Consider the following 92,810-nt stretch of genomic DNA (forward strand, 5'->3'; position numbering starts at 1 on the left):
ACATATTTTCTTAAAAAATTTTATAGGGTAGCTCACCGAATCCAGCCTAAAAAATAACTTTATTTACTTTTTTTATAGTAAAACTCTTGAGAAGCATAATTATTTCAAAACAACCTCTACTTCAAATCTCAGCAAATAATTTATTTAAGAAAAGATCTACTTCTAACAAAAAGCCCCCACAATGCTAGAATGCATAATATTTTTGATCTATTTCCAATTACTTTATGAAAACAAAACTTATTTTTTACATTTTTGGCAGTAGTCTTGCTTTGATCAGTGTAGTACTGCTATCAGGCTTGATCCTAGCAATGAGTGAGCCATCCAGTATCAGCATGGAACATGAGGGTGAGCGCATCAGCAATAGTATTTTCATCAACTATCAAGGTCAAATTTATGCCAGCGTGCCTAGTAATGGCTATCACCTTATAAAACAAGCTGATCCTGCCAGCTTTAAACTTATAGCTACAAATAGTCAACGCAATACACCCTTTGCGATCGACCAACAACAGGCTTATTGTGGTAATAAAAGTATCGCCAATTTTAGCCCTACAACAGCGGTTTATTTAGGCAACGACTATTTTACAGATGGCCATTCTACTATTTATTGCGCTCCTTTTACTGAGCAAAATCTAACCTTGTCTAGCTGGCAAAACCTAGTTGAAACTTGGCTTTATGGCTTAGGGCTAGGAGAGAAACCACAGGTTTATTTTTACCCACTAGTGCGGCTTCCAAACTCATCTACGCCTTATAAAGCGCTACTCAAGAATAATTTAGCAACTAATGGTTCAACTGTATTTTTTCGCGGAAAACTAATGCCTGATGCACAACCTGAACAAATAAAGGCCGTTAACTTACAGGATGAAGACAAGCGCCTGCGTAGCAGCCATAATCTATATCAAGATGATAATTTTGTTTATTATCACAACTATAAATTGCCCATTCCTAGCAGCAAACATATGTATAGTTTTAACGTCGGTAATCTATTTAAAGAACATTACTTATTTGACCCAACAACAGGTAATGTAGCTATGAATAACTTAGTTTTTAATACCGATTATGCTCCTTATCAAATAATGAGCCACCACGGTGGGCACGTAAATCATGTCTTATTACTGTCTAAACACGGTGTTTACTTTTACGATCAAGCAAAAGAGAAAATTAAGCGTGCAGGCGACAACCCATTTCCTGATGGTAACTGGCAAGAAATTGCACCTTTGATTTTTATCTATAACAATCACACTTATTTTTTACAAGACTCATCAATTTCAGGGCAAAAGCGTCACTCTACCGGCTTAGTTTCACGCAGTACCAGCCTGTACCAATTAGAGGAAAATACTACTGACGCATGGGAGAAAATAGCCGATATCCATTATGGTCGTTATGGGCAAATATGGCGAAAAGGAAAGGACTACTACTTTTTTGATAAGCTAGGCAAAACACAATTATCAAACACTACACTATATAGAATTGCTAACCAAACTGCAGTTAAACTATTGCTTAACCAGGCAAACCCAAATGATATTCGAAAAATGATTAAAGAGGGTGCTTTAGTAAGGGTTTCAGCAAAGAAAATTTTTCAGGCTAAAAGCCAATACAGAAATAATTTTTTAGATTTTTCAGATTAGCTATATGTTAAAAGATCAGTGTGTTAACTACAATCTTGCCTAAACTATTAAATATGACTAACATTCGCATAAAATTACTTATTTATAATTTAGTTTTTACGCCATCTTAGGCAATACTAGCCACTTTTAATTTGATAGGCTAGAGCCTAAACGCATAGAAAAATACTTCCTCAGCAAATTTATCCTGCTTTAACATCCTTATTTATTCGATACAGTATATGCAGTGATAACCAATACCTCTCTATTAAAAGCAAAATATACAAAAGGACTTTTGTGAAACTGTCCTATATGTCTCTACTCCACCTCAAAACAACCACAATAGAGACTTTCAGCTAAATTTCAAAGCAGTCTGCATGCTCTATGATGTAGCTATCTGTTTCATTCTTCGATATATCCACGCCATACAGCCAAGGCTGTATCAAGACAAAGGAACGAACATGCTTTCCATTGAGCAACAATATTTAGATAAAAAACGCACCGCAGAGCAAACCTTAGATTTACTAAAAAACGGTGACAACATTATTGTCCCTACAGGTGTAGGTGAGCCGCCCGAACTACTAACAGCCCTATCAGAACATCGTTTACGTTTTAAAGGCATTAAAGTATGGCAACTACTGGCAATCAAGCCTTATGCCTATATGGATCCAGCAACTACTGAGCATGTAAAACACAGCTCATACTTCTTAAGCGGCACAGTGCGTCAAGGTGCCAACGAGGGCTGGATTGATTTACTACCCTGCCACTTCTCATCTATTCCTAGCTTAATTAAACAAGGCCAACTACCCGCTGACGTTGTATATAGCATTGCCTCTAGCATGGATGAGAATGGTAACTTTTCATTAAGCTTAGGCGCGGACTACACCATGGCAGCTATTAGTAAAGCTCGCGCTATTATTTTAGAAGTGAACCCTAATGTGCCTTTCTGTGAAGGTGATTGCCATGTACATATTTCTCAGGTGACTGCTTTTATTGAAAGCAACCTGCCTGTAACTAGCGTACCTAGTGGTGAAATTGGTGATATTGAAAAAGCCATTGCCGCTCACGTTGCCGGCTTAATTAACGATGGCGATACCTTACAGATTGGTTTTGGTAGCATTCCTGACGCCGTTGTTACTCAACTCACTGAGAAAAAAGACTTAGGCATTCATACTGAAGTTTTAGGTGATGGCATCATCACCTTGCTCGAAAGCGGTGCCATTACTGGGGCAAAGAAAACCTTAAAGCCAGGAAAAATTGTGGCAACTTTCGCTGTAGGTACTGAACGCTTATATAAAGCCATGCACAAAAACCCTATTTTTGAAATTCATCCAGCTGACTTTATTAACAACCCAAGCATTGCCAGCCAAAATGACAATCTAGTTGCTATTAATGGCACTATGCAGGTTGATTTCTCAGGGCAGTGTGCATCTGAAACAATAGGAACACGTCTTTATTCAAGCACTGGCGGACAAACTGACTTTATCCGTACAGCCAATATGTCTAAAGGCGGTCGTGCAATGATAGTGACACCCTCTACGGCAAAAAATGGCACAGTATCGCGTATTGTGCCAACACTAACAGAAGGTGCTCATGTCTCTACACATAAAAATGATGTGGACTATGTTATTACTGAATTTGGCATTGCCAAGCTGCGCAATAAAACCCTACGTGAGCGTGCACTGGCATTAATTGCCATTGCCCATCCTAATTTTCGTGACGAACTCACTGAACAGGCTAAAGCACGCAACTTAATTTAATAGCTACCAGAGCTAGTTCATTAGCAACTAGCTCTGCAACTTGGTATTAAGTCACTACAGGAAAATAAAAATGTATTAGCATATAACGCTCTATCTTTCATCAGGAATACTTTATGAGCAGCGCAACTGTATTAAAAGAAAAAGCAAACATTTCTACTAGCAAGCACCTTATTTTATGCATATTAACAGGTGGCTTTTTCAGTCTAATGTGGCTCTATCGTTTGCTGCCTGAATTTAACCGTATAACAAATAGCAAAATTTCATCTGATGGTATTTTATATTTTTCTGCCATTAGCGCATGGTTTACTTGGGTATTTATTCCTAAAAGTATTAACTTTGATAACATTATTATAACGCTAGTATTACTTCTAATAGCCTTACTGATTTCCTCTATCTATTTCGCTCTTATTACAATTCTTGTATTTCAAATGCGTGCAGCACTGCAAGAGTATGCGAAAAAAGAGTTTTCAATCGAACTAAAAATAAACCCTATCTATACTTTTCTTTTTATTTTTTTCCACATTAATTACTGCATTAATGATTTAGCTAAACAAGTAGAGTTAAAGGATTTAAGCGAAAAGTAGAAGGTCCCCAAAAAAGCCCCCCACGCGCAAGGCTATGGAGGGCTTAATGTTAAGCATTATGGGCAAACACATTATCTTCAATCAATTTAGAGCGAACATAATCATACAACCAGTTAAAGCCGAATGTATAGAATAGGTAGAATATTAAAAGACCTACATCCATAATAAATGCTGCTAATAAACTGATAGAAAGGCTAAGTGCAACAACAGGCACACTAATTATAATAAAACTTAGCTCAAAACCTAAAGCATGCATAGCCCGAATTTTAAAGCTGCGCGGCGCTTGTGTTGGAGGACAAATTTTATCAAAGCCCATGTTGTAAACAATATTTAGAACCATAGCAATAGTAGATAATATAATAGCTACTATACCAATATCCCAAATAGACTTATCAAGTAACCATGCGCTAATAGGCGCAGTTAAAAGGATAGAAATAATTTCAAACAGCATAGCGTGAGTCGCACGCTCAGCCATTGAGCGAGGATACGTTTTCATGGAACACCTACATTAAAAAAATAAGTTTTAAAAATTTAATGTAGCGACGCTAAGCATAGAATTGGTACACAACACCAATAAAGAAAATCATAGGACACACGAAAGTTTAGTGAGGCAACTTGAACACGTATTAGGTGGTTATGGCTTTGCCTTTTCCATAACAAACAGTGGAACAGCGAAAATTTAAATCCTCTTTTTAAGAAATTTGCAATATCTTAGCAAAAAATTAAGCCCTATTCTTAAGCTAAAATGCAACAAAATATTTCACTGATTGACAGAGGTCACTATCAATCAGTGGAAGCTCCCACTTATACAAGCGATTGGACTATTTCTTCTAGCCTATCTATTGGCTGCTCTGCTTTAGTTATTGGCCGGCCAATCACCAAGTAATCAGACCCCGCTTGTATAGCTTGTTTAGGCGTTAAAATACGTTTTTGATCATCTAACGCACTACCTGCTGGACGAATGCCAGGCGTTACTAATTGTAGACAGGCGAATTGCTCTTTTAGCATAGGTGCCTCTTGTGCAGAACAAACTAGGCCATCCAAACCCGCTTGCTGTGCTAGCCCTGCTAAACGCAATACCTGCTCTTGTGGTTGCACATCAAGACCTATACCTGCCAAATCCACTTGCTCCATGCTAGTCAATACGCTAACACCTATTAATAATGGATTGGCTGTAGTACGTTGCTCTAGCACTTCACGACAAGCCTGCATCATGCGTAAACCTCCTGAACAGTGTACATTTACCATCCATACGCCTAATTCTGCTGCCGCCTTAACCGCCATTGCGGTAGTGTTGGGAATATCGTGAAATTTAAGATCTAAAAAAACCTCAAAGCCCAGTTTGTGCAAGGCTTCAACCACAGCCGGCCCGCTTCGTGTAAAAAGTTCCTTACCAACTTTTACTCGGCACAGTGTTGGATCTAGACGCTTTGCCATAGTCAAAGCCTGTTCTTGGCTAGGGAAATCAAGAGCGACAATAATTGGAGTGGGCATAATAAAATCTCATAACTGCATTTAGCCTATTGTACCTTGAGTTAACACTAAACGCTGCATACCGCTTTATTTTCCTATCTGTTATGCTGTTAAAACAGCTTAAGGAGCAAAGTATGCCTTGGTATATCTGGTTATTAATTGCAGGGGTTTTAGGTTCTATCGTGGGCAGCCTTTTGTTGTTGCGTAGCACAGCAAAACAAATGCCTATTGATCCTCAAGCGCTAGAGCGCATGAAAGAACGCAATAAACAACTAGAAGCTCAAGAGCAACAAAATAAAGATTAAGCCAATTGTGTTTAGCCGCTAACCTTTTTGTTTTGGAGCAACAGATGTCTCGTATAGAAAGTGATAGCTTAGGTAATATTGAAGTTCCACAAGATGCTTATTGGGGCGCTCAAACCCAGCGCTCTAAAGAAAATTTTGTGATTGGCAAGCAAAATATGCCAATTGCGGTAATTCATGCTTTGGCTATGATTAAGCAGGCTGCTGCACGCGTTAACTTACGCCATAAAGATCTTGATCCCAACGTAGCCAAGCTCATTGAACAAGCAGCCCAAGAAGTCATTGATGGTAAGCTGGATGAACATTTCCCATTGATTGTTTGGCAAACAGGCAGTGGTACGCAAACCAACATGAATGTCAATGAAGTCATTGCGGGGCGTGCCAATGAACTAGCCGGAAATGGCCGTGGTGGCAAATCACCTGTGCACCCTAATGACCACGTCAACCGTGCACAAAGCTCTAATGACTGCTTTCCTACAGCCATGCATATTGCTACGTTGCAAGCGACCTATCAGCAATTATTGCCTTCCATTAAAACCCTACGTGATGCCTTGGCCAAAAAAGCCAGCGAATACAAAGATCAGGTTAAAACGGGACGCACCCATATGATGGATGCCACACCTATTACCTTTGGCCAAGAGCTTTCAGCCTTTGTTGCACAACTGGATTATGCCCAAGCTGCTATTGAAACCAGCCTTCCCGCCGTAAGTCATCTTGCACAAGGTGGTACAGCTGTAGGCACAGGTTTAAATGCCCCTATAGGCTTTGATCAAGATATTGCCCAAGAGCTAAGCGCTATTAGTGGTCTAAAACTGATTACTGCACCTAATAAGTTTGCCGCCCTTGCTGGCCAAGAAGCTTTAGTGCAATTTTCAGGCGCCTTAAAAACCCTCGCCATGGCGCTAATGAAAATTGCTAACGATCTACGTTTACTTGGCTCAGGCCCTCGTGCTGGTATTGCCGAAGTACTGCTTCCAGCTAATGAGCCTGGCAGCTCTATTATGCCTGGCAAAGTTAACCCAACTCAGTGCGAGGCCTTGTCTATGGTAGCTTGCCAAGTAGTAGGCAATGATGTTGCGGTGACCATGGCTGCTAGCCATGGGCATTTACAACTAAATGTATTTAAGCCTGTTATTATCCATAACATTCTGCAGTCTATTGAACTATTGGCAGATGGCTGTCGTAACTTTACTAGCCATTGTATTGATGGAATGCAAGCTAATACCGTACAGATGGCGCAGCATCTAGAAAATGGGCTCATGTTAGTTACTGCTTTAAATCGCCATATTGGATATGACAATGCAGCAAAAATTGCCAAAAAAGCCTATAACGAAAACAAAACGCTACGCTCAGCAGCCATTGAGCTAGGTTTACTAACAAGCGAACAGTATGACGCTTGGGTTAAACCAGAAGAAATGCTTGCACCTAAATAGTAAAAACCCACGTAGCCAAACTATAGCTACGTGGGGTCTATTTGTTATACGCCTAGTTTTTGTAAGATTTTAGTTTCATGTGCTAAACGCTTTTGGCCTGCCTCGCGCCCAAAAACCCGTGCTTTATGCGCTACCAAATTAGGCCAACGTTGCTCATCCAAACGCTCTTTAGCATACTCAAAGTTAATCCACTGAGTAGCGACTGCAATATCGGCCAACGTAAAGCGATTACCGACAAAATACTCATTACCATTGAGTTGTGTTTCTAAGTAATCAAAATGCTTAGGTAATTTGCTTAACGCTTGCTGTACCTTTTCTTCATCACAGCTTTTACCCATCATGGGCATTAAAGTACGATTAAAGAACACCGTAAATGTTGCCAAAGGCGCTACTTCATAGTCAGCGTATTTTTCAAACCATTCCACCTTGGCTTTTTCAGCTGGTGTATCACCTAGCAGATTGGTTTTTCCACCGTATTTACGTTGTAAATAATGGCAAATAATAGCTGAGTCAGATAGATCTAAATCGCCATCACGTAATGATGGAATGCGCCCTAGAGGATTAATCTCCAAATACCAATCAGGCAACATGCCGGGCATGATATTTTCTAGCTGGTATTCCAAACCTTTTTCTTCTATAAAAAATAACACCTTACGCACAAACGGAGAAAGTGCTGCTCCATAAACTGTCAGACTCATAATTTTCTCTCTGTCAACGCCTGAAAAGGCAGGATGCTATAAGTAACCCAAAACAGTAAAGCATTAGTTTTGCAAAGTTTAAAGATATATAAATCGTTATTAGGCTAGCAAAAAGTATAAACAACTGTATACTTATACACCTTAATTTAATAAGCGTTTGATTTACTTAAGGTGTTTAGTTTGAGCCACGGCAAGCAAACTCGATATGGCGTTCTAAAACGGCATTCGCCTTGGCTGTTTATTTACCGCATCAGCCAACTACATTTTGCATTAGGGCTAAGCCTGTTTGTTGGGCTATCGCTAGCGTATTGGTACTATTTAGGCTTTTGGCTGCCTTGGCATGGTTTTAAACCCATTATTTCACTAAATGGGCTTGATCCTTCGCGTTTAATGCATATGATCCTTTTTAATATTGCCTATTTGTCACAACTCATTGTTTTACCTCAGGCGTTATTTGGTATGTTTGTTGCTCCTTTTAAACGCTACCAACGTACACGCTTGGCACGCAAGGTGGCTAATGCAAGGAATCCTTTAAAAGCCCTTAGTAAACTTTCTTGGGAAGAATTTGAAACTCTTACAGCAGAAGTTTTTAGTAGCCAAGGCTATAAGGTGCAAGAAACTATTAACGGCGCTGATGGCGGTGTTGATGTGATTGCTAAACGTAAAGGCAAAGTTTATCTCATACAATGCAAGCATTGGACAAGCCGTGTTGGCGTAGCCGTAGTAAGGGAAATGGCGGGAATTGTTGCTACCAGTAAAGCACAAGCGGGGATTATCGTAGCCACTAATGGCTTTTCTTTAGATGCCCAACGCTTTGCTGAGCAATCTCAGGTTGAGCTGATTGATGGCCCAACCCTAATTGAGCTATTACACTAATCTCTATCTATAGCAAATGCCGACCATGCTTGACGGGTTGGCATTACTTCTAAGCGATTAATATTGATGTGGTGGGGCAAACTCGCGACATAAAAAACCAACTCTGCAATATCTTCTGCTTCCAGTGGTTGTGTACCTGAATAGAGTTTATCAGATGCGGCTTGATCGCCTTTGGTGCGCACTAACGTAAATTCTGTTTCAGCCAATCCTGGTGCAATATCTGTAACACGAACACCTGTGCCTAATAAATCACAACGCAAATTATAACTAAACTGCTGCACAAAGGCTTTGCTGGCGCCATAAACATGGCTACCTGGATACGGCCACTGCCCTGCAATTGAACCAATATTAATAATACTGGCGCCCTTCCCTGTGGCAATTAAGGTATTTACCAGTGCATGAGTAACATTTACCAAACCCGTGATGTTGGTATCAATCATAGTGTGCCAATCACTGAGATTAACTTTTTGTGCAGGCTCTGGCGCTAATGCCAGTCCAGCATTATTTAATAGGCAAGTAATCTGTTTAAAAGCCACAGGTAAGCTGTCAACTACTGTTTGCACTGCGTGACTATCACGCACATCCAACTGAGCAATATGCACAGGTACTTGCTGACTTAGCTCTGCTGATAGCTCAGTGAGCCGTTCTAAACGGCGCCCTGTTAACACCAAAGACCAGCCTGCTTTTGCAAAGCGACGCGCAGCTGCTCGTCCAAAACCTGAGGTTGCCCCCGTAATAAAGGCTACATGTGCCATGCTTAACTATCTCTTAGAATTCAGAATGCATCAAACTACCTTGTTCATAACCCAAAAATCAAACCTTCTGCTTATAAATTTTAATCCAATTTAGTAATTTGCACGTTAAACCAGTTTTGTATTTCATTAGGTGTTTCGTAACGATTAAGCCAATGCTTAAAATGAATATCGTAATCTAATTTAACTAGCAACTGTTTTAATTTACCTTCTGTCATGTCCAACAAAACCATGCCGTCTTGGCTGCGCTTATTACTTTGTCCATAACGAAATGAACAAAATAGGGTTCCATAGCTTTTTAGTAAGGATAAATAGTGGCTGATAATGCGATAAAGTTGGTCATAGTCTAAAAAACGTAAGACTTCTCTTGCCCAAATACCTTCGTACTTTTTTTCTTCCTGCATAAAGTCATTGCTCAAACGCAGCAGATCCTGAGCATTGGCGATAGGCCTATAATCAAGCTGATAATCCTTATCTAAAAAGTATTGCGCATCTGGGCTATGCATTGGGCATAAATATAAAATAGTGCCATACTTATTTACCTTCTCTAGAAACTCATCGTAAATATTTGCCCCCTAGTCAATTTGAAAACTGTCTGAAATAGTTTCTTCATAGAAAATATTAAAAATCTGCTGCTTATCCATAGCTCGCCCTATTCAATTTTCTATAACTAACAAGTTTAGCGGGATTTGCTTGACGATCTGTGTTTGTTGCAGTAATCCTTTAGCACTTTTAGTAATTAGTAATAAGTATTTTGCTAATGGCGATTCTGGATAACACTCTACATACTTATCCAAAGCTTTGTTATAAGGAAGCTGTTGTACGTTGAGTTGATAAGTGTTAGCTATTTTTTTTAGTGAATCCAATACTGGGAGCAAAATATGAGTATAGCCTTCTGTTAACGCAATATTTACGCCTCTACTATCAAAATCCCCATAGTAAATACAAGGCAGCCCTTGCTGCACAGCTCTTGCTTTTAACGCAACACAACTTGTAGCTGCTTGGTCATGGCCTTTATAAACTATCAACGCTAGCCTAGTATTGAGCGCCTTTTCTATAAAAACCAATGCATCTTTGCTGTAAAAAACATCCAGATTTTCTACCACTACTAATGCTTTGAACTGCTGTAAATTGAGAGTTCTATAGTCAACATCTAAATAATAAAAACACTGAGGCTCTAGTAATTGACAGGACAAATAGTGTGCATTTATTGCGCAAACTAAATGATTAGCGCTAGGAGCTAAACGCTGATTCTTATTTTCCAGCATGTCATCTTCAATTTGCTCCATTGAAGTTTTACCTGCTGATATTTTATTTATTGATGCAAGGTTAAGTTGAGCCAGTGTGTGTTCAATTTTCGCAATTAAATCTGTGTCAATGCGCAGTTTATGATTCGCCCGAAGGTGCTGCCGCAAATCTATATCATAGTATTCACACCATGTTTTTATTTGCTCTACAGCTTTCATGGCTAGTGGTTTATCTTGGGGCATTTTATTTTGGGCGTTACGCAAAACTCTGAGTGCAGTTCCACTTAAAATCATTTTGCCTGCTCCCTACTTTTTATGCTTACATAGCTAAATACTAGATATGTCATAGTTGTAACAAGAAACCCAATTACCCTGCATGAATAACCGCACAAAATTTATAGATTTATGCAAAGAAGATATCAAAAGCTCTCTGGCTTACATTATTTTATTCTTAAAGTAAAAACCGGCTCAAATTAAGCCGGTTGCTTACTTGCCATGATAACCCTTAGTACAGCCCCATAACAGCACCAATACCTAAGGTAAAGAAACTAAAGAGCCAAATCCAACCAAATGAATAACGCAAATGTTTCCCCATATCTGTCCCAGCTAATCCCATGGCAAGCCATGCGGCTGGCGAGAACGGGCTAACAAAAGTTCCCGCATTATTCCCAATGGCCATGGCATGCACCACTGAGGCGGAGTTAACTCCAGCTGTAACTGTCACATTCTGAACAATAGGCAGTAAACCATAGTAATAAGCATCAGTACTGGTAAACAGATCCAAAGGCACCCCTAAAATACCTACAACAACATGTAATTTACTGACTAGAAAATCAGGCAGTATATAGGTTAGATTTAATGCCGTTGCTTTAAGCATTCCACTGCGATCCAACACGCCTAGAAAAATACCCGCTGCTAAAATAATAGCTACCATACTTATCGCTTGCGGAGCATGTTTAGAAACAATCTGCATTTGTTCTTTTGGCGTACTGTAGTTAAACAATAATGCAAGGGACAACACGATCATAAAAACCAATGTGGCTGGCAACAGACCAAATGCCAAGCAAATAATAGCGCCCACAATTAAGCTCGAGTTAAGTAGAGGCCGGACTGGTTTTTTAACTTCACTTGAGCTTTCATCTTTTGTTATATCTAGCTCATCTTTAAGTAAACTGTCCATTTGATAAGGTGTAGTACCCTTGGCGGCGGCTGCAACAATGCGTCGTTTCTCGCGTACTCCCATAACAGCAGCAAAAGCTACAGAGCCGAGAATACCTAGCACTTGCACTAAAATAAGTGGGCGCCACAAGTCTGATACTTCTAGATTGGTTACACTGGAGGCACGCCCTAAAGGTCCTCCCCAAGGTACCATATTCATCACGCCCATACTGATACACATAATCAGTAACATCAAATAAGGACTCATGCCTAAACGTTTATACAAGGGTAATAACGCAGGAATAATAATTAAAAAAGTAGCCGCACCAGAGCCATCTAGATGCACTACAGCAGCTACTAACGCAGTGATCATACAGACCACTATGACGTTACCTCTTGTGATGCTTACTAAGCGACGAATCAAGGGATCGAAGATGTGCAAATCTTTCATGATACTGAAAAATAAAATAGCGAATAAAAACATACTCGCTACTGACGCAACCTTTACAATTCCCCAATTAACATAGTTCGCAAGGTGCTTAAAACTGTTACTTATAACATCCTGCCAGCTTGCCTCAGCTAAAGCTGCCAAAGCTTGCTCCCGCGTATGCTGATCTGTCAAAATATCTTTGTTTAGTTCCACCATGGCTATTTCCGGCATCAGTGCCACCGCAATAAAAAAGCCAACAACGGGAATACAGGACATCGCAATAATGGGGTTCAACTTCCCCATCATGAGCAAGGCCACAATGGTTACAATAATCAAAATACCTATTAACGTCAGCAAGTTAAGCTCCCTCTTTTGAATAATTTTTAGATGCAGTAGTGGCCCTAAACAACCTAGCAGTAGTTATCTACCTTTGCTATTTTTGAGCTAAGTATTAACCATTAACACCCAAGCAAAATACTTAGCTTTAAGAAAAAAAACATTGACTGGCCACTAATAAATCATAGATAGCATTTAGCTTAATAATTCAGACTAAAACAACTTCTACATCTTTAATCCATAACACCTCATTCCAGTAACTTGCGTAGCTTTCATCTCGGATGAGCTTAAATTTCTTCTGCTCTAAATCAGGTAAAGCATCATAGTAACCTATTACTTGAAATAGCCACATTTCACTATCCCAGTTCAACTGGCTTTGCACTAAATGCTCAACTGCGCTAAGTTTTCTACGTGTATCTAGTACTTCAATATAAAAGTTTTCAACATCCAGTTTTAGCTGTTGTTGGCGCGCTTGAATTTGCTCATCTTCAAACCAGACTATAACGCTATCTAAATTCACATCTATAGCTGTATCTAAACGCTGGCGAGCTGGTTGCTCTTGCACTAACTCAGCTAATAATGGTAAGTCTTGTGTTCTATCTAAGGCTAAATTCACTTTCGCTAACAGAGGGCTAGCTTGATTAATCAGATCAGGAATAGCAGCACGTAAAGCGTAGTTCTCAGGTGTGAACTTAGGATGTGTCCGCAAAAAGTCGGACATCTGCTGAACTAACCAGCTACGTTCTTGCTGCTTGCGAAAGCGCGCAATCAGCTCCAATAAGCGCTGCTGCACTTCTCGCAAGCTACTATAGTGAGTGCTCATATGTGCCTGAAATTGGCTCACAAGCAGTTTACGCAGAGCACCATTTAACCCTGCATTTTCTATGAGCCGATCAAAATCAATTAAGGCAAAACCATCAAGTAAGCGCGTTACTTGCTTTTGGGCGCGCTGATTTTCGCGAATTTTCTCAGTTAAACTGGAAACAAAAGCAAAATCGGTATTAATACGTTTCCACAAGCTATCAATAGCACTAGAGAAGTTACTGTGTATACCATCTACTACTTGGGTTAGATGCAGCAGGTGATCATCTGCCAATAAATAGTCACCGCGGTAATAAGCTTCTTTATAAGATTCAACAAGCGCTAGAATATGCTCTAAGTCTTCAGCAACATCCGCATTCACTGTGCGACGCTTTTCGTCGGCTAACATTTGTGCAATAAGATCGCACACTACTTTAGTCAACTTTAAACCAGATTGTTCATCAGGGCGCCATAGAATTTGTGCATTGATTAATTTGCGTAGTGCCTGCTCAGTAAATGCGGCTTCATCAATAAACTCACTAAGATATCCATCCATTAAGGCTTTAGCGTGAGTGCCTAATAAACTTAAACGTTCTATTCCCGTTTGAACAAAAGAGCTGGCAACCTCTAACTTACTCATATTTCCAGTCCTTGCTGAGTATGTTCTGGTTCTTCAAACGCTAGCCTTTCCTCATCACGAATAAAGCGCACTAAATCTAATAGATAATCAATTTTTCCAGTTACGCGATAGTTTTGGCGGTCAGTGTGTGGCTGTTGCAAATAACCATGTTGCATAAGGCGATTAAAAATCTGCTTAATTTGCAAGGCTAAATCATCACTGGTTGATGCAAAAAACTTATCTGAGGCCAAACGTGCTACACGCTCACGTAAACTAGGATTATCTTGGCTGCGCAATACAAATTCAGGGGCTTGAATAATATCGCCTGCAACTGGCGTAGCATCTAAGCCTAAAGTTTCTTGTACTAAAGCAAACCATTCGAGTAAGGGAAGCAGGCTATTCATGGTGGTAGCCAGTTGACTACTGAGTTCTTCTCGTACTTTAGGCGTTACCTCAAGCCAAGCTAAAAACCAAACGCTTTGCTCAGCATTGCTTGCCAATCTACGGTTAAGTGGGCGCAAATAAGTATCAAGCTGCTCACGTACCTCTTCATTTTGTAAATGACGAAATGCGTTGTCATCGCTGATCTGGCAAATAAACTGCCCCTGTAGTAATCGTTCAATTAAGTGGCCGTATTGCAACATTAGCGTGCCTCCTCTAATGCCTGAAGACGTTGAGATAAGCGGCTTAACTGAGGCTCAATACGTTTGAGCTGGCTACTTTGAGTAATGGCTTGTTTCTCAATTAAATAGCGATTTTTGAACAACATCAGCACATCAGACTCTGGATTAGGGAAGGCGCCAACTATGTAAATATTATTGGCTTGGCAAGCATTAAATAATTTTTCCACATTGCGATAAGCTAAAGTGCCTATTTCGTCAATTGGCCAATGAATAGCAATTTGCGCATTACCGCGTAGTAAGCGTGTGAAAGCGAGCAGGAACTTACACAGAATCAAATAGGCCATACCATGACTAGAAGACTCTAGTAATTGACGGTCATTGCGAATCACCAAATCGGAGCCGCCTTCTGTTAAATGCAACTCCAAACGCAATAAGTTTTCAAAATTGAAGCTTTGGTCATTTTTAAGCAGATCAACCACGTCGCTAAGTACATTTAAGTACTGATCACTAGGAAAAGGGGCATCTGACTTCTGCCATTCTTCATTGAGTTTATGGAAGTGTTTAAGCGGCTGCCAAAAGTCTAATTCATCAATAGTCGACTGAATACGAACTTCAGATTTTTGAATACCTTCTAACTGCAAATCATCAGCCACTTCTTTACTGAGGCGACGGCTTTGCTCACTAATACGGCGATTTAAATCACGGAAAACCACAAAAAAAGATGAAAGTGCTTGTGAATAATTACGCCCCTGCTCCAATAGTTGATATTGCTGGTCTTGCAATAATTGAAGCATATTTTCTAAGACGGGCATTAATCGTTTCGCATTAACAAGCTGATATTCTTGTTCAATTTTTTTCTGCGCATTCAGTAAATACTGAACAAAGTCTTCATTTGCATTTTTTAATAAGTTATTTTGAAAAGCATTACTGGAGTCTTGTAACTTTCCATCCAGTTGAGATTTTTCCTGCATAGCGCGCTGAACACGCTCAATACGCTCACGTACATCACCCGTATTTTCTTCTATTGGTTGCTGGCTTTGCTCTGAAAAATCAATATTTTCCAATTGTTTGAGTAACGGCTTAATAAAGCTTTGGTATTTATCATTGTCAGCTAATATTTGAACTTGCTGGCTCACTTGCTGACGAATCTGGTTACGTAAGCCCTGATAACAAGTTTGCAACTGCGCTAAACGTTCTTCTTCAATGCGTTGCTGCTCAATCAGTAGTGCTTCTGTTTCGCTTAACTGTGGTTTTATTTGCGCCCAATCTGTGCGCATAAAACGTTGATATTCAACTAGTTCGTCTGCACGCTGTTCAGTTTCTTCAATTTTTTGAGATAACGCGCTGATGCGTTCTTCTTGTTCATGTAAACGTTTAGGATCAAGTTGCTTGGCTTCAAGTTCTTTATCAAAAGCTTCTTTTAACTCTTTGATTTGTCTTTTATTTTCTTCTCGTTTTTCCAGCAAGCTTTGTTCATATTGCTTAATTTGTCGTGTAAAAATAGCACGTTCATCTTGCCAGTCTGCTTCAAACTCTAACAAAAGATTTTTCTGTGTATGGGCTAACTCAGCTAAACGTTCTTTACGTAACTCCAATGTTTGTTGCTTTTGCCCTTCAAGCTGCTGTTTTTGCTGGCGCAACTGATCACGACGAGCAGCCAACAACGCTTTATGCTCTTCCTCTAAACGATCACGAGCCTCTCGGGCAAATTCAATATTGCGCTCGTACTTCTCTTGTAACTGTTTAGCTTGATCTAACTGTGTCTGTTTTTCCTGAACCTTTTGATTGATTGTTGCTTGCTCATTTTCAGCTGCTTTAAATTGCTCCTTTGCCTGTTCTAACACTGCTTGCGCTTGTGATAGTTGCTCGCGCAAATCAGCCTCGGCCTGTGCGTACTCGGGTAATTCAATAGCACTAAGATCAAGCTGTATATTAAAGAGCTGAGTACTCTCTGTTAACTGCAACTGTGGTGATAAATCCGTCCGTTCCAATAAGTCTTCACGAAGCACTTTACCGACTTGATTTTCCCAACCGTCTAGATGACCACGCAAGAAATGACGTAAACTTCCTTCAGCAGGATCTAGTTGTTTTGATATGTACTGGCAGTGTTGTTCTGCTTTTTGTTGCGCATGACGTACTTTAGCTAGCCGATCTAACCCTTCACGCTGATCTATCTTGAGTTTCTGGAACTCTATTTGCAATGCCGTCAATACTTTAGATTGTTGCTGAAAAGACAATTGTTCTTGTTCTAGTCGTAACTGAGCTTGCGCTTTTTCATTCTGCTCAGCCTCACTTAATGCGCTTACAGATAAACGCGCCGCCACATCCGATAATTGCTGCGTTAATTGTTCTAGTTGCGCTGAAAACTGCATCTGTAAGTCTTGGGTTTGAGCGTCATGTTCATGCTGCAAGCTGACTTTTTTGTCTTCTTGTTGAGTTCGACACTGCTCTAAACGCTCGCGTAGCTGACTAATTTGTGCTTGAGTACGCTGCGTAAATTGATCTAGCTGTTTTGCCAGCTCTAACTCGCGTGCCTCTAATTGTTGCTGTGAGTCGCCAACTGCATCACGCAATAACTGCAAGTGTTGTTTCTGTTGCTCACGATCAGCACGCCACTGAGGTAACTGTTTTTGGGCCAGTTCTAAACCTTGCATGTCAGTTTCATAAAAATGTTCATAACGTGTTTGCAGATCAGTTAAACGTGTTTGTGTTGTCTGTAAATCACTACGAATTTGGCTAAGTAAGCTTTGCAGATCGGTGCGCTGTTTGTCATAAATCTCATGTTGCTGGGCTAATTCGGCCTCTAATTGTGTTTTTTCCTTATCGGCTTGCTGGCTCGCTTCGGTTAGTAAAGCACTGTCTTTTTCTAAAAGTGGGTACAGCGCAAATAGTTGTTGTTCGGTATTAGTTAATGCTTGGGCTAGCTGTTGCACCTTACTAAATTCTTTTCTAAGACTATCAAGATGCATGGACTGGCGCATGTTTTGCACCCACTCACGCACCTGACTGCTACGTAACTTGTTCACCGGCACAACAACGCCATCTTCTTCAAAAATAGCCGCTAGCATTGTTTTCAGCGTATCCATTTTGCCTTCTTTGGCATGCACAGCAGAGACTAGCTTTTCCATATGACGAATACGATGTCCAGCCTTGACTAAGCTAAACTGAGCTGCTAATTGCCGTAATTTAAGTCCATCTCGGCTGTTTTTTAGTTGGCTAAAATCATTTTGTATAACGCTACGATAATCTGAGGTGGCTTGAATTTTATAAGAAAAATCAAAATGTTCGGAATGACGTTTAAGGTCACGTAAATGGCTAGCAAACTCTTCATTAGTGAAGACTTGCAGACCATTTTCTGTTTCTTGAAGGTACTGTTGTGGTTCAAAAGGTGCGCTAATAAAGCGGTATTCAACTCCGGCATCACGACTATTTGTTAGCACCACCTGGCAGGTATTACCTTCTTCACGGGTATACTCATAGACCAAATAGGAGGTTGGATGAGGTAAATAAAACTCATCAAATTTTTTGCGTGTTTTAGGCACTACCTTATTAGGTAGCTCGCCATAAAAGACTGGCACTAATCGCTGTAATGTGGTTTTCCCTGAAGCGTTGGTCCCACATATATTCGTGTGCCCATCCAAAGACAATTCAACAACACCATCCAAGTGGCCATGAATCATAATGATCCGTAGTAAATGGGACATAAGCTAACCTTGCCTTACTGCGTGAAAATGATTCTATTATTCCATAGATAGTCCAGCACCACAGCATTGATGTTCACAATCTGTATGCCCTTTGATTTAAATAAAAAAGGCACCTAAAAAGGTGCCTAAAGCTGTGGTAGTACGATTTATTTTTAGAAGGAAGCTGTGACTGAGGTATAAACCGCTCGACCTGGCTCGTTATAGGTTTTAGCGCCAGCGACAACACTATTTCCCTCACGATATAAGCGCTTATCAAATAAGTTATTCACTCCAACGGTTAAACGATAATTTTTATTGAATTTATAAGTGCTTGCTAAAGAAGCGATTGCATATGGTGACTGTTGGCGACGTGCATCTCCCTCTAACTCAGCACCACGATAGCTGTATTTAGGTGGCGTTTGTTTGCCATACCAAGAAACATTAGCATTCAAAGACCATGCCTCTGTTACTTGCCAGTCATACATTGAGTTCACTGTAAATTTAGGAATAATTGATAACGGCTCATTTGTACGCTTATCTTTCGACTGTACCATATAAGTAAAATTGGTTGTCCACGTCATACTATCTGAAACGGGGACCAATAAACTGCCTTCAAACCCCTCAACAACAGCTTTAGGAACATTCTCCCACTGGAAAATATAACGCCCTTTATCAGTCAGCCCTAATGTTTCATGGCCTGCTTGCACTTTATTCTTATAGTCATTTCTAAACCAAGTTATACCTGCTGCCCAACCATTTTTCTTAAACTCCAAACCTAGTTCTTTATTAACACTAGTTTCAGCCTTCAGTTTTTCGTTTCCTTGCAGATAACAACCTCCAGGACCAACATTCCAACAACCATTTCCTCCACTCATGAGCAAATAATTGTTATTTGACTGATAAAGATTAGGAGCTTTGTAAGCACGTGCAATACCTGCTTTCAATGTAAAATTATCATTCAATTCATGTAGGATATTTACCGCTGGACTCCAGTTATCACCTGACTGAGAGTGATGATCAAAACGTAAACCTGGAGTAAGTGTAGTACGAGCTCCCAATGCCATATTATTTTCAATAAATATTGATGTCAGATTTGACTTAGCCTTGGTGCTTCGATTGGTATCACTTACACCTAAGTTGCCACCACTTCCTTTTAAATCAAGATTATTCGAAACGGGATCATTCATTTTTTGCTGCTGCCATTCAGCACCAACAGTCAGCATTTGATCTACACCAAAGTAAAATGGGACATGCAATTCACTATGAACTGTGTAATTTTCTAATGTAATAGTTCCAAACTCAGCATCACCACTAATATTTCCCTCTACTGCTCCCATCAGACCTTCACTTAAACGGCGGTTTCGGGTCTTTTCGTATTGGATATAACTTAAGCTTGATAAATTATCCCAATCTCCACGATGTGTTAATGCATAATTTTCTCGATACATAATATTTGTTTCACGGCCAATCCAAGGTGCTCGATCAGCTACTGGATTAGCACCGCCGGCATTATTCATACTATCACCAGCAAAAATATTACCTTGACGGCTAAAGCCTGATTCAAACTCTATAATTTGATCTGGTGTAACTTGCCATTTTAACAAGCCATTGACATCTTTATTACGAACACCTTCTCGACCAGCAGTTACAAAATTTCCTATAGTATTTTTCTTATTTATATCCCCTTTATCACCCTCTGTTTTATTAAAGTTACCGTACACACGATAACTAATACTTTCAGAAAGCGGTCCACTTAAGCCAAAGTCAATACGCTTAGTGGCTCCCTCAGCTTTATGCGTAGGAAAATTTGTAAATACAGTCACATTTCCATGTACTTCTTCTGTTGTCCCTTTAGTGATGATATTAATTACACCACCGGCTGCGCCTGAGCCATAGCGTGCTGCCGCTGGGCCGCGCAATACTTCGATGCGCTCAATTTGGTCGGCAGGAACCCAGTTTGTGTCGCCACGAGAATCACGATCACCACGCCAGCCATAACGTACAGCATTGCGTGAGGATACAGGTTTGCCGTCTACCAAAATCATGGTGTTTTCAGGGCCCATGCCACGAATATCAATTTGTCGATTGTTACCACGAGCACCTGAGCCACTATTACCTGTTAAGTTAACCCCTGGCTGTTTGCGTAAAATCTCTGAAATATCATTTACAGGGGGCATTTTCTCAAGATCTTGCGCCGTAATAATAGACACACCCGGAGCTTGTTTTAATTCCTCTTGAGCTGTAACAAGGGTTTTCCCTAACTCTACTGGTTCTTGATTATTGGCTAATGCCTGCATACTCAACCCTGCAATACATATAGCTAATAACGTGGGTTGCAGCGTCAAACCTTTGCGACTCATGTATAGATCCTCGATGATGGCAATTATTTAAAAACGAGCGAGATCATGGCTATTGGATAAATCGCAATAGCTGGCTCATTCTGAGTAATTTGTTTGTTACAGCCTTGAGAGAATTAAGGTAAATAGCGCGTTAAAAGCATGCCTCCACAAAACTAAGAATTTGCTATTTACCTTAATAAAGGCGCCTGTACGCATCAGCCGACAGGCAAGATTTGCTCTTAATCGCAGTGTTTTTTTGTGATTTAAAATCAACCAATTTAAAACACCACTTTTAAAACAAATGATAATTGTTATCATATGCGATAATTTATTTTTAGATATTTGAGCGCGACAGTCTTTTCTTTGCGCTAGCCAATTTTTCTTATAAGGTAACGCCAGTGACCAGCACAGCTCATGTACCCATGCACAAAGGCCATCATTTCCAAGGCATTTTAAGGTACGCACAGCTACAAAATGGTTTGTCTATGCACTGCACAGATGGTACTCATACACAAAGTATCTGCACTCATTCTTCCATTAGCCCACGTATAAACTTATTGATTGTTCTCAAAGGCCAATGCCATGCCATTTATGGTGATACCGCCTTTACTTTCGGCAGTAGCCTTACAAACTCTAGTATTACTAGTGAGATTTCATTAGTGGCTTTTTCTGAGCAGGAGTCTTTTCAGCGCGTAGCCGATGAAGGAGAACATGTTTCGAAATTAGTCTTAGGTTTAGAACAGCAATGGCTTGAAAATGTGGGATTAAGCACTTGTAGAGAGTACCAGCAGATTATTGATTTTCAGCAAAAACACCTAACGCAGCAGCGCGTGCTAAATTGCGCCGCCATTGAGAATATGACTCAACGTATTTTAATGACAGAGCCTGATCATTTCTGTCAACGTCTATTAATACAAGGCTTAACTATTGAATTAGCAAGCACTGCACTAAATTTACTCAGTCCTAGATCTGAGCAGTCTATTAGTGCGCTTAGCTCTTATGAACAAAAACGTGTTAGCCGCGTTATAGAACTCCTCAAAGCTTGCCAAAGCTCAACAGAGCTATCTTTAGATGAAATTTCTCGACAAGTTGGTAGCAATAGCACTACGTTGCAGCAACACTTTAGACTAGCCACGGGAATGAGTATTTTTGAATACTTACGAACAGACAAATTGACTCAGGCAAAAACAGCATTAGAAACACAACATATTAGTATTACTGAAGCTGCACTTTTAGCCGGTTATTCCAGCAGTAGTAACTTCGCCACTGCGTTTAAACGCCTATTTGGCTTAACCCCGCGCCAAGTGCAACGTCAGATTTTTTAATGCACTATTATGTTTGAAGGTTAAACGCCATACCTTTAAATATTAGGCTGGCATCACCACATTGCAGCTGATGATGCTGTATCCTCATAGCTGCTCTATCTTGCGCCTTATGCTCCTGAGCCAAAATTTCCAAGCGTTGTGCTAATACAAGCAAAGCCAGTTTCTTATTAGCATGTTGGCTAGATTCTGCTTCCATACGCACACTAATACCAGAGGCTTTATGCGTTACTTGAACCGCTGAATCTGTTGTATTGACATGCTGCCCTCCGGCGCCAGAGGCTCGACAGGTGCGGATTTCAATTTCGCTGTCCATGACCGGTTGACTTGGTGTATAGACTGCAACGCCAATAAACCAGTTTTTACGCTTATGGTTAGGCCGAAACGGGCTTTGCGCAATCCACAGCACAGTACCTCGCCAACGCTCTATTAGCGTATCAACCGCCTCTCCTTTAATCATCAATAGTATTGAACGTGGAAGCTGTGAGTGTTTTTCCTCTTGTCGCTCTATCAGTTGGCACTGCACTTTTAACTGACTGGCTTCGTGTAAAAAACGTTTTACCGCCTTATCAACCGCCAAACAGCATTCTGCTGGCCCTTGTGCTGCGGAGAATTGAATTAACGGCATTAGCAACAATCTCCCTGTTTCTTGTAGCTCAATACCGGAACAAAACGTGCTACCAATTCAATTAGTCCTGCTTCTAATAAAGACTCAATCACTGTTTCAATAGATTTATAAGCTTGCGGGGCTTCTTCATACATCAGCTCACGATCCTGACAAACAACACGTCCTCCTAGCGAAGTACGCTGCAAGTCTTGTAGACGAAAACGATCTTTTAAGCGTTCTTTACAGTCTTTACGCATCCACTTTCGCCCCGCTCCATGGGCCAGTGATAACAAGCCAGCTGTATTACTTGTAGGTTTCACCAAGTAACTGTAATCACCCCTTGATCCTGGAATCATGACCAAACCTGAAGTGGAAGGCGCAGCACCTTTGCGGTGCAACCAGCCCTGCACAGCATCAATTTCACAATGCTCAACAAAGTTATGGGTTACATCTAACAAGCAGCGCGCTTGGGTTCGCAAATTAGTGAGCAAGCGCAAGGCTATAAGCTCACGATTTTGTTGCGCATACTGCAGCGCAAAATCATGCTGGGCTAAATAAGCCAAGGCGGGCGCACTATTGGCAGCTAACCCTGCATGCGAAAAACGTAACACATGTTCTTGTAAAATGTGCTGACCAATACCACGTGAGCCGCTATGCACTAACAGTTGATAGCACTTGCTGGATAACCCTAAGGCTTGTGCTATGGTTGGATGATAAACCTTATCGAGCTTTTGCAACTCTGCAAAATGATTACCACCACCAATAGTGCCATCAGCCCATGTACCATCAGCTAATGCTGGTAGCTCAGGAAAGTTTTGCGCAATATCTTGCGCCAGTAGTGGTCTATCAATATTGCCTACTTTTTGTACTAATTTATCTAAACTGTATTTGCTTAGCTTTAAATCAGTTTGATAAAAACGCATACCACAACCAATATCATTTCCAATTAAAGCAGGGTAAAAGTGATTCACGCTAAAAAATGCAGCGCCAATAGGATAGCCACGACCTGGATGTAAATCAGGCATACCTACTGCTTTTAGCATATGAGGTAATTTTGATGTAATTTCTAATTGTTCAATAGCTTTGGACTCTATCCAAGTTGCGCTATTAGCAATATAAAACGCGCCTTGCACACGGCACGCTTGAAGGGAACTGCCCATTATGTTTTTCCATAGACGAATGAAAACTGCGCTTAATGCTAGGCATTAAACGTCTAGATTGGGCAGGTCTAGAAAGGGAATATTACTTAAAAGACCTGCAAAGTGGATTAACTAAACTCATAGCAAACCTCCTTGCAGTAAAAGAAAAATAATGATGGTGCGCATCATATACTCAACTGTTTATGTTGTATAGATAACACATGCTAAGTAAGACCTACTAGGTTAGGTGCTTATTTGGGTTAATACCGTTTTTACTGATAAACCTGCTCGACATAACAGCACAGGCTTAATAGCACGCTGCCCCGTTTGAGTGCAATATAAGTAGTATATTCTGTAAAAATATTGCCTTTATTTATGATTTTCATGCTTTATCGCGCTCAATATCGACGGCTATAGGTAGCATAAAGCCCGCACCTAAACCTACTCAACATAAGATTTAATCACTAGACCTCACAAATAATGCGCATTGCTGAAAATTCAGACTAGCTTCCACAGCAAATAACGGATTACTGCAATTTTTTATATTTTCAAGAAATAAAAAATAATTTAGCTGCACCTTTAAAGAATATAAAAGTAAAAAATACACATTCAGCCAATTAGTGAAAAATAATCATTATCATTTAGCAAGGATTTAGATTATGCTTGCGACTTCTGCCTTCTAACTACTAAATAAACTGACGTTGCTTTATGTTCGCTAAACTCTATACACGGCTTTCAAACCCCTATGTAGACCTCATTAGTCGCGGCATTTTTGCGATTTTTGGCGGCTTATTATTAACAGCGCTTATCACCATTAACCTCACTATGCTCTTACCCTTTGAGCGACCTGAAGCGGTGATGACAGCCATGATTCTTTCCTTTTTTATTTATGGCGCTATCGCTATGTGGGCATTTTGCGCTGCTTCAATTTGGAAAGCTTGGGCGTGGTTTCTAAGCGCCTGCCTCGTTAGTTATTTATTGATTTGGATGGTGTGACTGTGGGTGCAAAATCATTAAGTTTTAGACAAGCCAATGCATGGCTACATACATGGTCGGGCGTATTAGTAGGTTGGCTGCTTTATGCCATTTTCTTTACGGGTACGCTGAGCTTCTTCAATGATGAAATTAGCGTTTGGATGCAGCCGCCACAGCATGGTATGCAAGCTGACGAAAATACCGCCAGCACGGCACTTAATAGCTTAAACACGATTGCACCTGATGCTCAGCGCTGGTCAATTACCCTGCCTTCGGAACGTAATAATACAGCGCAGATTTATTATCTTGACAAAGATGAAAAAGATGAACGTGGTGCCGGTACTAATCTATTAATGAATCCGAAAACAGGTGAAACCTTTACCCCACAAGAAACGCGTGGCGGTAATTTTTTCTATCGCTTTCACTTTCAGCTCTATGGCATACCTGTTTTAACTGCCCGTTGGCTAGTTGCCTTAGCCACTATGTTTATGTTTGTTGCCATTATTAGCGGTGTAATTACGCACAAAAAAATCTTTAAAGATTTCTTTACCTTTCGCCCTGCCAAAGGGCAACGTTCATGGCTTGATGCACACAACGCCACTGCCGTACTGGCCTTACCTTTCCACTTTATGATTACCTACAGCGGCTTATTGTTGCTGATGTTCATCTTTATGCCCTACGGCTTAGATAAAGTCTATGATGGAAACAGCCGTCAATTTTTTAATGAAAGTGAAGTTTTCAAAAGCCGCTTTAATAGTACGCCAATGCAAAAAGACGCTCAGGCTCAGCCAATGCTAGGCTTTGATCAGCTTATTGATAATGCCCAAAAAGCTCTTGAGCGCCCTATTAGTTATATTGCTATACAACAGCCAAACACCACCGCCAGCCGCATTGAAATTCGCGAAAAAGGCGCTAATAGCATTATCAATCGGGGGCAGGGAGCAAGGCTTATTTATAACGGACAAGGTGAGCTACTAGAGCGTATTGAAGCACAGCCTAATGCTGTTTCAACAGCTATTTATAATGTGTTCACCAGCTTACACTTATTACGTTTTGCTGATGCCCCATTGCGCTGGCTGTTCTTTATTAGTGGCTGGATTGGCACAGCTATGGTAGCAACTGGGTTGATTATTTGGGTCGTTAAACGCCAAGCTCAAAGTAAAAAACAAGCACGCTTGCCGCGTAATATTCGATTCGTGCAAATCCTTAACCTTGGCACTATTACAGGATTAGCTATTGCCACTCTCGGCTATTTCTATGCTAACCGTTTAATACCTGCAACCATGGCCGAGCGCTCAACATGGGAAATTAATGTCTTTTTCTTGGTATGGCTCGCATGCTTTATTCACCCTATTTTCCGTAGCCACAAGCAAGCTTGGATGGATCAATTGTTGTTCTGCATGTTAGCCTGCGCGCTACTGCCTGTTTACAATATCGCCTTTAGCAGCTTCCATCTTTTCAACAGCATTCAGGCAAGCCAGTGGATTATTTTTTCCTTTGATTTGACCTTAGTTGCTTTTGCGGGCTTAAGTTATTGGGGCTATTTGAAAGTGAAGAAGCATCAGCCAGCCATACGTAAACAGCCTGTGAAAACAAAGGTGGAGCTAGCCGTATGATTTTATTTAGTCTCAGCCTGTGCTTACTTGGCTTTGTACTTATTGCGCTCAATATGCCTAAACACTATGAGCAAATTTGTCAACGTAAAGGCCAATGGCATAAAGCCTCGCTTTGGTTAGGCTATGCCATTTTATTAGCTGCCATTTACCCGTGTTATCTCACTCTTGGCATGAGTATAGGTATTGCTCTGTGGCTTACCTTGCTCACCTTTGCTTCTCTTATAATAATGTTTTTTCTTAGCTATAAAGGCAAAGTCATCATTCCATTAACACTGGTCAGCTTACTTCTTAGTGCTGGATTATTAGCACAACAAAGCTTATTGGCTTAACTTACACAGCATAAAAAAGCCCAGCATTAGCTGGGCTTTTCTTTGACATTAAGGCAAGTTACTTACTTTGATCGGCCAAGAAGAACCACGTATCAAGCACTGAGTCAGGATTTAAAGACACACTTTCAATGCCTTGCTCCATTAACCAACGGGCTAAATCTGGATGATCTGAAGGTCCTTGCCCGCAAATACCTATGTATTTACCTGCTTTGTTACAGGCTTGAATGGCCATAGCTAACAACTTTTTGACAGCAGGATTACGCTCATCAAACAGATGCGCGATAATGCCTGAGTCACGGTCAAGCCCTAACGTTAACTGAGTCATATCATTTGAGCCGATGGAGAAACCATCAAAGAATTCTAAGAATTCATCTGCCAATAACGCATTTGATGGTAGCTCACACATCATAATCACGCGCAGACCATTCTCACCCCGTTTTAAGCCATATTGACCTAATAGCTCAATCACTTGTTCAGCTTCACCTAAAGTACGTACAAATGGCACCATCAACTCAACGTTGGTTAAGCCCATTTCTTCGCGTACTTTTTTCATTGCACGGCATTCAAGCTCGAAGCAATCGCGGAAAGAGTCACTGATATAACGTGATGCGCCACGGAAGCCCAACATTGGGTTTTCTTCTTCAGGCTCATACAGCTTACCGCCAATTAGGTTGGCATATTCATTGGATTTAAAATCAGACAAGCGCACAATGACTTTTTTCGGCCAAAAAGCCGCTGCCAGTGTACTTACACCTTCCACCAATTTTTCAACATAAAAATCAACAGGGCTGGCATAACCAGCAATACGTTTTTCTACGCTGTCTTTCACATCAAAAGGAATGCTGTCAAAGTTCAGCAATGCTTTAGGGTGAACGCCAATCATGCGGTTGATAATAAACTCAAGACGCGCCAAGCCTACGCCAGCGTTTGGCAGTTGGGTAAAATCAAAGGCACGATCAGGATTACCAACGTTCATCATAATTTTGAACGGTAAGTCTGGCATTGCATCCACTGAGCTAGATTGCACATCAAAACCAAGTTGGCCGGCAAAGACATAGCCGGTATCACCTTCCGCACAAGAAACAGTAACGCCCTGCCCGTCTTTTAGCTGATCTGTGGCATCGCCACAACCAACCACGGCTGGAATACCTAATTCACGAGCAATAATAGCAGCATGGCAAGTGCGTCCACCACGGTTAGTGACAATAGCGCTTGCGCGCTTCATTACAGGCTCCCAATCAGGGTCTGTCATATCTGAAACCAATACATCACCTGGCTGTACTTTATCCATTTCTGACACATCACGGATAATACGCACTGGGCCTGCGCCAATGCGCTGACCAATGGCACGCCCCTCAACCAGCACTTCACCTTTTTCTTTTAGTAAATAGCGTTCCATCACATTGACATTAGAACGGCTTTTTACGGTTTCTGGACGCGCTTGTACGATATACAGCTTGCCATCGTCACCATCTTTAGCCCATTCAATATCCATTGGGCAGCCATAGTGTTTTTCGATGATAACGGCTTGCTGTGCAAGATTAGTCACTTCGGCATCTGTTAGCGCAAAACACATACGCTCAGCCATATCCACATCAACCGTCTTAACTGATTTACCGGCTTTGGCTTCATCACCATAAATCATCTTAATGGCTTTGCTGCCAAGGTTGCGACGCAAAATAGCTGGCTTACTCGCCGCTAAGGTTGGTTTATGTACATAGAACTCATCAGGGTTAACTGCACCTTGCACAACAGTTTCACCCAAGCCGTAAGCACCCGTAATAAAGACCACGTCACGGAAACCAGACTCAGTATCCAACGTAAACATAACGCCCGCTGTGCCTGTTTCAGAACGCACCATACGTTGCACGCCGGCAGACAAAGCGACCAATTTATGGTCAAAGCCTTGGTGCACACGGTAGGCAATAGCGCGATCATTAAATAATGAAGCGAAAACTTCTTTGGCAGCACGAATGACGTTATCAACACCGCGAATGTTGAGGAAGGTTTCTTGCTGACCTGCAAAAGAAGCGTCGGGCAAGTCTTCTGCTGTGGCAGATGAGCGTACAGCCACTGCAATATCATGCCCAGCTGACATTTGTGCGAAAGCGCTGCGGATATCGGCATCTAATTGCGCTGGGAATTCAGCTTGCATGATCCACTCACGGATTTGTGCACCTGCTTTTGCCAACGCATTCACATCGTCAACATCAAGTGTGTCTAGCACCTCGTGGATACGATGGTTCAATCCACTTTGTTCTAGAAAATCACGATAAGCCTGAGCAGTAGTAGCAAAACCACCAGGTACACAAACCCCAGCGCCAGCTAAGTTACTAATCATCTCACCTAGGGAAGCATTTTTACCACCTACTCGTTCGACGTCATGCTTTCCAAGCTTATCGAGGGAAACTACGTATTCAACCAAGGTGCTTTCTCCACTTTTATGACTGTGTTCCTACCAGAGTTTATTATTTAAGTTCTGGCATTGTTTGGGGTAAATAAGCCACAATAATCTCAAAGCTTAAGGACTGGTAAGTCCTTGTGCCGTGAAAACTTCTCTCACTAAGGCCTTTGTTAGCATGAAACGCACTGCATTCTTCATCTCTGATGGTACAGGTATCACCGCTGAGACATTAGGTCAGAGCTTGTTGGCTCAATTTGGCAATATCGATTTTCGCCGCTTAACGCGTCCGTACATTGATACTACCGAAAAGGCACTTGCGATGGTACAGCAAATTAACGCGGTAGCAGAACAAGAAAAAAGTCGTCCTATTGTTTTTGATACAATAGTAAACCCACAAATTCGCGACATACTTGCCACAGCCAATGCGTTTAAGCTGGATATTTTCTCAACTTTTTTGAATCCGTTAGAGACCGAGCTCAATGAAAGTTCGTCTTATAGCGTTGGAAAATCGCATTCAATTAAGCAAAACGATACCTATATGCAGCGCATTGAAGCAGTAAACTTTGCGTTAGAAAATGACGATGGTGCGCGTACGCGTCACTATGACAGCGCTGATATTATTCTTGTAGGTGTATCTCGCTGCGGTAAAACCCCTACTTGCTTATATATGGCGATGCAATATGGTATTCGGGCAGCCAACTATCCCTTAACGGAAGAAGATATGGACTTGCTAACCCTACCTAATTCACTCAAACCTTATCGCCAAAAACTATTTGGCTTAACAATTGAGGCTGAGCGTTTAGCTGCCATTCGCCATGAGCGCAAACCTAACAGCCGCTATGCTAGCTTTGCCCAATGTGAGTTTGAAGTGCGTGAAGTGGAAGCCTTATTCCAACGTGAGAATATTAATTTTATTAATACAACCCAGTTTTCTGTTGAAGAAATTTCAGCAAAAATTCTGGTTGAGAAAGGCATTGAGCGGCGTTTTAAATAAATGCTGCACTGTGTTACTGATGTGCTGAGTGGATATTGCCTACCCAGCACAATAAAACTCACTACGTTTTTTCAAAGAAACTCGCTTTTTAACTAAGTTTTCAGCAACTTACGTTTGATGTAATGGTTCAATATTTAAGCGCTATCGGCAAATAACTAAACCAGCGAATGCGCTTAGTTTTCCGTTAAATTAACCTGCCAATGTGTTGGTGCATGCCCTGTCCAACGCTTAAAGGCGCGACAAAAAGCCGCTACCTCAGAAAAACCTAAACGACTAGCCACATAGCTTATAGAAACATGTTCATCCGTTAATAAATTGTAGGCTAGCTCTTGTTTTAATTTGTCTTTAATAGCCCGTAAGCTAGTATTTTCTGCCTGTAACCTGCGTCTTAAAGTTCTTGGGCTGATAAATAATAAATCAGCCAATGCCGTTAAATCAGGAAACTCTGCATAGTCATACTTGTGCAATAACAAACGCAATTGCGCACTGATACTTTCATCGGCCACCACATAATGAAAAATTTCCGCCGGCATATGCCCTAAAAACTTTTTCACCTCTTCAGCCGAGCGAACTAAAGGCCACTGCAAGCAATTAGCATTAAAAATAAAAGCGCACTCTTTTTGCTTAAAAACCAACTCACCGGCAAACATCTTAGAATATTCTTGAGCATGGGCAGGCTTGGCATAGGCAAAACAACTCTGCTGTATTGGTAATTGCTGCCCTACCAGCCAACTACTACAGCGCAGCCATGACAACATTAAAAACTCTTGCAGCATATGGGCAAAGTCATAGTTTTTATTACGCAAATCTAAGGTAAGTTTGATTCTATCTTGAGGCAATGCCGCCAAAGTCACCTGTACCATCGGCTGATTAATCGCATAATATTTGCAGCTTCGTTTTAGCATTGCACCTAGGCTTTGTGCACTTGCTGCATATTCCAGCATCAAGGCAAACTGCCCCTGCTGACAAAAACCTTCTGCCATGCCCATAAACTCATCTTGATTTACCGCCCATAATTGATGAATTAAGCGATGTAATTCACTGGGTGTAATTAATCTAGGCTCGGTTAATAAGCTGATATCTACATTGGACTTTTGTAGCAGCTCAGCGCCAGAAACACCTAGTTTTTCAGCGGCTGTTTTGCAAGTGAGCCAGTAATGATAAGCAATATAGCGTTTTTCTTGATACATAAGCCCTCCTCGCTCTGACCTCTATAGTCAAACATTTCGTCCTAATGTGTCATTCAGATCAAAGGCTAATCAGCGTTAAATGCTTAAAACAACAAAAACAGGTGGCCTATGTCAGCGCATAACGATGAACTCAAGATGTTGGCAGAAAGTGTGCAACGCTTTATTGAGCAACACATCAGCCCAGTTTATGAAACGTGGGAAACTAACCATCTTATCCCCAAAGCCTTTTGGCGTACCTTAGGTGAAGCTGGCCTACTGGGTATGGATATGCCTGAGGAGTATGGTGGTAGCGCGGCAGATATTCATTTTCCACTACAGATTATTGAACAGTTTGGCTTGGCTGGTTTTGGTGGGCTAAACAGTGCTTACAACATTCACGCTAATATTGTGATGCCCTACATTTTGCACATTGGAAATCCAGCGCAAAAACAACAATGGCTACCTCGCTTAATCAGTGGTGAAGCTATTGGTGCTATTGCTATGACTGAACCCAGTGCGGGTAGTGATCTAGCGGCTATGCGTACCAGTGCCGTACGAAACGAAAAAGGTTGGTTATTAAATGGTAGCAAAACCTTTATCACCAATGGCATTAATGCTGATGTAGTGATTGTGTGTGCTAAAACCAACAATCACGCTGGTGCTAAAGGTATCTCGCTGTTTTTAGTGGATACGCAATTGAAAGGCTTTAGTCGTGGCCAATCTATTGAGAAAATTGGCCAACATTGTAGCGATACAGCTGAGCTATTTTTCGACAACCTACAGCTTTCCAATGATGCTTTGTTGGGTGAATGCGATAAAGGTTTTATGTATTTAATGCAAGAATTACCACGCGAACGCTTAGGCGTGGCAGCTCAAGCATTAGGTGCTATGCAAGGCGCATTAAATATTACAGTGGATTATGTACAGCAGCGCAAAGCCTTTGGCCAAAGCATTGCACAATTTCAAAATACACGCTTTGTATTAGCACAAATTAAAGCCGATATTGAAATGGCACGCAGTTATTTACAGCAGTGCATAACACACTATCAAGCGCAGACAATGGATACTACTGAGGCTGCCGTTTTAAAGCTGCAACTGACTGAAATGCAATGCCGTATCTCAGATCAATGCTTACAGCTATTTGGCGGCTATGGTTATACCCGTGAGTACCCTATTTCACGCTTTTACGCTGACGCTCGCGTGCAAACTATTTATGCAGGCAGCTCAGAAATTATGAAAGAAATTATCGCTCGCTCCATGCTGGGCAAGGCTTAAAGGAATTATTATGTCTGCTTTTAAAGATACTGATGTTGTTTTCGTTGGTGCTGCGCGCACGCCTATCGGCCGTTTTTTAGGTAGTTTAAGCAGCCTAACACCGGCTGAACTAGGCACTATTGCCGCCACTGAAGCCATTAAACGTGCCCAGGTGAATGCAAAAGATATCGATCACAGTGTTTTTGGGCATATTATTACCACTGGCCCTGCCGATGCCTATCTTGCTCGCCATATTGCGCTTAATTCAGGCCTTCCTGACAGTAGCGCTGCCTTTAATGTAAACCGCCTTTGTGGCTCATCCGTACAGGCAATTATTAGTGCCACCCAACTATTGCAGCTAGGTGATAGCCAAATGGTACTGGCTGGCGGCGCGGAAAGCATGAGTCAAGGGGCTTATGTATTGCCTCGTGTACGTGAAGGCTTACGCATGGGGCATAGTCAAGTTACGGATATGACACTTGGTATTCTAAGCGATCCTTTTGATAGTGGGCATATGGGCATCACCGCAGAAAATATTGCCGAAAAATACCAACTAACGCGCCAGCAAATTGACGAAGTAGCACTATCTAGCCAACAACGTGCAGCACGCGCCCAAGAACAAGGCTACTGGCAAACGCAAATAGTGCCCGTGGAAGTTAATCAAGGGCGCAAAACAATTTCATTAACCCAAGATGAGCATGTTCGAGGTGATACCACACTTGAATCGCTTGCCAGTTTAAAACCGGCTTTTAAGAAAGATGGCATTGTCACCCCCGGCAACGCTTCTGGCTTAAATGATGCGGCGGCGGCAGTGGTTATGACCACTGCTGCTAACGCAACCACTAACCAGCTTCCAGTATTAGGACGTGTTGTTAGCTACGCTTTCTCTGGTGTTGATCCTAAATTAATGGGCTTAGGCCCTATTCCAGCCGTAAAAACAGCACTAGCTAAAGCTAAACTAAGTATCGCCGATTTAGATGTTATTGAGTCTAACGAAGCCTTTGCTGCACAGGCTTTAGCTGTAGCACAAGAGCTAGGCTTGCCATTAGATAAAACTAACCCTAATGGGGGCGCCATTGCCCATGGTCATCCTGTAGGGGCAACAGGTGCCATTTTAACAGTAAAAACACTGTACGAATTAGAGCGCACTCAAGGTCGTTACGGCTTAATTACTATGTGTATTGGTGGTGGACAAGGTATTGCATTAATCGTGGAGCGAGCTCAATAAGCAGCATCTATTGAACTTGCCACACCGAAAACAACAATAAAAAGGAGTGGTTATGATGAATACGAATACTGTGCAACGTGCACGTCGAAATACCATAGGTGATGCGCTGACTCGAGTGAGTGAGCGCTTTACCAATAAAATGGCTGTGGTATTTAATAATCGCCATTGGAGCTTTAGCGCTCTTAATGTTGCCAGCCATAAAGTCGCCAATCACCTACTCGCGTTAGGCTTACAAAAAGGCGACCGAGTAGCAGCTTATGGCAAAAACTCAGATGCTTATTTAATTTTATGGCTCGCCTGCTGCAAGGCCGGCTTAATTCATGTGCCATTAAACTTTGCGTTAGTTGATCGTGAGCTGGCCTTTTTATTAAAGCAATCTGGGGCTAAAGCCTTGTTTTTAGACAACGCCCTGCATTCTCATTTTGCCGCCCTCAATGAAAGCTTACATATTGAGCATGTGGGCAGCCTGCAAGACCAGCATAGCCCATTCGCCCAAGATATTTTAACTTGGGCGCTCAATCCCGGTAATCAAGAGGCACCTGAAGTAGAACTAGATGCCGAAGATGTCGTACAAATTCTCTACACCTCGGGTACTACTTCAGACCCTAAAGGGGCTATGCACACTCACAACAGCTTTTTTAGCCAATACCAAAGCTGCTTTTTACACTTAGCTATTAATCAGGACGATGTCGCCCTCGCAGCACTACCGCTCTATCACTCAGCACAAATGCATGTATTTACCATGCCGACCTTACTAACGGGTGGCACTAGTTGGATTTTAGATAATGCGGGGGCTGAAAACATGCTTAACGTGATACAAAGCAATGCCATTAATGCCGTGTTTGCACCGCCAACCGTGTGGATTAATCTATTACGCCACCCTAGTTTTAATCCCAACCAACTAAAGCAGCTCAACAAACTCTACTATGGCGCCTCCATCATGCCCGAAGCCATTGCCCAAGAACTAAGTGAATTACTACCGCAAGCTGGTTTGTATAACTGTTATGGACAAAGCGAAATGGCGCCATTAGCCACCGTACTAGCGCCTAATCAGCACCAAGGACGTTTGGCTTCTGCTGGAAAACCGACTCAGTCCGTACGCACACGTATTGTTAATCCAGAAACGGGAACACCTTGCCAAGCCTACGAGCAAGGAGAGATCGTCCACCAATCTGCTCAGCTCATGCTAGGTTATTGGAATAATCCTAAAGCCACTGAAGACTGTTTTCGCAATGGCTGGTTCCATTCTGGTGATCTTGGCTATATGGATGAACAAGGCTACTTATATGTGGTTGACCGTATTAAAGATGTGATTAATACCGGCGCCGTACTAGTAGCTAGCCGAGATGTTGAAGAAGTGCTCTATACCCACAAAGCTGTTGAAGAAGTGGCTGTTATAGGCTTGCCTGATCCGCATTGGGGAGAAGCCGTCACTGCTGTTATCGTAGTAAAACGCGGCCATATAGTGAATGAAAAAGAGCTATTAGCCTTTTCCAAAGAATATCTGGCCGCCTTTAAAATCCCTAAACGTTTTATCTTTGAAACAGCACTGCCTAAAAATAGCGCTGGCAAACTATTAAAGCGCGAACTACGCCAACGCTATACGGAACAAGCCAACTTGCGCAACTTAAGTGCACAGGCTTAAGGGCTAATCCATGCGGTAGCCATAATCTGGTTACCGCTGTTCAACCTTGCCTGCCGTCAATTGCGTTTTATAGCGCCTACTTGTACAGTCTATTTTTCGTTTTAAAACGACACGGCATGAATTTAGTACCTTCTAGCAAGTTTACGATTGGTCTTTTAACGCTATCGCTTTTATCAGGGTGTGGAGAAATCATTATTGGTACGGGTTGTATTCTTGGCTCTGCTAGCGATGCACTCAGCCCCAGTAAAAAACTAAACTTACCTAACGCTCAAGAAGGCACATCCTATCAGCAGAAAATAATGATTCAAACAGATTCTGGATTTGGTATAGAAGAAGTGGCCAATAATTTGCCCGCAGGCTTAACAGCTGAACTTCTGGGGCAAGACAAAAATGGTAACTGGTCTGCTTATACCCCTGCCTATATCACACCTTCAAGAGAACTTAATGTTTGGCTACAGGTTTCTGGAACTCCTGAGAAACATGGGCGCTACGCCATTAAACTGAGTAATACCTCAAGGCCCAGTATGTGTGGTAGCTCTGTCAGTTACTATAAAGTGCAGTTAAACGTAGAAAAAGCTGAGCCTGTTAAATAAAAGGTTGCAGCACAATATTTTTTTCTTGAATAAATGCCGCAAACTCATCACTGGCTAAATAATTAAACTCCACGGCTCTGGCTTCTTCGATGGGATCACTTATATCTTGTCGACCTAACACATCCCCAGGGTGGCACATCATTAACGTATGGTCAGGGCAGATATCTAACCAATACGCCATACGCTGAGCAAAATTATCCTCTGGCGTTAACGCATAAATACCTGCAAAGTGAGTTGTCACAGTAAAGCCTTTAGCCTTTGCTTGTGCATAAAAATACGCAGCACTGCGTTTAAGTACCCACTCTTTAAATGAGCTGTCTTTGGTTTTAATAAGCCGATCAGGCGCGCGTAGATAAGGTTTTTCTGTATGTTTCCAACGCTCATCAATAGCTGCAAATAGCGCTTGCCTTGCCCCTTGAAATGCATGCACATGTTGGTGACCATCAATATGATCTGGCAGGCAGCCATAATGTTGGGTAAATAAATCAATCTGACGCAGGTATTCATCCTTTAATTGATTTACGGGTAATAGATGTAAAAAAGATTTCATCAACAAAGCGCCCAAGCTATGTGCGCCCTGTCCAAAATCATGGGTCAAATTAAAGTGCAGCCCTATATCAGCTTTACCCTGTGCAACCTGCTTTAACTCTGGGGCTAAGGCTGCCCAATGAGGCGACTGAGTCATCACACTGGTAGCATGAATTCGTTGTTGCTCAATCAGCTGTAAAATACCTTGGCTAATAGCAGGCGATTGCGCAAAATCATCAGCACAGAGCGTAACGCGCTTCATTGAGTTTCCCCTTTGGCGTTAAACGCCCATACTTTACTAATCATAAAAGTAACAACAGCAACGACAAACAGCACAATAAAGAGTGCTACACGATAATCTAAACCAGTAAAGGCTAATAGCCCTGCATATAAGCCTTGGTTTAAACAAAAACTACCAACAGCTACTGCAAAAAACTTAGACATGGCTTGCTTGTGCGTTGTTTGTTGGGCTTGAGCTTTAAAGGTTAAACAACGATGTCCCCAATAGCTCACTTGAAAAGCCAACAAAAAGCCAACTAGATTGGCCCATAGTGGTGATAGCTCAAACCAAGGCACAAGAGCTGCCACCACCAATAAATGCACCAGTGCAGCCGTACCTCCGACAGCAAGGAAAAAAATCAGCTGCTTCATTCTTTCTCTACTGACAGAGTATTTGCTTTGTCAGCTAATTTTTGGCTACGCCGTACCATCTTTGTAAAGTAAATGGGACGTCGTTTTACTTCATCATAAATACGTCCTATATATTCACCTAAAATACCAATGGCTATCAGCTGTACGCCCCCTAAAAAGGTAATGGATACAGCCAGTGTTGGCCAGCCATCAGGACTTGGATAATCAAGTAGCTCACGTAACGTCGTAAAGCCCGCATAAGCCATAGAGCTTAGGGCGATAATAAATCCGGTATAAGTGGAAAGTCTTAGCGGTGCATTAGAAAAGGCGGTCAGCCCAGTTAAACCTAAGCCCCATAAAGAACGAAAGTTAAATTTAGACTCACCAGCTTGGCGCTCATGCACTTCGGTTTCCACCATTAATTGATTAAAACCGACCCAATTATAAATACCTTTCATAAAGCGATTACGCTCTGGCATTTGCTTTAGGGCTTCTAAAATACTGCGATCTAATACGCGAAAATCCTGAGTGTTTTCTGGCATTTTAATAGGTGCGCCCCAGTTAACTAAAGCATAAAAAGCGCCTGTAAATAGCTTTTTCAGAAAGCTATCTTGGTCACGATTTTTACGCGCACCGTAGACCATGTCATAACCTTGACGCCAATGCTCAATAAAGATTGGGATCATTTCAGGAGGGTGCTGAAAATCAGCATCCAGCATCACCACCACATCACCATCAGCATAGTCCAAACCCGCTGTAAGTGCTGTTTCTTTACCAAAGTTACGTGACAACTGCACCAAGGTAACAGGAAAGTTTTCTAGCTCGTGCATAACAGTAGGCACACTGTTATCTGCACTGCCATCATCTACTACAATAAAGTTATAGCGATAATGGTTCTGTTGAAAAAGTGAAGATAAACAATTCAACATTTTGACGATATTTTCCTGCTCGTTATACATAGGGATAATGCAGGAAATAAGCGGATCTTGCGGTCGCGTCTGGCGGCTATAAATAAGTTTAGCTTCATCCACTACCATATTAATTCACCTTATAAGTCAAAATAACATGCGCCTTTCCATCCACTTTTAGATTTAACCAGCTCGTTAGTTGCTCGCGAACTTGACCTAACTGTGCCAACTCTTTTTCGCGTACGACCAAATAGAAAGGTTGTTGTTGATTAATTAATTGCTGTAATGCCGTGCTGTCTGCTACATATTGCACTTTATTGCCAGTATAAAACTCGGCGGAAAAATTGCGTTTTTGCCAAATATATAACCTGTTATAGTCTTCTGTTTTGAGCAACTGCACTACGGGTTTATACGTATTAAACTTGCTTAAAGTACTTGGCATGGTTAACGCAACTAATAGCACCACACCTAATACTAAGGTGAGACCACTACCTAGCAAGACCAAGATGCGGCGAAACTTTTCATTTTCACTATACAAATACTCTGTGAGTAACAAAGCTGCTGGCGGCAATGCTGGCAATACATAAGGCAGAATAATATTGCGTGATAGAGTAAAAAATAACAGGCTAGCCAGCATCCATAAGAAAACATAGAACAACCAATCATCTTGTATATGCTGCTTGGCTTTAGGCAGCACTTGGCTTAGCACTTGTCGACTTTTGCTCAAACGTAGCAAGCCTAAGCACCAAGGTAAAATCGCAAGTAAAAAATATTCCCAAATTGCACCACGTGCGGTTTCATGCGCCCAACCATAACGGTCACCCTCCCAACCGGCATCGAGAAAGCGCCCAAAATGCTCGCCAATAATAAAGTAATTTAAAAAACCAGGGCTTTGTTGCTCAGCCATTACGTACCACGGCACAGCAATAAAGGCCGCTAATAAGGTGCCCGTAATCCAAGGAAGTTTTTTCCATAACATAAGCCATTGGTTACGAATAAGCACCCAAAAGAAAATAGGAAAACCTACCAAAACAACAGCTAACGGCCCTTTAGCTAATAAGCCAAAGCCCAGTCCTGCAAAAAATACATAACGCCACACGCGGCCCTTGTCTGTCATGGCATACCAAAAACTAATTTGGCTTAAAGTAATGCAGAAGATTAAGGCGATATCCGTCATCACAGTGGCGGAAAACAAAAAGAATAACAGGCTACTGAACAATACTAATCCGCTAGTCAAAGCATAATCTAGCTGGCGCTTTTGGATTGCTGCAAAGTGCATCACTAAAGCGATTGTTCCTAAACTTAAGATAAATGCTGGTAAGCGCGCTGCAAACTCATTAACTCCAAATAGCGCCATACTGATCGCCGAAAGCCAAAAGGCTAAGGGTGGTTTCCCCCAAAAAGGATCCTCATCGCCATGCCATAGCACAATCCAATCTTGACGCTCTAAAATCTTGCGCGCAATTTCGCCATAACGTGCTTCTGTGGTGTCTGCAATAGGTAAAAAGTACGCCAATAATAAACGCACTAGCACTAAAGCCAGCATAAGCCACAATAGGTTTCTGGGATTTAAGTAGGCTTTAACTGAGGACTGCATATAATCTCGACATCCTTGATCATAAGACAACCAAAGACTTAGTTTAAAGTTTTTAATTATTACTAAGCTTTAGCTCTTTCAAATAAAAACAATACTGAAAAAATTCGAACTCTATTTTACGTGAGCAGATTAGTGATTGGCAGCACTGAATGCGCACTGGTTAGTTTTTTGACTAATAAATAAGTTTTGTTTAGGTATTGTTAAGCAAGACGCTAACAGTTAGTCACATTTTTTTGATGCCTATCGACAATAAGGCATTATTATTTGAACCTACTACTCTGTGCTGGAGAAAACGTTCTCATTGAATATTGTTTAAGTACGTTGTTCTAAACGCACCAGGCTTTAGCGCGTGCAGATCAGTAAAGCTAATCTGGAATAACTGACGGATAGCATATATTTTGTCTTTACTTTATTACCTGCTAGCTATGTATAAAGCCAATTAAGCAGGCTTTTTGGTTATCTCGCAGCCTCCATTAAGTAAAAGCCAACTCTTTAAATACCATGCAATAAAAAATAATAAGCATCATGATAAACGCAGGACAGCCTAAGGCTATCCAATAACGCGTGTACTTATAATATTGGTTAGGCATCGGCTGGTTTTCCTCAGCCGCTTGCATGGCTAAATTGCGCATTTTCAGTTGCAACCAAAGTACAGGCAACCAGCAAGCTCCCACTGCAAAATACAGCCATAACGCGGAGAAAATCCACCCAGTAGTCAGTGAAAGCCCCATCAGATGCACCAATCCCAGCCCCGTCACTAATTGCACAATTGCTGCGGGAGCGGTAAATACAGTATCGGCAATAACCACAGTACGTGCCGTCTGTGCTATATGTGCAACATCTTGGCGCAAATGTGCGATTAGCATAAAGAAAGCAATACCAATACCTGTTCCCATTAACACAGTGGCTGACAAGATATGCAGCCACTTTAGCAATAAGTACAGCATTAACGACGATCCGTCATTATCCAAAGTGCTGCAATAGCTGGAATTAGCACCAGATTTTTAGCCAACCCTGCTAAAGGATCCAGCCACAATAAAGGGGCTGTTATGCCTAAAACAATACTATAACCAATAACACTTGCTCCCATTAAGCCAATGGCCCAACGCGTTCGCCAAGGTGTGGCTAGCCAAATCGCAAGCAACAAGTCAAATACACCAAAAATACGTGCCATAAGCGCAGGCTGCCAATTCTCTAAAAAGGAATTCATCGCCATAGCTTGAATTTGCCCAGCGTCGGTAAACAGTCCTAAGTAACCACTAATTAACCAGACAAGAATCAGCATCACGCGCAAAGTAGGCGCTAAAAAATATAACTGGGCATGCCAGCGATCTTGTACTTGACTAGGGCGAGCACTAAGATTTTGCTTTAGTGATTTAGGACTATAACCAATGTCTTTTGCTAGCTTTTCATAGGCTTGTGGCTGCGCAACATTACCTCGTTGCAACATACGCCACATAGTTTGGCCAATAGGGCCAGAACCTATCACATCAGAAACCTTAACCTGTGCAGCAATAAACCACTGGGGGAAAGGAATAACCTTTTTTCCTGCAATATTAAGCCAACGTCGCCATTGCATTTGGTATTCATGCAGGCTCATAACTTCTGGCCCGCCTGCCTCAAACAGACCTTGCGTTTGATTTATAATGGCATGTACAACCAGTTGTGCTACATCTTCACAGGCAATGGGTTGCATCGGCCAATGACCATCACTTGGCTGTAAAGCCACTAACGGAAAGCCAGCAATAGCTCGCAATAGCGAGGTTCCACCGTAAGAGCCACTACTGGAGTAAACCAGCGAAGGGCGTAAAACAACAGATTTTAATGGCAAGGCTAATAAGCGTTGATCAAACTCGTGCTTGGTCGCTAAAAATTCACCATCTTCTGCACTGCCTAATACAGAAATTTGAATAAACTGGTTAACACCAGCTTGTGTACAGGCATCTGCAAGCGTTAAAGGCCCTACAATATGAATAGCTTTAAATTTTTGCGTAGCTGTTTCACGTAGAATACCGGCCGCATTAACAACCACATCAACATCTTTTAGGCTTGGCAGCCATTCTTGTGCCGTATTCATTGCGCTGTAATCACAATAGCGCTCATTCTCTCTAAGCTCACCATTGGCTTTGCGCACGCCACGCAATACATTAAAGCCTGCCTGCTCTAAGGCGGCAATAATATAGCCAGCAATAAACCCACGCGCGCCAACGACTAACACATTTTTGGTTGTGCTCATGTAAAACAGTGACCTTTCATCTTAGCGTTGAGAAACAAACCTTATCTTACCAAAAGAGAAAAGTAATGACGGGAATTAATCTTTTTGCTGATTATTTAGCAACAGTAATAGTTGCTTTAATATGTTTTAAATAGGCCACAATAGTAAAGGTGACTATGACCAATAATGACCATGACATCCACTTACCCACATGCACCACTGACCATGCACCTAGTTGATCTGGATATTGCCAAACACCAAAAAATGTACCAAAGTTTTCAGCCAGCCAAATAAAGAAACCAATTAATATAAAACCTAGTAACAAGGGCATTTTACGTTCTTTATCATAGGGCGTGAAATACACAAAGGTACGCGCATACAAGCCAAAAATAAAAGCTGTTAAATACCAGCGATAGTCACCAATAAAGTGATGCGTGAAAAAATTTAAGTAAATTAAAATAGCAGTTAAGGTGGCCAACCAATAAGACGGGAAAAACTCAATACGCACCTGCAAGAAGCGCCAAGCCTGAATAATATAACTACCGACGGCAGCATACATAAACCCTGTAAATAGTGGCACACCAAACAATTTGGTGTAGGCAAAATCTGGATACTGCCATGAGCTAATAGCACTAGAGGTTTTAAATAGCTCCATGACAAAACCTACCACATGAAACACACAGATAGCTTTAAACTCATCCCAAGTTTCCAACCTACGCCAAAGCATCAACAACTGAAAACTGACAGCTAATAGTAATAAAAAATCATAGCGGGGCAGCCCTAAAACACCTTGTTTTGGCACTAGAAACAAGGCTAAAAAGAAAAAGCCTGCAAATAAGCAGGCACGCGCTTCTTTAATACCAAAGAAAACAAACTCTAAGCAAAAGCGTTTAAACCCTGTCCATTGGCTAGCTGGCAAGTTGAGCAAATAATGATCTATTTTTTGCAGCATTAAACAAAATTCCCACAATAAAAACGCTTGCCATGTGGCAAGCGTTCGTCTCTTTTATTAGATGACATGAGTTATACCAGTGGCAAATAGACATCTGTCACCAATTCATGTTCAGCCACATCATAAATAAAGTTGTGATACTGAAAGAATAAAGGGTAATCCCGCAATTGCTCACCTGTTTCTAACAGCCATTGACGGTACAAGTAATAGGCCGTATCACTAATTCGATCATGCGAACCTAAATGCCGAGCAACAGCACAACGCCCTGCTGGAATAACAGCGTTTTTGATGCCATAACTATTATTTTCATCAATTGCTTGGGTAACACTTCCACACAGCGAGAATCTAAAATCTTTAGGTTCTGTGGTTTGAGGGTCGCAAGGCGCCAAAGCATAAGTTTGACTAGTTGCCACAGGCGATAAACCTGTTGCTTTTCGCCATTCAAAAAACGTTGCCGCTGTCTGGAAAATTAACTCTATCGCCCCTCTATGCTCAATAGTAGCTACCTTTGTTTCTGGGAAATTAACTATTTTTACGTCCATAACCTGCACCTTCTGATAATTAGGATTAGGCTTACGGGCATGCCATTGCAGCCAGTTTGGCTGTTGACGAAACTGTCTAGGGCTTTGTCCGCAAGCTTGTTTGAAGGCACGCGTGAAAGATTCAGGACTTTGAAAGCCTGCCGCTAATGCAATATCAATAATTTTTTGATGATGATTAAAGGCCAACTGATAAGACGCACGTTTTAATTTCAACCATTGAATGTAGCGCCCTACAGAAACACCGTAATACGCAGAAAATAGTCGATGGAAATGAAATACAGAAAAATGCGCCTCACAACTTAGGCTTTCTACACTTAGCGTTTCATCCAAATGCTGTTCTATATAGTGCAGCACCTTGGCAAAACGCTGGGTATAAATATCATGCTGTTTCTTTGTCATCGCAGCCTCCATAACCGCTACTTTGCCAAACAAACTTTATGAAAACTTGACCTATCTTGCTCTCTTTTATAGTTGTTCAATTGCCTTTTGCATACGTTCTAAAGCCGTTTCCAGCAAGCGACGTGAGCAACCGAAATTCAAGCGTAAAAACTGTCGATCACCAAACTCACTACCCGCAGATAAGCCAACGCCAGCCTGTTCAAAAAAAGCTTGTGGATTAGCCACTGGTAACGCCGAGGCATCAATCCATGCCAAATAGGTTGCGGCAAACGGCTGCAATTGCAAACCTTTCATTTGATTAACTTTTTCCAGCACTAGTTGATAATTGCCCCGAAGATAATCTAATTGTGCTTCAAGCCAAGCTTGCCCATCTCGATAAGCTGCTGTTGCCGCAACATAGGCTAAAATATCAACACTTGGTACAAAGCCTAGTCTCTCTTGGCAAAAGGCTTTACGCAATTGTGCGTTAGGAATAATCGCAAAAGAAGCACCTAAACCAGCAATATTAAAGGTTTTAGAAGGCGCCATTAACGTAATAGTGCGTTGTTCCGCATCGGGACTTAATGAGGCTATAGGGATATGACGCGCCTTTTTATCTAAGATAAGATCACAATGAATCTCATCTGAACAAATAACAAGATTATGCTGTTGTGCAAATGCCAGCTGAGTTGTTAATTCTTCTCGAGTATAAACAGTACCGCCAGGGTTGTGTGGATTGCATAAAATCATCATAGAGGCGCTAGCTTCTACCGCAGGTTCACAAGCCTGAAGATCTATAACCCAGCGTGTGTCTTGCAGTATTTGTGGTGCTTTTACTAATTGACGTTGCTGCTGGCGAACTGCGCGCTGAAAAGGTCCATACACTGGATTAGGCGTAATCACTTGATCGCCTTCTTTGGTAAAGGCTCGAACAGATAAATTTAAACCACACACCAAGCCTGGGAGAAACACCAACCAGTCTGGTTGAATTTTCCAGTCATAGAGCTTATGCATACGCTCAACAATTACTTCAATCAATTCTGGAGGCGTATAGCCATAGCCAAATACACCTTGTGCCACACGCGTTTGCAGTGCCTCAATAACCGCTGGTGGAGATTTAAAATCAACATCTGCAACCCAGAGTGGAATCACATCTTGATTAGCATATTTATGCCACTTCTCACTGTCTGAGTGAGTACGATCTATGACTTCATTAAAATTAAATGTGAACATAATGAGTTTCCTACAGGCATAAAAAAGGCTGCACAAGGCAGCCTTCTAAACTAATATCCAACCTAGCAACAAACAAGCTATTTGATCATTATTTTATGGTTTTTATTCTTTTTAGCCTATGCCGATTTACGTTGGTTTAGTGGGGTAACATGGCGTTGCTCAACACCTACATATTCAGCACTTGGACGAATAATACGGTTATTTGAACGCTGCTCAATCACATGCGCTGCCCAGCCAGCCGTGCGTGAACAAACAAAAATAGGGGTAAATAACTTAGTTGGAATACCCATAAAGTTATAAGCGCTGGCATGGTAGAAATCTGCATTGGGGAATAAGCGTTTTTTATCCCACATTAGTTGTTCGATTTTTTGTGATACAGGCACTAATAGATCATCACCCACTTCTTGCCCTAAGGTCATAGCCCAAACTTTAATGACTTCATTGCGCGGGTCAGACTCGCTATAAATGGCATGACCAAAGCCCATGATCAATTGTTTTTCTGCCATCATTTGCAAAATGCCAGCTTCTGCTTGCTCCACACTGCTAAAGCTTTCAATCAAGTCCATTGCGGCTTCGTTAGCACCTCCATGCAAAGGTCCACGTAACGAACCAATAGCGCCAGTTACACATGAATACATATCTGACCATGTAGAGGCACAAACACGTGCAGTAAAGGTTGAAGCATTAAACTCATGCTCTGCATAAAGAATTAATGAAACATTCATTACGCGACGATGTAAATCACTAGGTGAATGACCATGCAATAAAGCGAGGAAATGACCACCAATATCTGGTTCATTGGTTGAACATTCAATACGCTTACCTGAATGACTGTAATGATACCAGTACAACAGAATGGCTGGAAAAGCAGCTAATAAACGGTCTGCGACTATATTTTGGTCAGCAAAAGAGCTTTCAGGAATTAATGTGCCCAAAGTCGCACAGCCCACACGCATTACATCCATAGGATGTGCAGACGCAGGAATACGTTCTAATACTTCTTTTAATGCACTTGGCAAATCACGCATTTGCTGTAAACGTGCCTGATAATCAGCTAGCTGAGCCTCACTAGGCAGCTCGCCATATAACAATAAATAAGCGACTTCTTCAAACTGACATTCACGTGCTAATTCACGTACGTCATACCCACGATACGTTAAGCCTGCCCCTTCTTTACCAACAGTGGACAGCGAAGTTTGCCCAGCAATTTGCCCACGAAGCCCAGCACCAGTCAGTTTTTTTGCAGTTGCCATTATTGTATTCCTCTTTTTATCAAGCGATTGCAAAGCCCGCTTAGCAAACAGCAAAAGAGTTCTCTGCTTTCATTTTGCATATACTCACTGAGCGCAACTGTTAAGCCTTGAAGTCCTACTGCCTTACTAATTTGTGCTTTGTAAAATGATTAAACTGTTATTGGTAATATGTGTGCTTGCGCTGAAGGACGGCTATACGACTATAGCCACATACACTCTAGGTGTACTTAAAAATATTTATATATCAATGAGTTACAAAAATAGAAGGCATTTAAATTTGTTCTAAAGTCGTAGACTATAGAGTCATATTTTTCTACTTAGGTTTGCTTTGCTGCGCGTAATAATTCTCAATATTTTTCCTAGAAGCGGCAATATGACGACGCATTAATAGCTCTGCTAATTCCCCATCGCCTTCTGCAATAGCATCTAAAATACGATGATGCTCAACATAAGCTTGGGCGGGTCGATTCGGTGTGGTAGAAAAACGTATACGGTACATACGCACGAGATGATAGAGCTCATCACATAACAATTTAGTTAGCATCTTATTACCACTGCCCTGTATCACGCGATAATGAAAATCATAGTCGCCTTCTTGTTGATAGTAGCCTGTTCCAGCCTGAAAAGAAGCATCTTGCTCATGGGCATAAAGCAAGGTGCGTAATTGAGCTATTTCCGTTGCTGTCATACGTTGGGCAGCTAAGCGGCATGCCATACTTTCTAACGACTCACGAATCTCATATAGCTCTATTAATTCAGCCGCTGTTAAAGATACCACTCGCGCACCTACATGAGGTACACGCACCAGTAACCGCTGCCCTTCTAAACGATGGAGAGCTTCACGTAAAGGTCCACGGCTAATGCCATAGGCTTTGGATAATTCTGGTTCTGAAATCTTGCTGCCTGGCGCTATATCGCCTGCAATAATAGCTTTTTGTAAGCGTTTAAATACCTGCTCTGCTAATGTTGAGCTATTTTGTAATGATTCTGTAGTATTGGTCACAGTTAGGGTTCTTAACTATATTTTTTTGAACTCATAAGCACATCTCTTTTCATATGAGACATGCGGCTACATATAGGATAGGCATATTGGGGTATTTTCTGCCAGAATACGCCCGCATTTAGCTTATCACTAGCTATTTTATACTTTGAATAGCCTTCGCTATACTCATGGTTATTTTTAATCAGGAAGATTAGAATAGTCCGCCATTAAGTGTGTGTTTACACGCAAAACAAAGATAATGCTATCTTTCCCAAACAGCAGTTACTTAGGTACTTATGAAGATTCGATTTTTTGCTTTATGTTGCAGCCTATTCGCACTAAACGCCTTCGGTAGCAGTATGCCTTTGACTAAAACAATTTATGGGCTTAATGAACATGTTAGCCTTCCCTCACTAAATCTTGAGGCACCTGCCAAACTGGATACAGGAGCAGCCACTTCATCCCTTAGCGCTCACAATATTGAACAATTCACCAAAGATGGTGAGGATTGGGTCCGTTTTACGTTGGCTATTGAAGGCGCCTCAGATGAAGTATTTGAGCGTCCTATTTCACGTATCAGCCGCATTAAACGCCGTGCTGACGACATCCCAGATGATGATGAGGATACCCATAGCTCTCGTCCAGTTATTGAAGTTGAACTCTGTATGGGTAACAGCAAGCAGTTAATTGAAATGAACTTAACTGACCGAACCTCTTTCCAATACCCTGTTTTAATTGGCTCAAGTGCATTGAAACAATTTAAAGCAATTATTGACCCTAGTTTGAAGTATGCGGCTGGCAAACCTGACTGCACTATTAAAACTGAACCTGAAGCTGAGTAATTATCATGCGCTCATTAACTCTTCATCTCAAAATTCTGATTTTTGTACTGGTAACCTTAGGTGCCGTCGCAACTTGCTATCAGATTTTTGTGCTGAAAGTACCTGTTACAGAAACTGAAACTAACACGCTATGGACTGTTGAAGCCAAACTTGACTTCAATGCCAATAACCGTGACCCCGTTAAAGTGCAAATGCATATTCCGCCGCTTACTCAAGACTTTATGAGTATGGCTGAGCATTTTGTTTCAAATAACTATGGTGTTACGGTAAATCGTAGTGATGACAACCGTAAAGTAACTTGGTCTTCACGCCGTGCAAATGGAAAACAGTCCCTTTATTATCGAGTAGTGCTTGCACAGCGCTATGACCAAACCGATAGTAAAGGCCCTACATTCCGTGACAGCCTGCCTGTTGAAGGGGCTGAAAAAATTGCGGTAGAAGCACTATTATCGCCAATTCGCCAACACTCTGCGGACCTTGAAACCTTTATTAGTGAAGCCATCAAGCGGGTGAATAACACGAATGATGATAACGTCAAGCTATTGTTAGCTAATGACACTTCAACAGAAAATAAAGTACGAGTACTAGAACTACTGCTTTCCGTAGCTCATGTGCCAATGCAGCGTGTACATACCTTACGTTTATCTACTAGCCATCAACAATCTCAAGACCTTTGGATTCGTAGCTATAACGGCAAGCAATGGCTATATTTCAATCCTGAAACAAGCCAGTCTGGTTTACCTAAAGATCGTTTAATTTGGTGGTTAGGCGATGCTCCTCTACTCACAGCAGAAGGCACTGTTAACAAGCCTAATATCAGCTATACCGTTACTCAAAGTGAGCAAGCTGCTTTACTGCTAAAAGGCAGCGACGCTAGCGCTATGGGTTACCCTATGTATGAGTTGCCACTGCAAAGCCAGCAAGCGTTCAAAATCATGGTAATGATTCCAATTGGCGTATTAGTGATTTTGATTCTACGTAACATTGGTGGCTTACAGACCTTAGGTACCTTTACCCCTGTACTGATTGCTTTAGCTTTCCGTGAAACACAGCTGGGCTACGGTATTTTGCTATTTACTATTATTACAGCATTGGGCTTATCCTTACGTTCCTATTTAGAACATCTGAAGCTGCAAATGCTACCGAGGCTATCGGTTGTTTTAACCTTTGTGGTTATTTTAATGGCGGTTATCAGCTTGCTCAGCTACAAGCTCGGTATTGAGCGTGGATTATCAGTTGCATTATTCCCAATGGTTATCTTAACCATGACGATTGAGCGTCTATCTATTACATGGGAAGAGCGTGGTGGCTCAACAGCCTTTAAAGTAGCCATAGGCACATTAATTGCTGCTGCCTTAGCTTATTACTTAATGAGCCTGCCGCAGCTAAGTTACTTTATCTTTACCTTCCCTGGCATCTTATTAGTCTTAATTGGCTTTATGTTGGCAATGGGACGTTACCGCGGCTACCGCTTAACCGAGTTATTCCGCTTTAAAGCGTTCGTGAAGGAATAACGCCATGTTCGGATTATTCAAAACATGGAAACAGCTCAATGAGCGCGGTATTATGGGCATCAACCGCCGTAACGCAGACTATGTTTTAAAATACAATAAACGTAATCTGTACCCCTACGTTGATGACAAGATTCTAACCAAACAACGGGCCATCGAGTGCGGCATTCATGTGCCTGAAATGTATGGCATTATTTCGACTGAGAAAGAGATTTCAAACCTTGAGAAAATTGTTTCTCAACATAAGGACTTTGTAATCAAACCTGCTCAAGGTGCTGGCGGCGATGGCATTATTGTTATCGCTGACCGCTTTGAAGGTCGTTATAAAACTGTTTCAGGCAAAATTGTTTCCCATGATGAATTGGAATATCAGCTTTCTAATATTCTCACTGGGCTTTACTCACTAGGTGGCGCGCGTGATCGCGCACTCATTGAATACCGTGTATCACCTGACCCTATTTTCAAAAGCATCAGTTACGAAGGTGTTCCAGATATCCGTATTATTGTCCTAATGGGCTACCCTGTTATGGCTATGTTACGTTTACCTACTCGCCAATCGAATGGCAAAGCTAACCTACACCAAGGCGCTATTGGCGTTGGTGTGGATCTAAAAACAGGGCTTACCCTAAAAGGTACTTGGCTAAATAATATTATTACCAAGCATCCTGATACAGCAAATGATGTAGCCGGCGTTCAATTGCCTGACTGGCAAGGTTTCATCAACTTAGCCGCCAGTTGTTATGAACTCTGCGGCTTAGGATACATTGGTGTGGATATGGTTCTTGATCAAGAAAAAGGGCCTCTGATTCTTGAAATTAATGCCCGCCCTGGCCTAAACATTCAAATCGCTAATGACACTGGGCTTACTTTACGCACCCATGCGGTAGAGCGCCATTTAGCTGAGTTGAAGAAAAATGATGTCAAAGAAAGTGTTGAAGAGCGCGTTAAGTTCTCCCAAGAACACTTCGCAGCCAGCTTACCTACAACAGTGTAAACTACATCCTTCCTTCTGAAAGATTAACGCCCGCTTTGCGGGCGTTTTACTACTACAAACTATGCTAACGAGTATTTACCATCCCTTACCCTATGCCACTAACCCAGCCACCTACTTTGCCGCTTTAGCGCAACTAGAAGGGGCTATTTTGCTGGATTCAGGCGCGCCCATAGCCCAAGGGCGTTATGATATTTGCTCAGCATTACCTGTAGCACAAATTCAGCCTGAAACCGGTGAACTTGGCTCAGCTTTTTTAGCAAGAGCGCAAAGGCTTCTCAAGCAACAAGCACCGGCTAGCAATTGGCATGACCTCCCATTTAGCGGCGGATTACTGGGTTTTTTTAATTATGAGTTCCGCGCTGATAGCCCTTGCCAAAGCCCTCAAGTAGCACGTATTGGCCTTTATGAATGGGCAGTGATTAGCGACCATAAGCAACAAAAAACTTGGCTTATGGTACATCCACATTATCAAGGATCTATTGATCAGCTGTTTCAATTACTGGCTATTACAGAACGCCAAACCACTACAGCGTTTAACTTATTATCGCCCTTTACTGCCGATATCACACAGGCTGAGTACAACCAGAAACTTAGCGCAATCCAAAACTATATTTTGGCCGGTGACTGCTACCAAGTGAATTTCACCCAGCGCTTTTCAGCGTCTTATACTGGCGATCCTTGGCAGGCCTATTGCCAACTACGACAAAGCTGCCCCACACCTTTTGCAGGCTTTGTACGCCTTGCAGAAAATGAAGCTATCATAAGTCTATCTCCTGAGCGTTTTATCTTTTGCCAGCAACGTCAAGTAGAAACCAAGCCAATTAAAGGAACGCGGCCACGGGCTTTCGATTACTTAGAAGATCAAGCCTTAGCCAATGAGCTGGCATTTAGCGAAAAAGACCGTGCAGAAAACCTGATGATTGTCGATTTAATGCGTAACGATATTGCTAAGGACTGTGTTATTGGCAGCGTTAAAGTACCTCGTTTATTTGCTATTGAAAGCTACCCAAACGTACACCATTTAGTCAGTACTATTACAGGCCAGTTAAAGCCGACATCTAGCGTGTTCGACTTATTTGGCAACTGTTTCCCTGGTGGTTCTATTACAGGCGCACCGAAAATACGTGCCATGCAAATCATTGCAGAACTTGAACAAGGTGAGCGCGGTATTTACTGCGGCTCATTATTTTATTTAGATAATCAAAACCGCTTTGATAGCTCCATTTGCATACGCACTCTACGTGCACAAAATGGCATTATTGAATGTTTCGGCGGTGGCGGTATCGTCCTCGATTCGGATATCAAGGACGAATATCAGGAAAGCTTAGATAAAATCAGCATTCTCATGCGTACACTAGAGCGCTAACAGCTCAAGCAGGTGCTTGAGCCATATCGTCCTTTTCATTTTGTTTAGCATGCAGACTGAAGTAGAAACCTTCCAGCGCTAATAACGCTTGATGCGTGCCACGCTCAACAATCTCACCTTGATCCATAACCAAAATCAAATCCGCTTTTTCAATGGTAGAAAGGCGGTGAGCAATAACCAATGTTGTTCTATTTTGTGTGGCATTATCTAAAGCAGCTTGAATATGACGTTCAGATTCAGTATCCAGTGCTGATGTTGCTTCATCTAAAATGAGCAAAGGTGCATCCTTTAACAATGCACGCGCAATGGCTAAACGCTGGCGTTGACCGCCTGACAATAAGACGCCATTTTCCCCAACAAGTGTTTCATAGCCGTCTGGCATGCGTTGAATAAACTCATCGGCATAAGCGGCTTGAGCAGCTTGCTGCACTTGCTCCAAAGAGGCGCCAGAAAGTTCGCCATACGCAATATTATTGGCAACAGTATCGTTAAATAAAGATACTTGCTGAGTCACCAGCGCCATATGGTGGCGTAAATTAGTTAATCTAAGGTCTTCAATTAACTCACCATCTAAACGTATTTCTCCCTGCTGATAAGGGTAAAATCGCGGGATAAGATTAGCCAGCGTTGACTTACCACTTCCAGAACGTCCCACCAAAGCAACCATTTGCCCTGGTTCTACGCTAAAGCTAATGTTTTTTAGAACGGCTTGCTCTGTACCAGGATAGGTAAAGCTTAAGTTTTTAACCTCTAAACGCCCCTCAACTTGCTCTAATACTTTAGTGCCCTGATCAGTTTCCTGCACTTCATCCAGCTGCTCAAAAATACTTTCAGCACCTGCAACACCGCGCTGAATGGTTGAACTTACTTCAGAAAGTTGACGGATCGGCTTAGGCAGTAGACCGGCCATAGTAATATAGGCAATCAGATCACCTGGAGAAGAATCACCACGTAAATACAGCACTAGAAACATCAATACCCCCATTGCCATATAAATCACAATCTGCAATGACGGTGTATAAATAGCGCTGGTTCGCACCATGCTGAGTTGACGATGAGTATTGCTATCACTGGCTTCTAAAAAGCGCTCTTTCTCATATGTTTCGCCACCAAAACTACGTACAACGCGATAGTTATGAATGGTTTCAGAAGCAACATGGGTAACATCTCCCATCGCTGATTGAATTTTTTTACTGTGTTTGCGAAATTTCTTACTAGCGACACTTACCATCACTGCAATCACGGGCAAAATAGCAACCATCACCAGTGTCAGTTTCCAATTCATCCACAGTAAAGTGCCAAATAAAAATACAACTGTCATACCTTCACGTACAACAACTTTAATGGCATCGGTGGCAGCCCCTGTAACCATAGTTACATTATAGGTAATACGCGAAACTAAGTGCCCTGAGTTCGTATTATCAAAATACTGGTTGGGTAACGTCAGCAGATTATTAAAAAGCTTAACACGTAAATCATGCACTAAACCTAATGAGACCTTGGCCAAGAAGAAGTTACCCAAAAAAGTACCAATTCCCTGCCAGATAGCAATAAATACAATTAACAAGGGAACAGCCTGCAATAACTGAACCTGCGGCATCCATAGAATGTCCTTAAATAGCGCTGCACTAGGATCGGATAGGCCATCAACAAAGTATTTGAGGATATACGCCAACATTGGTTGGGCAGAGGCGAAAATTAAAAAACCAACAATACTTATAACAAAGAAGAAAATATAAGGTTTAACGTAGGTTAAAAGGCGAAAATAAATTTTTAGGCTTGAAGCATCAAGCTGTTGTTCCTGATCTTTTTTACTCATTCAATTATCTTCAAAATTTTAAAATTACCACTTCAATACAGCTTTAACAAAAGGCACTGTTAACTTACGCTGCGCTTGTAGTGAGGCTTGATCTAACTGTTCGAGAATATCAAAAAGGCTGGCCATGCTGCGTTCCCCACGGGTTAAAATGAAGTTACCAACTTCATCAGAAAGCTGCAGGCCGCGACGTGAAGCACGCAGTTGTAATGCACGTAACTTATCGCTATCACTTAAGGCTTGAAGTTGAAAAACTAAAGCCATACTCAGGCGTGATTCAAGGTCGGCTAGCTTTATACCCAATTTTTTGGGTGAGGCGTCAGCCCCTATTAGCAAGTGTCGACCAGCATCACGCAAGCGGTTAAATAGATGGAAAAGGGCTTCTTCCCATTCTGGTTTGCCAACCACCATTTGAATATCATCCAAGCAAACCAGCTCACAGAGTTCTAAATTATCTAAAATTTGAATACCATGCTCTGCCACAATGCTAAAGGGCAAGTAAACAGCACGATCGCCTCTATCTTGCACACGAATGCAGGCTGCTTGTAATAAATGGCTACGCCCTACCCCTGAGTTGCCCCATAAATACACAAGATTCTCAACCCAATCTGCATCCGCCTCACAAATACGCTCTACATAACCAAGCGCCACTGCATTAGCGCCTGGGTAGAAATTGGTAAAGGTGGCATCATCACGCAGACGCACACCTAGAGGTAACTGTATTGGATCCATGCAAACTCGTAATGCTAGTTAGGTTTTTCAGGCTTTTTCTCAGGTGCTAATCCTATCACTTCTGGCGTAGCTTCGACACTCTCGGATGCATCTGCTTGATAAACATCAGAGGCTTGATAGATACGGTAAATATGACGCAGCAATACCACAATAATAGACGCCACAGGCAAGGCTAATAATATACCAGTAAAGCCAAAGAGCTCGCCGCCTGCAAGAATGGCAAAAATAACAGCGACAGGATGCAAGCCAATTTTATCGCCCACTAGCAATGGTGTAAGCACCATACCTTCCAATGCCTGACCAATAGCAAAAACAACAGCAACGCCAATTAATACGTAAGGATCAAGCCCAAATTGGAAGAATACAGCCGCTAATGCAGCTGAGATGCCTACGACAAAGCCCATATAAGGCACAATACTTGCCAAACCTGCCAACAAACCAATAATTAAACCGAGATCAAGCCCAATCAGGCTTAAGCCTAGGGCATAAATGGTGCCCAAGGCTATCATTACCATCAGTTGCCCACGAATAAAAGCCCCTAATACTTCATGGCATTCATGGGTTAAGGAAAGAATTTTGGCTTCTTGCCCTCTTGGTAAAATATCACGAATACGCTGCAGTACTAGATCCCAGTCGCGCATAAGATAAAAAGCCACTACAGGAATCAGCACCATATTGGCGATCCAAGCAAAAAACGCTAAGCCTGAATGAGTAATTTTTTTAACTACTATTGAAATAATATCTGTGGTTTGGTCAAGATTACCGGCTAAAGACGCTTTAATTTTATCGGCTTTAAATACATCGCCAGATACGCCTGCTTTCTGTTGTGCCCAAGGCATCACTGTATGCTGCAACCAGTCAAGAAAATTAGGAATCAAACCAATTAATTTGGCAATTTGAGAAGAAAGCAAAGGCAATAGAATCAAGAGTGTAATAATTCCAACCAAGCTCAAAACAGCAAAAACAACAACGACACTTAACGTGCGACTTAATCCTTTTTTGGTTAAAAAATCCACCACAGGATCGCCTAAATAGGCCAGTAAAAAAGCAATAAGAAAGGGCGATAAAATAGGCATTACCGCATACAGAAATAAACAAATCAGTAGTGCCGCTAAAATCCATGGCCAGCTTTTAGGTAAGCTCATTGCCTATCCTCTCGTTAAATAAGGTGCTGCTCTAGCCCGCAATGACGCAAGCTAGGCAATCCTCTAAAATAAAGGCCATATCATAACGGATTCTGCTTAGATTTTTTTGACTTTATCTGTACCACAAATAAGAAAAAGGCAGTGTGCTAGATGTGAACAACTGCCTTTTACATAATGCCTCTATATTATCTCGTGTGGACGTGCGCAATAACTACCAAGCAAATACCAACTGATTACTAGGCACTTGGCTACCATCTATAGACTTAGCTACTTGCTCACGTAGTTTGGCTAGCCCAAGCTGACTGCGAATTTGCTCTTTGCTGGCACGAACTCGCCACACTTGCTGATCACCTTCGACACGAACAAGTTCAGAGGAAAACGGTGCAAGCCACTGCTCTAGCTGAGCGTAGCGTTCTAAATTAACGCCATGAAAATGCAGCTCTAGTTGCTCAGCTGATTTGGCATCTACAATAAAGCGTGGCGCTAAGATCTGATTTACCTGCAAGAAAATTTCTTCGGCTAAGCCATCAATACCTTCACCTTTAGCGGTGCCTTTATACTCTTGGCCTGCATAATTGAAGGTCCAACTACCTGACCAATCCAAGCCACGCTCTTTAGCACTAACAGCCAGCACGCCTTCTGCTGCGTACTTAGCAGAAGCCTGTAATAAGGCTTGCTTATCATTTAAAGCACGTGCATTACTAAAAGCTTGCTCTTCTAAATCACCAATAGGTAAACGCACCGCCAGCCCACGATAATGCGCTGCTTGATAAACAGCACCAACACCTTGACGACCATCACTTAGCAAACCAGCACCACTTAAGCGATCAACAACCCACCAGCTTACAATCAATGGTCGATTATCTCCCCAAGTTTCAACGCCTGCCTTTTGAAAAGCAGCATCAACAGCCGCCTGATCATAATCAACAACTAAGGTATTGCCTTCAAAGCCATAGCGCACATACAAACTATCTGGCTTTTGCACATAGTTTGCTAAAGCACCTTTAGCCGCTTTATCTGAACCTGTTAAGCGTTGTATTAAGGTTTGCATAGATGTTTGCAAGCCTGCATCTCGTATATCAGGCTCTTGGCTTTCTAGGCGCTCGCGTACCTGATAGAAGTTGTCAATTTGGACAGCTTGAGCAGACATAGTCCACATGGCTAAAAAACTGGTTAGCAAAATAAGGAGAATGCGCATAATGGATCTCGAACCTTATACAAAGAGAACATACATTAAACAGCCACTGACAATTGAGCAACTGTTTAACGCTCAGGCTTAGAAACAGAACAAATATTTAGCCTTTTATTGGGCATAACCCTTAGGGTTATTTTTTTGCCAGCGCCAAGTATCTTGCATCATATCTTGCAAGCTATATTGAGCTTGCCAGTTTAATTCACGAGCTGCTTTTTCAGGATTTGCCCAGCATTCTGCAATATCACCACTACGACGCTGCACTACTTGATAAGGCACGGCTACACCAGCGGCTTGCTCAAAAGCTTGAATCATCTCAAAGACTGAATATCCATTGCCTGTCCCTAAATTCCATACATGACAACCCGTATGCTGATCTAAATAATTTAATGCCGCTAAATGCCCATTGGCTAAATCAACCACATGAATGTAATCACGTACACCCGTACCGTCTTTGGTGGGGTAATCATCACCAAAAACAGAAAGTTTTTCTAACTTACCCACAGCAACTTGGCTGATATAGGGCAATAGGTTGTTGGGTATGCCATTAGGGTCTTCACCGATCAGGCCGCTTTGATGCGCACCAACAGGGTTAAAATAACGTAATCTAGCCACGTGCCAACGTGGGTCTGCTTTAACCATGTCTTGTAAAATCTGCTCAACCATTAACTTACTTGTACCGTAAGGATTGGTTGTATTGCCTGTTGGCATACCTTCATGAATAGGCATCTGCTCAGGCTCACCATAAACGGTGGCAGAGGAACTAAATACAAGCTTAAAGACCCCTGCAGCCACCATAGCCTCACACAGATTAATAGTGCCTGCTATGTTATTGTCATAATAACGCAGTGGCTGTTGTACGCTTTCGCCCACCGCTTTCAAACCTGCAAAATGCACAACAGACTGCACACTGTAACGTGAAAATAACTGATCTAAACAGGCTCTGTCGCGAATATCGCCCTGTACAAAAGTGAGGGTTTTGCCTGTAATTTGCTCAACACGCTTTAATGACTCAAGCGAGCTGTTGGATAGGTTATCTAGCACTAATACGTTAAAACCAGCTTGCAGCATTTGCACTGCGGTGTGTGAGCCAATATATCCTGCACCGCCAGTTAATAACACATAAGCTTCCATCAAAAACTCCCGCACTACCACACATGATATGTAGCAAGACTACGCAAATAGTAAAAATTAAGGGCTAATGATAGGTTATCTATTGTTTTTAATCCAAGCTTTCTAGCTGAACTTGTCACTGAGTTGAAGTAAGACAAGATGAATACAAGAGAGAGAATTAATCACGAGCTAAGATGCGCGAACTTTTCTCTCTTATCACATGCCGCTGGCAAATTACTGCTACAATTTACAGATAATTTAAACCTGTATTACACGTTATCGTCAGCGAACGAAGTTAGGTTAAGCATATTTGCCTTGCAGGAGAGGACATGAATTTTCATACACGCAAATGGGTTAAACCCGAAGATTTAAATCCCAACGGTACACTTTTTGGTGGCAGCCTGCTCAAGTGGATTGATGAAGAAGCAGCGATTTATGCCATTGTGCAGTTAGGTAACTCACACGTGGTAACCAAACTTATCTCTGAAATTAACTTTGTCAGTTCCGCACGCCAAAGCGATATTATTGAACTAGGCATAGAAGCCACGCATTTTGGCCGCACATCTATCACCTTACGCTGCATTGTGCGCAATAAAATTACCCAGAAAAACATTCTGACGATTGATCGCATGGTATTTGTCAATATGGGCGCTGATGGCAAACCTGCGGCCCACGGTAAAAATCAAATTACCTATAGCCCAGACGACCAACCTGGAAACACACGTAAAGACTAATAAATAGCGCCAGTCTGTATTAAATAACAGACTGGTGATCTTGTTATGCTGGGTGCTGTTGCATATATAGCAAATCAACCAGCGTATTTTCTGGTTTATAACCATCTACGGTTACCTGTAGAAGCTGTCTAATTGTCACACAATCTCCAGCTTTGGCGGCTTGACTTAAACTCAACAGCATTGCAGATAACTCTTTCCATGGAAGCTTTTGCTCATTAGCACGCATAATCATACTATGCTCAGTGGCTACCACATTATCGCCAATTAAGAGCTCCTCATAGAGCTTTTCACCTGGGCGCAGCCCTGTATATTCAATGGCAATATCCCCATTAGGCGTTTGCTCATCTTTTAAGCTCAAACCCGTCAAACGAATCATATTCTGCGCAAGGTCCGCAATTTTAACGGGCTCACCCATATCCAAGACAAAAACATCCCCCCCTTGCCCCATGGAACCTGCCTGAATCACAAGCTGAGCCGCTTCTGGGATAGTCATAAAATAACGTGTGATATTTGGATGCGTCACAGTTACAGGGCCGCCTCGCTTAATTTGCTCTCTGAAAAGAGGAATTACTGAGCCTGATGAACCTAAAACATTACCAAAGCGCACCATAGTAAAACGGGTTTGATTTATCACCTCTTGCTGGCTTTGAAATAGCCGCAAGTGCTTCTCCCCCGCCATTGCTTGCAAGATCATTTCCGCTAAACGCTTAGTAGCCCCCATTACATTAGTTGGGCGTACGGCTTTATCTGTAGAAATCAGCACAAAGTGCTCAACACCAGCTAACACTGCCATCTGCGCTGTATTTAAAGTACCAAACACATTATTTTCAATGCCTTCGGCAATATTAAATTCCACCATAGGCACATGCTTATACGCGGCTGCATGGTAGATGGTTTGCACTTGCCAAGTTTTCATCACCTCTAACAAATGTGCAGAGCTACGAATAGAGCCTAAAATAGGAATGACTTTTACTGGCAAGGCCAATCGCAAAATACTGTTCTCTAACTCTTTATGAATAGCATAAAGATTATATTCACTGTGCTCATACAAAATAATACAACTAGCACCCTGCTGCACAATCTGACGGCATAGCTCAGAGCCAATAGAACCACCCGCTCCTGTAACCATTACGATTTTATTTTTAATGCAATGATCTAATAACTCTGTACGAGGCGCTACAGCATCACGCCCCAATAAGTCTGTAATATCCACATCTTGGATATCTTGAACTTTCACCTTACCACTGGCTAAATCCATAAACCCAGGAATACTGCGCACTTGAACAGCATAAGCACTTAGGGTTTGAATAATTTCCCGACGTCTTGAGCGTGGTGCTGAAGGCAAAGCTAACAGCACTTCAACCGCCCCCGTTTCAGTGAGCATCTGCTCTATATGCTTTGGTTTATAAACTTTTAGCCCAGCAATAGTGCGGTTAGCAATGGACTCATCATCATCTAAAAAAGCCACAGGCAACATTTGCCTTCCCAAACGCAATGAAGCCACTAACTGATTACCTGCCGAACCTGCACCATATACTGCCACTCGCTTAATTTCTTTATTTTGTGTAAAAGGCAAATGCAAATCAAAAGGGTTATACCATCCCCCTAAAAAATATTGGCGCATCAACAAACGCAACCCACCTAGTAACAACAAAGAAATGCACCAATAGTTCAATACCATTGAACGTGGCACACTTGCCTCTGTATTAGTTGTAGCCCAATACACAAATAAAACAAAAATAAACCAAGCAACAGTTACAGCTTTGGCGATATTAATTAAAGCTTCCTTACCCAAATAACGCAGCACCGCACGGTACATCCCCATTCGAATAAAAATAGGAATAGCGATAATAGGCGCGCCTATAAATAACATGAGGTAATTAGAAAACAAGTCGAAGGTAACCGAAAAGCCTAAACGAACAACAAAAGCTAACCATAAAGCTAACCATATCAGCGCAATATCTACACTAATTTGTAAAAAACGCTTATTCCGTCTAGATAGTTGCAGCAGCCATTCCTTCATTGTCTTTAGCCTTAAAATCAAACTGGACGTATGATACAAATAATTGCTCAGTACCGCATAAGATAAATCTATTATAGTTAACTGGATGCTATTATTTATTCGCACCTAAAACAAAAAACCGCAGTCAAAGCTGCGGTTTTTTGTTACAGACAGTAGATTACATCATACCGCCCATGCCACCCATTCCGCCCATATCAGGCATTGCAGGTGCGCTTTCTTCTTTAATTTCGCCAACCATTGCTTCTGTAGTGATCATTAAACCACCAATTGAAGCCGCCGCTTGTAATGCTGAGCGGGTTACTTTGGCTGGGTCTAGAATGCCCATTTCAATCATATCGCCATAAACACCAGTGGCTGCGTTAAAGCCAAAGTTGCCTTGACCCTCTTTAACTTTAGATACAACAACACTTGGCTCATCGCCTGCGTTTGCAACGATTTGACGTAATGGAGCTTCTACTGCACGACGTAATAATGCAATACCAACGTCTTGGTCTTCATTATCACCTTTTAAGCCTTCGATAGCTTGTAGTGAACGTACTAAAGCAACACCACCGCCAGGCACTACGCCTTCCTCTACTGCAGCACGAGTAGCATGCAACGCATCTTCAACGCGTGCTTTCTTCTCTTTCATTTCAACTTCAGTAGCAGCACCTACTTTAATAACTGCAACACCGCCAGCTAGTTTAGCCAAGCGCTCTTGTAGTTTTTCTTTATCGTAGTCAGATGATGTTTCTTCGATCTGCTTACGGATTTGAGCAACACGCGCTTCGATATCCGCTTGATCACCTGCGCCATCAATAACTGTAGTTTCATCTTTATTGATCAGTACGCGTTTAGCGCTACCTAGGTGTTCTAGAGTAGTAGTATCTAGGCTTAGACCTACTTCTTCAGAAATCACAGTACCGCCTGTTAGGATAGCGATATCTTGCAGCATTGCTTTACGGCGATCACCAAAGCCAGGTGCTTTAACAGCAGCCACTTTTACAATGCCGCGCATGTTGTTAACTACCAACGTAGCTAAGGCTTCACCTTCAACATCTTCAGCAACAATCAATAGTGGGCGACCAGATTTAGCTACGGCTTCCAGTACTGGCAGTAACTCACGGATGTTAGAGATTTTTTTATCAACCAATAACAATAGCGGGCTTTCTAGCTCTGCAACCATAGTATCTGGTTTGTTGATAAAGTATGGCGATAGGTAGCCACGGTCAAACTGCATGCCTTCAACAACAGAAAGCTCGTTATTTAGACCTGAACCTTCTTCAACCGTAATAACGCCTTCTTTACCTACTTTTTCCATTGCTTCGGCAATGATGTTACCAATTTCAGTATCAGAGTTAGCTGAAATAGTACCTACTTGAGCAATAGCTTTAGAGTCTGCACATGGCTTAGCTAAAGCTTTTAATTGCTCAACAATGGCGATAGTGGCTTTATCAATACCACGTTTTAGATCCATTGGGTTCATGCCAGCAGCTACTGCTTTTAAGCCTTCATTTACGATAGCTTGAGCTAGTACTGTAGCTGTTGTAGTACCGTCACCGGCTTGGTCATTAGCTTTAGAAGCTACGTCCTTAACAAGTTGAGCACCCATGTTTTCAAAGCGGTCTTTCAGTTCAATTTCTTTAGCAACTGAAACGCCGTCTTTAGTGATGAGTGGAGCACCAAAACTGCGCTCTAACACTACGTTACGGCCTTTAGGGCCTAATGTTGCTTTCACTGCGTCAGCTAGGATATTCACACCAGCTAGCATTTTTTGACGACCAGTATTACCAAATAAAACTTCTTTTGCAGCCATGGATCATTTCCTCAATTCTTAATTAAAGTTGTCTTCAATAAGCGATTAGGCTTCAACGACAGCGAGGATTTCACTCTCACTCATTACTAACAGCTCTTCACCATCTACTTTGATGGCGTTGCTGCCTGAGTAAGGTCCAAATACAACTTTGTCACCCACTTTTACAGCTAATGGGCGCACTTCGCCGTTATCTAAAACACGGCCAGTACCAACAGCTAAAATCTCGCCCTGATTAGGTTTTTCAGCCGCGGAGCCTGGCAGAACAATGCCGCCAGCAGTTTTTGTTTCTTCTTCACTACGGCGAATAACCACACGGTCATGTAGAGGACGAAGCTTCATTGTCGATCTCTCCTAACAAGTCAATTACATTTACCGAGATATTCGGTATAGGTTAAATAAACCAGATTTCTCTGGCTACAAGCCGCTACTGCCGCTTGTTAAATTGGGATATAGGTTGCCCTACATGTTTCCTATAATTGGGATCAAAAAAATGATTTCAAGGGGGGCTGTAAAATTTTCATGGTTTAGTCATCTTTACGTTGATATTCGCCTTCCAGCACCTTGGGTTCAGTGCTTTGCGCTGTATCCGCGTCATAGGTTTGCCCTTGGTTCTGATAGAAACCATTTTTATGCATGCTCTGTGCAGTGCTGCGGCGTTGTAGCTGCTGGCCTACCAGACTGCGTATCGAAGGCAGCAATAACAACAAACCAAGAATATCCGTGATAAAGCCTGGCAGTAGCAATAGAAAACCCGCCAACGCCATAAATAAGCCTTGAGCCATTTCACGATTAGGCATTTGCCCTTGAGCTAAGCGTTCTCTTGCTTTAACAGCAGTTGATACACCCGCAATACGAATTAAACTCACCCCGAGTATGCCACTTAAAACCAATAATAAAATGGTCATTCCTGCGCCAATAGCACCGCCTACCTTTATTAGCAAAAATAATTCAAGCAACGAAAAAACTAAAAAAATAATTAATGGCATAACCTGCCCCTGTGTATTTGTTCTATGAAAGATGGTGTTCAATACGCAACATTTCAAGCGGTCTATTTTTCAATATATTTCTTTTTCGACTGCTCAATAGACCATTGCCACGCAATAAAAATCAACGTTGGAATACCTAGTAATGCCGCAATAACAAAGTAGGTTTCATAGCCGACCACTGCTACAATTTTCCCCCAAGAGCCACCTACTAGCCGTGGTAATAAAGCCATGAGTGAGCTTAATAATGCATACTGTACAGCGGAGAATTTAAGATTACTTAAGCTAGAAAGAAATGCGACCAAGGATGCGGCAGCTAAACCACGTGTGAAGTTATCGCCAGATACCGCAATAACGAGCATCGTCATATTGGCCCCCATCTGCGCTAGCAAGACAAAGAGCAGATTAGTTACCGCTGTTAAAACGCCGCCAATAAATAGAATGGGTAAGATGCCAAAACGTACAATGAGCAAGCCACCGGCCCCAGCGCCAAACAGGGTTAAGAACAAACCAAAAACCTTAGTTACATTAGCAATTTGGGTTGATGTGAAACCCATGTCAGAGAAAAACACATTACTCATGACAGCAACCATCACATCGGCCATACGATAAGTAGCCACAATACCGAGCAAAATTAGAGCCTGCCAACGAAAACGCGTAATAAAATCCTCTAATGGCAACAGCACAGGCTTTAATGTTCCACGTAAAATATTTGTCACACAGAATGCGGTAATAATGGTATAGAGCAGCGCCCGCAAAAAGGCACGATCATCAATAAGTAAATCCAGCAGTGAATCATTGCCTACAAAAACACGTGCAAAATCAGTATAAAAAAACTGCGTGAACATGGCAGGCACTGAAATTAAAAGTGCCACTAAGGTTAATGCAGAGGCTGCTTGCTGCCAAAAGCTATAAGGCAACACTTTACTCATTGCAATATTCAGGGGTTCTTTAATCCACAGTGTTGTTAAGATGCCTGGCACCATTAAAATGCCAAACAATAAGTAAGAACTCGCCCAAGCCGAATGAATATAGTTTAATCCGCTAGAGCCTAACCAAGATACCAAATACAAGACACCAGCCGTTGCTAATAGCTCGGCAATTCGATAACCCGCCATATAGCTAGCTGCCAATGTCGCTTGATGTGTGTCTTGTGCAATTTCTAAACGGTAGGCATCAATAGCCACGTCCTGTGTTGCTGAAGCAAAAGCCACTAAAACCCCAACAGCTATTAAAGTTGCCAAACTCGTTTGAGGGTTGCAAAACGCCATAATAGCCAACCCAAGTGCAATGAGCACCTGAGAGAACACTAACCACGAACGACGGCGCCCCAGCTTGTGCAGCAGCGGTAATTTGACTTGATCTAGAAAAGGCGCCCAAACCCATTTAAACGAATAGGCCAAGGCAATAAGGCTAGCATAGCCAATAGTTTCTTTAGCTACACCAGCTTCATTTAACCAATAGGATAAAGTACTAATAACTAAGGTAACAGGTAGGCCAGAAGCGAAACCAAGCAACAACAGCGCCAATGCTGCTGGGCTTGTATAAGCCTTTAAGCCTTCTAACCAACGAGATTTAGGCGACATAACAAATTTTTAACAAGACACAAACCTCATCATAGAATCCTAATGTTATGGCCTTAGGGTTTAGGCTAAGTTCAATATCAGGACGAAAGCTTAACATTAATCATTGGGTTCGCCAGTTTCTTTTAGCAAAATCGCCATAGCACTAACAAAACTAGAAAATACTAGCGCTTTATTAAGCTAATTTTTAAACTTACACACCAAGTTACAGTCTAGTTTAGACCTTTTTTATTTTACAACGGAACACGGTTATTTGTTTATGTATGCTCGACTCTCGTTAACTGCATTTGTAGCTACTCTACTTAGTACCAGCGTCTGCGCAGATACTATCTGGCTTAAGGATAGTGATGACCGAATTACAGGGACAGTTAAATTAATAGACAGTGGAAAGGTTTCCATCACCACGACTTATGCGGGCACCATCAATATTGACCTTGATAAAGTTGCCTCTATTGAAACCAGCCAAGAGCTAAATATTCGCCCCAAAAATAATGCGACTGAAATTAGTAGCCAGTTACGCCCTGCCGCAGAACCAGGGGATGTACGTATTGGCGAAGTCGATATTAAAGCGACGGATATTGAAACGGCTATGCTACCTAAACCTCCTGTTGATCCAAACAAAACATTCTGGAAAGGCCGTACCAGTTTATCGGGCGACTGGCGCAGAGCGGAAAAGGATGTTGACAGTTATGACTTTACTATTGATCTGGAAGCGCGCCGTGGCATATGGAAGCATGCTATTGCTGGAAACTATAGTTTTGAAAAGAAAAATGGTGATAAAACAACAGATCGTTACGATCTAAGCTACAGCTTAAGTCGTTTTATTACAGAAAAACTATACTGGGAAAACAAAGCCAAGTACGTTAAAGACCAAGTACAAGATTTGCGCACCCAAGAAACAATTGGTACAGGTATTGGTTATCAATTATGGGATAATGAGCTAGGGGCTTTTTCTGTTTCAAGTCTATACAACCTCAACTGGTATGAGTTCCAAGATGGAACCAAGGAAAACTTCCAGTCTATTGGCGCTACATGGAACTATAATCGCTATTTATGGAGTAAAGATTTTGAAGTATTTACTAAAGGCGATATCAGCGCTCCTCTAGCCAGTCAAGTTGATTACACCATGGATGCAGACGCTGGCGTTAGATACAACATTACACAATGGGTAAACCTCAGTTTAAAAGGCCAATGGCATAAGGTTTCATCCAAGTACGGCGATGTTAATGAACGCCGTATTTTGTTTGGTATTGGTGCTAATTGGTAGCCATCAGTACAAGAACGGCGCTTTCTCAGCGCCGTTCTTACGATGATGACTATTACAAGCGCAAACCACCATCCACTTCTAGAACACGCCCAGTAAAATAGTCATTCTCAAAAATATAACCTACTGAATGTGCAATATCATATGGCTTGCCCATACGACGTAAAGGAATACCTGAACACATTTTTTCTAGCGCTTCTGGTTTCATGCCTGACGTCATTTCAGTTTCAATAAAGCCTGGTGCAACAGCGCCCACACGAATGCCATAGCGCGCAAACTCTTTTGCCCAAACAACGGTATCAGCTGCGACAGCGGCTTTTGCTGCGGAGTAGTTAGCTTGCCCCATATTCCCTGCACGTGAAATAGAAGAGATATTAACAATCACCCCTTCTGACTTAAGCTCAATCATCTTAGCAGCTACTTCACGTGCACATAGAAAGACACCAGTTAAATTGACATTTAATACAGCCTGCCAATTTTCCAATGACATTTTGCTCATTTCACCATCACGCACCTTAATGGTTAGGCCATCACGTAAAATGCCGGCATTATTTACAATACCATTTAAGCTACCAAAATCAGTGGCAACCTGATTTACCATAGCAATAACCTGAGCTTCATCTGCTACGTTACAAAGATAAGATCTAGCTTCAACACCAATTTTCTTGCATGCCTGAACAGCCTGATCTAAACGCTCTTGGTTTAAATCAACAAGTGCTAGCTTTGCACCTTTAGCGGCAAAGAACTCGGCTATAGCACGACCCAGACCTTGCCCACCACCTGTTACAATGACAACTTTATCTTTTAGTTCCATTTCAACCTCTATACAGTGATACATGGTTAATACAGCCAGTATAACCTTTACGTTCACGTAAATAAGTAAAACGTTTGTTTTAGAGCGCTCTATTTAACACAGGTAATTTTTATGGGTATGAATGCTGTATATATGCAAATTGACGATAAAACACTAGATGCTTGGCTAGAGTTAGACGCACAAGATCTAAGCCAAGCAATGCATCGACTAGAAGAAAGCCAATCAGCCGCTATTTTAGATTTAGCTAAAATTTGGGATATCTTGCATTATTACTTAACGGGTGCCAGTGCCAGTACGCCTATCGAAGAAGATCCTTTAAGTGAAGCGGTAGTAGGTGTACATGTATTTGACGAAGAAGATGAAGCCGCTGACTTTATTGCCTGCACTGAATATGCTGAATTACCTTTAATCATTGACGCTTTGTGCAACTTTAATCATGCACAAGGCCTGCAGCGATTAACCGCACCTGCTATAGAATCCTTAGATTTATATCCAAAAGGAATTGAATTAACAGCTATTGACCAACTACACACTGAAGTGCAAAAAGCTATTCAACAGCTAATCGCATTTTACCAACAAGCACTAGAACAACGCCTACATATTATTGTAAGCATTGTCTAAGCCTAAACGAACTCTTACACTGCTTATTATTTAAGTCACGAGGTACTTTCCATGCCCAGCCAACTGCATATTGCTTTAGCACAAATCAACTTACGCGTTGGCGATATTTCTGGAAATGTACAGCGTGTGCTTGATGCCGCCCAGCAAGCTTATCAACAACAAGCTGACTTAATTGTTTTTCCTGAGTTAACCCTGTGCGGCTATCCTGCCCAAGACTTATTACTGCGTGATAGTATGCAGTTACGTATTGAGAACGCCCTACAACAACTTTGCCAAGAACTACCCGATATTCAGGTTATTCTTGGCTTACCTTGGTCCCAAGAAGGCATGCGCTATAACAGTTGTGCCCACATTCACCAAGGCAAAGTAAAGCATCTGTATTTCAAACAATTCTTGCCCAACTATGCCGTTTTTGATGAACAACGTTATTTTGCGGCAGGCAATACGTCCTGCATCATCGAATGCAAAGGCATTAAGTTAGCGCTTAGCATTTGTGAAGATATCTGGCATGACAGCCCTATGTTACAAGCCAAAAAGCAAGGGGCGCATGCGTTAATCAGCATCAATGCCTCACCTTATAACTATGGCAAGCAACAAGAACGCGAAATGCTAGTCACACGCCAAGCCAAACAAGGCAGCATGCCGGTTATTTACTTAAATCTTGTAGGTGGACAAGACGAGCTTGTTTTCGATGGTAATAGCTTCGCTTGCAATGCTGATGGCAATCTGGCTTACCGAGCCCCCGCATTCAAAGAAACAATAGAGTGTATTAGTCTGCAAAAAACAGCTGAAACCCTAGCCATTAACAAACATAAAATAGCTGCTCCGCTAACCAAGGCGGCTAGTGTTTACCAGGCTTTAGTTTTGGCAATACAAGACTATGTCCAGTATAACGGTTTCAAGGGTGTGCTCTTAGGCCTATCTGGTGGCATTGACTCTGCTTTAGTGCTAGCCCTAGCCAGCGATGCTCTAGGTGCTGACAAAGTTGAAGCGGTGATGATGCCTTATCACTATACCGCCCAAATCAGCCAAGACGATGCAGCTGAGCAAGCTAATACACTAGGTGTCAAATACCAAGTAGCGCCTATTGCACCTATGGTAGAAGCTTTCTTACAAACCCTAACACCAATTTTTGGTGCGCAACCTAAAGGTATTACTGAGGAAAACCTACAAGCACGCTGCCGCGGTAGTTTGTTAATGGCAATGTCTAATAAAACAGGGGCGCTTGTGCTAACCACAAGTAATAAAAGTGAGACCGCCGTTGGCTACTCAACCCTTTATGGTGACATGGCAGGTGGTTTTGCCCCCTTAAAAGATGTGCCAAAAACCTTAGTTTTTGAACTTGCCAAGTACCGCAACACTTTAGGCAAATGCATTCCAGAGCGCGTTATTAGCCGTCCACCTTCAGCTGAATTGTCGCCAGATCAAAAGGATGAAGATTCTCTCCCTGCCTACCCTGTCTTGGATGAAATTTTGCGTCTATATGTGGATGACGATCACAGCGCCAATGACATCATTGCCCGTGGTTTTGCTCCCGAAATCGTCATGAAAGTATTGCGCCTAGTCGATATCAACGAATACAAACGCCGCCAAGCTGCCGTCGGCCCACGAATCACCAAACGCAGCTTTAGCCTAGACCGCCGCTATCCTATTACTAATGCTTGGCGTAGAGGGGAGTAACTTACCTATAATATTAGTTAGGGCTGGTGTATCACTTTTTTTCTACTACCCCAGCCTTAAAGTAAACCGCAAGGCTTATCAAAGGGATATAAGCAATAAGGGTGGTTAGCATTCCATCTAGATAGCCTAAACCTACAACTAACGCCAAAGGCAATAACCAAAATAAATTAATTAACAATACAGCTAATGTAACTTTTTTATGGGAGTTAAATTGGCGCGCAGCATACTGATAAGCATGGCTTCTATGGGCTTCATATACTTTTTCTTTACGCCATAAACGATGAAGCAATGTAAAAGTTGCATCAACAATAAATACGCCCAATACAATTATCCAGCACCAAAAAAAATTAGCGCTCAACCATGCACCTTGGATACTTAGCAAAGCCAGTATAATACCTAAAAAACCACTACCTGCATCTCCCATAAATATTTTCGCAGGTGGAAAATTCCATACTAAAAAGCCAAGTACTGAACTTGCTAACGCAATTAGTAATACAGCTGAATCCTGAAACTCTAACAACCAGTATAAAAACGCCATGCTTAAGCAGCTAGTCATTGCTTCTATGCTCGCTAAGCCATCAATACCATCCATAAAATTATACAGATTAAGCAACCATACCGAGTATACTGCAGCTAAAATATAGCCAGCCCAAGATAAATCTAAACTCATGCCTAGTATTATTAATGGAGGAAAACCCTGTAGCCAATAAAGCCCCCAAATCGCAGCAGAAAAATGCCCTAGTAATCGCCATCGTGCAGCAACATGTCCAAGGTCATCTAAAAAACCAATTACAGCTAACAGGACTCCAGCACCTAACAAAGCAATAAAGAGATTAAATAGCAAGAAATCAAATAGAAATAGAACAAATAAAGCGCCAATAAAACTTAGAACAATAGCTACACCACCACCCCGCGGAGTAGCTACTGTATGAGAACTACGCTCATTTGGAATATCTATAATGCTTTTAGCTAAAGCAAGGCGGCGCAAGCCATAGGTTCCCAAATAACCAGCTAAAAACAAACCACAACATATAATAAATAAAATTGCTTTAGTCATTAAGCATTCCTATTGCTGGTTTTTAGATATAAATTCACTTCCCGCTCTTAGCAATGCTTTATCTGCACTAATAACAGGCGACCAACCTAACAATTTTTTAGCTTTTGAATTATCTATAATTAAAGAGCCACATAGTTGGCTATATAAGTTTTTCTTACCCATAAATACAGCTAATCTTTCAAGTATATTCTGCGGAAAAGAGAACAAAAGCACTTTTTTATTCATTCCATAAGATATTTTTCTAAATAGATCAGGAGTAGAGATTCGCTCATCATCACTAATTAAAAATAACTCATTTGCGGCAGCAGGATGCTCAATACAGCAACTAATAAAACTAATTAGATTTTCTAACGCAATAAATGAACGCTGATTTTTTACATTCGCTAAAGGTATAGGCAAACCAGTCTTCACTAACTTTAATAGCCGTTGAAAATTACCTGGCGCACATCCTGCATACACTAATGGTGGGCGTATAATAACTAGCTCCATTGTTGAGTCTTTACACAAATCAATAAGTGCTTTCTCAGCATTAAATTTTGATAGCGCATACAACGCTTGAGGATTTACTTCTGTCGACTCAGTAAACGCCTTGTCTATTGGGGTTGAAGCCCCATTAACACCAATAGAGCTAATAAAAATAAAACGTTTAACACCTGCAAGCATAGCTTGGCGAGCTAAATTCAACGTACCTAGAACATTGGTTTGATTAAAAAGCTCAGCCGGATTAGCCGTTTTTTCTTTTAAAACATGTGCCCTAGCCGCTAAGTGGATAACAACATCAATCTCTTTATCTTTTAATTGAAAATCTCCCCTTTCTAGAGAATCAATATAAACACAGTTATTTGATTGTTGAGTTTTTTGAGGTTCTCTCACAGCCAATAAAAGCTCATATCTACTTTGTTTATTTAGATAACATTTTAATGCTTTACCTATAAAACCAGAGCAGCCGGTTAGTAAAATTTTCTCCATTAGATGCTTAACAACCTCTTATACACACCCTGAGTTCGCTCAAGCATAATAGAAAACTGAAATTCCTCTAAAAAATATGCACGGCCTGCCTTCCCCATTTTCTCACGTAAATCTGCTGAAATAATTAGTTTTTCAAGTGCTTCTATTAGCTGAGATTGGCTTCCTCTAGGCACTAAAAAGCCCGTTTCATTGTGCTTAATAGACTCAGAAACACCACCCACATCAGAAGCAATTACAGGCAAACTCGCAGACATCGCCTCCAAAATAGTTAACGGAAGGCCCTCCCAGTTAGATGTAAGAACAAATATATCTGACTGCTCAAGCAAAGTAGAAACATCATTTCTAGCACCTAAAAATGCAATACTCTCAGTTAACTCTAGCTTACTCACCAATTGCTTACAGCCTTCTAGACTGGGACCTGCCCCAGCAAACCGCAAAGTCCAGTTTAAATTTTTAAGCTCACTTAAAGATTTTATTAATAATTCTTGATCTTTAGGGGCATCAAAACGAGCAACCATAATAATCTGACAGCATTGCTCATTTTTTTTGGAGAACTGACTATAGTCATGAACGCCATTATGAATAGTAATTATTTTTTCATGTCCCCCAATATGGCTTAAAGCTAAGTTCTCATCATATTTAGAAACAGTGATTATCTTTGAGGAGTATCGTAAAAAAAACTTCTCTACATGTTTAAAAACAAAGGATTTTAGGCTTGGCACGCCATCAGTAAATGACCAACCATGCGCTGTAAACACACAAGGAATATGTAATTTAGTAGCTACTAAGCGCCCTAAAATACCAGCCTTAGATGAATGGGTATGTATAAGATCTGGCTGTAATGCCTGGACGACTTTTTTTATTTGCTTATAAGCTAAAAAGTCTTTATAGAGATTAATCTCACGGACTAAAGAAGGAATGGCAATACAATTTAACTTACGCTGCTTTGCATGCTCAAAGAAAACACCATTACCTCCTACTATAAGCGTTACATCATGGCCATCTTTTTGCATTGCATCTGCTAAATCAAGTAAATGAATGCTAGCGCCACCTATAACATCTGAGCGTGTAAGTATATATACAATCTTCATTGCAGCCATTCTCTTCGCTAGGCTTGATTAAGAAACCACCAAATTATCCCTATGAATCAAATCTATTTCTGCGACATAGCCTAAGATAGTTTCAATTTGATCAGAGGCTTTGCCCATAATTTTGTGGGCTTCTAGGGCGTTGTAGTTGGCTAGGCCGCGGGCGATTTCGTTGCCTTGCTGGTCTAGGCAGACAACCATTTCGCCACGTCGAAAGTTGCCTTCCACAGCAATAACCCCAACGGGCAATAAGCTCTTATGGGAGTCTTTTAATGCTTTAACTGCACCCGCATCTAGCGTTAAGGAACCACGCATTTGCAGGTGTCCTGCCAGCCATTGCTTACGAGCACCATCACGACACTGTTCTGGAGATAAGAGTGTACCTAAACGCTCACCCTGTTTTAAGCGATCCAGCACACGTTCTATGCGTCCACCTACAATTACAGTATGCGCACCTGAGCGTGCCGCTAAACGGCCCGCTCTTAATTTAGTTTGCATGCCTCCGCGCCCTAATACACCACCTGTCCCCCCAGCCACGGTATCAAGCATAGGGTCATCGGCACGGGCTTCAAAAATCATTTTAGCATCAGGATTTTTACGCGGGTCAGCATCAAACATACCTTGCTGATCGGTTAAAATAACCAGCAAGTCGGCTTCAACTAAGTTAGCCACCAACGCAGCTAGGGTATCATTGTCGCCAAAGCGTATCTCATCAGTAGCCACAGTATCATTTTCATTAATCACAGGAATAACACCTAGCTCTAGTAAAGTGCGCAGGGTGCTGCGTGCATTTAAATAACGCTTGCGATCAGACAAATCATCATGTGTGAGCAAAATTTGGGCAGTATGCTCGCTGTGCTCTGCAAAGCTGGTTTGCCATGCTTTAACTAAACTCATTTGTCCCACTGCAGCCGCTGCTTGCAGCTCATGAATTGCACTAGGTCGAGAAGTCCAGCCTAAACGGCTCATTCCAGCAGCGACAGCACCTGATGAAACAAGTACCAAATCAATACCTGCTTGACGCAAAGCTACCATTTGCTGCACCCAGATCGCCATCGCCTGACGATCAAGGCCTTTACCATCGCCTGTCAGCAAGGCGCTACCAATTTTAACTACCCAGCGCTGTGCGCTTTTAACTGTTTCACGCATCGCAAATGCCCTTAGCTACTGTACGTGAGAAGAAATACGTAAATTATGGGACGTAGAAGATTTCTGGTCCATCTTCATCATCAAAATCTTCGTCATCGTCAAGGAAGTCGTCTTGTGTAACTTCATCAACTGGTTTCATTCCAGCACGACGCAATGCTCGACGATCATCCAGTGACTGTAAGTGTGCCCGACCTTCATCTTCAATACGCTGATCTAAATCGGCCAGCATAGCCGCATATTCTGGATCTTCGGCTATTCTTAGCGTACGCTCATCAAGATAGCGCATAATATCTTGGCAAAGCGCTTCTGTACCTTCACGCTCAATGGCTGAAATCACATAAACAGGGCCTTCCCAGTTTAGGCGCTCAACCACAGACTTAACTTTATCATCAAGCTCATCTTCAAAGACCTGATCGGATTTATTTAAAACCAACCAACGATCACGCTCAGCCAAAGCAGGGCTAAATTGTGCAATTTCATTCACAATAATTTCAGCAGCCTCTGCTGGATCACTTTCATCCAACGGTGCCAAATCAACAATATGTAGGAGTAAACGAGTGCGTGTTAGGTGCTTTAAGAAACGAATACCTAGGCCAGCCCCCTCAGCAGCCCCCTCTATAACACCTGGAATATCCGCTAGGACAAAGTTTTTAAAACGCCCAACGCTGACTACGCCTAGGTTTGGCACTATGGTGGTAAATGGATAATCCGCCACTTTAGGTTTAGCAGCAGAAACTGAGCGAATAAAAGTACTCTTACCTGCATTTGGCAAACCTAAGAGACCTACATCAGCTAATACTTTTAACTCTAATTTTAAATCGCGAGAATCACCTGGTTTACCTGGTGTTGTTTGGCGTGGTGCTCTGTTTGTACTGGATTTAAAGCGGGTATTTCCCAGCCCATGCCAGCCGCCTTGAGCTACCATAATACGCTGCCCAGCTTCAACTAAGTCACCAATAATTTCTTGGGTGTTTGCATCAATAATAGTAGTACCTACAGGCACCTTTAGGACAAGGTCATCACCTTTGGCACCTGTGCACTCACTACCACGTCCGTTCTCACCACGTTTAGCCTCAAAACGACGAGTGTAACGATAATCAACCAAGGTATTAAGGTTCTCATCGGCTTCCATAAATACGGAGCCGCCATCACCGCCATCACCGCCGTTAGGGCCACCAAACTCAATAAACTTTTCGCGACGAAAACTCATGCAGCCATTGCCACCATCGCCTGCTTTTACAAAAATAGAAACTTCATCTACAAATTTCATGCTCGTTCCTCCCGCCATACACACGGGTAATTAGTTAGACGCAGGATACAACAAAAGCATGAGCATCGCGTCTTTATTTATAGCACCAACAAAAAAGCCCCGTCATTCGACAGGGCTTTTTCAGTAAAGCGAATTAGGCTTGAACTACGCTTACGTAGCGACGACCAAATGCACCTTTAACTTCGAACTTAACAACACCTTCTTGCTTAGCAAATAAAGTGTGGTCTTTGCCCATACCAACACCGAAACCAGGGTGGAATTCAGTGCCACGCTGACGAATGATGATATTGCCAGCTTTAACTGTTTGGCCGCCGAAGATTTTGACGCCAAGGCGTTTCGATTCCGAGTCGCGACCGTTGCGGGTAGAACCGCCAGCTTTTTTCGTTGCCATGAGTTCAGTACTCCAATTAGCGAATCAACAAGCTATTAAGCTTGGATACCAGTGATTTTGATTTCAGTGAACCACTGACGGTGGCCCTGACGCTTCATGCTGTGCTTACGACGACGGAATTTGATGATACGCACTTTATCGTGACGACCGTGATCGGTCACTTCAGCGGTAACTTTAGCGCCATCTACAACAGGTGCGCCGATTTTAACATCTTCACCGTTGCCAACGAGTAGAACGCGATCAAAGGTGATTGCATCACCTGTTGCCACGTCTAATTTCTCAACTTTAAGGTATTCACCTTCAGCGACTTTATATTGTTTGCCGCCGGTTACAATTACTGCGTACATTCGCATTTCTCCGTTATGCCTGCTCACCCAGCGCTTAATTGGTATAGCTAATAGCTGGCATGGCTGCACTTTGCTGGATTAGGGCTTAGTGCATTGCGTAAGTCAGGGTTATTACCCAAATAATATGTTCAGGGGCGCAAATTGTACGCAAGCTGTGACAACTACGCAAGCCTTTACATAACTTACCTTGACAGTAATTGCTCAAAACCCTAGCATGCCGCGCACACACTCCAAAGATGTAAGATCATGCAACCACAATCTTTTTACAGCGTTGTCGCCGATGACTTTGCTGCTGTTGATGCCATTATCAAGCAGCAACTCACATCTCATGTGCCCTTGGTAGAGAAGATCAGCGATTACATTATCTCTGCTGGCGGCAAGCGTCTACGCCCCTTATTAGTGCTTTTAGCAGGTAATGCACTAGGAAAAAAAGATCAAGAACTTCAGCTATTAGCGGCCACTATTGAGTTTTTACATACATCAACACTTTTGCATGATGATGTGGTTGATAAGTCCGACTTACGGCGTGGACGGCAAACGGCAAACGCCAAGTGGGGGAATGCACCTAGCGTATTGGTGGGCGATTTTCTCTATGCACGCTCATTTGAAATGATGGTTAAACTCGCCTCCCTTCCTGTGATGCAAATCATCTCTTTTGCAACACGTATTATTGCTGAAGGCGAAGTACTTCAATTAACTAAAGTACGTGATGCTAGCACCACTGAAGAAACCTATATGCAGGTGATTCGCGGAAAAACAGCCATGCTTTTTGAAGCCTCTACACACAGTGCCGCTGTGCTTGCTAATGCCCCTAAAGAGCATGCTCAAGCGCTGCAAGCATTTGGTGATGCTTTAGGGGTTGCCTTTCAGCTCGTTGATGACCTACTTGATTACAAAGGCGACGCAGAAACATTAGGAAAGAATGTTGGTGACGATCTTGCAGAGGGCAAGCCAACCCTTCCATTAATTGTAACCATGCGCGATGGCACTGCAGAGCAAGCAAAAATTGTTCGCCAAGCTATTCAAAAAGGCGGCATTGAAGATCTTAGTCAAATTACCCAAGCCGTTGAAGCTTCTGGCGCCTTGGATTATACCGCTAAATTAGCACGCGACTATGCCGAAAAAGCAATCAATCACCTTGATATCCTTCCTGAATCAAAATACAAACAAGCCATGATTGAGCTAACGCAATTTGCCGTAGCTCGCACCTATTAGGAAGATCCCGATAAAACCTGCACTTTGTGGGTTTTATCTCATTTTTAATCTGCACATCTAATATATATCCTAGTAAAGTATTCGAAATTTAGCGAAGGAGTATCCGCATGAGTTTTCTGAAAGAATTTAAAGAATTTGCCATGAAAGGCAATGTGATTGACATGGCTGTTGGTGTCATTATTGGCGCTGCTTTCGGCAAAATCACGACCTCGTTAGTAGGCGATGTTATTATGCCGCCATTAGGATTACTTATTGGCGGGGTTGATTTCTCACAGCTTGCAATCACCTTGAAAGAAGCCAGTGAAGCTGACCCTGCTGTTGTTATTGCTTATGGTAAATTTATCCAAACACTGGTTGATTTCTTAATTATTGCCTTCGCAGTATTTTTAGGAATTAAAACGGTTAATCGCTTAAAACGCGAGCCTGAAGCCCCCGCTGCAGCAGAACCTGAAGCACCACCAGCGCCTTCATCAGAAGAAGTTTTATTATCTGAAATACGTGATTTATTGAAAGAACAAAGTAAGCGATAAGTAGTAAAAAACCCCAAAAAGTTATTCCACCTTTTTGGGGTTGGTCCAAAACTCAGTGCTTTTATTCACTTTTATCTGAAGCATTGGTTGCTGTTTCTGCCTTTTCTGCGCTTTCACTTGCTACTGTTTCTATTGTTGCTGCTTTCAATAATTCTAGCCAGTGATCGCGAACCTCTTTATCCATTTGCGGCTTCATTTCTGTATAAGCAATACGATGCCAACCTCTATCACTGGCGATAAAGCGAGTTAACTCATGCTGAATACCAAGGTACTCACATTGCCTTGTGTCCCACTCAATTAATACGCTATTAGAAGTACGCTCTAGCATTTCCAATGAAATATCCGAACAGCTGGCTTTAAGCTGCTCAGCAAAAGAAATAGCAAAGCTTTCAACTGGATCATGCACGCCTTCAAAAAACTGGGCACTGAGTAACTTTGTCCAATTTTGTGCGGTTTCCTCACCTGTAACCCATTCGGCTAGCGTATAACCTTTAATGCTTTCATTGGCTAGCATGCTTTCTTGATCTATTTGTCCTGACTCTCGCAGCTCTTGTAGTTTTTTGGGAGGTAAATCAATACTGTAGTCCTCTCGCCACTGTTTTTCATCGAGCTCAGGAATAACGACCTTCTCTGCTGCCATATCGCTTAATTCTTCTGCCCACAAAGTGCTCGTACTTATTAAACAAACCGTTGCAGCCAGAACTAAGGATAATTTTTTTGCCATGCAAGCTCCTAAAGCTGTGCGAAATACCAACTAAAAACAATAACCTGCATTTAGCTTGGCAACAAGTATGGATTCAAGCCACTGCGTGAGAAACCTTCTTCTTCAACACCTGCATCTAGTGCCAAGGAGGCTAAGTCATCTGCTATGACTTCCAGATGCAGATCTTTTTCCTGATAAATTACTTTCAAATAACTTTCACAGGCATCACAGCTCTCTGCTTTGATAGTGGCGTTTTTCTCATCTAAAGACCAATAGTGTAACCCACTTGTTCCCTCACAATTGCTACATTTTACACGTACTAGGTGCCACTGACTTTCACAAAGATTACAATGCAAATAACGCAAACCATTTTGTGCTCCACCTCGAATGACACTTGCACAAGGAACACCACCGCAAACTGGGCAAAACTGACGTTGTTCGCCATAATCTGCTTTAGCTGAAGCCGAAAGCGCCTCCGCCATTTGCGCCCAATATACCGATAATGCTGACCATAAAAAAAGTGCCCAGCCTTTAGGTACTTGGGAAAATTTTTGTGCCAATAAGTACCCAGCAGCACTTTCTAATTGCTCAGTGGAGGCGACCAATAACTGCTGACAAACGGCTTGCACTTGCTCAGTAGAAAGGTCTTTTACTTGTTCCACTATGCTATTAAGCGCTGTATGCCAATAATGATCACGCTCAAGCTTTTGCCAATTCAATGGTGGATGCTCTTTACCTAGGCGCTGCTGTATTATTTCAATTGCAGTTTTAGGTAAAGCGAGCTTGTGTACTACCTCTTGTTGAGCTAAAGCCATTTGCGCACAAAACAGCAAGTAATCCTGCATAGGGTGATCTTGAGCCAATTGCTGTAAGCGCTTGGCGCGTTGCTGATAAAGCTTATCTAAACGCGGTAGCAGTACTGGCGTTATAGTGCCAATACCGCCACTGAGCTGCTCTGCTGGAACGAACTGTATACTACTCATGCGTTTTTTTATCTGCCTTTAAAATATCTTCACGGTACCAGCGTGAATGGTGCTGCTTTGCCCACTTACGAGATACGTAGCCCGTCACCATACCTGAAATGGAACCCTTGACCCAAATACCCAGATAAATATGACCAATAATCAATAAAATTAACAATACACCTGCTAACGAATGTAAAAATAGGCCAATGCGAATTAAATCAATACCAAAGGCGCTTTGGAAATAAGGCGCAAAATAGGGACGCCAGACAACAACACCTGTTATTAACAAGAGGCTTATCAACCCCATAATGCTCCAAAACAAGAACTTCTGACCTGCATTGTATTTGCCAATTTGTAGGTCAACATCTTCTTTACCTGCCATAACACTGCCAATGTTTTGCACCCATAATTTATCTTGTTTTTCTGGCATGTTGTATTTAACAAATTTGAAAAACATGAAAACAAGCGCTAAGAACACAGCCACACCCAAAAATGGATGAAGAATTCTTGCCATCTGCGGCGTCCCTAAAACACTGTTTAACCAGCTTAATGAAGGGAACACCCAAGACAAGCCAGATAATGCTGTTAGGAAAAAGCAAATCACCATAATCCAGTGGCAAGCGCGCGCTGCAAAAGGAGTACGTAAAATCATGTCTTTCTTATTCATGCTTTTGGCTCCTCGTGTTCGTTGTCATCATGCACTTCGTTTGGCCCAACACCTACGTAGTGGAAAATAGTGCCTGCAATGGTAGCGAAGAAGGCTACTGCAGCAGCAGGCTTCAACCAGCCTTTCCAGCCCTCTACAGTACGGCTAATACGTGGATCTTTGGCCAGGCCATGATATAACTCTGGCTTATCACCATGCTGTAATACATACATGACATGCGTTCCACCCACGCCTTGAGGATCATAGAGTGCCGCTTGTTTAAATCCTCGTGTTTTTAATTCATCCACACGCTGCTGAGCAAGGTACTGCATATCCTCTTTGCTGCCAAAGTTGATTGCACCTGTTGGACAGGTTTTCACACAGGCAGGTTCTTGTCCTACAGCCACGCGATCAGAGCACAGAGTACATTTATAGGCTTTATTATCACGTTTACTAATACGTGGCACGTCAAATGGACAGCCTGCAATACAGTAGCCACAACCAATACAGTGCTCTGATTGAAAGTCAACAATGCCATTAGCAAACTGGATGATAGCCCCCGGTGCAGGGCAAGCTTTCAAACAACCTGGGTCGGCGCAGTGCATACAGCCATCTTTACGAATAAGCCATTCCAGTCGGCCTTTTTCATTTTCCACTTCGCTAAAGCGCATTACTGTCCAGCTATCAGCTGTGAGATCCATAGGGTTGTCATATACCCCGTGATTTTCACCGACTTCATCACGTAAATCGTTCCATTCTGAGCAGGCAACCTGACAGGCTTTACAACCAATACAGGTAGTAACATCAATTAGTTTAGCTACTTCTGCCTGTTTATCACGAACCTGTGGGGCAGGAGTCAAACTGCTCGTTGCTGAACGCTTAATAATGTCTTGAGATTGCATTGACATAACTTGACTCCATTAAACTTTTTCAATGTCTACAAGGAAAGCCTTGTATTCAGGGGTTTGTGCGTTTGCATCACCAACTGGAGGCGTGAGCACATTCGCTAAAAATCCTTTGCGCGTCGTACCTTCAAAGCCCCAGTGACAAGGTACGCCAATAGTGTCTACTTGCTTGCCATCAATCTCTAAACGATAAATACGCTTAGTCACTACAGCCACTGCTTTGATATAACCGCGTTTAGATTTTACCCTTACCCAATCGCCCGCTTTAATGCCTTTTTCTGCCGCCAGTTTTTCACCAACTTCTACAAACTGCTGTGGCTGAGCAATAGCATTTAAACGCGCATGTTTAGTCCAGTGGCGAAATAGCTCTGTTATCGAATAGGTTGTAGCTACATAAGGAAACTCGGTGTAAGTGCCCATGCGCTTTTTATCGTTATCAAATAAACGCGTGGTTGGGTTGTGCATTTGTTTTGGATAGACAGGATTAGCAGCTAATGGCGACTCTATAGGCTCGTAATGCGCTGGCATTGGACCATCTTTTAAGCCTGTGACTGCAAATAAACGCCCCATACCATCAGGCATCATAATAAAGGGATTAACACCTGAGTTTGGCGCGGCTGTAGCCGCATAATCAGGCACATCAAAGCCCACCCAGCGCTTGCCGTTCCACTCCAATAGTTTACGTTTAGCATCCCAAGGTTTACCACTAGGATCCATAGAAGCACGGTTATACAAAATACGACGGTTTTGAGGCCAAGCCCATGCCCAACCTAATGTGCTACCCAAGCCTGATGGATCGGCATTATCACGGTTAGCCATTTGGTTGCCTTTCTCTGTCCATGACCCGGTGAATACCCAGCAATAGCTGGCTGTAGTACCATCATCACGCAACTCAGAGAAGTCATTTAATAATTGGCCTTTATGTAAAATGATATTACCTTGTTCATCTTTAATATCTTCTAAGGCATAACCATTGGCTTCTTTTGCAACTTCATCAGGACGCGGATCAAGTGGATTATCATAGTTCCACGCCATATTCATTAGCGGCTCAATACCTTTGCCGCCTTCTTCGCGATACAAGCGGCGAAGCTCCATTAGTAGATGCCCAAGAATTTTTCCATCATGCCATGCTTCACCTGGAGGCGCTGCACCATCCCAGTGCCATTGCAGCCAACGGCCTGAGTTCACGATAGAACCTTGCTCCTCAGCAAAGCAGGCGGTAGGTAAGCGGAATACTTCTGTTTGAATGGAGGCGGAATCTACATCATTAGATTCACCATGATTTTGCCAAAAGCTGGCAGACTCGGTTTTTAGTGGATCCATCACCACCATAAACTTCAACTTCGACAGCGCTTCACGCGCCTTATTAGAGTCTGGGAATGCCGCTAATGGGTTAAATCCTTGAACTAAATAACCATTCATTTTGCCTTGATGCATTAACTCCATGGTAGTTAGTACATCATATTCGCGATCCCATTTTGGCAGCCAGTCATAGCCCCAATTATTAGCTGCTGTTGCTTTATCTCCCCATAAGCTTTTCATCAAACTAATGAAGAACTTAGGAGTATTTTTCCAATAGTTAACTTGTCCCGGCAATAACTCTGTTGGCGTTACTTCCTTTAAGTACTGCTCAACCGATGTTTGTTGATCGCTAGGCAGGTTCATGTAACCGGGCAAACGTGTAGATAGCAACCCAAGGTCAGTATACCCCTGAATATTAGAGTGACCACGCAAGGCGTTTACACCGCCACCGGGCATACCAATATTGCCTAGTAATAATTGAATCATGGCGGCACCACGAATCATTTGTACGCCACTGGTATGATGCGTCCAGCCTAATGCATACAAGAATGTAGCCGTACGATCAGGGGCAGAGGTTGAGGCTAGAATCTCACAAATATCTAAGAAATCTTGCTTTGGCGTACCGCAAACTTTGGTTACCAAGTCTGGCGTATAACGTGCCACATGCTTTTTCAGCAACTGATAAACAGATTGCGGATCTTGTAAAGACATATCACGCTTAGCATGACCTTGCTCATCAAGCTCATAACCCCAAGAGCTACGATCATAGGTTTTGCTGCTGGCGTCATAACCACTAAATACGCCTTCCACAAAATCAAAATCCTTACGAATAATCAAGCTCGCATTGGTGTAATGCTTTACGTATTCATGCTGGATTTTTTCATTTTCTAATAGGTAATTAACCACCCCCATTAAGAAGGTAACATCCGAGCCTGCACGAATCGGTGAATACATATCCGCAACAGCAGCGCTACGATTAAAGCGTGGATCCACCACAATTAGCTTGGCGCCATTATGAATTTTAGCGTCTACTGCCCACTTAAAGCCTACTGGATGCGCTTCTGCTGGGTTACCGCCCATAACTAATACAACATTGGCATTTTTAATATCAACCCAGTTATTGGTCATCGCACCACGGCCAAAGCTCGGAGCTAAAGCGGCTACGGTAGGCCCATGACACAGGCGGGCTTGGCAATCGGTCGATAAAATGCCTAAAGCGCGCAAGAAACGAAAGTCGAGCATTCCCGTTTCATTACTGGCAGCAGAACTGGTGAGCATACCTGTTGAGAGCCAACGATTAACTGTAACCCCTTGCTCGTTCTTCTCAATAAAGTTAGCGTCACGGTCATCTTTAATTAAGCGTGCAATACGCTTAATAGCGTTTTCCCATGTAATACGCTGCCATTTATCTGAACCTGGGGCGCGATACTCAGGATACTGTAAGCGTTGATCACTATGAATATAGTCAATAAGACCAGCGCCTTTAGGGCATAAAGAACCACGGCTTACTGGATGATCAGGATCGCCCTCAATATGGAAGATACGTGGTTTGGCGTTACGTGCACCATCGCCTAAGCTATACATTAAAATGCCACAGCCTACAGAGCAATAAGTGCAGTTATTACGGGTTTCTTTGGCACGTAATAGCTTGTATTGGCGAACTTGTGCTGCTTGCGCAAGGCTAGGCGCAAAGCCTAAGGTTGCTGCAGTAACACCTGCTGCGCCAGCAGTGCATAGTTTAAAAAACTGCCGACGATTCATTTGCATAAACTATCTCCATCTCAGGCATATCTAAACGCTGAAACGCACAGCTCTTAGGCTGTACTTTTTGATTAGAAAATCTTACTTAGATCACTGAGGGCTATATACGCGCGCTGGACTTTGATGGGGCACGTGAATCAGGTTCAGGTTATGTTTACGGGCCCAGTCAACGGTTAAACTGCTTGGTGCAGAAAGGCTTACTAAGGTATGAATTCCTGCCCGTACAGTTTTTTGTAATAGCTCTAAACTGCTGCGACTGGTCATAACAACAAAACCTTGGTCACACGCAATTTTTTGGCGATATAAGGCTCCAATTAATTTATCCAGTGCGTTATGTCGCCCTATATCTTCGCGACATAACACAACCTCGCCTTGAGCATCAAAGAACAAAGCGGCATGTAACGCACCGCTTTTTTCAGCCAATACTTGATAAGGTTGAATACGCTCACGTAGACCTTGCAAGTATTGAGCGTTAGGTAAGTCACTTACCGTTAAAGGCGTTAATTGTGGCAGCGCTTGTTCAAGCGCACTAACACCACATAAACCACACCCAGTACTTCCAGCTAGCTCTCGCTTCGTTGATTTAAGCTGCCAGAAAGCACGGTTATTCAGTGTTACTTCAACCTCTAACGCATCGCCTAGCACATTTAACTGCATGTCTAAAATATCACTGGGATGCTGAATTATTTGGTAGCTCAGGCTAAAACCTACAGTGAAGTCGCCTATGTCTTGAGGTGTTAACATCATTACACTGTGATTAATACCGTTAAAGGTAATACTCAAAGGCATCTCTTGGGCAAGACAGCTTGCATCCTGAAATGACTGATTTGTTAACTGATAATAGGTATAACGGCGCTCTTGTAATAAATCGGAGGGCGTTATTTCCAAACATATATAACCAGACATAGCTACTCTACTTTTGTATCAGTCATATTTTAACCAAACGAGACACTAAAAACCACAGCATGATTCTCAACACTAAAAGACTACAAAACTTTTATCCGACAAGTTTGTTTATAGATGCGCCAAGACAGGCTAAAATTGATCATTCCAGTTAAATTATTTTATTTCTTTTGATTACAGGCCATGACTTCAGTTCTAACCACCCCTTATGCGCAATTAAACCTTAAGCGTTTTCCTGAGTCAGCCAACAACTCATTACAGGCATTCGATGCCGCTGATGAATACCTATTACAGCACCTAAGTAGCCTACAACTTTCCTCTAATGCTAATTGTTTAGTACTTAATGACAGCTTTGGGGCGCTAGCTGCCAGTCTAGCTTCGCACTTTACAACAACCAGTAGTTCCGATTCTTTTTTAGCTAAAACAGCCTTATACGAAAACCTTAAAAGAAATCATATTACTCAAGCGGTGAGCTTCGTTCCGAGCAACCAGTCTTTAACTGGAAATTACGATATTGTCGTTATTCGTATTCCTAAAATTCTTTCATTGTTAGAAGAACAATTAATTCGCCTGCAAAAACACATCACTAAAAATACACTTATTATTGCAGGAGGTATGATCAAGCACTTGCCCAGAACAGCAGGTGATTTATTAGAAAAGTATATTGGCTCTGTACAAGCGTCCTTAGCACAAAAGAAAGCTCGACTGTTATTTTGCACACCTCAGACTTTAACAGCCGCCAACTCGCCGTACCCTACGCACTATTATGCAGCGCATTTAAAACAGAAGCTAATTAATCATGCTGGTATCTTTTGCCGCGAAGACCTCGATATTGGCACTCGTGCGTTCTTGCCCTTTTTACCCAAAAACCTAGGCATTATTAATGCGGCTGATCTTGGCTGTGGTAATGGTGTTTTGGGGATAAGCCTAGCCCTACTTAATCCAGAGGCTAAACTGACGTTAATTGATGAATCATTTATGGCTGTGCAATCAGCCCAAGATAATTGGAAGCAGTTATTCCCTACGCGAGAGGCTAGAATTTACGCTTGTGATGGATTAGCCAATGAAGCTGAGCATTCATTTGATTTAGTGATATGCAATCCGCCCTTCCATCAACAACAAGTCATTGGTGACTTCTTAGCCAAACGCATGTTCAAACAGGCTCAGACAGCATTAAAACAAGGCGGGGAGTTATGGATTGTAGGCAATCGTCATCTAGGCTATCACCAGCAGTTAAAAAACTATTTTGCAGATGTTCAACTTATAGGAAGCACTGCAAAATTCGTTATTTTAAAAGCGGTTAAAGCCTAATTTACATTTTTGACTCAAGAATTAATGCATCTTGCTCAACGCGCCAACGAATATGACTTAAAAAACTCATACCCAATAAAACTTCTGTTGGCGAGTCACCTTCAAGCACCACTGCATCAACACCCAGTACTTTAATCTCACCAACCTTTACTTCTGCCAGACGAACCTGCCATCCTCTTGCCTGCCCATTAGCTGTGCTTGCAGTCACAGGGCTGCCTGATTGATAATTTAAACCAATACGCTTTGCTTCATTTTCATTCATAGCAACAGATGTAGCCCCTGTATCCAACATAAACTGTACGTTATTACCATTTACTGAACCCGCCAGCCAATAGTGGCCACCTAGACCCTTAGCAATAACTAATCGTTTAACGCTATTAACAGACGCCGCCGAACTATAATCGCGGCCTAGCTCATAGTCACGCTCCATACCATCTACTTTTAAGCGAGCACCTTTACTATCAGCACGAATAACTTGCACACCTGCCGGCCCCACTTCTCCTACTTTAACCAACCTACGCTCACCATCCACAACCACAACAGCTGCATTGGGAAATAAGCCAACTACCTGCACTATGGTTTGAGTAAAACCCAACACTGGAAATAAAATTAAAGCAAACAGCGTTAATAGTCGTAGCATTTTGATAATCCTAATCAAAAAATAAGTACTATGATTTGTAATACAGCAGCTGCTAGTACACCGGCAATAATGTCATCTAACATAATTCCAAGGCCACCATGTACTTTTCGGTCTGCCCATCCAATAGGCCAAGGTTTCAAAATATCAAAAAAACGAAAGAGTACAAAACCTACCAATAACCAAACAAATCCAGTGGGTGCACAAAAAAGAGTAATCCATACACCAACAAATTCGTCCCAAACAATACTATTATGGTCATGCACGCCTAAATCTTTCGATACTTTATCGCAAAGCCAAATTCCAAATATTGATGCTAATACGATAATCGCGGCATAAGCCCATAAAGGTAGTAAAAATAAGAAAGGCACAAAAGCCAAGCCAACTACACTTCCCCAAGTTCCTTGCGCTTTAGGTGCTAAACCAGAGCCTAGTCCAAAAGCTAGAAAATGCCATATATCACGACAAAGCATAGGATCTTTTGGTTTATTCTGTTCGTTCAAAGTGCTGATATCCTACATGAGCAAGGGAAAGACTATTCAGATCGGCATTAATTAACTTAACGCCTTCACCGGCTGTCACATAACCAATTTGGGTCACATCAGGGAATAATAACTGCAAAGCGGCTAACTTATCTGCTGGCAAGGTAAATACCAAACGATAATCATCCCCACCTGTTAAAGCCAATTGCACAGCTTGTAACTTAGAACAGCTTTGCAATAAGGCCTTGGATAACGGTAATAATTGTGGATCAATGCATAGCTGTTTAGATGACGCCTTAGCAATATGGGCTGCATCTGCCAATAAACCGTCAGAAATATCTTGAGCAGCTGTAGCTTTACCTAAAAGATAGCGTCCTAAAGCTAACTCAGGCGCAGGTTGCCAGTATCTTTTTAGTAAAAAATCCGTCGATTCCGTCATGAGCTTTTCTGGATTAAGCACCCAAGCCAAAGCCGCAGCCGCATCCCCTAAATTACCGCTAACACATAGGCAGTCGTCTTCTTTGGCCCCGCTACGCAATAGTGCTTGCTGCCGTGGAACTTGTCCCAGCACGGTAACTGTAATGCTTAATGGACCGCGTGTTGTATCGCCGCCAATCAATGTAATCTGACACTGCGCAGCCATCTGTTCCAACCCCTGAGCAAAGTTTTTCAACCACTGGGGATCAGCTTGTGGAAGCGTTAGCGCCAAAGTAAAAGCTATGGGCGTTGCTCCCATAGCAGCCAGATCACTGACAGATACAGCTAGCGCTCGCTGGGCTAAGAGATTTGCAGGTGCATTAACAGGAAAGTGTACAGTTTCAACAAGTGTATCTGTTGAAACCGCTAAATGATCACTAGCTGTAATAGCTAATAAAGCGCAGTCATCACCAATACCTAGCTCAACAGCACCACCAGTGCGAGCACAAGCTGCACTGGTGAAGTAGTGTTGAATTAACTCAAACTCACCCACAATACCAACTTACTTACGTGCATCTTTGGCAGCACGTACTTCTGGACTACGCAAACGTGGAGCTAATTTATCTAGCACACCATTTACAAATTTATGCCCATCTGTAGCGCCAAAGGTTTTTGCAAGCTCAATGCCTTCATTGATAACCACACGGTAAGGCACATCTAAACGACTGCGCAACTCCCATGTTGAAAGGCGTAAAATAGCCAACTCAACAGGGTCTAGCTCATCAATAGTGCGATCTAAAAACGGGCTAAATTGATCATCCAAGTCGCTTTTATTAAGTACGACACTGCGTAATGCTTCACTAAAATAGGCACCATCTACATTAGCAAAGTCATTATCTACGCGAAATTGCGCTTCAATTTCATGTAGATTCTGTCCTGCCAATTGCCATTGATAAATGGCTTGCATCGCTAAAGTGCGCGCCACACGGCGCTGTGCTATTTTACCTTTTACAGCCACTGGTTGCTCTTGGCTGTCATCGTGATTCAGGCTCACTTGGCCTCCAACTGCGCAAGCAGGCTAACCATTTCTAATGCAGACAAGGCCGCTTCAGCGCCTTTATTGCCCGCTTTAGTGCCAGAGCGCTCAATTGCTTGCTCAATGGAATCTACAGTTAGTACGCCAAAAGAAACAGGCACATCATAAGATAAAGAAACCTGCGCTAAGCCTTTAGTGCACTCACCTGCCACATATTCAAAGTGCGGAGTGCCGCCACGAATCACCGCACCTAAGGCGATAATGGCTGCAAACTCATCGCGCTGAGCAACTTTCTGTGCCACTAATGGCAACTCGAAGGCACCTGGCGCGCGAATAATGGTAATGTCATCTTTGTTAACACCATGACGTGTTAATGCATCTATCGCACCTTCAACTAAGCTTTCAACAACAAAGCTATTAAAGCGTCCAACAACCAGAGCAAACTTACCCTGTGGTGCAACAAAAGTGCCTTCAATGTTTTTCATAGTCATGTTCTATTCCTAATAAAGAGCAAAGGGCATTACCTAACTGGTAATGCCCATACAAACTTAATCAGCTTGTGGAGTGATATATTCTACAACTTCCAGATCAAATCCGGATATTGCATTAAATTTTACAGGATTACTCAATAAACGCATTTTCCGCACGCCTAAATCACGTAAAATCTGTGATCCTGCGCCAACTGTGCTGTGTTTTTCCTTAACTCGCGTTTTTTTACCGTCTGTCGGATTGAGTTGAAACTCAACTTGATCCAACAATTCATTACTACTTAATGGATTACCCATTACCACAACAACACCCTTGCCTTCATTGGCAATAGTTTGCATAGCCGCACGTAAACTCCAGCGATCTTTTTGTTTAGCCGCCAGTAAATCACGCACGGGATCCATTACATGCACACGCACTAATGTAGGCTCATCTTCTTTGATTTCACCCATAGTTAACGCCAAATGCACATCATCCGACACAGTATCGCGGAAGGTAGTTACTTTAAATGTACCTTCTTCACTAACTAACTCCTGCTCAGATACACGCTCAACAGTGTGCTCATGCAATAGACGGTAATGAATAAGGTCAGCAATGGTGCCTATTTTTAGCCCATGCTTTTCGGCAAATACTTCAAGATCAGGACGACGCGCCATAGAACCGTCGTCATTAATCACTTCACAAATCACTCCGCTTGGTTCACAACCAGCCATACGCGCTAAATCGCAAGCGGCCTCAGTATGGCCTGCACGTGCTAACACACCGCCATCTACTGCCGTTAGTGGGAAAATATGACCTGGACTTACAATGTCATCGGCTACGGCATCTTTGCTAATGGCCGCTTGCACTGTACGCGCACGATCATCGGCTGAAATACCCGTAGAAACGCCTTCTGCAGCCTCGATTGAAACCGTAAAGTTAGTACCAAAACCAGAACCATTGTGTGTTGCCATTAAGGGCAGCTTGAGCCGTTCACAACGCTCCTTGGTCATAGGCATACAAACCAAACCACGGCAATGGGTGATCATAAAGTTAATAACTTCTGGCGTAACAAACTCAGAAGCAATAATCACATCACCTTCATTTTCACGATTTTCATCATCCATCAAGATGACCATTTTGCCTTGGCGAATATCAGCCACTAGGTCTTCAATTTTTGCTAATGCCACCTTGTGCTCCTTAACGCATAAACCCATGTTCAGCTAAAAAATGTTCAGTTATAGCGCCATTATTTACTTCGCCAGCTTTATCACCCAGCAATAGACGCTCTAAATAACGCGCTATTAAGTCAATTTCCAAATTCACCAAAGAACCACTACGGTAAGTTTCCATAATGGTTCCTTGAAGCGTATGAGGAATAATAGTCAGCTCAAACTCATTACCATTAACAGCATTCACCGTCAGGCTAGTGCCGTCCACTGTAATTGAGCCCTTAATCGCGATATAGCGAGCAAGCGTTTTAGGTGCACGAATTTTAAACTGCACTGCTCGCGCGTTGTCTTCCCTTGAAATCACCTCGCCGACACCATCCACATGACCACTTACAAGGTGCCCCCCCAAACGACTGGTGGGCATCAAAGCTTTTTCAAGATTAACGCGACTGCCTATTTTTAGATTTACAAAAGCACTGCGAGTTAAGGTTTCACGGCTAACATCAGCATCAAAGCCATCGCTGGTTAGTTCAACAACTGTAAGACAAACACCGTTGACAGCAATGCTATCTCCCAGCTTTACATCTGTTAAATCCAATGAACCTGTTTTGATATGGGCACGAATATCACCGCCTGTAGGCGTCAGTGCTTTGACTACCCCCACAGCTTCAATAATGCCAGTAAACATAGATCAATCTCCTGTTTTAGAAAAACAGGGCAATTTCTGATCGAATGGGAACACGCCAAGTCCAGAATAGACTCGGCAAAAGATCCCGCTCTCTCTTCATCCGGACTATAACCGTCGGCTTTGGATTCTCACCAAATCTGCTTGACCCTTACCCAATAGTAAGGCGCTCGCGGGCTGTGTACCTAAATACAATCACCGCCGGTGGGGACTTCCACCCCGCCCTGAGAACGTGCACTAATGTGCAGGAGATGTTTTACCATAAGTTGGGGAGAGATGCATTAGGTTTAGGGTATTAATCATTCTCTAAAATCATTTTAATCAACCGCTGATTCACCACATCAACATCAAATTTTTCTTGCGCAATCTTATAACTTTCTAGCCCCATTTTTTCAATTAATTCAGGTTGATCTATAAATTTCATCATTGCTGCAGCTAAAGCATCAGCATCCCAAGGAGGAACCATAAAACCATTCACACCATCAATAACCGTTTCTCGACAGCCTGGAACATCCGTAGTAATAACTGCCCGTCCAACAGCCATAGCCTCCTGTGTACTACGGGGAACACCTTCTCTATAAGATGGCAGCACAAACACACTAGAGCCAGCTAGCCATTCTTGAACATTATCAACATGCCCAAGATGAATAATAATATTGCTTGCAATTAGCTTATCAAGCTCAAACTGCTTTAACCCACTAGGATTTTCTGAATCTAGCCCACCTAAAATGATGAACTCAGCATTAGAATTATTCTGTTTAACTAATTTTGCAGCCTGAACAAACTCATGAATACCTTTTTCAGCCAGCAATCTAGCTATAAAAATAAAACGAACATTGTCTGAAATAGTAGGCTTGACATAAGGATACTCTCTTAAATTAAGCCCAATCCCTCCTAAAATTTCTACGCTTTTTACTTTAAGATTATATTTTTTTAATAAATCAATAGGATCGTCTGGATTAAGAAATATTAATTTATCTAAAAAAGGAAAGGCTAGCCGATAAAGCAAAACTTGTATTGAACGTATTAACTTTATTTTAAAAGGTAGAGGCTTTGGCTGAGCCGTAAATGTATAACCAAGCCCTTCTAACATTGCTATTCTTTTTGGAACTTTAGCTATTCGTGCGGCTAATGTTCCAAAAATTACAGGTTTAGTAAAATAGGAGAAATAATATCAGGAGCAATGCTCTTAATTTTATTTGAAAGTGCTATAGTACCTATAAAGTCTGAAAATGGATTTAATCCCCCCTATTAATTTTATAATCAACAGGAATTACATTTATTTCTTTTAGTTTTTCTTTATCAGTCTCAGAATAATTTGTAGCGAATGCATAAACGCAAGCTTTACCAACTGATAATTGCCTAAGAAATTCATACCTAAACCCTAAAATAGATGCAGCAGTTGTTCCAATAATAATAATTTTAATTTTTTTTATTCCTATAAAAATTTTTATCTCGAATGAGATTTTCATAAATCTCAAGCCATTGTTTAGTGATCATTTCAAGACTAAAATTAGAAATCACATGCTCTCTAGCATTAGTAGCCAGTTTCTTTCTCTCATCCTCTGTAAGGTTTAAAGCAGCATTAATACTTTTAGATAAAAGAATAGGATCCTGAGGAGGGCATAAAAAACCAAACTCACCAACAACTTCAGAAACACCGCCACAATCAGTAGCAACAACTATCTTTTCTGTTAACATTGCCTCAGCAACTACCAAACCAAAACCTTCATATGCTGATGATAAAACAAACAAGTCCGCTGCAGACAATATGCCTACAATATCTTCTTGCATACCTAACAATTTAACATGGTCTTCTAATTTCTTTTCTTTTATTATTTTTTCTAAAACATTACGTTGAGAACCTTCACCAACAATCCACAATCTAATATTATCGTCATTTTCTCTAATATATTGAAAAGCTTTAATTAGATTAAAGTAATCTTTTTGTTGTTCTAACCTGCCTACTGCAACCAATAATTTTATAT

85 protein-coding genes and 1 riboswitch are annotated in these 92,810 nt (G+C 42.0%); of the genes, 26 read left to right on the forward strand and 59 right to left on the reverse strand.

Going from position 1 to position 92,810, the window contains the following annotated elements:
• Nucleotides 1-308 precede the first annotated feature (308 nt).
• The 3 genes from VQ643_RS07875 (at nt 309) to VQ643_RS07885 (ending at nt 3,945) form a co-directional block, all read left to right on the forward strand.
• Nucleotides 309-1,625 carry a DKNYY domain-containing protein gene (locus VQ643_RS07875; protein ID WP_414199037.1) on the forward strand — a complete coding sequence of 439 codons (1,317 nt, stop codon included), beginning with the start codon at nt 309-311 and terminating at the stop codon, nt 1,623-1,625.
• Between the two features lie 437 nt (nt 1,626-2,062).
• Nucleotides 2,063-3,361, forward strand: a complete 1,299-nt coding sequence (locus VQ643_RS07880; RefSeq protein WP_414199038.1) for an acetyl-CoA hydrolase/transferase family protein — start codon at nt 2,063-2,065, stop codon at nt 3,359-3,361.
• Nucleotides 3,362-3,474: 113 nt separating this feature from the next.
• The gene (locus tag VQ643_RS07885; protein WP_414199040.1) at nt 3,475-3,945 is read left to right on the forward strand and encodes a hypothetical protein; all 471 of its coding nucleotides are present in this window, start codon (nt 3,475-3,477) and stop codon (nt 3,943-3,945) included.
• A 49-nt stretch (nt 3,946-3,994) separates the two neighbouring features.
• Here VQ643_RS07885 and VQ643_RS07890 read toward each other — a convergent pair whose 3' ends face one another.
• The gene (locus VQ643_RS07890; protein WP_414199042.1) at nt 3,995-4,441 is read right to left on the reverse strand and encodes a multidrug/biocide efflux PACE transporter; all 447 of its coding nucleotides are present in this window, start codon (nt 4,439-4,441) and stop codon (nt 3,995-3,997) included.
• A 308-nt stretch (nt 4,442-4,749) separates the two neighbouring features.
• The gene (gene pyrF, locus VQ643_RS07895) at nt 4,750-5,439 is read right to left on the reverse strand and encodes an orotidine-5'-phosphate decarboxylase (protein WP_414199045.1); all 690 of its coding nucleotides are present in this window, start codon (nt 5,437-5,439) and stop codon (nt 4,750-4,752) included.
• A 113-nt stretch (nt 5,440-5,552) separates the two neighbouring features.
• Here pyrF and VQ643_RS07900 point away from each other — a divergent pair, with 113 nt between their 5' ends.
• On the forward strand, nt 5,553-5,723 hold the full coding sequence (locus tag VQ643_RS07900; RefSeq protein WP_414199048.1) for a DUF2897 family protein: 171 nt from the start codon (nt 5,553-5,555) through the stop codon (nt 5,721-5,723).
• Between the two features lie 44 nt (nt 5,724-5,767).
• Nucleotides 5,768-7,153, forward strand: coding sequence for a class II fumarate hydratase (locus tag VQ643_RS07905; RefSeq protein ID WP_414199049.1), 1,386 nt, complete (start codon nt 5,768-5,770; stop codon nt 7,151-7,153).
• Between the two features lie 44 nt (nt 7,154-7,197).
• Here the strand turns inward: VQ643_RS07905 and VQ643_RS07910 are convergent, their stop codons facing one another.
• Nucleotides 7,198-7,851 carry a glutathione S-transferase family protein gene (locus tag VQ643_RS07910; protein ID WP_414199050.1) on the reverse strand — a complete coding sequence of 218 codons (654 nt, stop codon included), beginning with the start codon at nt 7,849-7,851 and terminating at the stop codon, nt 7,198-7,200.
• 180 nt (nt 7,852-8,031) lie between these two features.
• Between VQ643_RS07910 and VQ643_RS07915 the strand changes: the two genes are divergently transcribed.
• The gene (locus tag VQ643_RS07915) at nt 8,032-8,727 is read left to right on the forward strand and encodes a restriction endonuclease (RefSeq protein WP_414199051.1); all 696 of its coding nucleotides are present in this window, start codon (nt 8,032-8,034) and stop codon (nt 8,725-8,727) included.
• Here VQ643_RS07915 and VQ643_RS07920 read toward each other — a convergent pair.
• The 8 genes from VQ643_RS07920 to VQ643_RS07955 form a co-directional block, all read right to left on the reverse strand.
• A complete protein-coding gene (locus VQ643_RS07920; protein WP_414199053.1) occupies nt 8,724-9,482 on the reverse strand; it encodes an SDR family NAD(P)-dependent oxidoreductase in 759 nt (252 codons plus the stop codon). The genes VQ643_RS07915 and VQ643_RS07920 overlap by 4 nt on opposite strands.
• Nucleotides 9,483-9,562: 80 nt before the next feature.
• Complete coding sequence (locus VQ643_RS07925; protein ID WP_414199054.1) at nt 9,563-9,985, reverse strand: hypothetical protein; 423 nt, start codon at nt 9,983-9,985, stop codon at nt 9,563-9,565.
• Between the two features lie 150 nt (nt 9,986-10,135).
• Nucleotides 10,136-11,020, reverse strand: a complete 885-nt coding sequence (locus VQ643_RS07930; RefSeq protein ID WP_414199056.1) for a hypothetical protein — start codon at nt 11,018-11,020, stop codon at nt 10,136-10,138.
• Nucleotides 11,021-11,231: 211 nt separating this feature from the next.
• Nucleotides 11,232-12,671 carry a CitMHS family transporter gene (locus tag VQ643_RS07935; RefSeq protein WP_414199058.1) on the reverse strand — a complete coding sequence of 480 codons (1,440 nt, stop codon included), beginning with the start codon at nt 12,669-12,671 and terminating at the stop codon, nt 11,232-11,234.
• A 187-nt stretch (nt 12,672-12,858) separates the two neighbouring features.
• On the reverse strand, nt 12,859-14,091 hold the full coding sequence (locus tag VQ643_RS07940; protein ID WP_414199059.1) for a hypothetical protein: 1,233 nt from the start codon (nt 14,089-14,091) through the stop codon (nt 12,859-12,861).
• On the reverse strand, nt 14,088-14,714 hold the full coding sequence (locus VQ643_RS07945) for a condensin complex protein MksE (RefSeq protein WP_414199061.1): 627 nt from the start codon (nt 14,712-14,714) through the stop codon (nt 14,088-14,090). The genes VQ643_RS07940 and VQ643_RS07945 overlap by 4 nt, the downstream gene beginning before the upstream one ends.
• Nucleotides 14,714-18,397: an ATP-binding protein gene (locus VQ643_RS07950; protein ID WP_414199063.1), complete on the reverse strand. Its 3,684-nt coding sequence runs from the start codon at nt 18,395-18,397 to the stop codon at nt 14,714-14,716. Before VQ643_RS07950 ends, VQ643_RS07945 begins: the two co-directional genes overlap by 1 nt.
• A gap of 152 nt (nt 18,398-18,549) precedes the next feature.
• Nucleotides 18,550-20,736: a TonB-dependent siderophore receptor gene (locus tag VQ643_RS07955; protein ID WP_414199065.1), complete on the reverse strand. Its 2,187-nt coding sequence runs from the start codon at nt 20,734-20,736 to the stop codon at nt 18,550-18,552.
• A 377-nt stretch (nt 20,737-21,113) separates the two neighbouring features.
• On the opposite strand from VQ643_RS07955, the gene VQ643_RS07960 reads away from it, so the two are divergent.
• Complete coding sequence (locus VQ643_RS07960) at nt 21,114-22,040, forward strand: helix-turn-helix transcriptional regulator (RefSeq protein WP_414199066.1); 927 nt, start codon at nt 21,114-21,116, stop codon at nt 22,038-22,040.
• Nucleotides 22,041-22,047: 7 nt separating this feature from the next.
• Here the strand turns inward: VQ643_RS07960 and prfH are convergent, their stop codons facing one another.
• Both prfH and VQ643_RS07970 read right to left on the reverse strand, forming a co-directional pair.
• Nucleotides 22,048-22,665 carry a peptide chain release factor H gene (prfH, locus tag VQ643_RS07965; RefSeq protein ID WP_414199067.1) on the reverse strand — a complete coding sequence of 206 codons (618 nt, stop codon included), beginning with the start codon at nt 22,663-22,665 and terminating at the stop codon, nt 22,048-22,050.
• On the reverse strand, nt 22,665-23,804 hold the full coding sequence (locus tag VQ643_RS07970) for an RNA ligase RtcB family protein (RefSeq protein WP_414199068.1): 1,140 nt from the start codon (nt 23,802-23,804) through the stop codon (nt 22,665-22,667). Before VQ643_RS07970 ends, prfH begins: the two co-directional genes overlap by 1 nt.
• A gap of 687 nt (nt 23,805-24,491) precedes the next feature.
• On the opposite strand from VQ643_RS07970, the gene VQ643_RS07975 reads away from it, so the two are divergent.
• From VQ643_RS07975 to VQ643_RS07985, 3 genes are read left to right on the forward strand one after another with little or no spacing between them, the layout of a single operon-like run.
• Complete coding sequence (locus tag VQ643_RS07975) at nt 24,492-24,779, forward strand: DUF3649 domain-containing protein (protein WP_414199070.1); 288 nt, start codon at nt 24,492-24,494, stop codon at nt 24,777-24,779.
• A gap of 2 nt (nt 24,780-24,781) precedes the next feature.
• A complete protein-coding gene (locus VQ643_RS07980; RefSeq protein WP_414199072.1) occupies nt 24,782-26,374 on the forward strand; it encodes a PepSY-associated TM helix domain-containing protein in 1,593 nt (530 codons plus the stop codon).
• A complete protein-coding gene (locus VQ643_RS07985) occupies nt 26,371-26,703 on the forward strand; it encodes a DUF3325 domain-containing protein (protein WP_414199073.1) in 333 nt (110 codons plus the stop codon). Before VQ643_RS07980 ends, VQ643_RS07985 begins: the two co-directional genes overlap by 4 nt.
• Before the next feature lie 58 nt (nt 26,704-26,761).
• On the opposite strand, the gene ppsA is transcribed toward VQ643_RS07985, so the two are convergent.
• Nucleotides 26,762-29,128, reverse strand: coding sequence for a phosphoenolpyruvate synthase (gene ppsA, locus VQ643_RS07990; RefSeq protein WP_414199074.1), 2,367 nt, complete (start codon nt 29,126-29,128; stop codon nt 26,762-26,764).
• 154 nt (nt 29,129-29,282) lie between these two features.
• On the opposite strand from ppsA, the gene VQ643_RS07995 reads away from it, so the two are divergent.
• The gene (locus tag VQ643_RS07995) at nt 29,283-30,101 is read left to right on the forward strand and encodes a pyruvate, water dikinase regulatory protein (protein ID WP_414199076.1); all 819 of its coding nucleotides are present in this window, start codon (nt 29,283-29,285) and stop codon (nt 30,099-30,101) included.
• A 173-nt stretch (nt 30,102-30,274) separates the two neighbouring features.
• Here the strand turns inward: VQ643_RS07995 and VQ643_RS08000 are convergent, their stop codons facing one another.
• Complete coding sequence (locus tag VQ643_RS08000) at nt 30,275-31,291, reverse strand: AraC family transcriptional regulator (protein ID WP_414199078.1); 1,017 nt, start codon at nt 31,289-31,291, stop codon at nt 30,275-30,277.
• A 108-nt stretch (nt 31,292-31,399) separates the two neighbouring features.
• On the opposite strand from VQ643_RS08000, the gene VQ643_RS08005 reads away from it, so the two are divergent.
• From VQ643_RS08005 to VQ643_RS08020, 4 genes are all read left to right on the forward strand, one after another.
• A complete protein-coding gene (locus VQ643_RS08005) occupies nt 31,400-32,545 on the forward strand; it encodes an acyl-CoA dehydrogenase family protein (RefSeq protein WP_414199079.1) in 1,146 nt (381 codons plus the stop codon).
• Nucleotides 32,546-32,555: 10 nt separating this feature from the next.
• Nucleotides 32,556-33,752 carry a beta-ketothiolase BktB gene (gene bktB / locus VQ643_RS08010; RefSeq protein WP_414199080.1) on the forward strand — a complete coding sequence of 399 codons (1,197 nt, stop codon included), beginning with the start codon at nt 32,556-32,558 and terminating at the stop codon, nt 33,750-33,752.
• A gap of 52 nt (nt 33,753-33,804) precedes the next feature.
• A complete protein-coding gene (locus VQ643_RS08015; RefSeq protein WP_414199082.1) occupies nt 33,805-35,397 on the forward strand; it encodes a fatty acyl-CoA synthetase in 1,593 nt (530 codons plus the stop codon).
• 116 nt (nt 35,398-35,513) lie between these two features.
• A complete protein-coding gene (locus VQ643_RS08020) occupies nt 35,514-35,990 on the forward strand; it encodes a hypothetical protein (RefSeq protein WP_414199084.1) in 477 nt (158 codons plus the stop codon).
• Here VQ643_RS08020 and VQ643_RS08025 read toward each other — a convergent pair.
• The 11 genes from VQ643_RS08025 to VQ643_RS08075 all read right to left on the reverse strand — a co-directional run bounded on the left by VQ643_RS08025 (nt 35,983) and on the right by VQ643_RS08075 (nt 47,229).
• Nucleotides 35,983-36,780: a ChbG/HpnK family deacetylase gene (locus tag VQ643_RS08025; protein ID WP_414199085.1), complete on the reverse strand. Its 798-nt coding sequence runs from the start codon at nt 36,778-36,780 to the stop codon at nt 35,983-35,985. The genes VQ643_RS08020 and VQ643_RS08025 overlap by 8 nt on opposite strands.
• Nucleotides 36,777-37,169 (reverse strand): GtrA family protein, encoded by a 393-nt coding sequence (locus tag VQ643_RS08030; protein ID WP_414199087.1) that lies wholly within the window; start codon nt 37,167-37,169, stop codon nt 36,777-36,779. The genes VQ643_RS08025 and VQ643_RS08030 overlap by 4 nt, the downstream gene beginning before the upstream one ends.
• Complete coding sequence (locus VQ643_RS08035) at nt 37,166-38,185, reverse strand: glycosyltransferase family 2 protein (protein ID WP_414199088.1); 1,020 nt, start codon at nt 38,183-38,185, stop codon at nt 37,166-37,168. Before VQ643_RS08035 ends, VQ643_RS08030 begins: the two co-directional genes overlap by 4 nt.
• 1 nt (nt 38,186) lies before the next feature.
• Nucleotides 38,187-39,653, reverse strand: a complete 1,467-nt coding sequence (locus VQ643_RS08040; protein WP_414199089.1) for an ArnT family glycosyltransferase — start codon at nt 39,651-39,653, stop codon at nt 38,187-38,189.
• 473 nt (nt 39,654-40,126) lie between these two features.
• A complete protein-coding gene (locus VQ643_RS08045; protein WP_414199090.1) occupies nt 40,127-40,600 on the reverse strand; it encodes a DUF2269 family protein in 474 nt (157 codons plus the stop codon).
• Nucleotides 40,600-41,889, reverse strand: a complete 1,290-nt coding sequence (locus VQ643_RS08050; protein ID WP_414199091.1) for an SDR family oxidoreductase — start codon at nt 41,887-41,889, stop codon at nt 40,600-40,602. Before VQ643_RS08050 ends, VQ643_RS08045 begins: the two co-directional genes overlap by 1 nt.
• A 91-nt stretch (nt 41,890-41,980) precedes the next feature.
• Complete coding sequence (locus VQ643_RS08055; protein ID WP_414199093.1) at nt 41,981-42,820, reverse strand: DUF817 domain-containing protein; 840 nt, start codon at nt 42,818-42,820, stop codon at nt 41,981-41,983.
• Nucleotides 42,821-42,891: 71 nt separating this feature from the next.
• On the reverse strand, nt 42,892-43,761 hold the full coding sequence (locus VQ643_RS08060) for an AraC family transcriptional regulator (RefSeq protein WP_414199095.1): 870 nt from the start codon (nt 43,759-43,761) through the stop codon (nt 42,892-42,894).
• Between the two features lie 66 nt (nt 43,762-43,827).
• Nucleotides 43,828-44,973, reverse strand: a complete 1,146-nt coding sequence (locus tag VQ643_RS08065; protein ID WP_414199097.1) for a MalY/PatB family protein — start codon at nt 44,971-44,973, stop codon at nt 43,828-43,830.
• A 116-nt stretch (nt 44,974-45,089) separates the two neighbouring features.
• The gene (gene prpC, locus VQ643_RS08070; RefSeq protein ID WP_414199098.1) at nt 45,090-46,226 is read right to left on the reverse strand and encodes a 2-methylcitrate synthase; all 1,137 of its coding nucleotides are present in this window, start codon (nt 46,224-46,226) and stop codon (nt 45,090-45,092) included.
• 313 nt (nt 46,227-46,539) lie between these two features.
• Nucleotides 46,540-47,229, reverse strand: a complete 690-nt coding sequence (locus VQ643_RS08075) for a GntR family transcriptional regulator (protein ID WP_414199099.1) — start codon at nt 47,227-47,229, stop codon at nt 46,540-46,542.
• Between the two features lie 275 nt (nt 47,230-47,504).
• Here VQ643_RS08075 and VQ643_RS08080 point away from each other — a divergent pair, with 275 nt between their 5' ends.
• The 4 genes from VQ643_RS08080 to pabB all read left to right on the forward strand — a co-directional run bounded on the left by VQ643_RS08080 (nt 47,505) and on the right by pabB (nt 51,921).
• Nucleotides 47,505-48,050, forward strand: a complete 546-nt coding sequence (locus VQ643_RS08080; protein ID WP_414199101.1) for an ATP-dependent zinc protease — start codon at nt 47,505-47,507, stop codon at nt 48,048-48,050.
• A 5-nt stretch (nt 48,051-48,055) separates the two neighbouring features.
• The gene (locus tag VQ643_RS08085) at nt 48,056-49,564 is read left to right on the forward strand and encodes an inactive transglutaminase family protein (protein ID WP_414199102.1); all 1,509 of its coding nucleotides are present in this window, start codon (nt 48,056-48,058) and stop codon (nt 49,562-49,564) included.
• Nucleotides 49,565-49,568: 4 nt separating this feature from the next.
• Complete coding sequence (locus VQ643_RS08090) at nt 49,569-50,555, forward strand: alpha-L-glutamate ligase-like protein (RefSeq protein ID WP_414199104.1); 987 nt, start codon at nt 49,569-49,571, stop codon at nt 50,553-50,555.
• A gap of 61 nt (nt 50,556-50,616) precedes the next feature.
• Complete coding sequence (pabB, locus tag VQ643_RS08095) at nt 50,617-51,921, forward strand: aminodeoxychorismate synthase component I (protein WP_414199105.1); 1,305 nt, start codon at nt 50,617-50,619, stop codon at nt 51,919-51,921.
• Between the two features lie 4 nt (nt 51,922-51,925).
• Here the strand turns inward: pabB and msbA are convergent, their stop codons facing one another.
• From msbA to galE, 5 genes are all read right to left on the reverse strand, one after another.
• Nucleotides 51,926-53,740: a lipid A export permease/ATP-binding protein MsbA gene (gene msbA, locus VQ643_RS08100; RefSeq protein ID WP_414199107.1), complete on the reverse strand. Its 1,815-nt coding sequence runs from the start codon at nt 53,738-53,740 to the stop codon at nt 51,926-51,928.
• Between the two features lie 24 nt (nt 53,741-53,764).
• A complete protein-coding gene (gene hda, locus VQ643_RS08105; protein ID WP_414199108.1) occupies nt 53,765-54,469 on the reverse strand; it encodes a DnaA regulatory inactivator Hda in 705 nt (234 codons plus the stop codon).
• A gap of 14 nt (nt 54,470-54,483) precedes the next feature.
• Entirely contained in the window at nt 54,484-55,614 is a 1,131-nt protein-coding gene (locus tag VQ643_RS08110) for an AI-2E family transporter (protein ID WP_414199109.1), read from the reverse strand.
• Between the two features lie 211 nt (nt 55,615-55,825).
• Nucleotides 55,826-56,812: a DUF2066 domain-containing protein gene (locus tag VQ643_RS08115; RefSeq protein WP_414199111.1), complete on the reverse strand. Its 987-nt coding sequence runs from the start codon at nt 56,810-56,812 to the stop codon at nt 55,826-55,828.
• Nucleotides 56,813-56,917: 105 nt separating this feature from the next.
• A complete protein-coding gene (galE, locus tag VQ643_RS08120; RefSeq protein WP_414199113.1) occupies nt 56,918-57,940 on the reverse strand; it encodes a UDP-glucose 4-epimerase GalE in 1,023 nt (340 codons plus the stop codon).
• A gap of 308 nt (nt 57,941-58,248) precedes the next feature.
• On the opposite strand from galE, the gene VQ643_RS08125 reads away from it, so the two are divergent.
• Complete coding sequence (locus VQ643_RS08125; RefSeq protein ID WP_414199115.1) at nt 58,249-58,653, forward strand: acyl-CoA thioesterase; 405 nt, start codon at nt 58,249-58,251, stop codon at nt 58,651-58,653.
• Between the two features lie 43 nt (nt 58,654-58,696).
• Here VQ643_RS08125 and VQ643_RS08130 read toward each other — a convergent pair whose 3' ends face one another.
• From VQ643_RS08130 to VQ643_RS08150, 5 genes are all read right to left on the reverse strand, one after another.
• Entirely contained in the window at nt 58,697-60,676 is a 1,980-nt protein-coding gene (locus VQ643_RS08130; protein WP_414199116.1) for a polysaccharide biosynthesis protein, read from the reverse strand.
• A gap of 157 nt (nt 60,677-60,833) precedes the next feature.
• Nucleotides 60,834-62,471, reverse strand: a complete 1,638-nt coding sequence (gene groL / locus VQ643_RS08135) for a chaperonin GroEL (RefSeq protein WP_414199117.1) — start codon at nt 62,469-62,471, stop codon at nt 60,834-60,836.
• Between the two features lie 45 nt (nt 62,472-62,516).
• Nucleotides 62,517-62,810 (reverse strand): co-chaperone GroES, encoded by a 294-nt coding sequence (locus tag VQ643_RS08140; RefSeq protein WP_414199119.1) that lies wholly within the window; start codon nt 62,808-62,810, stop codon nt 62,517-62,519.
• 185 nt (nt 62,811-62,995) lie between these two features.
• Complete coding sequence (locus VQ643_RS08145; protein WP_414199121.1) at nt 62,996-63,457, reverse strand: FxsA family protein; 462 nt, start codon at nt 63,455-63,457, stop codon at nt 62,996-62,998.
• A gap of 62 nt (nt 63,458-63,519) precedes the next feature.
• On the reverse strand, nt 63,520-65,040 hold the full coding sequence (locus VQ643_RS08150; protein ID WP_414199122.1) for an AmpG family muropeptide MFS transporter: 1,521 nt from the start codon (nt 65,038-65,040) through the stop codon (nt 63,520-63,522).
• 256 nt (nt 65,041-65,296) lie between these two features.
• Here VQ643_RS08150 and VQ643_RS08155 point away from each other — a divergent pair, with 256 nt between their 5' ends.
• Entirely contained in the window at nt 65,297-66,304 is a 1,008-nt protein-coding gene (locus tag VQ643_RS08155) for a DUF481 domain-containing protein (protein WP_414199123.1), read from the forward strand.
• A 52-nt stretch (nt 66,305-66,356) separates the two neighbouring features.
• Here VQ643_RS08155 and VQ643_RS08160 read toward each other — a convergent pair whose 3' ends face one another.
• On the reverse strand, nt 66,357-67,115 hold the full coding sequence (locus VQ643_RS08160) for an SDR family oxidoreductase (protein WP_414199124.1): 759 nt from the start codon (nt 67,113-67,115) through the stop codon (nt 66,357-66,359).
• 111 nt (nt 67,116-67,226) lie between these two features.
• Between VQ643_RS08160 and VQ643_RS08165 the strand changes: the two genes are divergently transcribed.
• Together VQ643_RS08165 and VQ643_RS08170 are read left to right on the forward strand one after the other, a co-directional pair.
• Nucleotides 67,227-67,736, forward strand: a complete 510-nt coding sequence (locus tag VQ643_RS08165) for a DUF1877 family protein (RefSeq protein ID WP_414199125.1) — start codon at nt 67,227-67,229, stop codon at nt 67,734-67,736.
• Between the two features lie 51 nt (nt 67,737-67,787).
• Nucleotides 67,788-69,416, forward strand: coding sequence for an NAD+ synthase (locus tag VQ643_RS08170; protein WP_414199127.1), 1,629 nt, complete (start codon nt 67,788-67,790; stop codon nt 69,414-69,416).
• A 31-nt stretch (nt 69,417-69,447) separates the two neighbouring features.
• Here VQ643_RS08170 and VQ643_RS08175 read toward each other — a convergent pair whose 3' ends face one another.
• The 7 genes from VQ643_RS08175 to rplU form a co-directional block, all read right to left on the reverse strand.
• A complete protein-coding gene (locus tag VQ643_RS08175; protein ID WP_414199128.1) occupies nt 69,448-70,473 on the reverse strand; it encodes an MraY family glycosyltransferase in 1,026 nt (341 codons plus the stop codon).
• Nucleotides 70,474-70,482: 9 nt separating this feature from the next.
• The gene (locus VQ643_RS08180) at nt 70,483-71,442 is read right to left on the reverse strand and encodes an NAD-dependent epimerase/dehydratase family protein (protein ID WP_414199129.1); all 960 of its coding nucleotides are present in this window, start codon (nt 71,440-71,442) and stop codon (nt 70,483-70,485) included.
• The gene (locus VQ643_RS08185; RefSeq protein WP_414199131.1) at nt 71,442-72,533 is read right to left on the reverse strand and encodes a glycosyltransferase family 4 protein; all 1,092 of its coding nucleotides are present in this window, start codon (nt 72,531-72,533) and stop codon (nt 71,442-71,444) included. Before VQ643_RS08185 ends, VQ643_RS08180 begins: the two co-directional genes overlap by 1 nt.
• A 27-nt stretch (nt 72,534-72,560) precedes the next feature.
• Nucleotides 72,561-73,679, reverse strand: a complete 1,119-nt coding sequence (proB, locus tag VQ643_RS08190) for a glutamate 5-kinase (RefSeq protein WP_414199133.1) — start codon at nt 73,677-73,679, stop codon at nt 72,561-72,563.
• Between the two features lie 43 nt (nt 73,680-73,722).
• A complete protein-coding gene (gene cgtA, locus VQ643_RS08195) occupies nt 73,723-74,949 on the reverse strand; it encodes an Obg family GTPase CgtA (RefSeq protein WP_414199134.1) in 1,227 nt (408 codons plus the stop codon).
• Nucleotides 74,950-75,082: 133 nt separating this feature from the next.
• On the reverse strand, nt 75,083-75,340 hold the full coding sequence (gene rpmA / locus VQ643_RS08200) for a 50S ribosomal protein L27 (RefSeq protein ID WP_414199135.1): 258 nt from the start codon (nt 75,338-75,340) through the stop codon (nt 75,083-75,085).
• 35 nt (nt 75,341-75,375) lie between these two features.
• Complete coding sequence (gene rplU, locus VQ643_RS08205) at nt 75,376-75,687, reverse strand: 50S ribosomal protein L21 (RefSeq protein WP_414199137.1); 312 nt, start codon at nt 75,685-75,687, stop codon at nt 75,376-75,378.
• Between the two features lie 246 nt (nt 75,688-75,933).
• On the opposite strand from rplU, the gene VQ643_RS08210 reads away from it, so the two are divergent.
• Both VQ643_RS08210 and mscL read left to right on the forward strand, forming a co-directional pair.
• Nucleotides 75,934-76,902 carry a polyprenyl synthetase family protein gene (locus VQ643_RS08210; RefSeq protein ID WP_414199139.1) on the forward strand — a complete coding sequence of 323 codons (969 nt, stop codon included), beginning with the start codon at nt 75,934-75,936 and terminating at the stop codon, nt 76,900-76,902.
• 107 nt (nt 76,903-77,009) lie between these two features.
• On the forward strand, nt 77,010-77,432 hold the full coding sequence (gene mscL, locus VQ643_RS08215; protein ID WP_414199141.1) for a large-conductance mechanosensitive channel protein MscL: 423 nt from the start codon (nt 77,010-77,012) through the stop codon (nt 77,430-77,432).
• 61 nt (nt 77,433-77,493) lie between these two features.
• On the opposite strand, the gene VQ643_RS08220 is transcribed toward mscL, so the two are convergent.
• From VQ643_RS08220 to fdhD, 6 genes are all read right to left on the reverse strand, one after another.
• Nucleotides 77,494-78,156, reverse strand: coding sequence for a hypothetical protein (locus VQ643_RS08220; RefSeq protein WP_414199143.1), 663 nt, complete (start codon nt 78,154-78,156; stop codon nt 77,494-77,496).
• A gap of 50 nt (nt 78,157-78,206) precedes the next feature.
• Complete coding sequence (gene fdhE, locus VQ643_RS08225; RefSeq protein WP_414199145.1) at nt 78,207-79,118, reverse strand: formate dehydrogenase accessory protein FdhE; 912 nt, start codon at nt 79,116-79,118, stop codon at nt 78,207-78,209.
• Entirely contained in the window at nt 79,111-79,767 is a 657-nt protein-coding gene (locus VQ643_RS08230) for a formate dehydrogenase subunit gamma (RefSeq protein ID WP_414199147.1), read from the reverse strand. The genes fdhE and VQ643_RS08230 overlap by 8 nt, the downstream gene beginning before the upstream one ends.
• Nucleotides 79,764-80,648, reverse strand: a complete 885-nt coding sequence (fdxH, locus tag VQ643_RS08235) for a formate dehydrogenase subunit beta (protein ID WP_414199167.1) — start codon at nt 80,646-80,648, stop codon at nt 79,764-79,766. Before fdxH ends, VQ643_RS08230 begins: the two co-directional genes overlap by 4 nt.
• An 18-nt stretch (nt 80,649-80,666) precedes the next feature.
• Complete coding sequence (fdnG, locus tag VQ643_RS08240; protein WP_414199149.1) at nt 80,667-83,720, reverse strand: formate dehydrogenase-N subunit alpha; 3,054 nt, start codon at nt 83,718-83,720, stop codon at nt 80,667-80,669.
• Between the two features lie 84 nt (nt 83,721-83,804).
• The gene (gene fdhD, locus VQ643_RS08245; RefSeq protein ID WP_414199151.1) at nt 83,805-84,620 is read right to left on the reverse strand and encodes a formate dehydrogenase accessory sulfurtransferase FdhD; all 816 of its coding nucleotides are present in this window, start codon (nt 84,618-84,620) and stop codon (nt 83,805-83,807) included.
• Between the two features lie 180 nt (nt 84,621-84,800).
• On the opposite strand from fdhD, the gene VQ643_RS08250 reads away from it, so the two are divergent.
• A complete protein-coding gene (locus tag VQ643_RS08250; protein WP_414199154.1) occupies nt 84,801-85,928 on the forward strand; it encodes a methyltransferase in 1,128 nt (375 codons plus the stop codon).
• Nucleotide 85,929: 1 nt separating this feature from the next.
• Here the strand turns inward: VQ643_RS08250 and VQ643_RS08255 are convergent, their stop codons facing one another.
• The 9 genes from VQ643_RS08255 to VQ643_RS08295 all read right to left on the reverse strand — a co-directional run.
• Nucleotides 85,930-86,568, reverse strand: a complete 639-nt coding sequence (locus VQ643_RS08255) for a TIGR02281 family clan AA aspartic protease (protein WP_414199156.1) — start codon at nt 86,566-86,568, stop codon at nt 85,930-85,932.
• 14 nt (nt 86,569-86,582) lie between these two features.
• Nucleotides 86,583-87,038, reverse strand: coding sequence for a phosphatidylglycerophosphatase A (locus tag VQ643_RS08260; protein ID WP_414199169.1), 456 nt, complete (start codon nt 87,036-87,038; stop codon nt 86,583-86,585).
• A 13-nt stretch (nt 87,039-87,051) separates the two neighbouring features.
• Entirely contained in the window at nt 87,052-88,020 is a 969-nt protein-coding gene (gene thiL, locus VQ643_RS08265; protein ID WP_414199171.1) for a thiamine-phosphate kinase, read from the reverse strand.
• A gap of 6 nt (nt 88,021-88,026) precedes the next feature.
• Nucleotides 88,027-88,518: a transcription antitermination factor NusB gene (gene nusB / locus VQ643_RS08270; protein ID WP_414199157.1), complete on the reverse strand. Its 492-nt coding sequence runs from the start codon at nt 88,516-88,518 to the stop codon at nt 88,027-88,029.
• A complete protein-coding gene (ribE, locus tag VQ643_RS08275) occupies nt 88,515-88,991 on the reverse strand; it encodes a 6,7-dimethyl-8-ribityllumazine synthase (RefSeq protein ID WP_414199158.1) in 477 nt (158 codons plus the stop codon). The genes nusB and ribE overlap by 4 nt, the downstream gene beginning before the upstream one ends.
• 57 nt (nt 88,992-89,048) lie before the next feature.
• Nucleotides 89,049-90,155, reverse strand: a complete 1,107-nt coding sequence (gene ribBA / locus VQ643_RS08280) for a bifunctional 3,4-dihydroxy-2-butanone-4-phosphate synthase/GTP cyclohydrolase II (RefSeq protein WP_414199160.1) — start codon at nt 90,153-90,155, stop codon at nt 89,049-89,051.
• A 10-nt stretch (nt 90,156-90,165) separates the two neighbouring features.
• Complete coding sequence (locus tag VQ643_RS08285) at nt 90,166-90,825, reverse strand: riboflavin synthase (RefSeq protein WP_414199162.1); 660 nt, start codon at nt 90,823-90,825, stop codon at nt 90,166-90,168.
• An 83-nt stretch (nt 90,826-90,908) separates the two neighbouring features.
• Nucleotides 90,909-91,058: riboswitch (FMN riboswitch) on the reverse strand.
• Between the two features lie 59 nt (nt 91,059-91,117).
• Nucleotides 91,118-91,915, reverse strand: a complete 798-nt coding sequence (locus VQ643_RS08290; protein WP_414199163.1) for a glycosyltransferase family 4 protein — start codon at nt 91,913-91,915, stop codon at nt 91,118-91,120.
• Between the two features lie 329 nt (nt 91,916-92,244).
• Nucleotides 92,245-92,810 (reverse strand): glycosyltransferase (locus VQ643_RS08295; RefSeq protein WP_414199165.1); only part of this gene is annotated, 566 nt, incomplete at its 5' end.

The organism is Pseudomonas sp. F1_0610 (genome assembly GCF_047470865.1).
Lineage (GTDB): Bacteria > Pseudomonadota > Gammaproteobacteria > Pseudomonadales > Pseudomonadaceae > JAZDRH01.

Coding starts and splice junctions, on each gene's coding strand:
- VQ643_RS07875 (WP_414199037.1), top strand. CDS start 309: ATGAGTGAGCCATCCAGTATCAGCATGGAACATGAGGGTGAGCGCATC.
- VQ643_RS07880 (WP_414199038.1), top strand. CDS start 2,063: ATGCTTTCCATTGAGCAACAATATTTAGATAAAAAACGCACCGCAGAG.
- VQ643_RS07885 (WP_414199040.1), top strand. CDS start 3,475: ATGAGCAGCGCAACTGTATTAAAAGAAAAAGCAAACATTTCTACTAGC.
- VQ643_RS07890 (WP_414199042.1), bottom strand. CDS start 4,441: ATGAAAACGTATCCTCGCTCAATGGCTGAGCGTGCGACTCACGCTATG.
- pyrF (WP_414199045.1), bottom strand. CDS start 5,439: ATGCCCACTCCAATTATTGTCGCTCTTGATTTCCCTAGCCAAGAACAG.
- VQ643_RS07900 (WP_414199048.1), top strand. CDS start 5,553: ATGCCTTGGTATATCTGGTTATTAATTGCAGGGGTTTTAGGTTCTATC.
- VQ643_RS07905 (WP_414199049.1), top strand. CDS start 5,768: ATGTCTCGTATAGAAAGTGATAGCTTAGGTAATATTGAAGTTCCACAA.
- VQ643_RS07910 (WP_414199050.1), bottom strand. CDS start 7,851: ATGAGTCTGACAGTTTATGGAGCAGCACTTTCTCCGTTTGTGCGTAAG.
- VQ643_RS07920 (WP_414199053.1), bottom strand. CDS start 9,482: ATGGCACATGTAGCCTTTATTACGGGGGCAACCTCAGGTTTTGGACGA.
- VQ643_RS07925 (WP_414199054.1), bottom strand. CDS start 9,985: ATGCATAGCCCAGATGCGCAATACTTTTTAGATAAGGATTATCAGCTT.
- VQ643_RS07930 (WP_414199056.1), bottom strand. CDS start 11,020: ATGATTTTAAGTGGAACTGCACTCAGAGTTTTGCGTAACGCCCAAAAT.
- VQ643_RS07940 (WP_414199059.1), bottom strand. CDS start 14,091: ATGAGTAAGTTAGAGGTTGCCAGCTCTTTTGTTCAAACGGGAATAGAA.
- VQ643_RS07945 (WP_414199061.1), bottom strand. CDS start 14,714: ATGTTGCAATACGGCCACTTAATTGAACGATTACTACAGGGGCAGTTT.
- VQ643_RS07950 (WP_414199063.1), bottom strand. CDS start 18,397: ATGTCCCATTTACTACGGATCATTATGATTCATGGCCACTTGGATGGT.
- VQ643_RS07955 (WP_414199065.1), bottom strand. CDS start 20,736: ATGAGTCGCAAAGGTTTGACGCTGCAACCCACGTTATTAGCTATATGT.
- prfH (WP_414199067.1), bottom strand. CDS start 22,665: ATGCCGTTAATTCAATTCTCCGCAGCACAAGGGCCAGCAGAATGCTGT.
- VQ643_RS07970 (WP_414199068.1), bottom strand. CDS start 23,804: ATGGGCAGTTCCCTTCAAGCGTGCCGTGTGCAAGGCGCGTTTTATATT.
- VQ643_RS07975 (WP_414199070.1), top strand. CDS start 24,492: ATGTTCGCTAAACTCTATACACGGCTTTCAAACCCCTATGTAGACCTC.
- VQ643_RS07985 (WP_414199073.1), top strand. CDS start 26,371: ATGATTTTATTTAGTCTCAGCCTGTGCTTACTTGGCTTTGTACTTATT.
- VQ643_RS07995 (WP_414199076.1), top strand. CDS start 29,283: ATGAAACGCACTGCATTCTTCATCTCTGATGGTACAGGTATCACCGCT.
- VQ643_RS08000 (WP_414199078.1), bottom strand. CDS start 31,291: ATGTATCAAGAAAAACGCTATATTGCTTATCATTACTGGCTCACTTGC.
- VQ643_RS08005 (WP_414199079.1), top strand. CDS start 31,400: ATGTCAGCGCATAACGATGAACTCAAGATGTTGGCAGAAAGTGTGCAA.
- bktB (WP_414199080.1), top strand. CDS start 32,556: ATGTCTGCTTTTAAAGATACTGATGTTGTTTTCGTTGGTGCTGCGCGC.
- VQ643_RS08015 (WP_414199082.1), top strand. CDS start 33,805: ATGATGAATACGAATACTGTGCAACGTGCACGTCGAAATACCATAGGT.
- VQ643_RS08020 (WP_414199084.1), top strand. CDS start 35,514: ATGAATTTAGTACCTTCTAGCAAGTTTACGATTGGTCTTTTAACGCTA.
- VQ643_RS08025 (WP_414199085.1), bottom strand. CDS start 36,780: ATGAAGCGCGTTACGCTCTGTGCTGATGATTTTGCGCAATCGCCTGCT.
- VQ643_RS08030 (WP_414199087.1), bottom strand. CDS start 37,169: ATGAAGCAGCTGATTTTTTTCCTTGCTGTCGGAGGTACGGCTGCACTG.
- VQ643_RS08035 (WP_414199088.1), bottom strand. CDS start 38,185: ATGGTAGTGGATGAAGCTAAACTTATTTATAGCCGCCAGACGCGACCG.
- VQ643_RS08040 (WP_414199089.1), bottom strand. CDS start 39,653: ATGCAGTCCTCAGTTAAAGCCTACTTAAATCCCAGAAACCTATTGTGG.
- VQ643_RS08045 (WP_414199090.1), bottom strand. CDS start 40,600: ATGCTGTACTTATTGCTAAAGTGGCTGCATATCTTGTCAGCCACTGTG.
- VQ643_RS08050 (WP_414199091.1), bottom strand. CDS start 41,889: ATGAGCACAACCAAAAATGTGTTAGTCGTTGGCGCGCGTGGGTTTATT.
- VQ643_RS08055 (WP_414199093.1), bottom strand. CDS start 42,820: ATGCTGCAAAAAATAGATCATTATTTGCTCAACTTGCCAGCTAGCCAA.
- VQ643_RS08060 (WP_414199095.1), bottom strand. CDS start 43,761: ATGACAAAGAAACAGCATGATATTTATACCCAGCGTTTTGCCAAGGTG.
- VQ643_RS08065 (WP_414199097.1), bottom strand. CDS start 44,973: ATGTTCACATTTAATTTTAATGAAGTCATAGATCGTACTCACTCAGAC.
- prpC (WP_414199098.1), bottom strand. CDS start 46,226: ATGGCAACTGCAAAAAAACTGACTGGTGCTGGGCTTCGTGGGCAAATT.
- VQ643_RS08080 (WP_414199101.1), top strand. CDS start 47,505: ATGAAGATTCGATTTTTTGCTTTATGTTGCAGCCTATTCGCACTAAAC.
- VQ643_RS08085 (WP_414199102.1), top strand. CDS start 48,056: ATGCGCTCATTAACTCTTCATCTCAAAATTCTGATTTTTGTACTGGTA.
- VQ643_RS08090 (WP_414199104.1), top strand. CDS start 49,569: ATGTTCGGATTATTCAAAACATGGAAACAGCTCAATGAGCGCGGTATT.
- pabB (WP_414199105.1), top strand. CDS start 50,617: ATGCTAACGAGTATTTACCATCCCTTACCCTATGCCACTAACCCAGCC.
- msbA (WP_414199107.1), bottom strand. CDS start 53,740: ATGAGTAAAAAAGATCAGGAACAACAGCTTGATGCTTCAAGCCTAAAA.
- hda (WP_414199108.1), bottom strand. CDS start 54,469: ATGGATCCAATACAGTTACCTCTAGGTGTGCGTCTGCGTGATGATGCC.
- VQ643_RS08110 (WP_414199109.1), bottom strand. CDS start 55,614: ATGAGCTTACCTAAAAGCTGGCCATGGATTTTAGCGGCACTACTGATT.
- VQ643_RS08115 (WP_414199111.1), bottom strand. CDS start 56,812: ATGCGCATTCTCCTTATTTTGCTAACCAGTTTTTTAGCCATGTGGACT.
- galE (WP_414199113.1), bottom strand. CDS start 57,940: ATGGAAGCTTATGTGTTATTAACTGGCGGTGCAGGATATATTGGCTCA.
- VQ643_RS08125 (WP_414199115.1), top strand. CDS start 58,249: ATGAATTTTCATACACGCAAATGGGTTAAACCCGAAGATTTAAATCCC.
- VQ643_RS08130 (WP_414199116.1), bottom strand. CDS start 60,676: ATGAAGGAATGGCTGCTGCAACTATCTAGACGGAATAAGCGTTTTTTA.
- groL (WP_414199117.1), bottom strand. CDS start 62,471: ATGGCTGCAAAAGAAGTTTTATTTGGTAATACTGGTCGTCAAAAAATG.
- VQ643_RS08140 (WP_414199119.1), bottom strand. CDS start 62,810: ATGAAGCTTCGTCCTCTACATGACCGTGTGGTTATTCGCCGTAGTGAA.
- VQ643_RS08145 (WP_414199121.1), bottom strand. CDS start 63,457: ATGCCATTAATTATTTTTTTAGTTTTTTCGTTGCTTGAATTATTTTTG.
- VQ643_RS08150 (WP_414199122.1), bottom strand. CDS start 65,040: ATGTCGCCTAAATCTCGTTGGTTAGAAGGCTTAAAGGCTTATACAAGC.
- VQ643_RS08155 (WP_414199123.1), top strand. CDS start 65,297: ATGTATGCTCGACTCTCGTTAACTGCATTTGTAGCTACTCTACTTAGT.
- VQ643_RS08160 (WP_414199124.1), bottom strand. CDS start 67,115: ATGGAACTAAAAGATAAAGTTGTCATTGTAACAGGTGGTGGGCAAGGT.
- VQ643_RS08165 (WP_414199125.1), top strand. CDS start 67,227: ATGGGTATGAATGCTGTATATATGCAAATTGACGATAAAACACTAGAT.
- VQ643_RS08170 (WP_414199127.1), top strand. CDS start 67,788: ATGCCCAGCCAACTGCATATTGCTTTAGCACAAATCAACTTACGCGTT.
- VQ643_RS08175 (WP_414199128.1), bottom strand. CDS start 70,473: ATGACTAAAGCAATTTTATTTATTATATGTTGTGGTTTGTTTTTAGCT.
- VQ643_RS08180 (WP_414199129.1), bottom strand. CDS start 71,442: ATGGAGAAAATTTTACTAACCGGCTGCTCTGGTTTTATAGGTAAAGCA.
- VQ643_RS08185 (WP_414199131.1), bottom strand. CDS start 72,533: ATGAAGATTGTATATATACTTACACGCTCAGATGTTATAGGTGGCGCT.
- proB (WP_414199133.1), bottom strand. CDS start 73,679: ATGCGTGAAACAGTTAAAAGCGCACAGCGCTGGGTAGTTAAAATTGGT.
- cgtA (WP_414199134.1), bottom strand. CDS start 74,949: ATGAAATTTGTAGATGAAGTTTCTATTTTTGTAAAAGCAGGCGATGGT.
- rpmA (WP_414199135.1), bottom strand. CDS start 75,340: ATGGCAACGAAAAAAGCTGGCGGTTCTACCCGCAACGGTCGCGACTCG.
- rplU (WP_414199137.1), bottom strand. CDS start 75,687: ATGTACGCAGTAATTGTAACCGGCGGCAAACAATATAAAGTCGCTGAA.
- VQ643_RS08210 (WP_414199139.1), top strand. CDS start 75,934: ATGCAACCACAATCTTTTTACAGCGTTGTCGCCGATGACTTTGCTGCT.
- mscL (WP_414199141.1), top strand. CDS start 77,010: ATGAGTTTTCTGAAAGAATTTAAAGAATTTGCCATGAAAGGCAATGTG.
- VQ643_RS08220 (WP_414199143.1), bottom strand. CDS start 78,156: ATGGCAAAAAAATTATCCTTAGTTCTGGCTGCAACGGTTTGTTTAATA.
- fdhE (WP_414199145.1), bottom strand. CDS start 79,118: ATGAGTAGTATACAGTTCGTTCCAGCAGAGCAGCTCAGTGGCGGTATT.
- VQ643_RS08230 (WP_414199147.1), bottom strand. CDS start 79,767: ATGAATAAGAAAGACATGATTTTACGTACTCCTTTTGCAGCGCGCGCT.
- fdxH (WP_414199167.1), bottom strand. CDS start 80,648: ATGCAATCTCAAGACATTATTAAGCGTTCAGCAACGAGCAGTTTGACT.
- fdnG (WP_414199149.1), bottom strand. CDS start 83,720: ATGCAAATGAATCGTCGGCAGTTTTTTAAACTATGCACTGCTGGCGCA.
- fdhD (WP_414199151.1), bottom strand. CDS start 84,620: ATGTCTGGTTATATATGTTTGGAAATAACGCCCTCCGATTTATTACAA.
- VQ643_RS08250 (WP_414199154.1), top strand. CDS start 84,801: ATGACTTCAGTTCTAACCACCCCTTATGCGCAATTAAACCTTAAGCGT.
- VQ643_RS08255 (WP_414199156.1), bottom strand. CDS start 86,568: ATGCTACGACTATTAACGCTGTTTGCTTTAATTTTATTTCCAGTGTTG.
- VQ643_RS08260 (WP_414199169.1), bottom strand. CDS start 87,038: ATGCTTTGTCGTGATATATGGCATTTTCTAGCTTTTGGACTAGGCTCT.
- ribE (WP_414199158.1), bottom strand. CDS start 88,991: ATGACTATGAAAAACATTGAAGGCACTTTTGTTGCACCACAGGGTAAG.
- VQ643_RS08285 (WP_414199162.1), bottom strand. CDS start 90,825: ATGTTTACTGGCATTATTGAAGCTGTGGGGGTAGTCAAAGCACTGACG.
- VQ643_RS08290 (WP_414199163.1), bottom strand. CDS start 91,915: ATGTTAGAAGGGCTTGGTTATACATTTACGGCTCAGCCAAAGCCTCTA.